Annotated in this window: 102 protein-coding genes, 2 tRNA genes and 1 pseudogene (1 of these 105 cut by a window edge); 50 read left to right on the top strand and 55 right to left on the bottom strand. The window is 66.5% G+C overall.

Annotation, left to right across the window (positions count from 1 at the left end; translation table 11 throughout):
• The 6 genes from rpoD to ybiB form a co-directional block, all read right to left on the bottom strand.
• Positions 1-1,343 carry the 5' portion of an RNA polymerase sigma factor RpoD gene (gene rpoD, locus U9J41_RS14540; protein WP_322402916.1) on the bottom strand. 868 nt of this gene lie to the left of the window's left edge, so the window shows 1,343 of its 2,211 coding nt (coding positions 1-1,343); it begins with the start codon at positions 1,341-1,343; the stop codon falls past the left edge of the window.
• Between the two features lie 268 nt (positions 1,344-1,611).
• On the bottom strand, positions 1,612-3,414 hold the full coding sequence (gene dnaG, locus U9J41_RS14535; RefSeq protein ID WP_322402906.1) for a DNA primase: 1,803 nt from the start codon (positions 3,412-3,414) through the stop codon (positions 1,612-1,614).
• Positions 3,415-3,563: 149 nt separating this feature from the next.
• Positions 3,564-4,013 carry a GatB/YqeY domain-containing protein gene (locus U9J41_RS14530; RefSeq protein ID WP_322402905.1) on the bottom strand — a complete coding sequence of 150 codons (450 nt, stop codon included), beginning with the start codon at positions 4,011-4,013 and terminating at the stop codon, positions 3,564-3,566.
• Positions 4,014-4,142: 129 nt separating this feature from the next.
• Positions 4,143-4,355 (bottom strand): 30S ribosomal protein S21, encoded by a 213-nt coding sequence (rpsU, locus tag U9J41_RS14525; protein ID WP_005665410.1) that lies wholly within the window; start codon positions 4,353-4,355, stop codon positions 4,143-4,145.
• Between the two features lie 105 nt (positions 4,356-4,460).
• On the bottom strand, positions 4,461-5,672 hold the full coding sequence (locus U9J41_RS14520; RefSeq protein ID WP_322402904.1) for a BaiN/RdsA family NAD(P)/FAD-dependent oxidoreductase: 1,212 nt from the start codon (positions 5,670-5,672) through the stop codon (positions 4,461-4,463).
• Positions 5,673-5,874: 202 nt separating this feature from the next.
• Positions 5,875-6,849 carry a DNA-binding protein YbiB gene (ybiB, locus tag U9J41_RS14515; protein WP_322402903.1) on the bottom strand — a complete coding sequence of 325 codons (975 nt, stop codon included), beginning with the start codon at positions 6,847-6,849 and terminating at the stop codon, positions 5,875-5,877.
• A 123-nt stretch (positions 6,850-6,972) separates the two neighbouring features.
• Between ybiB and U9J41_RS14510 the strand changes: the two genes are divergently transcribed.
• Positions 6,973-8,031, top strand: a complete 1,059-nt coding sequence (locus tag U9J41_RS14510) for a 3-deoxy-7-phosphoheptulonate synthase (RefSeq protein ID WP_341850616.1) — start codon at positions 6,973-6,975, stop codon at positions 8,029-8,031.
• A gap of 98 nt (positions 8,032-8,129) precedes the next feature.
• Here U9J41_RS14510 and U9J41_RS14505 read toward each other — a convergent pair whose 3' ends face one another.
• Positions 8,130-9,491, bottom strand: a complete 1,362-nt coding sequence (locus tag U9J41_RS14505; RefSeq protein WP_322402901.1) for a tetratricopeptide repeat protein — start codon at positions 9,489-9,491, stop codon at positions 8,130-8,132.
• 114 nt (positions 9,492-9,605) lie between these two features.
• Between U9J41_RS14505 and tsaD the strand changes: the two genes are divergently transcribed.
• Both tsaD and U9J41_RS14495 read left to right on the top strand, forming a co-directional pair.
• On the top strand, positions 9,606-10,655 hold the full coding sequence (gene tsaD, locus U9J41_RS14500) for a tRNA (adenosine(37)-N6)-threonylcarbamoyltransferase complex transferase subunit TsaD (RefSeq protein ID WP_322402900.1): 1,050 nt from the start codon (positions 9,606-9,608) through the stop codon (positions 10,653-10,655).
• Positions 10,656-10,824: 169 nt separating this feature from the next.
• On the top strand, positions 10,825-11,670 hold the full coding sequence (locus U9J41_RS14495) for an endonuclease/exonuclease/phosphatase family protein (RefSeq protein ID WP_322402899.1): 846 nt from the start codon (positions 10,825-10,827) through the stop codon (positions 11,668-11,670).
• 33 nt (positions 11,671-11,703) lie between these two features.
• Here U9J41_RS14495 and U9J41_RS14490 read toward each other — a convergent pair whose 3' ends face one another.
• The 3 genes from U9J41_RS14490 to ybaK form a co-directional block, all read right to left on the bottom strand.
• Positions 11,704-12,372 carry a DsbA family oxidoreductase gene (locus U9J41_RS14490; protein WP_322402898.1) on the bottom strand — a complete coding sequence of 223 codons (669 nt, stop codon included), beginning with the start codon at positions 12,370-12,372 and terminating at the stop codon, positions 11,704-11,706.
• A gap of 162 nt (positions 12,373-12,534) precedes the next feature.
• The gene (plsY, locus tag U9J41_RS14485; protein WP_322402897.1) at positions 12,535-13,176 is read right to left on the bottom strand and encodes a glycerol-3-phosphate 1-O-acyltransferase PlsY; all 642 of its coding nucleotides are present in this window, start codon (positions 13,174-13,176) and stop codon (positions 12,535-12,537) included.
• A 109-nt stretch (positions 13,177-13,285) separates the two neighbouring features.
• Positions 13,286-13,777 (bottom strand): Cys-tRNA(Pro) deacylase, encoded by a 492-nt coding sequence (gene ybaK, locus U9J41_RS14480; RefSeq protein ID WP_322402896.1) that lies wholly within the window; start codon positions 13,775-13,777, stop codon positions 13,286-13,288.
• Positions 13,778-13,815: 38 nt separating this feature from the next.
• Between ybaK and U9J41_RS14475 the strand changes: the two genes are divergently transcribed.
• From U9J41_RS14475 to U9J41_RS14465, 3 genes are all read left to right on the top strand, one after another.
• Entirely contained in the window at positions 13,816-14,787 is a 972-nt protein-coding gene (locus U9J41_RS14475; protein WP_322402895.1) for an endonuclease/exonuclease/phosphatase family protein, read from the top strand.
• Positions 14,788-15,127: 340 nt separating this feature from the next.
• A complete protein-coding gene (locus U9J41_RS14470) occupies positions 15,128-16,357 on the top strand; it encodes an efflux RND transporter periplasmic adaptor subunit (protein WP_322402894.1) in 1,230 nt (409 codons plus the stop codon).
• 4 nt (positions 16,358-16,361) lie between these two features.
• The gene (locus U9J41_RS14465) at positions 16,362-19,460 is read left to right on the top strand and encodes an efflux RND transporter permease subunit (RefSeq protein ID WP_322402893.1); all 3,099 of its coding nucleotides are present in this window, start codon (positions 16,362-16,364) and stop codon (positions 19,458-19,460) included.
• Positions 19,461-19,660: 200 nt separating this feature from the next.
• On the opposite strand, the gene U9J41_RS14460 is transcribed toward U9J41_RS14465, so the two are convergent.
• The 4 genes from U9J41_RS14460 to U9J41_RS14445 all read right to left on the bottom strand — a co-directional run bounded on the left by U9J41_RS14460 (position 19,661) and on the right by U9J41_RS14445 (position 22,725).
• A complete protein-coding gene (locus U9J41_RS14460) occupies positions 19,661-19,843 on the bottom strand; it encodes a hypothetical protein (protein WP_056441236.1) in 183 nt (60 codons plus the stop codon).
• A 72-nt stretch (positions 19,844-19,915) separates the two neighbouring features.
• Positions 19,916-20,821 (bottom strand): site-specific tyrosine recombinase XerD, encoded by a 906-nt coding sequence (gene xerD / locus U9J41_RS14455; RefSeq protein WP_322402892.1) that lies wholly within the window; start codon positions 20,819-20,821, stop codon positions 19,916-19,918.
• The gene (locus U9J41_RS14450) at positions 20,794-21,324 is read right to left on the bottom strand and encodes a methylated-DNA--[protein]-cysteine S-methyltransferase (RefSeq protein WP_322402891.1); all 531 of its coding nucleotides are present in this window, start codon (positions 21,322-21,324) and stop codon (positions 20,794-20,796) included. The genes xerD and U9J41_RS14450 overlap by 28 nt, the downstream gene beginning before the upstream one ends.
• Positions 21,325-21,711: 387 nt before the next feature.
• A complete protein-coding gene (locus tag U9J41_RS14445) occupies positions 21,712-22,725 on the bottom strand; it encodes a TRAP transporter substrate-binding protein (RefSeq protein WP_425260471.1) in 1,014 nt (337 codons plus the stop codon).
• A gap of 137 nt (positions 22,726-22,862) precedes the next feature.
• Between U9J41_RS14445 and U9J41_RS14440 the strand changes: the two genes are divergently transcribed.
• The 3 genes from U9J41_RS14440 to U9J41_RS14430 all read left to right on the top strand — a co-directional run bounded on the left by U9J41_RS14440 (position 22,863) and on the right by U9J41_RS14430 (position 26,118).
• Positions 22,863-24,875, top strand: coding sequence for a two-component system sensor histidine kinase NtrB (locus U9J41_RS14440; protein WP_322402889.1), 2,013 nt, complete (start codon positions 22,863-22,865; stop codon positions 24,873-24,875).
• 39 nt (positions 24,876-24,914) lie between these two features.
• Positions 24,915-25,508 (top strand): response regulator transcription factor, encoded by a 594-nt coding sequence (locus U9J41_RS14435; protein ID WP_322402888.1) that lies wholly within the window; start codon positions 24,915-24,917, stop codon positions 25,506-25,508.
• Between the two features lie 256 nt (positions 25,509-25,764).
• Positions 25,765-26,118: a DUF3052 family protein gene (locus U9J41_RS14430; RefSeq protein ID WP_322402887.1), complete on the top strand. Its 354-nt coding sequence runs from the start codon at positions 25,765-25,767 to the stop codon at positions 26,116-26,118.
• A 3-nt stretch (positions 26,119-26,121) separates the two neighbouring features.
• On the opposite strand, the gene queG is transcribed toward U9J41_RS14430, so the two are convergent.
• The gene (queG, locus tag U9J41_RS14425) at positions 26,122-27,225 is read right to left on the bottom strand and encodes a tRNA epoxyqueuosine(34) reductase QueG (RefSeq protein WP_322402886.1); all 1,104 of its coding nucleotides are present in this window, start codon (positions 27,223-27,225) and stop codon (positions 26,122-26,124) included.
• Positions 27,226-27,296: 71 nt separating this feature from the next.
• On the opposite strand from queG, the gene tsaE reads away from it, so the two are divergent.
• The 4 genes from tsaE (at position 27,297) to U9J41_RS14405 (ending at position 30,347) form a co-directional block, all read left to right on the top strand.
• Positions 27,297-27,782 carry a tRNA (adenosine(37)-N6)-threonylcarbamoyltransferase complex ATPase subunit type 1 TsaE gene (tsaE, locus tag U9J41_RS14420; protein WP_322402885.1) on the top strand — a complete coding sequence of 162 codons (486 nt, stop codon included), beginning with the start codon at positions 27,297-27,299 and terminating at the stop codon, positions 27,780-27,782.
• The gene (locus U9J41_RS14415) at positions 27,746-29,149 is read left to right on the top strand and encodes an N-acetylmuramoyl-L-alanine amidase (protein ID WP_322402884.1); all 1,404 of its coding nucleotides are present in this window, start codon (positions 27,746-27,748) and stop codon (positions 29,147-29,149) included. The genes tsaE and U9J41_RS14415 overlap by 37 nt, the downstream gene beginning before the upstream one ends.
• Positions 29,150-29,183: 34 nt before the next feature.
• Positions 29,184-30,002, top strand: a complete 819-nt coding sequence (locus U9J41_RS14410; RefSeq protein WP_322402883.1) for a D-hexose-6-phosphate mutarotase — start codon at positions 29,184-29,186, stop codon at positions 30,000-30,002.
• Positions 30,003-30,107: 105 nt separating this feature from the next.
• Positions 30,108-30,347, top strand: coding sequence for a hypothetical protein (locus tag U9J41_RS14405; RefSeq protein ID WP_425260459.1), 240 nt, complete (start codon positions 30,108-30,110; stop codon positions 30,345-30,347).
• Positions 30,348-30,350: 3 nt separating this feature from the next.
• Here the strand turns inward: U9J41_RS14405 and U9J41_RS14400 are convergent, their stop codons facing one another.
• Positions 30,351-31,412, bottom strand: coding sequence for a carbonic anhydrase (locus U9J41_RS14400; RefSeq protein WP_322402882.1), 1,062 nt, complete (start codon positions 31,410-31,412; stop codon positions 30,351-30,353).
• Positions 31,413-31,562: 150 nt separating this feature from the next.
• Positions 31,563-32,207 (bottom strand): VTT domain-containing protein, encoded by a 645-nt coding sequence (locus U9J41_RS14395; protein ID WP_322402881.1) that lies wholly within the window; start codon positions 32,205-32,207, stop codon positions 31,563-31,565.
• Positions 32,208-32,388: 181 nt separating this feature from the next.
• Here U9J41_RS14395 and U9J41_RS14390 point away from each other — a divergent pair, with 181 nt between their 5' ends.
• From U9J41_RS14390 to accD, 6 genes are all read left to right on the top strand, one after another.
• Positions 32,389-33,306, top strand: coding sequence for a peptidylprolyl isomerase (locus U9J41_RS14390; protein WP_322402880.1), 918 nt, complete (start codon positions 32,389-32,391; stop codon positions 33,304-33,306).
• Positions 33,307-33,447: 141 nt separating this feature from the next.
• Positions 33,448-35,424 (top strand): DNA mismatch repair endonuclease MutL, encoded by a 1,977-nt coding sequence (gene mutL, locus U9J41_RS14385; RefSeq protein ID WP_322402879.1) that lies wholly within the window; start codon positions 33,448-33,450, stop codon positions 35,422-35,424.
• Between the two features lie 8 nt (positions 35,425-35,432).
• Complete coding sequence (miaA, locus tag U9J41_RS14380) at positions 35,433-36,386, top strand: tRNA (adenosine(37)-N6)-dimethylallyltransferase MiaA (protein WP_322402878.1); 954 nt, start codon at positions 35,433-35,435, stop codon at positions 36,384-36,386.
• Between the two features lie 86 nt (positions 36,387-36,472).
• A tRNA-Met gene (locus U9J41_RS14375) sits at positions 36,473-36,549 on the top strand.
• Positions 36,550-36,615: 66 nt separating this feature from the next.
• Positions 36,616-36,692 (top strand) — tRNA-Met (locus U9J41_RS14370).
• 214 nt (positions 36,693-36,906) lie between these two features.
• On the top strand, positions 36,907-37,785 hold the full coding sequence (accD, locus tag U9J41_RS14365) for an acetyl-CoA carboxylase, carboxyltransferase subunit beta (protein ID WP_322402877.1): 879 nt from the start codon (positions 36,907-36,909) through the stop codon (positions 37,783-37,785).
• A 53-nt stretch (positions 37,786-37,838) separates the two neighbouring features.
• On the opposite strand, the gene U9J41_RS14360 is transcribed toward accD, so the two are convergent.
• From U9J41_RS14360 to U9J41_RS14340, 5 genes are read right to left on the bottom strand one after another with little or no spacing between them, the layout of a single operon-like run.
• On the bottom strand, positions 37,839-38,168 hold the full coding sequence (locus tag U9J41_RS14360) for a putative signal transducing protein (RefSeq protein ID WP_322402876.1): 330 nt from the start codon (positions 38,166-38,168) through the stop codon (positions 37,839-37,841).
• 39 nt (positions 38,169-38,207) lie between these two features.
• Positions 38,208-39,509 carry a DUF445 domain-containing protein gene (locus U9J41_RS14355; RefSeq protein WP_425260469.1) on the bottom strand — a complete coding sequence of 434 codons (1,302 nt, stop codon included), beginning with the start codon at positions 39,507-39,509 and terminating at the stop codon, positions 38,208-38,210.
• A gap of 28 nt (positions 39,510-39,537) precedes the next feature.
• Positions 39,538-40,695: a CaiB/BaiF CoA transferase family protein gene (locus tag U9J41_RS14350; protein WP_322402874.1), complete on the bottom strand. Its 1,158-nt coding sequence runs from the start codon at positions 40,693-40,695 to the stop codon at positions 39,538-39,540.
• Positions 40,695-41,831 (bottom strand): acyl-CoA dehydrogenase family protein, encoded by a 1,137-nt coding sequence (locus tag U9J41_RS14345; RefSeq protein ID WP_322402873.1) that lies wholly within the window; start codon positions 41,829-41,831, stop codon positions 40,695-40,697. Before U9J41_RS14345 ends, U9J41_RS14350 begins: the two co-directional genes overlap by 1 nt.
• Positions 41,832-41,841: 10 nt before the next feature.
• Positions 41,842-43,023 (bottom strand): lipid-transfer protein, encoded by a 1,182-nt coding sequence (locus U9J41_RS14340; protein WP_322402872.1) that lies wholly within the window; start codon positions 43,021-43,023, stop codon positions 41,842-41,844.
• A gap of 116 nt (positions 43,024-43,139) precedes the next feature.
• On the opposite strand from U9J41_RS14340, the gene U9J41_RS14335 reads away from it, so the two are divergent.
• Positions 43,140-43,775, top strand: coding sequence for a TetR/AcrR family transcriptional regulator (locus tag U9J41_RS14335; RefSeq protein WP_322402871.1), 636 nt, complete (start codon positions 43,140-43,142; stop codon positions 43,773-43,775).
• An 85-nt stretch (positions 43,776-43,860) separates the two neighbouring features.
• Positions 43,861-45,555 (top strand): cation:proton antiporter domain-containing protein, encoded by a 1,695-nt coding sequence (locus U9J41_RS14330; RefSeq protein ID WP_322402870.1) that lies wholly within the window; start codon positions 43,861-43,863, stop codon positions 45,553-45,555.
• Here the strand turns inward: U9J41_RS14330 and U9J41_RS14325 are convergent.
• Positions 45,532-46,131: a copper chaperone gene (locus U9J41_RS14325; RefSeq protein ID WP_322402869.1), complete on the bottom strand. Its 600-nt coding sequence runs from the start codon at positions 46,129-46,131 to the stop codon at positions 45,532-45,534. The genes U9J41_RS14330 and U9J41_RS14325 overlap by 24 nt on opposite strands.
• Positions 46,128-46,922 (bottom strand): DUF899 domain-containing protein, encoded by a 795-nt coding sequence (locus U9J41_RS14320; RefSeq protein WP_322402868.1) that lies wholly within the window; start codon positions 46,920-46,922, stop codon positions 46,128-46,130. The genes U9J41_RS14325 and U9J41_RS14320 overlap by 4 nt, the downstream gene beginning before the upstream one ends.
• 86 nt (positions 46,923-47,008) lie before the next feature.
• On the opposite strand from U9J41_RS14320, the gene U9J41_RS14315 reads away from it, so the two are divergent.
• Positions 47,009-48,229 (top strand): helix-turn-helix domain-containing protein, encoded by a 1,221-nt coding sequence (locus U9J41_RS14315; RefSeq protein WP_322402867.1) that lies wholly within the window; start codon positions 47,009-47,011, stop codon positions 48,227-48,229.
• Positions 48,230-48,238: 9 nt separating this feature from the next.
• A complete protein-coding gene (locus U9J41_RS14310; RefSeq protein WP_322402866.1) occupies positions 48,239-48,868 on the top strand; it encodes a Vgb family protein in 630 nt (209 codons plus the stop codon).
• A gap of 90 nt (positions 48,869-48,958) precedes the next feature.
• Here the strand turns inward: U9J41_RS14310 and U9J41_RS14305 are convergent, their stop codons facing one another.
• Positions 48,959-50,920 carry an AAA family ATPase gene (locus U9J41_RS14305; RefSeq protein WP_322402865.1) on the bottom strand — a complete coding sequence of 654 codons (1,962 nt, stop codon included), beginning with the start codon at positions 50,918-50,920 and terminating at the stop codon, positions 48,959-48,961.
• 512 nt (positions 50,921-51,432) lie between these two features.
• On the opposite strand from U9J41_RS14305, the gene U9J41_RS14300 reads away from it, so the two are divergent.
• The gene (locus U9J41_RS14300) at positions 51,433-51,699 is read left to right on the top strand and encodes a hypothetical protein (protein WP_322402864.1); all 267 of its coding nucleotides are present in this window, start codon (positions 51,433-51,435) and stop codon (positions 51,697-51,699) included.
• A gap of 238 nt (positions 51,700-51,937) precedes the next feature.
• On the opposite strand, the gene U9J41_RS14295 is transcribed toward U9J41_RS14300, so the two are convergent.
• On the bottom strand, positions 51,938-52,489 hold the full coding sequence (locus tag U9J41_RS14295) for a DUF1697 domain-containing protein (RefSeq protein ID WP_322402863.1): 552 nt from the start codon (positions 52,487-52,489) through the stop codon (positions 51,938-51,940).
• A gap of 139 nt (positions 52,490-52,628) precedes the next feature.
• Between U9J41_RS14295 and U9J41_RS14290 the strand changes: the two genes are divergently transcribed.
• The gene (locus U9J41_RS14290; protein WP_322402862.1) at positions 52,629-52,961 is read left to right on the top strand and encodes a hypothetical protein; all 333 of its coding nucleotides are present in this window, start codon (positions 52,629-52,631) and stop codon (positions 52,959-52,961) included.
• The gene (locus tag U9J41_RS14285) at positions 52,958-53,800 is read left to right on the top strand and encodes an HDOD domain-containing protein (protein WP_322402861.1); all 843 of its coding nucleotides are present in this window, start codon (positions 52,958-52,960) and stop codon (positions 53,798-53,800) included. The genes U9J41_RS14290 and U9J41_RS14285 overlap by 4 nt, the downstream gene beginning before the upstream one ends.
• Before the next feature lie 218 nt (positions 53,801-54,018).
• Here U9J41_RS14285 and U9J41_RS14280 read toward each other — a convergent pair.
• Positions 54,019-54,330: pseudogene (locus U9J41_RS14280) on the bottom strand (hypothetical protein); the annotation flags it as partial.
• Between the two features lie 688 nt (positions 54,331-55,018).
• Here U9J41_RS14280 and miaB point away from each other — a divergent pair.
• From miaB to ybeY, 3 genes are read left to right on the top strand one after another with little or no spacing between them, the layout of a single operon-like run.
• The gene (gene miaB, locus U9J41_RS14275) at positions 55,019-56,398 is read left to right on the top strand and encodes a tRNA (N6-isopentenyl adenosine(37)-C2)-methylthiotransferase MiaB (protein WP_322402860.1); all 1,380 of its coding nucleotides are present in this window, start codon (positions 55,019-55,021) and stop codon (positions 56,396-56,398) included.
• Complete coding sequence (locus tag U9J41_RS14270) at positions 56,395-57,504, top strand: PhoH family protein (RefSeq protein WP_322402859.1); 1,110 nt, start codon at positions 56,395-56,397, stop codon at positions 57,502-57,504. The genes miaB and U9J41_RS14270 overlap by 4 nt, the downstream gene beginning before the upstream one ends.
• A complete protein-coding gene (gene ybeY, locus U9J41_RS14265; RefSeq protein WP_322402858.1) occupies positions 57,485-57,958 on the top strand; it encodes an rRNA maturation RNase YbeY in 474 nt (157 codons plus the stop codon). Before U9J41_RS14270 ends, ybeY begins: the two co-directional genes overlap by 20 nt.
• A gap of 143 nt (positions 57,959-58,101) precedes the next feature.
• Here ybeY and U9J41_RS14260 read toward each other — a convergent pair whose 3' ends face one another.
• Positions 58,102-60,363: a xanthine dehydrogenase family protein molybdopterin-binding subunit gene (locus tag U9J41_RS14260; protein WP_322402857.1), complete on the bottom strand. Its 2,262-nt coding sequence runs from the start codon at positions 60,361-60,363 to the stop codon at positions 58,102-58,104.
• Positions 60,364-60,377: 14 nt separating this feature from the next.
• A complete protein-coding gene (locus tag U9J41_RS14255; RefSeq protein ID WP_322402856.1) occupies positions 60,378-60,833 on the bottom strand; it encodes a (2Fe-2S)-binding protein in 456 nt (151 codons plus the stop codon).
• A 199-nt stretch (positions 60,834-61,032) separates the two neighbouring features.
• Here U9J41_RS14255 and U9J41_RS14250 point away from each other — a divergent pair, with 199 nt between their 5' ends.
• The 7 genes from U9J41_RS14250 to U9J41_RS14220 all read left to right on the top strand — a co-directional run bounded on the left by U9J41_RS14250 (position 61,033) and on the right by U9J41_RS14220 (position 68,977).
• A complete protein-coding gene (locus tag U9J41_RS14250; protein WP_322402914.1) occupies positions 61,033-61,911 on the top strand; it encodes an HlyC/CorC family transporter in 879 nt (292 codons plus the stop codon).
• 13 nt (positions 61,912-61,924) lie between these two features.
• Positions 61,925-63,502 carry an apolipoprotein N-acyltransferase gene (gene lnt / locus U9J41_RS14245; RefSeq protein WP_322402855.1) on the top strand — a complete coding sequence of 526 codons (1,578 nt, stop codon included), beginning with the start codon at positions 61,925-61,927 and terminating at the stop codon, positions 63,500-63,502.
• A gap of 122 nt (positions 63,503-63,624) precedes the next feature.
• Positions 63,625-64,530: a glycine--tRNA ligase subunit alpha gene (gene glyQ, locus U9J41_RS14240; RefSeq protein WP_322402854.1), complete on the top strand. Its 906-nt coding sequence runs from the start codon at positions 63,625-63,627 to the stop codon at positions 64,528-64,530.
• A gap of 20 nt (positions 64,531-64,550) precedes the next feature.
• On the top strand, positions 64,551-66,647 hold the full coding sequence (gene glyS, locus U9J41_RS14235) for a glycine--tRNA ligase subunit beta (RefSeq protein ID WP_322402853.1): 2,097 nt from the start codon (positions 64,551-64,553) through the stop codon (positions 66,645-66,647).
• A 13-nt stretch (positions 66,648-66,660) separates the two neighbouring features.
• Positions 66,661-67,224, top strand: coding sequence for a D-glycero-beta-D-manno-heptose 1,7-bisphosphate 7-phosphatase (gmhB, locus tag U9J41_RS14230; RefSeq protein WP_322402852.1), 564 nt, complete (start codon positions 66,661-66,663; stop codon positions 67,222-67,224).
• On the top strand, positions 67,221-68,003 hold the full coding sequence (locus U9J41_RS14225; RefSeq protein ID WP_425260451.1) for a lysophospholipid acyltransferase family protein: 783 nt from the start codon (positions 67,221-67,223) through the stop codon (positions 68,001-68,003). The genes gmhB and U9J41_RS14225 overlap by 4 nt, the downstream gene beginning before the upstream one ends.
• A 44-nt stretch (positions 68,004-68,047) precedes the next feature.
• Entirely contained in the window at positions 68,048-68,977 is a 930-nt protein-coding gene (locus U9J41_RS14220; protein WP_322402851.1) for a M48 family metallopeptidase, read from the top strand.
• Positions 68,978-69,021: 44 nt separating this feature from the next.
• Here the strand turns inward: U9J41_RS14220 and U9J41_RS14215 are convergent, their stop codons facing one another.
• The 6 genes from U9J41_RS14215 to U9J41_RS14190 all read right to left on the bottom strand — a co-directional run bounded on the left by U9J41_RS14215 (position 69,022) and on the right by U9J41_RS14190 (position 75,050).
• Positions 69,022-69,576 carry a YcxB family protein gene (locus U9J41_RS14215; protein WP_322402850.1) on the bottom strand — a complete coding sequence of 185 codons (555 nt, stop codon included), beginning with the start codon at positions 69,574-69,576 and terminating at the stop codon, positions 69,022-69,024.
• A gap of 45 nt (positions 69,577-69,621) precedes the next feature.
• A complete protein-coding gene (gene waaA, locus U9J41_RS14210; RefSeq protein WP_322402849.1) occupies positions 69,622-70,884 on the bottom strand; it encodes a lipid IV(A) 3-deoxy-D-manno-octulosonic acid transferase in 1,263 nt (420 codons plus the stop codon).
• Complete coding sequence (waaC, locus tag U9J41_RS14205; RefSeq protein WP_322402848.1) at positions 70,884-71,864, bottom strand: lipopolysaccharide heptosyltransferase I; 981 nt, start codon at positions 71,862-71,864, stop codon at positions 70,884-70,886. The genes waaA and waaC overlap by 1 nt, the downstream gene beginning before the upstream one ends.
• Before the next feature lie 10 nt (positions 71,865-71,874).
• A complete protein-coding gene (locus tag U9J41_RS14200) occupies positions 71,875-73,257 on the bottom strand; it encodes a phosphomannomutase/phosphoglucomutase (protein WP_322402847.1) in 1,383 nt (460 codons plus the stop codon).
• Positions 73,258-73,544: 287 nt separating this feature from the next.
• The gene (locus U9J41_RS14195) at positions 73,545-73,871 is read right to left on the bottom strand and encodes an H-NS histone family protein (RefSeq protein WP_322402846.1); all 327 of its coding nucleotides are present in this window, start codon (positions 73,869-73,871) and stop codon (positions 73,545-73,547) included.
• An 84-nt stretch (positions 73,872-73,955) separates the two neighbouring features.
• The gene (locus U9J41_RS14190) at positions 73,956-75,050 is read right to left on the bottom strand and encodes an MraY family glycosyltransferase (protein ID WP_322402845.1); all 1,095 of its coding nucleotides are present in this window, start codon (positions 75,048-75,050) and stop codon (positions 73,956-73,958) included.
• Positions 75,051-75,352: 302 nt separating this feature from the next.
• Between U9J41_RS14190 and U9J41_RS14185 the strand changes: the two genes are divergently transcribed.
• The gene (locus U9J41_RS14185) at positions 75,353-76,213 is read left to right on the top strand and encodes a symmetrical bis(5'-nucleosyl)-tetraphosphatase (protein ID WP_322402844.1); all 861 of its coding nucleotides are present in this window, start codon (positions 75,353-75,355) and stop codon (positions 76,211-76,213) included.
• Positions 76,214-76,312: 99 nt separating this feature from the next.
• Here the strand turns inward: U9J41_RS14185 and U9J41_RS14180 are convergent, their stop codons facing one another.
• From U9J41_RS14180 to U9J41_RS14155, 6 genes are all read right to left on the bottom strand, one after another.
• Positions 76,313-77,095 carry a lysophospholipid acyltransferase family protein gene (locus U9J41_RS14180; protein ID WP_322402843.1) on the bottom strand — a complete coding sequence of 261 codons (783 nt, stop codon included), beginning with the start codon at positions 77,093-77,095 and terminating at the stop codon, positions 76,313-76,315.
• A 70-nt stretch (positions 77,096-77,165) separates the two neighbouring features.
• A complete protein-coding gene (locus U9J41_RS14175; RefSeq protein ID WP_322402842.1) occupies positions 77,166-78,452 on the bottom strand; it encodes a dihydroorotase in 1,287 nt (428 codons plus the stop codon).
• A 10-nt stretch (positions 78,453-78,462) separates the two neighbouring features.
• Positions 78,463-79,428 (bottom strand): aspartate carbamoyltransferase catalytic subunit, encoded by a 966-nt coding sequence (locus U9J41_RS14170; protein WP_056441382.1) that lies wholly within the window; start codon positions 79,426-79,428, stop codon positions 78,463-78,465.
• Complete coding sequence (gene pyrR / locus U9J41_RS14165) at positions 79,421-79,960, bottom strand: bifunctional pyr operon transcriptional regulator/uracil phosphoribosyltransferase PyrR (RefSeq protein ID WP_322402841.1); 540 nt, start codon at positions 79,958-79,960, stop codon at positions 79,421-79,423. The genes U9J41_RS14170 and pyrR overlap by 8 nt, the downstream gene beginning before the upstream one ends.
• Positions 79,944-80,339 (bottom strand): Holliday junction resolvase RuvX, encoded by a 396-nt coding sequence (gene ruvX, locus U9J41_RS14160; protein ID WP_322402912.1) that lies wholly within the window; start codon positions 80,337-80,339, stop codon positions 79,944-79,946. The genes pyrR and ruvX overlap by 17 nt, the downstream gene beginning before the upstream one ends.
• A gap of 128 nt (positions 80,340-80,467) precedes the next feature.
• A complete protein-coding gene (locus U9J41_RS14155) occupies positions 80,468-81,124 on the bottom strand; it encodes a YqgE/AlgH family protein (protein WP_322402840.1) in 657 nt (218 codons plus the stop codon).
• A gap of 180 nt (positions 81,125-81,304) precedes the next feature.
• Between U9J41_RS14155 and U9J41_RS14150 the strand changes: the two genes are divergently transcribed.
• The gene (locus tag U9J41_RS14150) at positions 81,305-82,753 is read left to right on the top strand and encodes a cryptochrome/photolyase family protein (protein ID WP_322402839.1); all 1,449 of its coding nucleotides are present in this window, start codon (positions 81,305-81,307) and stop codon (positions 82,751-82,753) included.
• Between the two features lie 123 nt (positions 82,754-82,876).
• On the opposite strand, the gene U9J41_RS14145 is transcribed toward U9J41_RS14150, so the two are convergent.
• The 6 genes from U9J41_RS14145 to U9J41_RS14120 all read right to left on the bottom strand — a co-directional run bounded on the left by U9J41_RS14145 (position 82,877) and on the right by U9J41_RS14120 (position 92,532).
• The gene (locus U9J41_RS14145) at positions 82,877-88,462 is read right to left on the bottom strand and encodes a hybrid sensor histidine kinase/response regulator (protein ID WP_322402838.1); all 5,586 of its coding nucleotides are present in this window, start codon (positions 88,460-88,462) and stop codon (positions 82,877-82,879) included.
• Between the two features lie 20 nt (positions 88,463-88,482).
• Entirely contained in the window at positions 88,483-90,855 is a 2,373-nt protein-coding gene (locus U9J41_RS14140; protein WP_322402837.1) for a methyl-accepting chemotaxis protein, read from the bottom strand.
• Between the two features lie 31 nt (positions 90,856-90,886).
• Positions 90,887-91,414 carry a chemotaxis protein CheW gene (locus U9J41_RS14135; protein ID WP_322402836.1) on the bottom strand — a complete coding sequence of 176 codons (528 nt, stop codon included), beginning with the start codon at positions 91,412-91,414 and terminating at the stop codon, positions 90,887-90,889.
• Between the two features lies 1 nt (position 91,415).
• Positions 91,416-91,784 (bottom strand): response regulator, encoded by a 369-nt coding sequence (locus tag U9J41_RS14130; protein ID WP_322402835.1) that lies wholly within the window; start codon positions 91,782-91,784, stop codon positions 91,416-91,418.
• 22 nt (positions 91,785-91,806) lie between these two features.
• Positions 91,807-92,205 carry a response regulator gene (locus tag U9J41_RS14125; RefSeq protein ID WP_322402834.1) on the bottom strand — a complete coding sequence of 133 codons (399 nt, stop codon included), beginning with the start codon at positions 92,203-92,205 and terminating at the stop codon, positions 91,807-91,809.
• 174 nt (positions 92,206-92,379) lie between these two features.
• Positions 92,380-92,532, bottom strand: coding sequence for a rubredoxin (locus U9J41_RS14120; protein WP_029755924.1), 153 nt, complete (start codon positions 92,530-92,532; stop codon positions 92,380-92,382).
• 118 nt (positions 92,533-92,650) lie between these two features.
• Between U9J41_RS14120 and thiD the strand changes: the two genes are divergently transcribed.
• The 4 genes from thiD (at position 92,651) to U9J41_RS14100 (ending at position 97,030) form a co-directional block, all read left to right on the top strand.
• Positions 92,651-93,472 (top strand): bifunctional hydroxymethylpyrimidine kinase/phosphomethylpyrimidine kinase, encoded by an 822-nt coding sequence (thiD, locus tag U9J41_RS14115; RefSeq protein ID WP_322402833.1) that lies wholly within the window; start codon positions 92,651-92,653, stop codon positions 93,470-93,472.
• 13 nt (positions 93,473-93,485) lie between these two features.
• Positions 93,486-94,787 (top strand): glutamate-1-semialdehyde 2,1-aminomutase, encoded by a 1,302-nt coding sequence (hemL, locus tag U9J41_RS14110; RefSeq protein WP_322402832.1) that lies wholly within the window; start codon positions 93,486-93,488, stop codon positions 94,785-94,787.
• Between the two features lie 204 nt (positions 94,788-94,991).
• A complete protein-coding gene (locus U9J41_RS14105) occupies positions 94,992-96,269 on the top strand; it encodes an NRAMP family divalent metal transporter (RefSeq protein WP_322402831.1) in 1,278 nt (425 codons plus the stop codon).
• 152 nt (positions 96,270-96,421) lie between these two features.
• The gene (locus tag U9J41_RS14100; protein WP_322402830.1) at positions 96,422-97,030 is read left to right on the top strand and encodes a heme-degrading domain-containing protein; all 609 of its coding nucleotides are present in this window, start codon (positions 96,422-96,424) and stop codon (positions 97,028-97,030) included.
• On the opposite strand, the gene corA is transcribed toward U9J41_RS14100, so the two are convergent.
• The 8 genes from corA to mpl form a co-directional block, all read right to left on the bottom strand.
• Positions 97,031-97,996 (bottom strand): magnesium/cobalt transporter CorA, encoded by a 966-nt coding sequence (gene corA / locus U9J41_RS14095; protein ID WP_322402829.1) that lies wholly within the window; start codon positions 97,994-97,996, stop codon positions 97,031-97,033.
• A 195-nt stretch (positions 97,997-98,191) separates the two neighbouring features.
• A complete protein-coding gene (mtgA, locus tag U9J41_RS14090; RefSeq protein ID WP_322402828.1) occupies positions 98,192-98,932 on the bottom strand; it encodes a monofunctional biosynthetic peptidoglycan transglycosylase in 741 nt (246 codons plus the stop codon).
• Positions 98,929-99,753 carry a shikimate dehydrogenase gene (gene aroE / locus U9J41_RS14085; RefSeq protein ID WP_322402827.1) on the bottom strand — a complete coding sequence of 275 codons (825 nt, stop codon included), beginning with the start codon at positions 99,751-99,753 and terminating at the stop codon, positions 98,929-98,931. The genes mtgA and aroE overlap by 4 nt, the downstream gene beginning before the upstream one ends.
• Before the next feature lie 25 nt (positions 99,754-99,778).
• Complete coding sequence (locus U9J41_RS14080; RefSeq protein ID WP_322402911.1) at positions 99,779-100,630, bottom strand: TonB family protein; 852 nt, start codon at positions 100,628-100,630, stop codon at positions 99,779-99,781.
• A 255-nt stretch (positions 100,631-100,885) separates the two neighbouring features.
• A complete protein-coding gene (locus U9J41_RS14075; RefSeq protein WP_322402826.1) occupies positions 100,886-102,955 on the bottom strand; it encodes a ribonuclease catalytic domain-containing protein in 2,070 nt (689 codons plus the stop codon).
• 2 nt (positions 102,956-102,957) lie between these two features.
• On the bottom strand, positions 102,958-103,569 hold the full coding sequence (locus U9J41_RS14070; RefSeq protein WP_322402825.1) for a chorismate--pyruvate lyase family protein: 612 nt from the start codon (positions 103,567-103,569) through the stop codon (positions 102,958-102,960).
• Positions 103,566-104,198 (bottom strand): YqiA/YcfP family alpha/beta fold hydrolase, encoded by a 633-nt coding sequence (locus U9J41_RS14065; protein ID WP_322402824.1) that lies wholly within the window; start codon positions 104,196-104,198, stop codon positions 103,566-103,568. The genes U9J41_RS14070 and U9J41_RS14065 overlap by 4 nt, the downstream gene beginning before the upstream one ends.
• Positions 104,195-105,577, bottom strand: coding sequence for a UDP-N-acetylmuramate:L-alanyl-gamma-D-glutamyl-meso-diaminopimelate ligase (mpl, locus tag U9J41_RS14060; protein ID WP_322402823.1), 1,383 nt, complete (start codon positions 105,575-105,577; stop codon positions 104,195-104,197). The genes U9J41_RS14065 and mpl overlap by 4 nt, the downstream gene beginning before the upstream one ends.
• 88 nt (positions 105,578-105,665) lie before the next feature.
• Between mpl and U9J41_RS14055 the strand changes: the two genes are divergently transcribed.
• From U9J41_RS14055 to U9J41_RS14020, 8 genes are all read left to right on the top strand, one after another.
• Positions 105,666-106,283, top strand: coding sequence for a hypothetical protein (locus U9J41_RS14055; RefSeq protein WP_322402910.1), 618 nt, complete (start codon positions 105,666-105,668; stop codon positions 106,281-106,283).
• A 34-nt stretch (positions 106,284-106,317) separates the two neighbouring features.
• Positions 106,318-106,872 (top strand): TlpA family protein disulfide reductase, encoded by a 555-nt coding sequence (locus U9J41_RS14050; RefSeq protein ID WP_322402822.1) that lies wholly within the window; start codon positions 106,318-106,320, stop codon positions 106,870-106,872.
• Positions 106,873-106,990: 118 nt separating this feature from the next.
• Complete coding sequence (aroQ, locus tag U9J41_RS14045) at positions 106,991-107,428, top strand: type II 3-dehydroquinate dehydratase (protein WP_322402821.1); 438 nt, start codon at positions 106,991-106,993, stop codon at positions 107,426-107,428.
• Positions 107,429-107,516: 88 nt separating this feature from the next.
• The gene (accB, locus tag U9J41_RS14040) at positions 107,517-107,981 is read left to right on the top strand and encodes an acetyl-CoA carboxylase biotin carboxyl carrier protein (RefSeq protein WP_322402820.1); all 465 of its coding nucleotides are present in this window, start codon (positions 107,517-107,519) and stop codon (positions 107,979-107,981) included.
• Between the two features lie 73 nt (positions 107,982-108,054).
• Positions 108,055-109,464 carry an acetyl-CoA carboxylase biotin carboxylase subunit gene (gene accC / locus U9J41_RS14035; RefSeq protein ID WP_322402819.1) on the top strand — a complete coding sequence of 470 codons (1,410 nt, stop codon included), beginning with the start codon at positions 108,055-108,057 and terminating at the stop codon, positions 109,462-109,464.
• Positions 109,461-110,414, top strand: coding sequence for a 50S ribosomal protein L11 methyltransferase (prmA, locus tag U9J41_RS14030; protein WP_322402818.1), 954 nt, complete (start codon positions 109,461-109,463; stop codon positions 110,412-110,414). The genes accC and prmA overlap by 4 nt, the downstream gene beginning before the upstream one ends.
• A gap of 3 nt (positions 110,415-110,417) precedes the next feature.
• Complete coding sequence (locus U9J41_RS14025; protein WP_322402817.1) at positions 110,418-112,214, top strand: DUF3426 domain-containing protein; 1,797 nt, start codon at positions 110,418-110,420, stop codon at positions 112,212-112,214.
• A gap of 8 nt (positions 112,215-112,222) precedes the next feature.
• A complete protein-coding gene (locus tag U9J41_RS14020) occupies positions 112,223-113,161 on the top strand; it encodes a carbohydrate kinase family protein (protein ID WP_322402816.1) in 939 nt (312 codons plus the stop codon).
• Positions 113,162-113,199: the final 38 nt, after the last annotated feature.

The raw sequence follows: 113,199 nt of genomic DNA, 5'->3' as shown, positions 1-113,199 counted from the left end.
GCGCTGTAGGCGTGGCCGGCGTTCACTTCGCCGTCGACCCAGTCGAGGTTCGTCTCGTTGCCTGGGAAGACCTTGATGAAGTGGGCGCGCGGCATGCCGCAGCGGTTCACGGCCACGTCCAGGATCTGCTTCTCGATATGACGCACTTCGTCGACCTGGCCGCGCAAGGTGTCGCACAGCTTCTCGACGACCTTGGCGGTGAAGCGGATGCCGAGCAGTTCGTTCGAGATGGATTCCTGGGCCTTGATATAGCCGTCGGAGTTGTAGCCCTGCTTTTCGTAAGACTTGCGCATCTTGTCGAACTGCTGTTCGATGATGCTGAATTTTTCGAGGGCCGAGTTCTTCAACTGTTCGAGCTGTTCGGCGGAATAGCCGGCTGCGCCGGAATTGGCGTTCGCCTCTTCTTCCTCTTCCTCTTCTTCCTCGTCCCCGTCGTCTTCCTCGTCGTCGTCGGCGTCGGTCCCGGCCGGGGCGACGGCGCTCGGCGACGTCCCATCGTCGTTGTCCGAGTCGACCATGCCGTCGACGATTTCGTCGATCTTGATCTCGTCCTGCTCGATGCGACGCGCGGCGTCGATGATTTCGGCAATCGTCACCGGGCAGGCGGAGATCGCCTGGATCATGTCGCGCAGGCCGTCCTCGATGCGTTTGGCGATCTCGATCTCGCCTTCGCGGGTCAGCAGCTCGACCGAGCCCATCTCACGCATGTACATGCGGACGGGGTCGGTGGTGCGGCCGAAATCGGAGTCGACGGTCGACAGCGCCGCCTCGGCGGCAGCCTCGGCTTCGTCGTCGCTCGTGACGGTGGCGACGTTATCGGACAGCAGCAGCGTTTCGGCATCGGGCGCGTGCTCGTAGACGGCAATGCCCATGTCGTTGAACGTGCCGATGATGCCTTCGATTGCTTCCGGATCGACGATGTTGTCCGGCAGATGGTCGTTGATCTCGGAATACGTGAGGAAGCCGCGCTCCTTGCCCGATTTGATCAGGGCCTTGAGCTTCTGGCGGCGGATTTCCAGTTCCTCTTCGCTCGCTTCCGTGTCCGAGGAGAACGCATCTTTCAGCAGCGCCTTTTCCTTGGCCTTGCGGTCCTTGGCCTTGGCCTTGTCGACGGCTTTCAGCTCGGCGCGCTCGACCGCGTTCAGGGCGGCAACTTCGTCATTCTCCGGGGTGAATTCCTTGGGCTTGCGGCCACGCCGGCCTGGTACCTTGACGGCCGGCAGCACGTAGCCCGACGTGTCGATCGCGGCGAGGGCTTCCGCGTCGGTCGTCTGGTTGACTGGGGCGACACCCGCAACGCGAGCTTCCGCCTTGTCTTGAGAATTGTCCACTTTAGCGGACATCCTGGTGGATTTGGTAGCCACTTTGGGTTCGGGTTTCTTGGTTGGCACAGGCGCTTTCGAAGTCACAACGACCACTTTACTATGGTTAAAGATAAAGTTTTGTTACCTTACATCACGCTGCAGGCACACTCTGTGGCCCAGCTAACTGAAACACCCCGCACGGATTGATACGAAAAATCGTTTCAATGCTTGCAATAGTTAGCGTTTTATTATAGCACGCGCCCCTATACTTTCCAGTCGAGAACGCCGCCATGGCGGCCACCCTCCGTCAGGCGAATTTCGCAGGGGTGTCGTTTGCTGCTTCCCGGGCCAAGAGGTCCTGCTGAGCTGTGATTTCGCGATAGCGGGCACTCACCTGATCTGGGGTCAATCCGGAAGAAAACAACTGGTTCAACTCCTGTTTCAATACGTCCATCTTGACTTGCCTCACAGCACTTGTCAGCCAAACGCGGTCGCTGTCGCTATCCGATTCGGGTTCCACCGCGATCGACGCGATCAGGTTGTCGTACTCGTTGCTCGTTTCCTTCAGTTGCTCGGACAACGCGGCGAACGTACCGTTCGCACCCAGTTCCTGCGCCATCGCCACGAGCTGGCGCAAACGCTCGGACTGCTCGACGCCGAAATGATCAAACGCGCGCAACGCTGATTCATCCAGGCCCAGTGCCAGCGCCGGATGCGCGACGAGGATGCGCGACATCTGCAATTCCAGGCCGACCGGTTCCGGCCGTCCCTGGCGCGGCGGCGCCTTACGCGCAACCGCAACCGGTTTGGACAACTCGAACAACGCTTCAATCTCCGCCGGCGTTGACTCGGTCAGGTTCGCCAGGCCGCGCACGATCTGCAGGCGCAGGGCCGTCGGCGTCATTGACTGCAGCAGCGGTTTCGCATCGAACTGGACGCGCGCCCGACCTTCCGGCGTATCGAGATCGTGTTCCGTCGTCACTTCGCGCAGCAGGAATTGCGACAGCGGCATCGCTTCGTTGATTTCCTGGGCGAACGCGTCCGCGCCGAATTCGCGCACATAGCTGTCCGGATCGTGTTCTTGCGGCAAGAACAAGAACCTGATCGTCTTGTTGTCCGTTACCTGGGGCAAACAGGCTTCCAGCGCACGGCGGGCGGCGCGGCGGCCGGCCTTGTCGCCGTCGAAACTGAAGATGACATTGTCCGTCTGGCGCAGCAGCTTTTGCACGTGGGTACTGGTACAAGCCGTGCCGAGCGTTGCCACGGCTTGCGGGAAGCCGAGCTGGGCCAGGGCGACGACGTCCATATAACCTTCCGTCACCAGCACATAGCCGGCGTCGCGGATCGCCTGGCGCGCCTCGAACAGGCCGTATAACTCGTGACCTTTCTGGAACAGCGGCGTTTCAGGAGAATTCAGATACTTCGGTTCGCCGCCGTCGAGCACACGGCCGCCGAAGCCGATCACCTGCCCTTTCGTGTTCCGGATCGGGAACATGATCCGTTCGCGGAAACGGTCGTAACGCTTTTTATTGCTGCCATCCTCGTCGACCTTATCGATGACGAGGCCGGATTCGACGAGCGCCAGCGCGTCGTAATCGCGGAAGACCGAGCGCAGGTTGTCCCAGCCGCCGGGCGCATAGCCGAGGCCGAAGCGGGCGGCCACTTCGCCCGTCAGGCCGCGGCCTTTTAGATAGGCAATGGCATTCGGCGCGGCGCGCAACTGGGCGCGGTAGAAGTCGCAGGCCTGGTTCAACGCGTCCGACAGGGCCAGCGTCTGCGCCTGCTGGGCGGCGCGCTGGGCCGGCGGGATCTTGTCGTCGGCCTGGGGGACCACCATGCCGACGCTTTGCGCCAGGTCCTTGACGGCGTCGATGAAACCCATGCCCGAGTATTCGATCATGAAGCCGATGGCGGTGCCGTGGGCGCCGCAGCCGAAGCAGTGATAAAACTGCTTGGTCGGGCTGACCGTAAAACTGGGGGATTTTTCGTTGTGAAACGGACAGAGCCCCATGTAATTGGCGCCGCCCTTTTTCAACTGCACGTAACGCCCCACCACGTCGACGATGTCAACGCGATTGAGCAAGTCGGTAATGAATGATTGCGGAATCACTTGATCTAACAGTATTTGTCTCAGGTCAGACTATACCGCAGGGCTCGTTACAAGTTGATTTGCAACAATGCAACATGGCGTTGCCGCTCCGGTGCATCAAAAACAGACACGGCCGTGGTGTCGATGCCGCAGCCGTGTCCTGCAGGGGATCAAGCGCCGGTCAGGGCTTTCTTGACCTGGGCCGAGACGGCCGTCATGTCGGCACGGCCGGCCAGTTTCGGCTTCAGGATGCCCATCACCTTACCCATGTCCTGCGGACCTGCGGCGCCCGATGCGGCGACCGCGGCAGCCACTTCGGCGGCGACTTCTTCATTCGACAGGCCGGCAGGCATATACGCCGCCAGCACGGTCAATTCGGCCTTTTCCTTATCGGCCAGATCCTGGCGGCCACCATTTTCGAACTGGGTAATCGAATCCTTGCGCTGCTTGATCATCTTCTCGACGATGGCCACCACCTGCGCGTCATCCAGCTCGATGCGCTCGTCCACTTCCTTGCGCTTGATCTCGGCGATCAAGAGGCGGATGGTCGAAAGGCGCTCGCTGTCCTTGGCGCGCATCGCGGCTTTCATGTCGTCGGTGATTTGGTCTTTCAAGCTCATGGAAACTCCATTCGATAGGGGCAAAAGGCAAAACCCGCTGCGGCACAACCGGAGCGGGCTTCGTCGAATTCAGGCCTTGCAAAGCCGGGACTGGCAATCGGCCGTCACCGGGTCAGGCGTGAATGTAAATCAGTACAGCTTCTTCGGCAGTTGCTGGCTGCGGATGCGCTTGTAGTGACGCTTCACGGCAGCTGCCAGCTTGCGCTTGCGCTCTGCAGTCGGCTTCTCGTAGAACTCGCGAGCGCGCAGTTCCGTCAGCAGACCGGTTTTTTCGATAGTGCGCTTGAAGCGACGCATAGCGACTTCGAACGGCTCGTTTTCTTTAAGGCGGATAGTGGTCATGTAAAAATGAAACCGTTGGATTTAGGGAAGAACGAAATTCTAACAGCTTTTCAAGATCTGTGCGAAGTTTTTCATCAGTGTGTTTGTTGCCACATCGCAGCAATTTCACTCGATCGCGCTGCCCGCCGCGACGCCGGAAGCCCATGCCCATTGGAAATTGTATCCACCGAGCCAGCCCGTGACGTCGACCGTCTCACCGATGAAATACAGGCCCGGAACATTGTTCGCCATCATGGTCTGCTGCGACAGTTCGCGCGTGTCGACGCCGCCCAGCGTCACCTCGGCCTTCTTATAACCTTCCGATCCGGTCGGCACGATGGCCCAGCGGTTGATCGCATCGCCCAGCTTGCGCAATTTCGCATCAGCCATGTCGGGCAGGCGCGCATCCAGCGCGAAACCGTTGCCGAGCACCAGTCCCTCCGCCAGGCGGGTGGGCAGCCATTGCGACAAGACATTGCCCAGCTGCTTTTTCACTGTCGTCTTCATGCCGATCAACTCTTCCGCCACATCCATTTCCGGCAGCAGGTTCAGCACGATGGGCGTGCCCGGCTGCCAGTAGCTGGAGATTTGCAGGACGGCCGGGCCGGACAGGCCGCGGTGCGTGAACAATAAATCTTCGCGAAAATAGCCGTACTTCGAATTTTTCCCTTTTTTCGAACCGGTGACCACGTCGACTTCGAGCGCGATGCCGGCCAGCGGCACGAACGGTTGCCAGCTTGGGCCGTCGAACGTCAGCGGCACGAGGCCGGGGCGCGTCTCGACGATCTTCAGGTCGAAGTGCTTCGCGATGCGGTAGCCCAGGTCGGTGGCGCCGATCTTCGGGATCGACAGGCCGCCCGTTGCGACCACGACATTGCTGGCGAGGATGGGTTCGCCGTCCGTGTCGATGCGGAAGCCGTCAGCGCTCCGCGTGACGCCGGCCACCTTGCACGGCATGCGCCAGTGCACGCCGCCCGCGTCGCATTCGGCCGTGAGCATGGCGATGATCTGTTCGGACGAGTCGTCGCAGAACAGTTGGCCGCGGTGCTTTTCGTGGTACGCGATGCGGTGCTTCTTGACGAGCGCGAGGAAATCGTGGGGCGTGTAGCGCGACAGCGCGCTGCGGCAGAAATGCGGATTCTCGGACAGGAAGTTCTGCGGGCCGGCGTTGATGTTGGTGAAGTTGCAGCGGCCGCCGCCCGAGATGCGGATTTTTTCGGCGAGCTTGCCGGCGTGGTCGACCAGCAGGACGCGCTTGCCGCGCTGGGCCGCGGTGGCGGCGCACATCATGCCGGCGGCGCCGGCGCCGATGATCGCCACGTCGTAGTGTTTTGCCATGCCTGTTCCGTCAATGCTGCGCGCAAAAGGCGTGATTGTACGTCACCGGCATGGAAAACCGTGCATAGGTTCATCGCCTATCCGGGGCAGTCGTGGGCACGTTCGCGTCACCGATGCGCCTGGTGGGCACAGGGTGCCCACCCTACGGCGTTTTCGACGAATTAGACGGTGCGTTCGACGCGTGGACGGCAGCGCCGTTTACCTACCCGCGCAACCCGCTGGCGACTTTCACGCACTGCGCCACCTGCGCCGCGATCGGCGGCGGCACGGGCTGTTCGCCGCGCAGCGCGCGCATGATCCAGTCGGCGGTGGCGGCCGCGTCGCGGCCTTCCGGGGCCGGCGCCAGCTCGTCGGTCGGGGCGTCGCGCTCGACCAGCAAGGTCTTTTGTCCGGCGTGGAACCAGTTGATTTCCTGGGCGCGGTTGGCGTTCGCCACCGTCTCGCCTTCGGTGCCGCGCATGAGGAAGGCGTCGCCGCGTGGATGCGGGGCGGCGGTCTGAAAATAGTCGGTCAGCATCGCCAGGTATTCCGGATGCGTGTACGACACGAGCCGCAGCGCCGGGCCCTCGAACGGTTGCAGGATCTTGACGAGGGTGTGCGTGGAATTGCGCACGCCGAGGACGCGGCGCAGCGACAGCTGGTGCGCCAGTTCCGGCGCCAGCCGTTCGATCGGCATGAAGCACGGTCTTTTATCCGCGAAAGCGTCGAGCATGTCGGCCGTGGAACCGACGGGGCCGATGCCCATTTCGGCGAAGATCTCGGCCGTCGTCACCCGTCCCGTATCTTCCTGCACGCCATGCACGAGCACCGGCACGCCCTCGCGCGCGAGCAGCAGGGCCAGCAGCGGCGTCAGGTTGGCCAGCTTGCGCGCGCCGTTGTAGCTGGGGATCAGCACGGGAGCGAAGTCGCCGGGCGGCGCGGGCAAAGGCGCGAACGAGGCTTCGGCCGCGTCCATGAAGCCGGCGATTTCTTCGACCGATTCGCCCTTGATGCGCATCGCGAGCAGGATGCCGCCCAGTTCCAGGTCGGACACCCGCCCGTCGAGTATCGCGCCGTAGAGCAGCTTCGCATCCTCGCGCGTCATGCTGCGCGCGCCCTTCACGCCGCGGCCGATCTCCTTGATGAAGCGGGCGGCGGCAAACGATTCCGGGTTCCCGGCTGTGGTGGTCGTGTCCATGGATGACAGCATACCATCCCGCGCCGGCCCTCACCGATGCGAGTTTTTTGGGCAAGAGGGTGCAGGATGGCCGATTTCAGGCTAGACTCATTGATCCCTCAGGAACAAACAAGACTTGCCATGCTGATCACGCCCGATATCGAAAATACCAACGTCACCTCGTTCGCGACCATGCCGACGCCCAGCGCGCTGCACAAGAAACTGCCGCTGACCGACAAGGCCTTCACCACCGTGATGAAGGGCCGCGAGACCCTGCGCAACATCCTCGACCGCAAGGACAAGCGCCTGTTCGTCGTCGTCGGTCCCTGCTCGATCCACGACCCGGTTGCGGGCCTCGACTATGCGCGCCGCCTCAAGGCGCTGCAGGCCGAGGTGCAGGATACGATGGTGCTCGTGATGCGCGTGTATTTCGAAAAGCCGCGCACGACGACCGGCTGGAAGGGTTATATCAACGATCCGTTCATGGACGACTCGTTCCGCGTCGACGTCGGCATGGAGCGCGCGCGCCAGTTCCTTCTCGACGTGTGCGAGCTGGGCCTGCCGACCGCCACCGAGGCGCTCGACCCGATTTCTCCGCAATACCTGGGCGACCTGATCGCCTGGACCGCGATCGGCGCGCGCACGACGGAATCGCAGACGCACCGCGAGATGTCGTCCGGCCTGTCGACGCCCGTCGGCTTCAAGAACGGCACCGACGGCGACGTCAGCATCGCCGTCAACGCCGTGCTGTCCTCGTCCAGCCCGCACTCCTTCCTGGGCATCAACGACCAGGGCAGCGTGTCGATCGTGCGCACCCGCGGCAACGCCTATGGCCACGTCGTGCTGCGCGGCGGCGGCGGGCGTCCGAACTACGACTCGGTGTCCGTCGCGATTGCCGAGCAGGCGCTCAAGAAGGCCGGCCTGCCCGCGAACCTCGTCGTCGACTGCTCGCACGCCAACAGCTATAAAAAGCCGGAGCTGCAGCCGCTCGTCATGTCGGACGTGATCCAGCAGATCAAGCACGGCAACCAGTCACTCGTCGGCGTGATGATCGAGTCGAACATCGTCGGCGGCAGCCAGCCGATCCCGGGCGACCTGGCGCAGCTGAAGTACGGCTGCTCGGTCACGGACGGCTGCATCGCCTGGGACGACACGGAGGCCATGCTGCGCGGCGCGCACCAGGAATTGCTGCAGCGGGCGTGATGCCCTCGGGCCTTGCGCCTAAGTTCGGCATGCGCCGCGATCGCGCGCGCAACTTGGGTCCCCGCCTGCGCGGGGACGACGTTTAACGGTGCCGCCATCTACGTCGGTCGCATCGAAGCCAGGTCCGCGAGCGCGCGGGCCACGTCCTGGATCACCTCATCCCAGACGCCGTCGCGGCGCTGGCGGAACAGGCGCATCACGTGCGGATACCAGGGCGTGTCCGCGCGGTCCGCGAGCCAGCGCCAGTCCGCCTGCCAGGCCGGCAGCAGCACCCAGCACGGTTTGCCGAGCGCTCCCGCCAAGTGGGCGCACGCGGTATCGACCGTGATCACGAGATCCAGTCCCGCGATCAGCGCGGCCGTATCGGCAAAGTCGTCGATTGCCGGCGCCAGGTCGACCACGCCGTCCCTTGCCTCGTCCTCGCCCGGCCCTTTCTGCAGGCTGAACCAGCGTACGCCGCGCACCTGCAGCAGCGGCGCCAAGGTCGCGCGACCGGGCAGCGAACGCGCGGCATCGTTCTCGAAGCGCGGATTGCCCTTCCACACGAGGCCTATCTTCATCTCGTCCGGCGCGGCCGCCAGCAGCGGCGCCAGGCGCGCGCTGCGTGCGCGGTCCGGCGCCAGATACGGCAGCGCGGCCGGCACGTCGTCGACCGTCGTGCGGAAATGCAGCGGAAGGCTGAGCGGCGCGGCCCACACGTCCCAATCGGCGCGCTCGAACGGCCGGTCGAGCGGCATGATCTCGTCCGCGCCGCGCAGGCTGCCGAACAGCGCGACCAGCCCCGGATGGCACAGCACACCCACGCGCGCGGCGCCGGCGGCCTTCAATCGTTCGCAGTAGCGGCAGAACTGGATCATGTCGCCATGGCCGGCTTCGACACCGACGAGGATGCGCCGCCCGGCCAGCGGCCCGCCGTCCCAGCGCGGCAGGCGCAGGTAATCCTGCATCGGCGCCAGCCAGTCGCGCGACTCGAGGCGCATCCAGCCTTCGTCCCAGCGGCCCTGGCGCAGCAGGACGTAGGCCAGGTTGAACGCGGCCTTGCGGTAATCCGGATCGAGCGCCAGCGCGCGACGGTAGCAGGCTTCCGCTTTATCCTCGCGGCCGGCGGCGACGAGCGCCATGCCGCGGTTCGACAGCAGCGCGGGCGCCGCCTGCGCGAACGCCGGCGCGGCATCGTAGACGGCCAGCGCGGCGCCGGCGCGGTGCCGCGCCGTGAGCATGGCGCCGAGGTTCAGGTACGTCTGCAATTCGTGCGGCGCGAGCGCGATGGCGCGGCGGTAGTGGGTCTCGGCGGCGTCGACGTCGCCGCCGGCGGCCAGCGCGAAGGCAAGGTTGGCGTGGACGGCCGCCGCATCCGGATCGAGCGCCAGCGCGGCGCGCAGGGCATCCCGGGCGGCGGCATGGTCGCCCGCGTCGAGGTGCGCGCGGGCCGCGTGGAACAGGGATTCGGCGGGCGTCATGCGGAGGGCTGTGCTTGGCGGTGCTCGATTTTAGCCGATGCAAGGTACAATGGCGGATTGCGCGCCGCGAAGGCAGCGGCCATCTTGTCTTCCTCATACTGTTCCTGCTTGCCCATGATTGTCCTCGGCGTCGAATCCTCCTGCGATGAAACCGGCCTGGCTCTGTACGACACGGAGCGCGGCCTGCTGGCCCACGCACTGCACTCGCAGGTCGCGATGCACGAGGAGTACGGCGGCGTCGTGCCGGAACTGGCGTCGCGCGACCACATCCGGCGCGCGCTGCCGCTGCTGGAACAGGTGCTCGCGCAGGCCGACCTGCCGCTGGAGCGCGTCGACGCCATCGCGTACACGCAGGGCCCGGGCCTGGCCGGCGCGCTGCTGGTCGGGTCGTCCGTCGCGTGCAGCCTCGCGCTCGCGCTGGACAAGCCCGTGCTGGGCGTGCACCACCTCGAAGGCCATCTGCTGTCGCCGCTCCTGGCCAGCGAGCGGCCGGAATTCCCGTTCGTCGCCCTGCTCGTCTCGGGCGGCCACACGCAGCTGATGCGCGTGGATGGTGTCGGCCGCTACACGCTGCTGGGCGAGACGCTGGACGACGCGGCCGGCGAAGCGTTCGACAAGTCGGCCAAGCTGCTGGGGCTCGGCTATCCGGGCGGTCCGGCGATCTCGCGGCTGGCGGAATTCGGCGATCCGGAAGCGTATAAATTGCCGCGCCCGATGCTGCATTCGAAGGACTTCAATTTCAGCTTCTCGGGCCTGAAAACGGCCGTGCTCACGGTCGTGAAGAACAGTGCTACCGAGGAAGGAAAACTGAGCGCCAACGTGTGCGAGCAGGACAAGGCGAACATCGCGCGCGGCTTCGTCGATGCCATCGTCGACGTGCTGACGGCGAAGTGCGTGTCCGCGCTCAAGCACACGGGCCTGAAGCGCCTCGTGATCGCCGGCGGCGTGGGCGCCAACCGCCAGTTGCGCGCGTCGCTGGACGCAGCGGCGGCCAAGAAGCGGTTCAAAGTGTATTACCCGGAGCTGGAATTCTGCACCGACAACGGCGCGATGATCGCGTTCGCGGCGGCGCTGCGGCTGGAGCGCAATCCGGAGGCGGCGCAGCGCGATTACGCGTTCAATGTGCGGCCGCGCTGGCCGCTGGACGAGATCGAACCCGCCTGATACGGAACGAAGCGGCCGGACACCGGCGCGGCGCCGCGCGCCGTTCCGCCACGCGGCCGTTCCGGACACTGTTCCGGTGAACTTGTTAGCTTGACATCGATCCTACCGTGTGACCGTCATTCTCCAAAGAATGGCAAACTCTGGCAGTTGAGTGTTACGGAGGTATCGAATGCGTGTGGTTAGCTGGAATATTCACTGGGGCTGTGGGAGGGACGGACGCATCCGCATCCACGCAATCATCGATGTGCTGCGCAAGCTGAATCCCGATGTGATCTGCCTGCAGGAAGTGGCTTCCAACCATCCGGAACTGGAAGGCAGTGCCAGCGCCAGCCAGTTCAAGCAACTCGCCGGCGCGTTCGGCGGGTATCACATGATCGAGCAGGCGCCGAGCGAAATCTATCGCAACAATCTGCCTCGCCAATTCGGCAATATCCTGTTGTCCAAATTCCGCATCACCCAGGCGCAGCGCCACATGCTGCCGTGGCCCGTCGATCCGGAACGCCCGTCCGGCATGCCGCGCGGCATGATCGAAACCGTGCTGGAAGCGCCCGGCGGCAAGCTGCGCCTGCTGACGACCCACCTCGAGTACTTTTCGCCCATGCAGCGCCGGGCGCAGGTGCGGCGCATCCGCGAACTGCACGAGGAAACGTGCGCCCGGGCCGCCGTCTACCAGCCCGAGCCCGATCTCGAGCCGCCGTTCCAGCTCGGTTTCCGGCCCGGCACGGCCATCTACTGCGGCGATTTCAATTTCGGCCCCGATTCGGAAGACTATCGCGCCCTGCTGGCGCCCGCGCCGGCCGGCGCGCTCGGCCTGGTCGACGCGTGGCGGGTGCGCCACGGCGACATGGCACGCGCCCCGACGGCCGGCCTGCACGGCTTCAAATGGCCCGAAAAGCCCGGCTGCTACGACTATTTCTTCGTCACCGAAGACCTGGCGGGACGCGTCGCCGACATGAGCGTGCAGTCCGAGACGTCGGCCTCGGACCACCAGCCCATCGTGCTGGATCTGAGCTGAACTGAGCTGAACTGAGCTGAGCCGGGCGGGCGCTTACGCGGCCGGTTCCTCGTCCTGCTCGAGCTCCTCGTCCTGCTGCGCGATCTGGCGCAGCGCTTGCTCGAACACCTCGGGCGGCTGGCCGCCGGAAATCAGGTGGCGCTGGTTGATCACGATGGCGGGCACCGAGCGGATGCCGGCGCGCTGCCAGTAGTATTCGAGCTGGCGCACCTCGTCGGCATACGCGTTCGATTCCAGCACCTGGCGCGCGGCCTCGACGTCGAGGCCGACCTCGCCCGCCGCGCGCAGCAGCACGTCGTGCGCGCCCGGGTTCTCGCCTTGCGTGAAATACGCCTCGAACAGCTTTTCCTTGAGCGCCTGCTGGCGGCCCTCGCCTTCCGCCCAATGCAGCAGGCGGTGCGCGTCGAAAGTGTTATAGATGCGGCCGCGGCGGCTCATGTCGAAGGTGAAGCCGACGGCCTCGCCGCGCTGGCGGATCATCTCGCGCGACTGTTCCTGCTGGGCGGGCGTGGAACCGTATTTTTCGGCGATGTGTTCGAAGATGTCCTGGCCGTCGGGTCCCAGGCCGGGATTGAGCTCGAAGGGCTGGAAGTGCATGTCGGCCGTAATCGCATCGGCCACGCGCTCCAATGCCTGCTCGAGCGATTTCAGCCCGATCACGCACCACGGGCACGACACATCCGACACGAAATCGATTCTCATCTGCTTGCTCACGTTTCACCGCCTTCCTGTTTTGGACACGTTTTCACTGACGCCACATCATGTTTGCAGCGGATGGCATATGGTGACACATCGAACGAAAGGGAGCAGCGCGTCAAACAAATTCGGCAAATCGAGAATTCGGGGTCAGAGCCCGGTTTTGGGCTATTTCTTTCGGTGAGTTGCCTTGGCTGCGGCGGCGGCCTTGGACTTGCTGCCGATGCGCGACTCCTTGCCGGCCAGGAGATTGCCGATGTTGCCGCCGTGACGGTACAGCAGCAGCAAGCTCATCGCGACGACGGCGAACAGTTTTTCGTCGGCGCCGAACAGCAAACCGTAGTAGAACGGCGCGAAGATCGCCGCCACCAGCGCGGCCAGCGACGAGTAACGGAACGCGTAGGCGACGACGAGCCACGTCACCAGCGTTGCCAGGCCGAGCCAGACGTTCAGGCCCAGCAGCACGCCCAGCGCCGTCGCCACGCCCTTGCCGCCGACGAAGCGGAAGAACACGGGCCACAGGTGGCCGAGGAAGACCGCGATAGCCACCAGCGCGACGCCGCCGTCCTCGACGCCGAACCGGTCGCCGAAGTGGATCGCCAGCCAGACGGCCAGCCAGCCCTTGGCACAATCACCGGCGAGGGTCGCGATGGCCGCCTTCTTGCTGCCCGAACGCAGGACGTTGGTGGCGCCCGGGTTCTTCGAGCCGTAGGTACGCGGGTCGGCCAGGCCGAACAGGCGGCTCGCCACGACGGCGAAGGAAATCGAGCCGATCAGGTAGGCCGCGACGGTGAACAGAATTGTGTACATGGAGTCTCTTTCTTATCCCAGGCCAGGCACCTGGCGCGCGTGAATATACACCATCGGCCGAGCCCGGCGATAGTCGGGCAACGCCCCCGGCGCTCCCGTCGGCGCTCCCTCAATCGGCCAGTGCGCAATGCACGGGCCGGGCTTTCAGGACGTCGACGAGCACGGCCGGATCGATTCCGACGAGGAAGCCGCGCCGTCCGCCATTGATATAGATCTTGTCCAGCTGCAGGATGCTGTCCTCGACATACACCGGCATCGCCTTGCGCACGCCGAACGGCGACGTGCCGCCGACCAGATAGCCGGAATGACGCTGGGCGACGTCCGGCTTGCACGGTTCGACGGACTTGCACGGGATGGCGCGCGCCAGGTTCTTCGTCGAGACTTTACAGTCGCCATGCATGAGCACGATGAGGGGCCGGGCCGCCTCGTCCTGCATCACGAGGGTCTTGACGACGGCGTGTTCGACGACGCCCAGCTCGCGCGCCGACACGGTCGTGCCGCCATGCTCCTCATACTCGTAGGGGTGCTCCGAGAACGCGACGCCGTGCTTGCGCAGGAACTGGGTCGCCGGGGTTTCGGAGATATGCTCTTTCTTGGCCATGCGTGTTACGCTAAATGCAAACGGAGGAGTTGCTTATTATGCAGCAAGAGATTCGCTTTGCCACCTTCAACGTGTGTAACCTCGCCCCGCCGGGCGCCAGGCTGTACGACAACCTGGAACCGAGCACGTCCGAGGAGTACGAAGCGAAGATCGCCTGGACCGCGCACCAGATCGACATGCTCGGCGCCGACGTGATCGGTTTCCAGGAAGTGTTCTCCCAGGCCGCGCTGGCCGAGGCGCTGTCGCGCACGCGGCGCTTCCGCGATGCCGTGCACGTCGGGTTCGATCCCGATCCAGACGCCGACAAGCTGACGCCCAGCGTCGCCCTCGCCTCGCGCCTGCCGCTCGCGGACGCGCCCCGGCAGATGCCTTATTTCCCGCCCGGAATTGCGATGCCGCCCGGCAATCGCGATCCTGAACGCTTCACGCGGGCGCCGCTGCACACGGCGATCCAGCTGGCGCCGGACCTCGTCGCCGACGTGGTGGTCGTGCATCTCAAGTCGCGCCGTCCCGACTACCGCGCGGGCGACACGGGCGACGACCCGCAGCTGTACGCGCTGGCGTCGCTGCGCTCGCTGATCCGGCGCGGCACGGAGGCCGCGGCGCTGCGCGTGCTGCTGACCCGGATCGCGCACGAGCACCACCGGCCGCGCATCGTGCTGGGCGACTTCAACGACGTGGCCGACGCGGTCACGACCGGCATCGTGCTGGGCATCGGCGCGCCCAGCGGCGACCGTCTGTATGACGCGTGCCAGTTGCAGGGCCGCCAGGACCTGCTGCGCCACGTCGGCTTTTCCAATGTGCATGATGGCTACCACACGACCATCGACCATATTCTCGTGTCGGCGGAATTCAATCGTGACTTGCCGGGTGCGCTGGGCGAGGTCATCGATGTCGTCTATCTGAACGACCATCTCGACCTCGGCTTGCCGGAGGCGTCGGATCACGGGCAGGTGCTGGCGCGGTTGCGCTTGTTCGAGCGGGCCGGTAGGCCGGACGGGGATGGTTGACGTATTCAGCCGGTTGTAGCAAGTCGTCTCGGCGCAGGCGCGACAGCGTCTCCGGCGCCATCCCGGGCTCGCCAGCGTATCGGTCACACGAGCAGATTGGGTCCCCGCCTGCGCGGGGACGACGTAGTTTAATGTTCGGGTTCATCTCAACCGCGTTCACGCCCGTCCCGGATTTTGCGCAGTTCAGCGTTCCTTTTGCACCGCTCGTCGCATTCCGATAGCGATTCGTCATCGCCAAACCTACCATGCTTTCATGCGCCGGGAGCTCCATCCTGCCCCGCAGGACGGAGCACTTGCGCTCCCCATGCCGCTCGCGCTCACCACCACACGAAGAATAACCATGAAGATCGAGTCCCTGCCCCTGTCTGCCGAACAGCCCACCCCGGATGTCGCGCCGCGCCGTCGCACCAAGGTCATCGCGCTCACGCTGCTCGCCGTCGCGCTGGCCGGCGCCGGCGCCTACGCGCTGAAACACCGCGCCGCGCCGCCCGCGCAGGCGGCCGCGCCGGCGTCGGCGGTCGCCTCGGCGCCGGTGCAAGAGCTGTCGGCGCGCGACATCGCCCGCGTCGAGACGCGCGCGCTGGCCGTCACGCTGCCGGTCACGGGCTCGTTGACGCCGCTGTCGCAGGCCACCGTCAAGTCGAAGGTATCGGGCATCGTGCTGTCGACCGCGGTGCAGGAAGGCATGGACGTCAAGGCCGGCCAGGTGATCGCGCAACTCGATCCCGCCGAAGCGCGCGCCCGCGTGGCCCAGCAGCGGGCCGTGCTGGCCGAGGCGCAGGCGCGCCTGGCGCTGGCCAGGAAAAACATGAGCAACAGCGCCTCGCTGCTCAAGCAGAATTTCATCGCGCAGAACGCGTACGACACGTCCGCGAACGCCGTCGACCTGGCCCAGGCCGCCGTCGATTCCGCGCGCGCCCAGCTGGACCTCGCGCGCATCGCGCTGGCCGACACGACGATCCACGCGCCGCTCTCCGGCGTCGTCAGCAAGCGCCTCGCGCAGGCCGGCGAAAAGCTCGCGCCGGACAGCCCCGTGTTCGCGATCGTCGACCTGAAACACCTGACGCTCGACGCCCAGGTGCCGGCCTCCGACATCCCCCGCATTCACGTAGGCCAGGACGTGCAGTTCAGCGTCGACGGCTTCGACGGCCGCAACTTCGCGGGGAAAGTCGCGCGCATCAACCCGGCCACGGAAACCGGCTCGCGCGCCATGATCGTGTACGTGGACGTGGCGAATCCGGACGGCCTGCTGCGCGCCGGCATGTTCGCCAAGGGCACCATCGTCACCGAGAAGTCGGCCCCGCATCCGTTGCTGCCGATCGGCGCCATCCGCCAGGACAACGGCCGCGACGTCGTCTACCGCATCGACAACGGCAGGGTCGTCGTGCAGCCCGTGAAACTCGGCCTGCGTAACCAGGACGCGGGCCTCGTCGAAGCGCTCGACGGCGCCGCGGCGGGAATGACGGTGCTGGCCGTGCCGCTCGATGGCGTCAAGCCGGGCAACAAGGTCAAGCTGCCCGACGCCGCGACCGCAACCACCGACTCGACCGCCCCGGCACGGAAAGGCTGAAGCCATGTGGATCACCCGTACCAGTATCAAGTATCCGGTCTTCGCCACGATGGTGATGGTCGGCCTGATGGTGCTCGGCCTGTTCGCGTACCGCGGCCTGGGCGTCGAGAGCATGCCGAACATCGAGATCCCGGCCGTCTTCATCGAGACGCAGTATCCGGGCGCCTCGCCGGAGCAGGTCGAGAATGACGTCACCCGCCCGATCGAAGAAGCGGCCAACACCGTCGGCGGCATCAAGACCATCCGCAGCACGTCGTGGGAAGGCCGGTCCGGCGTCGGCATCGAATTCCAGCTGACCGTCGACATGAACCGCGCCGTGCAGGACCTGCGCGACCGCATCGGCACCGTGCGCGGCGGCTTCCCGCGCGAAGTGAAGGAACCGGTCGTGTTCCGCGAGGAAGGCGAGAACACGCAGCCGGTGATCCTGCTGTCGCTGACGTCGAAGGAGCGCAGCCTGCGCGACCTGTCGATGCTGGCCGACCAGGTGATCGTCAAGCGCATCCAGGCCGTCGCCGGCGTGGGCCAGGTCCGCGTCAACGGCAAGCAGGACCGCCAGGTGCTGGTCGACATCCGCCCGGACCAGCTGCGCAGCCTGAACGTCGGCATCGACGAGGTGATGACCGCCATCACGGCGACCAACGCCAACCTGCCGGCCGGCCGCATCAGCCGCGGCGCGCGCGAGAACCTCGTGCGCATCGAAGGCAAGATGAAGGAAGCGGCCGACTTCAAGCGCATCGTCGTCGCCAACCGCACCGGAGGCCCGATCTACCTGGGCCAGGTGGCCGACATTTCGGACGGCGCCGCCGAGGAACAATCGATCTCGCGCGTGAACGGCGAGCGTGCCGTCACGCTGGAGATCGCGAAGATCCAGGACGCCAACACGGTCCAGGTGGGCACCGGCGTCAAGGCCGCCATCGCCGCGATGAAGGAGAGCCTGCCGAAAGACATCCAGTTCCGCATCCTGGACGACAAGGCGAAGAACGTGCAGGGCCAGCTCGACAACGTCAAGGAAACCATCGCCGAAGGCGCGGTGCTGACGATGGTGATCGTGTTCCTGTTCCTGCACTCGTGGCGCAGCACCATCATCACCGGCCTGACGCTGCCGATCTCGGTGCTGGCCAGCTTCATCGCCATGAAGTACTTCGGCTTCACGCTGAACTTCCTCACGCTGATGGCGCTGTCGCTGTGCATCGGCCTCCTGATCGACGATGCCATCGTCGTGCGCGAAAACATCGTGCGCCACCTCGGCATGGGCAAGAACCACGTGCGCGCCGCGGAAGACGGCACCAGCGAGATCGGCCTCGCCGTGATGGCGACGACGTTTGCCATCGTCGCCGTGTTCGTGCCGATCGCGTTCATGCAGGGCATCATCGGCCGCTTCTTCCTGCAGTTCGGGATCACCGTCGCCGTGGCCGTGCTGGTGTCGCTGTTCGTCAGCTTCACGCTCGACCCGATGCTGTCGTCCGTGTGGCCCGACCCGGTCAAGGACCGTTTCAAGTACGTGCCGTGGCTGGGCCGCCTGATGGCGCGCATCGAGCTGGGCATCGAGTGGCTGCACGGCGTGTACGCGACGGTGCTGGCGCTCGCGCTCTCGTGGCGCAAGTCGACGCTGCTGCTGGCCGTCGCGCTGTTCGCGGGCAGCCTGATGCTGGTGCCGAGGATCGGCGGCGAATTCGTGCCGCAGGTCGACGACGGCTTCATCCAGCTGCGCCTGAAGACGCCGATCGGCTCCAGCCTGGAATACTCGGACGCCAAGCTGCGCCAGGCCGAAGCCGCGCTGGCCGGGTTCAAGGAAATCGACAGCGTCTCGACGATCATCGGTTCGTGGGAAGGCCGTAACTACTCGCAGGTGAACGTCAAGCTGACGGACGTGCACAAGACGCACCGCCGCTCGCAGCAGGAGATGGAAAAAGTCATCCGCGAGCGCCTGGAAAAAATCGCCGGCGTGTCGCTGACGGTCGGCCAGCGCCCCATCTTCATCGCCATCCTCGGCACCGACGAGGCCAAGCTGGACGCGGTCGCGCACACGCTGATGGACAAGATGCGCAAGATCCGCGGCGTGGCCGACATCGAATACAGCCAGGAAGGCGCGAACCCGGCCACCATCGTGAAGATCAACCACGAGCTGGCGTCCGACCTGGGCCTGAGCGTGCAGCAGATCGGCACCGCGCTGCGGCCGTTCGTCGCCGGCGACCAGACCAACCGCTGGCTCGCGCCGGACGGCCAGAACTACGAAGTCAACGTGCAGCTGCCGAAGTCGGGCCGCGAAAAGGTGGCCGACCTGGCCGACCTGTCGGTGGCGTCGAGCAAGCTGGATGCGATGGGCAATCCGATCATGGTGCCGCTGCGCCAGGTCGTGCAATTCATCCCGTCGACCAGCCCGCAGATGCTCAAGCGCCAGGCCCTGCAGCGCCGCGTGGCCGTCTACGCCGGCCTCAACGGCCGTCCGCTCGGCGACGTGATGGGCGAGGTGAACAAGGCGATGAAGGCCATGCAGCTGCCGGACGGCGTGCGCTTCGACGTCGGCGGCGACGCCCAGCAGATGGACGAGACGATGGCAGGCTTCGGCGTGGCGCTGGGCATCGCCGTGATCTTCATCTACCTCGTGCTGGCATCGCAGTTCGGCAGCTTCCTGCAGCCGATCGCAATCATGGTGTCGCTGCCGCTGTCGCTGATCGGCGTGCTCGTCGCGCTGCTCGTCACGAAGACGACGCTGAACATCTTTTCCGTCATCGGCGTCGTGATGCTGATGGGCCTCGTGACGAAGAACGCGATCCTGCTGGTGGACTTCGCCAACCACGGCCAGCGCGCAGGCCGCAACCAGTTCGACGCGCTGATGGAGGCGGGCCAGGTGCGCCTGCGCCCGATCCTGATGACGACGCTCGCGATGATCTTCGGCATGCTGCCGATGGCGATCGGCATGGGAGAAGGCGGCGAAACGCAGGCGCCGATGGGCCGCGCCGTGATCGGCGGCGTGATCACCTCGACCCTGCTCACGCTCGTCGTGGTGCCGGTGGCGTACACCTATCTCGACAGCCTGGGCAAACGGGTGGCCGCGTGGTTCAAGAAAGGGCACGAGGAAGAAGCGGTCGCGACGCCGTAGTGTGGGCACACCGTGCCCACGCGTGGCGTGTGCGGTTTGTTGGCGTTACGCGTGGGCGGAGGGCCGCCCACGCTACGTCGTCGTTCCCGCGCAGGCGGGAACCCAAGTTATATGTGCCCGCGCGCGACCGCATCGGTCATGCGTCGGAAATTGGATCCCCTCCGCGGGGACGACGCTCAGGCGCTCAAGCCCTCAAGCCCTCAAGCGGGATCGTGCTCCTGCTGCGCCGACGGCCCGGAGTCCTCGTCCAGCGCCGGCGACTCCTCCCCGCCGTCGCCCTTGTGCTGCTTGGATTCCTGCTTCTTGCGCGCTTTTTCATCCGCCTTGCGCTTCTTTTCCAACTCCCGTTGCCGCTTTTCGTACTGGAAATTCGTCTTGGCCATGCTCACCTCGTGCTATCGATATAAGGAACGTACGGTCCATTATGGACCAGTCATCCCACATCGTCTTGAGAATTAACCACGCGGGTGGTGCTGTGCGTGCAGGCCCTTCAGGCGCTCGCGCGCGACGTGGGTGTAGATTTGAGTCGTGGAAATGTCCGAATGGCCAAGAAGCAACTGCACCACGCGGAGGTCGGCACCGTGGTTCAGCAGGTGCGTGGCGAAGGCATGGCGCAAGGTGTGGGGCGACAGCGGCACCATGATGCCCGCCTTCGCCGCGTGCTTCTTGATGACGACCCAGAACATCTGGCGCGTCATCGGGCCGCCGCGGTGCGTCACGAACAGGGCATCGTCGACCTGGCCGTTCAGGATGATGCCGCGCGCCTCCTTCAGGTAGCGTTCCAGCCAGTAGCGCGCCTGTTCGCCGAACGGCACGAGGCGCGTCTTGCTGCCCTTTCCCGTGATGCGCAGCACGCCATCGTTCAGGCTCAGTTCGACCATCTTCAAGGCGACGAGTTCCGACACGCGCAGGCCGCTGGCATACATCAGTTCGAGCATCGTGCGCTCGCGCAGGCCGAGCGGGGCCGCCACGTCGGGCGCGCCCAGGAGCGCGTCGACCTGGGCCTCCGTCAGCGTGTGCACGAAGCGCTGCGGCTGCTTCGCCGACGGCATGTTCAGGCACGGATCGGCGTCGATGCGGCGCTCCCGCAACGCGAGCTGATAAAAGCGTTTCAGCACGGAGAGCCGGCGGTTGGCCGAACTCGGCTTCGTGTCTGCATGGCGCTCGGCGAAATACGCGGCGATATCCCGCCCTTCGACGGCGTACAGGTCGCGCCGCTCGGGACGCTTGACGTCGAGCCAGCGCGCGAACAGGCGCAGGTCGCGCCGGTAGGCATCGAGGGAATTCTTCGCCAGGCCGTGCTCGAGCCAGAGCGTGTCGCAGAACGCGTCGATCAGGGAAAGATTGACTGCTGCTGCCATGGCATCTCGAGCGCCAGCGCGCCTTCGTGGCGCAGCAGCCAGCGCTTGATCCCGAGCTGGAATCCGTGTTCGTCGTCGCTGCTGGAAAAACCGCCCAGGCCGCCGGATGCCGTCACCCGGTGGCACGGAATCACGAGGGGAAACCAGTTGGCGCCGCACGCCTGGCCGACGGCGCGGGGCGCCGATTCGAGCAGCTTGGCGATCTGGCCGTACGTGCGCACGTTGCCGCGCGGGATCGCGCAAATCGTGTCCCAGACGCGGCGCTGGAAGGCGCTGCCGGCCTCCTTGAGGGGCAGGTCGAAATGGAAATCGGGATCGTCGAAATAGCGCGCCACCTGGATGGCGGCCTGCTCGGCGACGGCATCCTGCGCCGATTTTTCCTCGTAATGCGGCGGCAGGTAGACCAGTTCGCGCAGCCGGCCGTCTTCGGTACGGATGCCCATCGCGCCAAACGGCGCCGCGATGATGGCGCTGAAGATCTCGCTGCCTTGTTGTGTGTTCATCGATGCAGTGTAAGACCCGGCCGGCGCGATCGCAAGTCCTGCGCCGGGCAAAAAAAAACGCACCCGTGGGTGCGTTTCTAATTTGGTCACGTTTTCGGCTGCCTGGTCAATGCCGGCTGCATCATATAAAACGTGTGTCTCCTCCTAACTGTTTTCCGGTAATTTGTGTTACCGCTTTCTTTTCCCTCTCCCAAATCGTATTCGGTTCGCTTTTTCGCACCACGTTGGTGCCAAAAGGTGCCCCATCATAACGCTACCGCATAAGAAAAGTGTAGTTTTTTATATACATTCACGAAATTTATTTCGGTCATAAGCCCACAAGACATGTCATAAAACAGGCTATGGCGATGTCTCATTGATTCCAGACAACTAACGTTGGCATGGGGCTCACCACGCGTTGGCCGTCATCGGCGTGGCGGTCCGGGACGTCGTCTGGTTGATCGCATCGATGAGATCCTTACCGATCCGCCCTTCCACCTGTTTCTGCACGGGCAACAGGGCCCGGCGCCACTCGGCCTGTTCCTGCGGGGTCAGCGTATAGACTTTCGTCTTGCCCGTCTTGCGGATCGCCTCCAGCGCCGCGTCGTTGTCGCGCTGGGCGATGGTCTTTTCGAAGGCGGTGGCTTCGCGCATGGCCTGCTCCAGCTCGTCGCGGATGTCGCGCGGCAGGCCGTCCCAGAACTTCTTGTTGACGATGACGGCGTAACCGAGATAGCCGTGATTCGACACCGTCACGTACTTCTGCACCTCGTTCATCCTTTGCGTGAGCATGTTCGACGGCGGGTTCTCGGTGCCGTCCACGACGTGGGCCCGCAAGGCCGGATAGACCTCGGAAAATGCCAGCACCTGGGGAATCGCGCCGAGCGCGCGCATCTGCACGTCGAGCACCTTGGAACCCTGGATGCGCATCCTGAGGCCGTGGAAATCCGCCGGGGTGTGCAGGGGCCGGTTGGCCGACATCACCTTGAAACCGTTGTCCCAGTAGGCGAGGCCCGTGATGCCCTTGGACTCCAGTTTCTGCAGCAGGTTCTTGCCGATCGGCCCTTCCGTCACGGCATACAGCGCCGCCTTGGTCGGGAAGATATAAGGCAGGTCGAAGGCTTCGAATTCCTTCACGCCGAGCGGCCCGAACTTGGCCAGCGACGGCGCCAGCATCTGCACGGCGCCCAGTTGCAGGGCTTCCAGTTCTTCCTTGTCCTTGTACAGCTGGCTGTTGGGATAGACCTCGACCCGGACCCGGCCGTGCGTCAGCTGTTCCGCCAGCACGCGGAAGCGTTCGGCCGCCTGGCCCTTGGGCGCGTCCGGCGCCACGACGTGACTGAATTTGATGACGATGGGGGCCTGGGCCCGGACGCCGCCGGCGGCGCCGGGCCCCATCAGCACGGCGAGCGCGGCCAGCATGGCTTTGATGCGCATAAATTTCCTCTTCCCGCGGTGTATATTCGATACCGACTGCCAGTGTGCCGCGTACGGCGCGGCGCCGCTATCGTGGAAAACCACGACTGTACGACGGCTGGCAAAAGATGAAACGTTATCACATGAAAACTTCTTTTACCTTGCCCCGACCGGTTCCGGAAGGCCCGTGGCGCTGGCTGGTGCCGGTGCTGCTCGTGCTGCTGTTCCTGCTCGTCCTGCTGTGGCTGCCCTGGCAGGCGCGCCAGATGGAGAGCAACGAGCGCCAGGAACAGCTGATCGCCGACACGCTGTGGGTCGAGCAGACCCTGCGCTTCGAACTGGCCCGCAGCGAGGAAGCGCTGGCCGCGCTGGGCGCCGACCTGGCCATCGAGACGCCGCCGCCGGCCGCCCTGCAGGCGCGCCTGGCGCAGATGTTCAAGAACGGCCACGAACTCCAGCGCCTCGTCTGGTACGACGCGCACGGCGACGTCAAGGCCAGCCGCGGGCTGGAGCTGCCGCCCGAAGGACTCACGCAATCGTCGCGCGACGCCGCCACGATGGCGCGCAGCACCCGCATCGGCCGCTACAGCGACCCGTACGGCGCGAAGGGCCTCGTGCACGGCATGATCGACTTCCACCTGCCGCTGTACCACGCTGGCAAATACATGGGCAGCCTCGTCGCCACGTACAACCTGCAGACGCTGCTGGACGAGAACGTGCCGTGGTGGTTCGCCCAGGACAACGCCCTGTCGCTGCTCGACCGCGACGACCACGTCGTGGCGCAGCGCGCCGCCGGCGGCCCGGGGCGCGGCGTCTACACGCACAAGCGCGCGCTGGACCTGCCCGGCGCCCAGATCGTGCTCGCCACCGACAGCGTCAAGGGCGCGCCAAAGCTGCTGCCGAACCTGCTGGTGGGTTCCGTCATCGTGCTGGCGCTGGGCCTCGTGATCTCGCTCGTCGCGCTGTGGCGCCACATCGCGCGCACGATCGCGGCGGAAAACGCGCTGCGCCAGCAGATGGCCTTCCGCACGGCGATGGAAGATTCGCTGCTCACGGGCCTGCGCGCGCGCGACCTCGAAGGCCGCGTCACCTACGTCAACCCCGCGTTCTGCCGCATCGTCGGCCTGCCGCCGGAAGACCTGCTGGGCAAGATGCCGCCGATGCCCTACTGGGCGCCGGAAGCGATGTCCGAGTACGAAACCCGCTTCCGCAAGGTGCTGTCCGGCCAGGTCACGCCGCAGTTCGAGACCGTGTTCCAGCGCTCGGACGGCATGCGCGTGCCCGTGCTCGTGTTCGAGGCGCCCCTCGTCGACGCCAACGGCCGGCACACGGGCTGGATGAGTTCCATCCTCGACATCACGGACCGCAAGCGCGCCGAGGAACTCAACCGCCAGCAGCAGGAAAAGCTGGAGACGAGCGCGCGCCTGGCCACGATGGGCGAGATCTCGTCGATGCTGGCGCATGAACTGAACCAGCCGCTGGCCGCCATTTCCAGCTACACGGCGGGCGCGCTGAACGTGCTCACGCGCGCCGGCGACACCGACGGCAACGGCGCGCCGCTCGACGTCGGCACGCTCAAGCGCGCGCTGGAACAGGCGAACACACAGGCGCGCCGGGCCGGCCAGATCATCCGCAGCGTGCACGAATTCGTCAAGAAGCGCGAGCCGCGCCGCGAGACCGTCGCCATCCAGCACGTCGTCGACGGCATCCGCGCCCTCGTCGAACTGCAGGCGCGCCAGAGCTACGTCAGCCTGCAGGTCGACGTCCCGCCCGAGCTGCCGCCGGTGCTGGCCGACCGCGTGCTGATCGAGCAGGTCCTGCTGAACCTGACGCGCAATGCGATCGAGGCGATGCAGGCCATCGACCCGGAGCGGCGCGTGCTGCGCATCACGGCGTACCGTGCGGCGCAATCCGGTTCGCAGGGACAGGTGGCGGTGTCCGTGATCGACAACGGCCACGGCATCGCGCCGGAAGTGGCCGAGCGCCTGTTCTCGCCCTTCTTTTCGACGAAGGCGGAAGGCATGGGCATGGGCCTGTCGATCTGCCGCACGGCCATCGAATTCCACGGCGGCACGCTCGCCCACGCCGCCAACCCGGGCGGCGGCACCGTCTTTACCTTCATGCTGCAGCAGGCGCAGGAAGCGGCCGTCACCTGAGCGGTGATTTACAATACGCCGAAAAAAGAGGAGACCACCATGCTGCACATCGTCGACGACGAAGACGTCATCCGCGACGCCCTCGAATGGCTGGCGCAATCGCGCGGCCTGCCCGCGCGCGGCTATGCGGGCGGCCAGGCGTTCCTCGACGCGCTGGGCGACCGGTTCGGCGCCGACGCCGCCCACGGCGACTGCGTGCTGCTGGACGTGCGCATGCCCGGCATGAACGGCGTCGCCGTGTTCGACCAGCTGGTGGCGCGCGGCCTGCTGGCGCGCCTGCCCGTGATCTTCCTGACCGGCCACGGCGACGTGCCGATGGCCGTCGACTCCCTCAAGCGCGGCGCCTTCGATTTCTTCGAAAAGCCGTTCAACGACAACCAGCTGATGGACCGCGTGGACGAAGCGCTGGCCGCGTCGCGCAAGGCCGCGTCGAGCGACGCCATCCGCGCGCGCCTGGCCACGCTGTCGGCGCGCGAGCGCGAGGTGCTCGACCTCATCCTGGCGGGCAACATGAACAAGGTCGTCGCCGACAAGCTCGGCATCAGCATGCGCACGGTCGAGGTCCACCGCGCGCACATCTTCGACAAGATGCAGGTCAAGACGGCGGTGGAGCTGGCCGGACTGTTGAAGTAACCATGCCGTCGTTCCCGCGCAGGCGGGAACCTAATTTGCGCGATCCGCCGGCAAACTTGGATCCCCGCCAAGGGGGCGCCTAGCCCGGGGACGACGTGCAAAAATTGCCGTCCATAAGCCCGCGCACGGCAGGCACACGCCGCCGCGCTGCACGGGGTTCGCTTGTAAAATCAACCTGAACATGGAGTGGTCGAACTCCCCACGTCGAAAAATTCTTTAGGGAACGCAGATGAGCGAGAAGACGATAGCCGACAAAATGTTCTTGAGGGCAGCGAAATCGATGCTGATCCTGAACGGGAACGTCCACCCCGGCATGGTGTCGCAGATGCCGCCCGACCTGGTCAGGAACGACCAGGACAAGGTGGACGTCGTGTTGCTGTTCGCAATGAACCGCAAGGAACTCGAGCAATTCTTCCCCATCGCCAAGGAGCGCCTCGGCGACAAGGGCTCGCTGTGGGTCGCCTACCTCAAGCAGACCGCCTCCAAGGCCACCGACATCAACCGCGATTCGATCAATGCCTATGCCAAGGAAAACGGCATCACGGGCGTCGCCATGATCTCGATCGACGGCGACTGGTCGGGCCTGCGCATGAAGCGCATCGAACCGTAAGACTCAGGCCGCCGCGCCGTGGCGCGCCAGCGCCCACGCGACATGCTCGCGCACGAGCGCCGACGGGTGGTCCGCGCGGGCGCGCAGCGCGGCGACGATCCCGGTATCGCCCGCCGGCGCATTGCCGAGGCCCACGGCCAGGTTGCGCAGCCAGCGCTCGTGCCCGATGCGGCGGATCGGGCTGCCCTCCAGGCGGCGGTTGAATTCGTCTTCGCTCCACCCGAACAGCTCGACCAGGCCCGCCGCGCCCAGGCCGTTGCGTTCATCGAAATCCGGCACGGTCGCGCGCTGGGCGAACTTGTTCCACGGGCAGGCCAGCTGGCAATCGTCGCAGCCGTAGATGCGGTTGCCGATCATGGGACGGAATTCTTCCGGAATCGGGCCCTTCAGTTCGATCGTCAGATAGGAAATGCAGCGCCGCGCATCCAGCCGGCCAGGGCCGAGGATGGCGCCCGTCGGGCACACGTCGATGCAGGCGCTGCACTGGCCGCAATGGGCGCCGCCGGGCGCATCGACCGGCAGCGGCAGGTCGACGAGGATCTCGCCGATGAAGAATGTCGAACCCGCCTCGCGGCTCAGCAGCAGCGTGTGCTTGCCGCGCCAGCCGAGGCCGGCCTTCTGCGCCAGCGGCAGTTCCATCACGGGCGCGGAATCCGTGAACACGCGGTAGCCGTAGTCGCCGACGGCGCCCCGGATGCGCTCCGCGAGCTGCTGCAGCCGGTTGCGCAACACCTTGTGATAATCGCGGCCGCGCGCATAGATCGACACGACGGCCGCCTGCGGATCGTCCTGGCGCAGGCGTTCGCGCGCGCGCCAGTCGGCCTTTGTCTCCATCGGCAGGTAGTCCATGCGCGCGCTGATCACGCGCACCGTGCCGGGCACCAGCTCGGCCGGCCGGGCGCGCTTCATGCCGTGGCTTGCCATATAATCCATGTCGCCGTGATGGCCCGCGTCCAGCCAGGCCTGCAGCCCCGCTTCCTGGTCGGCGAGATCGACGTCGGCGATGCGCACGTCGGCAAAGCCGAGTTCCGCGCCCCACGCCTTGATGGCCTGGGCGAGTGCGGGAAGATCGGGCTGGACGGGGGGCTGGGCGGACATGGCGGACATACAAACTCATATTCTATTCGATGCGGCAGCAAGTGAAGCAACAACCGATGCAACGAGCGATGCAACAACCGATGCAACAACTGAGCGCTTATCTTCCCGACGAAGCGGCCACGCAGGCACTGGGCGCCGCCCTCGCGCGCGCGCTGCGCCCGGGCCTCGTCATCTACCTCCACGGCGACCTCGGCGCCGGCAAGACGGCGCTCACACGCGCGCTGCTGCACGCGGCCGGGCACAAGGGCGCCGTCAAGAGCCCGACCTACACGCTGTCGGAACCGTACCGCATCGCGCTGGATGGTCAAACGACCAACCTGATCCACTACGACCTGTACCGCATGTCCAGCCCGGAGGAATTCCTCGACGCGGGCTTCCGCGAAGATTTCGACGGCAACAACATTTGCATCGTCGAATGGCCGGAAAAAGGCGAGCCGGTGTTGCCGCCACCCGACGTTAAAGTGTTGCTTAAGGTCAGCGGTCTTGGCCGTGAGGTAGAATTGCAAGCGTTGTCCGACTTGGGCCTGCTATGCCTCGAACGCCTGCACTACCCCCCGACTCCCTGATCCCAGGTTCCCTGACGCGACGTACGATCCTGAAGGCCGGCGGCACGCTGCTGCTGTCCGTCATCGCGCCGCTGTCCGCATCCGCCGCCCAGATCATGGCCGTACGCGTCTGGCCGGCCGACGACTACACCCGCGTCACGCTGGAAAACGACGGCGAGCTCAAGACGACGCACTTCATGGTGCAGGATCCGCCGCGGCTCGTCGTCGACATCGACGGCCTCGCGCTGAACGACACGCTGAAAAGCCTCGTCGCCAAGATCGAGTCGAACGACCCGTATATCAAGCAGGTGCGCGTGGGCCAGAACCGGCCGAACGTCGTGCGCCTCGTGTTCGACCTCAAGGAAGAGGTCAAGCCGCAGGTGTTCAACCTGGAGCCCGTCGCCGGCTACCATCACCGCCTGATCTTCGACCTGTATCCCGTGAAGCCCGTCGATCCCCTCGCGAGCATGATCGCCAAGGAAAACTGGACCACGGAAGCGCCCCCCGCCACGCCGACGCCGGCCGTGCAGCCGGGCGAGCCGACGGTCGGCCAGGCCGGCCCGGATGCCATCGCCAAGCTGGAAGCCGATGCGGCCCGGGCGGGATCGACGCCCGCGCAGCCGCAGCCGACGACGCCGCAGCCGGCGCCCGCGAAGGCGGTACCCGGCCAGAAGGTCGTGCGCATGGTGACCATCGCCCTCGACCCCGGCCACGGCGGCGAGGACCCGGGCGCGACCGGCACCACCGGCGTGCACGAGAAGGACATCGTGCTGTCGGTGGCGAAACGCCTGAAGGCCAAGCTGGAAGAATTGCCGAACACGCGCGTGATGCTGACGCGCGACGCCGACTTCTTCGTGCCGCTCGGCCAGCGCGTGGAAAAAGCACGCAAGGTGCAGGCCGACCTGTTCGTGTCGATCCACGCGGACGCCTTCGTGGAGCGGACCGCGCGCGGCTCGTCCGTGTTCGTGCTGTCGGAAAAAGGCGCCAGTTCGAGCGCGGCGCGCTGGCTGGCGGCCGACCAGAACAAGGCCGACATGATCGGCGGCGTCAATCTCGGCAGCCACGACCGGGAACTGGCGAGCGTGCTGATCGACCTGTCGCAGACGGCCCAGATCAACGACAGCATGAAGCTCGGCAAGGCCGTGCTGACGGAGATCGGCGGTATCAACCGCCTGCACCGCGGCGTCGTCGAACAGGCCGGCTTCGCCGTGCTGAAGGCGCCGGACATTCCCTCTATCCTCGTCGAGACCGCGTTCATCTCCAACCCGGAGGAAGAGGCGCGACTGAAGGACGACGCGTACCAGAACCAGCTGGCCGACGCGATCACGAAAGGCATCAAACGCTACTTCGCGTACAATCCGCCGCTGGCGAAGAGCCGCATGACTTAACGGGCGCCCACGGGCGTCCCATAAGGAGATTCTCGTGAGCGCAACGAACATTCAATTCGGGCAATTGCCCGCTCTGCAACTTCGCGCGCCGGACGGTGCCGAGGCCACCATCACGTTGTACGGCGCCCACCTCGTGTCGTGGAAGGCCGTCACCACGGCCGGCGCGCCGTGCCAGGAACGCCTGTTCCTCAGCAGCCTGTCCGCGCTGGACGGCCAGAAGGCGATCCGCGGCGGCGTCCCCGTCATCTTTCCCCAGTTCGCCGAACGCGGCACCGGCATGCGCCACGGCTTCGCGCGCGTCGCGACCTGGCGCGTGGTCGACCAGGGCGAGCAGGACGGCGCCGCGTTCGCGGTCCTGGCGCTGGACCAGGCGGACCTGCCGCAGCCAATGGCCGCGGCCTGGCCGTACGCCTTCGAACTGCTGCTGCGCGTGGCCGTGCACGGCGCCCGGCTCGACATGTCGCTCGACGTGCGCAACACCGGCACGCAAGCCTTCCCGTTCGCCGCCGCGCTGCACACCTATCACCTGATCGACGACGTGGACGCCGTCCGGATCGACGGGGTACAGACCGACACGCTCGCGCTCACCGACAAGCTCGACCAGGTATTCGAAGGCATCCCCGGCGCGATCACGTTCGACTCGGGCGCCGACAAGGTGACGCTGGAGCAGACGGGTTTTACGGATGCGGTCGTGTGGAACCCGGGCGCGGCCGACGCGGCGGCGCTGTCCGACATGGACGACGAGGAATACCGCCGCTTCGTCTGCATCGAACCGGCCCTGCTGGGGCCGCAGCAACTGGAGCCGGGCGGGGTCTGGCGCGGGACGTACCGGGCGACGGTACAGGCGGGATAAAGATCGACGCCGGCGCTTGCCGGCGTTTCATTTTGTAGCAAAAAAGAACGGCAAACCTCGCCGGGCGACCTAGACTACAGACAGGAAAGCTCACGAGGTGACGCGATGAATACCCACAAATCCGGCTGGATGAAACGCCTGGCGGTGGTACTGGCGGCAGGCGGCGCCTTGTCGGGCTGCGCCGTCTATGCGCCGCCTTACGCGGGCTACGACGCGCCCTACTCCCCTTATTACGGCTATGGGCCGGCCTATGTCGGACCACCCGTCTCGCTCGACTTCAGCTACCACGACTATGGTTATCGCGGCGGGCATGGACGCGGACGGGGCCACCGCGGCTGGCGTTGACCCTCAGTTCGATTCCTTGATCATGCGGCCCGCGGTCGACTGCACTGGCCGCGCATTCAGCGGATACAGGCGCGAGAACAGCGCCATCTGCGCCGGCGACGCCTGCATCGGCTGCTTGAACACCATCCACAGCACGCCTTCCGTGCACGGCGGTTCCGTCAGCGACCCCATGTAGGTGAAGTAGTCGCGGCGTTCCGGCAGCGCGTCGGTCGGATCGATCACGATCGACGGCGACACGACTTCCTGCTTTTCCAGCGGCAAGTTATCCCAGATGGTTTGCATCAGGCGGTGCGGCTGGCCGCGCTCCAGCAGCACGGCGATGATCGCGATCTTGCCTTCGGCGCTACGGTGCACGAGGTGGATCACCATTTCCGTGCCCTTGCCGTTGATCTTTTCCTCGGACGGACGGTGGAAGTGGAATTCCTGCAGCTCGTAGACCGTGTTGCCGATCGTAATGAAATTGCCGCCACTCACCATCACCTTGATTGTGTGGCCGTCGTTGACTTCGCTGAACGACGACGGGTGATAGTCGAAGCTGATCTGCTCCAGGTTGACCTTGATGCCGTCGCGCAGGTCGATGGGCGACTGGCGCTTGCCGGTACCGCATTTGGCCCAGTCGACATTGATCTTCGACCAATTGGCCGGGCCCGACTCGCCTTCATACGACCACACGGTGCCGTGCTTGGGTGCGGCGGCCACGGCGGCAGCGGCAAGCGCGGCCTGCTCTTCCCGCCTGCGTTTCGCATCGGCCAGTTTTTTCGCGTGTGCGGCGGCCGTGGCGCGGGCCTGCTGGCGCTCGCGCAGGGCGGCCAGGCGCTGGGCGATCTTGGCCGACAATTCGACCTCGGCATCTTCCTCGCTGGGCGCCGGGGTGCTGGCGACCGGCTCGGCTTTCTTGACCACCAGCTCGGCCTTCCTGGCCACCGCAGGCGGCGGCACCATCGCCGATGCCGGTTTGGAAACGGAAGCCGCCAGCTTGGCTGCCGCGGCGGCTGCGGGATCGTTCGCGGCGCTTGCGCTCAGGACGACGCAGCTGCAAGCGAACAAGGCGATCAGGTTACGCATGGGAATCCAGTAGTGTTGCTCTCTCCTGCCTTATCGGCGCCACCAACAGTAAACTTGAGCCTCGGGAACAATTCCGTGCGTCAATATGCCCGTAAACGCACGGCGCGCCGTCCTGCGGCGCGCCGTGCGTGCTGCTGACGATGCATACGTTTACCGGCTCATCATGCGCCGGCCCACCTTGTACAGGCCGCCGAGCGCCAGCGGCACGATTGCCGCGCCGACGCCGACCAGCACGATGACCGTCAGATGATCGCGGATCACGGGGATATTGCCGAAGAAGTAACCGCCGGTCACCAGGCTGGCGACCCACAGCACGGCGCCCGTGACGTTGTACATCTGGAAGCGGGCATGGGTCATGTCGGAGACACCCGCCACGAACGGCGCGAACGTCCGCACGACGGGCACGAAGCGGGCGAGGATGATGGTCTTGCCGCCGTGGTGTTCGAAGAAATCGTGGGTGCGCCGCAGGGCATCCTTGTTCAGCCAGCGGTAGTCGTGCGTGAAGACGCGATGGCCGAGCGCGCCGCCAATGTAATAGTTGAGGGTATTGCCCGTCACCGCCGCCAGCACCAGCAGGGTCATCAGCAACGGATAGCTCATCTGGCCGCTGGCGCAGGCGGCGCCGGCGATGAACAGCAAGGTATCGCCCGGGAAGAAGAACAGAACCACGAGGCCGGTTTCGCAAAACACGATGGCGAACAGCACGGCGTACACATAAACCCCGTATTGGACCAGCAGCGTGTCCAGGGTTCTGTCGACATGGAGGATCATGTCGACGAATTGCATCAGATCCATAATTTTCCTAAATGGTAGCGCCGAATCATACCATCAGTCCGGCACCGGAAATGGCTCCCGGCGCATCCTGCCCGCGAATTTTCTTCGTCGGCAAATGGTTTCATTTCCGTCATTTTCCATATTACAATCGTCATCACACCCCCAACGACCAGGCCCGCCACAAGCGGGCCAAGGAGACGACTTGAAGGCTTATCCGATCCTCCGGCGCGCGATCCTCGCCGCCGCCTGCGCCCTGTTCGCGGCAAGTGCCGCCGCCGCGAAAGAACTCCCGCCCAAGCCCAGCGTCGCCGATATCGTCAAGGCATCGAAGCCGTCCGACTGGCGCGCGCTCGATCCGGACAACACGCTGTACATGGAACTGCCGTTCGGACGCGTCGTCATCGAACTGGCGCCGACGTTCGCGCCGAACCACGTCAAGAACATCAAGGCCCTCGTGCGCGCGCATTATTTCGACGGCCTGGCCATCGTGCGGGTGCAGGACAACTGGGTCGTGCAATGGGGCGACCCGAACGAGGACAACGACAAGGCCCGCGCCGTCAAGGGCGCGCAGAAGACGTTGAAGGCGGAGTTCACCGTGCCCATCAAGAACGACACGCATTTCACGCGCCTGCCCGACGTCGACGGCTACGCGCCCCAGGTCGGCCACTCGAACGGCTTTCCCGTCGGCCGCGATCCGAAGACGGGCGAGACCTGGCTGGCGCACTGCTACGGCATGGTCGGCGTCGGCCGCGACAACGATGCCGACAGCGGCGGCGGCACGTCGCTGTACGCCGTGATCGGCCCGGCGCGCCACCTCGACCGCAACATCACGGTGGTCGGCCGCGTGATCTCCGGCATGCCGCAACTCGCCGCCCTGCCGCGCGGCCCGGCACCGATGGGCTTTTACGACAAGCAGGAGATGAACGTGCCGATCAGCGCCGTCAAGCTGGCCGCCGACGTCCCGCCGGACCAGCGCAGCCGCTTCGAAGTGATGCGCACCGACAGCGCTGCGTACCAGGCCGTCCTCGACGCCCAGCGCAACCGCGGCGGCCCATGGACCAAGGTCGCGGCCGGCCACCTCGACCTGTGCGCCGCGCCGATCCCGGTGCGGGAACAATAACACCGGGGTCAGAGCCCTTATTTTGGCAAGAATCTTCAAGCCACTTTTGTCAAGAAATTGCCTCAAACCGGGCTCTGACCCCGGTTTGGCAAAAATCAAACAACGGCGTTCCCGGGGCCGGTCGCGAGCTATAATCACCGGATGAACGCCCCGGCCCTTATCCACCGCCCCATCCAGCAGCTTCCCGACCAGCTCATCTCGCAGATCGCCGCCGGCGAAGTCGTCGAGCGGCCGTCGGCCGTGGTGAAGGAATTGCTGGAAAACGCGCTCGACGCCGGCGCCACGCAGATCACGATCCGGCTCGAGGAAGGCGGCGTCAAGCGCATCGCCATCACCGACAACGGCCGCGGCATCCCGCCCGAGGAATTGCCGCTCGCGCTGGCGCGCCATGCGACGTCGAAGATCGAGTCGCTGACCGACCTCGAGAACGTGAACACACTCGGCTTCCGCGGCGAGGCGCTGGCGTCGATCGCGTCCGTCGCGGCCGTGTGCATCACGTCGCGCACCCCGGGCGCGCCGCACGCGTGGGAGATCGTCGGCTCGCACCAGGGCACGGTGGCGCCGTCGTCCGGGCAGTTCGGCACGACGATCGACGTGCAGGACCTGTATTTCAATACGCCCGCGCGCCGCAAGTTCCTGAAATCCGAGCAGACGGAATACGGCCACTGCGCCGAGGTCGTGCGCCGCATCGCGCTGGCGCGGCCGGACGTGTCGTTCAGCCTGACGCACAACGGCCGCACGATCGATCACTGGAACACGAGCGAGCACGCCAAGCGCAGCGCGCAGATCCTCGGCGGCGACTTCGCCGAAGCGCGCCTGCACCTGGATGAAAGCGCCGGCCCGCTGCGCCTGCACGGCTACGTCGGCCTGCCGACGGCATCGAAGGCGCGCGCCGACAGCCAGTATTTCTATGTCAACGGCCGCTTCGTGCGCGACAAGCTGCTCGTCCACGCGGTGAAGGCCGCGTACGAGGACGTGCTGCACGGCGACCGCTTCCCGTCGTACGTGCTGGCGCTCGAACTCGATCCGGCGATGGTCGACGTGAACGTGCACCCGTCGAAGGTCGAGGTGCGCTTCCGCGACAGCCGTGCCGTGCACCAGTTCGTATTCCACGCCGTGCAGCGCGCGCTGGCCCAGACGTCGGCGACGGCGCACAGCAACGCGCCGGCACCGGTGAGCGCGGCCGAGATCACGCCGTCGTCCACGTCGCTGGGCGATGGCGCGGCCTGGCACCGCCCGCACGAGCAGACGTCGTTCGGATCGCAACTGGCGTCGCCCGCCTGGACGTCCGGCGGGTCGTCGTCGTCCGGCACCGGCGGTGGCGGCGGCGGCACGCGCGCATCGTCGACGTTCTCGCCGTCCCCGTTCGCGCCCGGCAGCCGCTGGGACGCGCCGGCGGGCGCCGGCATCCCGCAGCGCACCGACAGCTATGGCGCGCTGTTCACCGGCGCCGCGAAGACCACGCCGCCGGGCGTGGAGGAAGCGCCGCTGCCGGAACCGAGCAAACCCGCCTCCGACGACGACTTCCCGCTCGGCTTCGCGCTGGCCCAGCTGCACGGCATCTACGTGCTGGCGCAAAACCGCAAGGGGCTCGTCCTCGTCGACATGCACGCCGCGCACGAACGCATCCTGTACGAGCAGCTGAAGAACGCGCTCGACGCCCAGGCCGGCGGCGAGCAGATGCAGGTGCAGCAGATGCTGATCCCCGTGACCTTCTTCGCCGATGCCATCGAAGTGGGCACCGCGCAGGAAGAACAGGAGACGCTCAAGGCCCTCGGCTTCGACATCGCGGCCGTGTCGCCGACGACGCTCGCCGTGCGCGCCGTGCCCACGCTGCTGAAGAACGCCGACGCCCAGACGCTCGCGCGCGACGTGCTGCGCGACGTGCGCGAATTCGGCGGCTCTCGCGTGCTGATCGAGCGCCGCAACGAACTGCTCGGCACCCTCGCCTGCCACACGGCCGTGCGCGCGAACCGCATCCTTACGCCGCCCGAAATGAACGCCCTGCTGCGCCAGATGGAAGCGACGGAACGCGCCGACCAGTGCAACCACGGCCGCCCGACCTGGGTGCAACTGGAAATCGCCGCCCTCGACAAGCTGTTCCTGCGCGGCCAGTAAAGAAACGAATGACTTCGCATCGAAAACCGCTGGCCGTGGCCATCATGGGCCCGACCGCGTCCGGCAAGACGGCGGCCGCACTCGCGATCGCGCGTGAACGTCCCGTCGAGATCATCTCGGTCGATTCCGCCCTCGTCTACCGCGGCATGGACATCGGCACGGCCAAGCCTTCGCCTGCGGAACTGGCGAGCGCGCCGCACCACCTCATCGACATCATCGACCCGCTCGACGCCTATTCGGTCGCCCAGTTCCGCGACGATGCGATCCGCCTGGTGGCCGAGATCCAGGCGCGCGGCCGGCTGCCGCTGCTGGTCGGCGGCACGATGATGTACTTCAAGGGCCTGAACGACGGCCTGGACGACCTGCCCACGGCCGACGCCGCCGTGCGCGCCCGCATCGACGCCGAAGCGGCGCGCATCGGCTGGCCCGGCATGCATGCGAAGCTGCGCGACGTCGACCCCGTCACGGCCGACCGGCTGGCGCCGAACGACGCCCAGCGCATCAACCGCGCGCTGGAGATTCATGCGCTGTCGGGCAAGCCGATGTCCGCGCTGCTCGCGCGGCGCGAAAAAACCGAGCTGCCGTTCGACCTCGTGCCGTTCGCGCTGGAGCCGTCCGACCGCGCCGTGCTGCACGCGCGCATCGCACTGCGCTTCGACCAGATGCTGGGCACGCGCGACGACACCGGCATCGTGGCCGAGGTCGCGGGCCTGCGCGCGCGCGGCGACCTGCATCCGAACCTGCCGTCGATGCGCTGCGTCGGCTACCGCCAGGCGTGGGAATACCTCGACGGCAGCATCGACCGCGCGCAGCTGCGCGAGACGGGCATCGTCGCCACGCGCCAGCTGGCCAAGCGCCAGCTGACCTGGCTGCGTTCGATGCCGGAGCGGATCGTGATCGATTGCCTGGGCACGGATCCGGCGCGCACGATGCTCGATCATCTGTCCTCGTTGCGGGCTTGAGACGATTCGAACGGGTCTGGACAGGGTGATCCGGAGCGGGTAGCCTTGACACTTCCGGGGCCGATCGGCATAATGCACCCCGTTCCGGTGATATAGCTCAGTTGGTTAGAGCATAGCATTCATAATGCTAGGGTCGGTGGTTCAAGTCCACCTATCACCACCACAGGATTCAAGCAAAATGGCTTGGCATTCAAGGCTGAGCCATTTTGTTTTCACAGCGTTACAAGCTGGTGATATAGCTCAGTTGGTTAGAGCATAGCATTCATAATGCTAGGGTCGGTGGTTCAAGTCCACCTATCACCACCACAGAATGGTCCGCGCAACGGCCCGGCTCGCATCGAGCCGGGCCGTTTGCGTTTCACACCCGGCCACGGCCTCCGTGCCTGTCAGTACGGGCGTTGGTGGTGGTTTTTGATGTTAGAATACCCGCGAGAACAAGTCGCGAGGCGCTCGAAACAGTTGATCATAATGCAATACTCGCGTTATGAGTTGGCATTACAACGTTCAATGAGGATTCTGAATGAGTTGGTTGGAAAGACTTCTTCCTCCGCGCATCCAACGCTCGGATAAGGACGCCCGCCGGTCGATACCGGAAGGCTTATGGATCAAATGCCCGTCTTGCGAAGCGGTGCTGTATCGAAACGATCTGGAAGCCAACCTTCACGTCTGCCCGAAATGCAGCTACCACATGCGCATCCGGGCACGCGAGCGACTTGATGCGCTGCTCGACGCCGAAGGCCGCTATGAAATCGGCCAGGAAGTGTTGCCGGTGGACAGCCTCAAGTTCAAGGACAGCAAGAAATATCCGGACCGCCTGAAAGATGCGATGGAAGCCACCGGCGAGACCGATGCGCTGGTCGTGCTGGGCGGCGCCATCATGAGCATGCCCGTCGTCGTATCGTGTTTCGAGTTCGAGTTCATGGGCGGCTCGATGGGTTCGGTCGTCGGCGAACGCTTCGTGCGCGGCGCGCAAGCCGCGCTGGAGCAGAAAGTGCCGTTCATCTGCATCACCGCCACCGGTGGCGCACGCATGCAGGAAGGCCTGCTGTCGCTGCTGCAGATGACCAAGACCACCGCCATGTTGACCAAACTGGCGGAAAAGAAACTGCCATTCATCTCGGTACTGACGAACCCGACGACCGGCGGCGTATCGGCATCCTTCTGCTTCATGGGCGATGTCGTGATTGCCGAGCCGAAAGCGCTGATCGCGTTCGCCGGCGCCCGGGTCATCAAGAATACCGTTGGCGAAACGCTGCCGGAAGGCTACCAGCGTGCCGAGTTCCTGAAGGAGCGCGGCGTGGTGGACATGATTGTCGACCGTCGCAACATGCGGCAAGAAATTGCCCAAGTGCTGGCGCTGCTGATGGATCTGCCGATCGACGCGCTGTCGCCGGCCTGATCGTCCGCACGTCGAACGGCCACCGCCTCGCAAGAGCCGGTGGCTTTTTCTTTTCAGGGCGCCGCGCCGACGTCCGCATCTTCCCCCAACGCGAACTCGCCGCGCGCGAACGCCTCGAGCACGGCCTGGGCCTCCTGCAGATGGTCTTGCGGGACGAGGATGCGCACGCCGCCGAGGGCCGGCGCCAGCAGCAGGTCGGTCTGCACGAGGTGGGCGTCGGCCAGCACGGCCGGGACGCCGGAGGCGACGAGGCAGCCCTGCACGAGGTTCGCTTCCAGCGGGATCAGGTAGCGCGCGACCTCGACCAGGTCGCGGCCCGGCAGGCGCGCCAGTTCGGGGACGCCTGCCAGCGTGGCGTTCATGGTATCGCTCGGTGCCTGCATGACGATCCTCCGATGTGAAAGTGCGGCCGTGCCGCCATCTTACCCCAGCCGATCCGCGTGGGCGAGCCAGAGCGGCAGCGCGGACAGCAGGTACAGCACGACGCCGATCAAGCCGCCCACGATGGTGCCGTTGATGCGGATGTATTGCAGGTCCTTGCCGATGTTGATCTCGACCTGGTGCGACATCTCGCCGCTGTCCCAGTGTTTCACCGTGTCGGCGATGTGGCGCGTCAGGAAGCCCGCGAATTCGGGCGCCGCGCCGCGCGCGGCCAGTTCCAGGTTCTCGTTCAGCGCGGTGCGCAGGACCTCGTCCTCGGCCAGCGTGCGTCCGATCCAGGCGCCGGTGGCGACGATGCGGCTGCGCAGCACCGAGTCGGCCTGGTGCAGGTCGGCCTTGATCCAGCCTTTCAGGTCGCCCCACAGCGAACCGATGTAGCCGTTCACGGTGGCGTCGCCGATCAGGTGGCGCTTGATGTCCTCGCCCTTCTCGATGAAGGCCGGATCGGTTTTCAGGCGCTCGATGAAGTCGTGCGTGAACACGTCGAAGCGCCGGCGCAGCGGATGGTCCGGGTCTTCGCTCACGCGCCTGAGGATGCCGGCCGCGAGCCGCACGGCGACGTCCGCCCCCTTGCGCCCGATGAGTTCCGACGGCAGCATCTTTTCCATGAACGCGTACTCGTCGCGCAGCCAGTCGACGATGCCCCGCGCGACGAAGGCCTGCGTCTCCTCGTTCGCCAGCAGGTGCGCGAGCTGGTCGATCCCCTCGTCGAGGATCGCCTGGTGGCGGCCGTCGCGCGTCAGGCTTTCCAGGATCGTGCCCGCCGTCTGCGACAGGTCGACGCCGCCTATCATGCCGTGCACCGCGCGGCGCATGAAGTTCTGCACGGCCGCGTCCTCGATGACGTCGAGCGCGAAGCCGGCGATGCGCACGAGGGTGTCGCCCAGGCGTGCCGTGTTCTCCGGCTTCGTGAGCCAGTCCGCGACCTTCTGCGCCGGGTCGTGGTGCTGGATCAGGCGCACGATGGAATCCGTGTCGAGGAATTTTTCGCGCACGAACGCGGCGAGGTTGTCTGCGATGCGTTCCTTGTTGGCGGGGATGATCTCCGTGTGGCGCGACACGAACGGGATCGGAATGCGCCTGAACAGCGCGACGACGGCGAACCAGTCGGCCAGCGCGCCGACCATCGCGGCTTCGGCAAACGCCTTCAGCAGGCCGATCCACACGTTGCCCGGCCAGCGGGCGGTCAAGCCCAGCGACACGGCGAACAGCGCGGCGGCCCCGGCGAAAAAGCCCAGCGCCAGGCGCTTGGACTGGCGCAGCTCGCGCTCCTTGTGCAGCATGGTCTCCATGCCGCCATCGTAGCCCAGCCTAGACGATATTGTCGCGCCGCAGCGCGGCGATGGCGTCCGGCGCCCAGCCCCAGTCGGCCAGGGCGGCCGCCCCGTCCGGTGCGGCGACCGGCCCAGCCTGCCCCGGCGTGCGCGAGAAACGCGGCGCCGGCGCCGGCTGGGTCACGCCGTCGACGTCGACGAAGGTTGCGCGCGCCGCGTTGTGCGGGTGGCGCGGCGCCTCGTCCATGTCGAGCACGGGCGCGAAGCAGGCGTCCGTGCCCTCCAGCAGCGCGCACCAGGCGTCGCGCGTGCGCGTGGCGAACAGCGCCGCGAATTTGTCCTTCAGCGCCGGCCAGTCGTCCTGCCGCCACTGGCGCGCGAACGCGGGGTCGTCGGCGCCCGCCAGCACCAGCAGCCGCGCATAGAACTGCGGCTCGATGGCGCCCACGGCGATGAACCTGCCATCCGCGCAGGCATACGTGGCGTAGAACGGCGCGCCGCCGTCCAGCAGGTTCGCGCCCCGCTGCGCCGACCACGAACCGTGCGCGCGCAGGCCGTACATCATGGCGCCCAGCAGCGCGGCGCCGTCCGTCATCGCCGCATCGACGACCTGGCCGCGGCCGGACGTGCGCGCTTCCAGCATCGCGCAGACGACGCCGAACGCCAGCATCATGCCGCCGCCGCCGAAGTCGCCGACGAGATTCAGCGGCGGCGGCGGCGGACGGTCGGCATCGCCCATCGCATGCAGCATGCCGGACAGCGCCACGTAGTTCAGGTCGTGCCCGGCCGCCTGCGCGAGCGGCCCGTGCTGGCCCCAGCCGGTGACGCGGCCGTACACGAGCTTCGGGTTGCGGTCGTGGCACACGTCCGGCCCCAGTCCCAGCCGCTCCATCACGCCGGGGCGGAAGCCTTCGACGAGCGCATCGGCCTGCGCCACGAGGTCGAGCAGCAGCTGGCGCGCGCGCGGCTGCTTCAGGTCCAGCGCCAGCGCACGGCGGCCGCGCGCCATCACGTCGTGTTTCGTGCCCAGCATCGGGTACGGATCCGGCGCGGCCGAGGCACGGTTCACATCGGGCTTGCGGTCGATGCGGATCACGTCCGCGCCCATGTCGGCCAGCATCATCGCGGCGAACGGGCACGGGCCGATGCCGACCATCTCGATCACGCGCAGGCCCTGCAAAGGTCCGGTCGTCATCACAGCGAGCGGGCGATGATTTCTTTCATGATCTCGTTCGCCCCGCCGTAGATGCGCTGCACGCGCGCGTCCAGGTACATCTGCGTGATGGGGTATTCGAGCATGTAGCCGTAGCCGCCGAACAGCTGCAGGCAGCGGTCGACGATCTTGCATTGCAGGTCCGTGATCCAGTACTTCGCCATCGACGCTTGTACGGTGTCCATGCGGCCGGCGACGAGGTCCTCGATGCAGCGGTCGATGAATACGCGCGCCACCGTCGCCTCGGTCTTGCACTCGGCCAGCACGAAGCGCGTGTTCTGCATGTCGATGAGGGCCTGGCCGAATGCGCGGCGCTCGCGCGCGTGCGTGACCGTGAGCGCCAGCGCGCGCTCGATGCAGGCGACGCCCGCCACGCCGACGATCGTGCGTTCGTATGGCAGCTCCGTCATCAGCTGGGCGAAGCCGCGGCCGTCCTCGCCGCCCAGCACGCCCGAGAGCGGGACGAAGGCATCGTCGAAGAACAGCTCGCAGGTGTCCTGCCCCTTCTGCCCCATCTTGTCGAGGATGCGGCCGACGCGAAAGCCCGGATTGTCGGCCGTCTCGAGCAGCATCAGCGAGACGCCTTTCGCACCCGCGGCCGGATCGGTCTTGGCGACGACGACGATCAGGTCGGCCAGGTAGCCGTTCGAAATAAAGGTCTTGGAACCGTTCAGGCGGTAGCCCAGGTCGGTGCGGACGGCCGTCGTGCGGATGCCCTTGAGGTCCGATCCGGCGTCCGGCTCGGACATCGCGATGGCCGCGACGATCTCGCCGCTCGCGAGGCGCGGCAGGTATTTGTACTTCTGCTCTTCGGTGCCGTGGTTCAGCAGGTAGTGCGCGACGATCGCGTGCACGTGCAGGCCGAACGCGGTGTCGCCGGCCAGCGCCAGCTCCTCGAACACGACGGCCTGGTGGGCGAACGTGCCGCCCGAGCCGCCGAAATCGTCGGGGACGTCGGCCAGCAGCAGGCCGAGTTCGCCGGCCTTGCGCCACAGCGCGCGGTCGACGTGCTGCTGTTCGCGCCAGCGCTGCTGGTGCTGCACGACCTCGGCGGCGACGAAGCGGCGCACGGCATCGCGGAAGGTTTCCAGTTCGGGCGTCATCCAGGGTGATGTCATGGCCGCCTCCTCACACTTGATACAGCGTGACGACGCAGGCGCCGCCCAGTCCCAGGTTGTGCTGCAAGGCCGTGCGCGCGCCCTCGACCTGGCGCGCGCCGGCGCTGCCGCGCAGCTGGTGCGTCAGTTCGAAGCATTGGGCCAGCCCCGTCGCGCCGAGCGGGTGGCCCTTCGACAGCAGGCCGCCGGACGGATTCGTGACGACCTTGCCGCCGTACGTGTTGTCGCCGTCGCGGATGAATTTGTCGGCCCCGCCTTCCGGGCACAGGCCGAGCGCCTCGTAGGTGATCAATTCATTGTGCGCGAAGCAGTCGTGCAACTCGACGACGTCCAGGTCGTCCGGCCCGATGCCGGCCTGCTCGTAGACGTTATGGGCCGCGTCCCGGCTCATGTCGTAGCCGACGAGGCGCATCATGTCGTTCGAATCGAACGTGCCGGGACGGTCCGTCGTCATCGCCTGCGCGGCGATGTGGACGTCGGCGCGCAAGCCGTGTTTTTTCGCGAAGCCCTCGGACACAAGCACGGCCGCGGCGGCGCCGCACGTGGGCGGGCACGCCATCAGGCGGGTCATCACGCCGGGCCAGATCGCGGGGGCGTCGAGCACGTCCTGCACGCTGACTTCCTTGCGGAACAGCGCCAGCGGATTGTTGACGGCATGGCGGCTGGCCTTGGCGCGGATGCGTGCGAAAGCGGCCAAAGGCGTGCCGTATTTTTCCATGTGCGCGAGGCCGGCGCCGCCGAAGTAGCGCAGCGCCAGCGGGATCTCCGGCTTGCCGACGAGGCGGTCGGTGACGGCGTCGAAGTCGTCGAACGGCGCGGGACGATCCGTGAAAACGGACGCCAGCGCGCCGGGGCTCATCTGCTCGAAGCCCAGCACGAGCACGCAGTCGGCCGCCCCGCCCTGCACGGCCTGGCGTGCAAGATAGAGCGCCGTGGAGCCGGTGGAGCAGTTGTTGTTGACGTTGACGATGGGGATGCCGGTCATGCCGACGCCGTACAACGCCTTCTGGCCGCAGGTGGAATCGCCGTAGACGTAGCCGCAATAGGCCTGCTCGACGTCGTCCCACGCGATGCCCGCGTCTTCCAGCGCGGCGCGCGCGGCCATGGCGCCCATCTCGTGGTACGGGGCGCTCGCGCCCGGCTTGGCGAACGGGATCATCCCGACGCCCGTGACATGGACTTTGCGGCTCATCGTCGTCTCCTCGAGCTGTGCTCTGTGATGGTATGCAGACCAGGTCAGATAACCTGCCGGAAGATTATAGGTCAGTCGTACTGGTTTTGAAAGCATGCCGTGCGATAATCCCGGCCATGAACCCGACGCTCGACCAGACCCTGCGCAACAAATCCTCCGTCACGACCGAGAAAGGCTGGGAACGCGTGCACGCGATCCTGCAGGCCGCGCGCCGGCTGCTGGCCGCGGACGGCTATGCCGGGCTGTCGATGCGGCGGGTGGCGGGCGAGGCGGGCATGACCCTGTCGAACGTCCAGCATTATTACGGCAGCAAGGAAGTGCTGCTGGAGGCCGTCCTGCTGTCCACGATGGACGAGTTCCAGGCGAAGATGGACCGCATCTCGGCCGAGATGAGCGACCGCCCGCGCCTCGACCGGTTCCTGTCAACGACGGACATGTTCCTGGAAGAGATCACGGATCCAGTCACGCACGCGCTGTTCTTCGAGATCTGGGCGCTGGCGTCGCGCAACGCATTCGCCTCCAACCTGATGGACCGCATGCTCGGGCGCGAACGCAAGACCGTCTACAACCTGATCCGCGGCCTGAATCCGGCCATCCCGGACGAGGAATACATGCAGCGGGCGATCCTGATGGTGGCGCAGATCGAAGGGCTGATGCTGTTCCGCCTGGACCGCGAATCGCGCCGCGAGCAGTTCATGGCCGTGCGGGCGGCGGTGCGCAAGGCACTGTTGAATCTGGCGACCGTGCCGTAATCGTCTCGTCGCTTATACTGGACCGGCTTACGTAGGGCGGGCGGCCCTCCGCCCACCTACGCCGGTTGACGACAAAGGACTCCAGATGCAGCACGACATCAGCCTGATCACCACCATCGCCGCCGCCCTCGGTCTCGGCCTGCTGTTCGGCATGCTCGCCGTGCGCCTGCGCCTGCCGGCCCTGGTCGGCTATCTCGCCGCCGGCGTCGTCATCGGTCCCGCCACGCCCGGCTTCGTCGCCGATGTGCACCTGGCGTCGCAGCTGGCGGAGATCGGGGTGATGCTGCTGATGTTCGGCGTCGGGCTGCATTTCTCGCTGGACGACCTGCTCGAAGTGAAAGGCATCGCCCTGCCCGGCGCCGTGCTGCAGATCGCGGTGGCGACCCTGCTCGGCATCGGCCTCACGCATCTGTGGGGCTGGGACCTCGGGGCCGGCCTCGTGTTCGGCCTCGCGCTGTCCGTCGCGAGCACGGTGGTGCTGCTGCGCGCGCTGGAAGATCGCGGCGAGCTCGATTCCTTCAATGGCCGCATCGCCGTCGGCTGGCTCGTCGTGGAAGACCTCGTGACAGTGCTCGTGCTCGTGCTGCTGCCCGCGCTGGCCGGACCGCTGGGCGGCAAGGGCGACAGCGGCGGTTCGCTGTGGCTGTCGCTCGGGAAGACGCTGCTGCAGGTCGGCGCCTTCATCGCCTTCATGCTGCTGGTGGGCCGCAAGCTGTTCCCGTGGTTCCTGTGGCGCGTGGCCAGGACCGGCTCGCGCGAGCTGTTCACGCTGGCCGTGATCGCGGCCGCCGTCGGCATCGCCTACGGTTCGTCGCACCTGTTCGGCGTGTCGTTCGCGCTCGGCGCCTTCTTCGCCGGCATGGTGCTGCGCGAGTCGGAGCTGAGCCACCGCGCGGCGCAAGAGACGCTGCCGTTGCGCGACGCGTTCTCGGTCCTGTTCTTCGTCTCCGTCGGCATGCTGTTCGACCCGCGCGTGCTGGTCGAGAGCCCGCTGGAAGTGCTGGGCGTCGTCGCCATCATCATCGTCGGCAAATCGCTGGCCGCCTTCATCCTGGTGCTGGCGCTGCGCTACCCGCTCAATACGGCGATCACGGTGTCCGCGAGCCTCGCGCAGATCGGCGAATTCTCGTTCATCCTGGCCGCCCTCGGCATCTCGCTCGGCCTGCTGCCGGCGATGGGCCAGAACCTGATCCTCGCCGGCGCCATCATCTCGATCGCCGTGAACCCGCTGATGTTCAAGCTGGTCGGCCCCTTGCAGAACTGGCTGCGCCCGGACGCCGAACGCGCGCGCAGGATGGCGCGCTCGCCCGATCCGCTGGCCGAGCTGCCGACGACGGTCGCGCACGAGCGCCTGACGGGCCAGGTCGTCCTGGTCGGCTACGGCCGCGTGGGCAAGCGCATCGCGCAGGAACTGGACCGCCGGGGCGTGTACTACGTCGTGGCCGAACAGAACCGCGACATCGTCGAAGACCTGCGCCGGCGCGACCAGCCGGCCGTCGCGGGCAACGCGGCCGATGCGGCGGTGCTGATCCAGGCCCACATCGCGCGCGCCGCCATGCTCGTGATCGCGACGCCGGACACCTTCCACGTGCGCGCCATGGTCGACACGGCCAAGGCCCTGAACCCCGCCATCCGCTGCGTCGTGCGTACGCACAACGAGGAAGAGGCGCGCCTGCTGCGCGCAGAGACGGGCGGCACGGTGCTCGTCGGCGAACACGAACTGGCGCGCAGCATGGCGCACCACGTGCTGGACGGGTTAGCGCTCGCGCAGGCACACTGATTCCGCGGCCACGACGGCGATCGCGCAGACCATCGTGCTTCGCTCCATGATGCCGGCGGCCAGCAGCGCGACGCTCAGGCCCGCGCAGCGCCGTACACAATGCCCGCCCAGGCGCGCGCCCTGCCGCAGCGCGGCGGCGAAGACGGGCGGCGCGGACGCCGCGGCGGGCGGTTGCAAAGGACGGCGACGCCATGACGCCACATGCCAGCCCACGCCCGCCACACCGGCCGCCGCCGCCAGCATGGGCACCATCCGCGCCACCGCGGGCATGCCCGGCAGCGCCCGCGCCACGGCCGCGCCGATCACATACAGCGGCAGGCCCGAGGCCGTCCAGGCCGCGGCCCACGCCAATCCGGCCGTCAGCGTGAGCAGCAACGGCCGCCACCCGCCCGCCCCGTCCAGCGCGGTCCGATAGCGCCGCAGGGCCGGCACGGCGAGCGGCAGCATCATCGGCACCATCATCGATGCCCACATCCGGGTAAAGCCGGCCGCGGCGCCAAGCCACGACTGTCCGCACATCGGCAGCCAGATCGTCGACATGGTCCACCCGCCGGGCATCGGTATTTCCCCCGTCATCGCACGGGATACTCGTCGTGCCGCCGCCACCAGACGCCGTCCTCGTTGCGGCCCCTGGGTGCGCGGTCCAGCCATTGGAACATGCCCCACAGTCCGTCGAGGCCGCGCGAATATGTCGAATACGTGTGATACACGACGCCGTCCTCCAGCACGAATGCGCTCAGGCCGGGCCGGTCGCGCGTGTAGGTGGCGAGGTCGGTGCCGGTCGCCGCGGCCTGCAGCTGGGCTGGACCGGCGCTGTCCCGCATCGTCCAGTCGGTGCTGGTGGACGTGCGCATCGGCGGCTCGCGGCGGTAGTTGTACTCGATGCCGCCTTCGCGCTGCTGCGTCTCGTTGAACCAGACGTTGAAGTCGGCGTTGAAGTCCGCGCCGCCGTCCTGGTGCGCCGTCGCCCACGGGAACGTCCATCCCATGCGCGCCTTATATGCGCGCAATCTGGCCTGCGGTGCGCGCGACACCGCCGTCAGCATCACGTCGTGGTTGGCCAGGTGCGTGGCGATGCCTTCGAAGCCATCGGCGATCGCCGAGCAGGATGGACAGCCCGCCGTGTAGTCGACACCGAACATGAAGTGGTAGACAAGCAGTTGCGAGCGGCCCTGGAACAGGTCGGCCAGTGCCGCGCTGCCGGTCTCGGTATCGAACCGGTAGTCCTTGTCGATGCGGACCCAGGGCAAGGCCTGCCGCTGGCGCGCCAGTTCGTCGCTGCGGTGCGTGAGCTCGCGCTCCGCTTCCCACAGCCGCAGCCGCGCGGCCAGCCATTCGTCCCGGGTTCCCGTCTGGTGCATGGTCATCGTCTTTCTCCTGTTGGTTGAAGTTGCGGTGCTATATTAGGGACGGCACGGCACACGACGGGAGTGACAAGTTTGGCGCGATTCCGATGGACTCGATGATCACGGCGGCCGCCCTCGCGCTGGCGCGCGGCGACGCGCTCGGCGCGCTGGATCGCGTCGCCTTGCGTGACGACGCGCCCGCGCTGGCATTGCGCGGCATCGCGATGGCGCAGCTGGGCGACCTCGCGCGCGCCCGCCTGCTGGTGCGCCGCGCCGCCCGCGCCTTCGGTGCGAAGGAAGCCGTCGCGCGCGCGCGCTGCCGGCTCGCCGAGGCCGAGATCGCCCTCGCCGTGCGCGATCTCGGCGCCTGTGCCACGCTGCTCGGCGACGCGGGCCGCACGCTGGAAGCGCACGGCGACCACGCCAACGCGGCGCACGCCCGCTACCTGGAGATCCGCCGCCTGCTGCTGCTGGGCCGCCTCGACGAAGCCGAACGGCGCCTGGACGCGCTGGACCCGGCCCACATGCCGCCCGCCCTGCGTGCCGCGCACGAGCTGACCGCGGCCGGCATCGCGATGCGCCGCATGCGCGCGCACGCGGCGCGCGCGGCGCTCGTCCGCGCCCACGCCCACACGCGCGCCGCCGGTATCGCCGCACTGGGCGCCGAGATCGGCCTGGCCACGCGCCTGCTCGACGCGCCGGCGGCCAGGCGCGTCACGCCGGATGGGCACCGGGACGTGCTGCTCGACGAGGTGGAGCGGTTGATGTCGTCCACCGCGCTGGTGGTCAATGGCTGCCTGCATGCCGTGCACCACCTCGGCACGGAGATTCCGCTGGCCCGGCGCCCGGTCCTGTTCGCGCTGGTGCGCACGCTGGCCGAGGCCTGGCCGCAGGATGCGCCGCGCGAGACGCTGATCCTGGCCGCCTTCCGCATCCGCCATCCCGACGAGACCGACCGCGCCCGCCTGCGCGTCGAGGTGGGCCGCCTGCGCACCGTGTTGCGCGGCGCCGCGGGCGTGCGCGCGACGCCGCGCGGCTTCCAGCTGGTTGCGCGCGATGGCCACGAGGTCGCCGTGCTCGTGCGCCCCGTTGACGACGACCACGCGCCGGTGCTGGCATTGCTGGCGGACGGCGAGGCGTGGTCCAGCTCCGCGCTCGCGCTGGCATTGGGAACCAGCCAGCGCACCGTTCAGCGTTCGCTGGAAACGCTGGCGGCCGCCGGCAGGATCCAGGGATTCGGCCAGGGCCGCGCGCGCCGCTGGGCGATGCTGCCCCTGCCCGGTTTCGCGACAAACTTGTTACTCCCGACCGCGCTGGGCGCTCCATAAAATGAACGTATGAAAACGACACCCGCCCACATCGTCCGCGAATACGGACCCTTCGACGACAAGCCCGGCGTGCACGGCGTCTCCTTCGACGGCAGGCAGCTCTGGTTCGCATCCGGCGACCACCTGAACGCGGTCGACCCCGACAGCGGCCGGCTGCAGCGCGCCCTCGATGTCCAGGCCCACGCGGGCACGGCCTTCGACGGCCGCTACCTGTATCAGATCGCGGACAACCGCATCCAGAAGATCGATCCGGACACGGGCGCGGTGCTGTCGACCATCCCGACGCCGGAAGACGGCGGCGCCGGCCTCACCTGGGCCGAGGGCTCGCTGTGGATCGGCCAGCACCGCGCGCGCAAGATCCACCGCATCGATCCGGAGACCGGGGCGATCCTGAATACGATCGAATCGAAGCGCTTCGTCACCGGCGTGACGTGGTTGAATGGCGAACTGTGGCACGCCACCTGGGAAAACGACCGGAGCGATCTGCGCCAGGTCGATCCGCGCACGGGCGCCCTGCTGCAAAGCGTCGAGATGCCGGCCGGCGCGATGGTGTCCGGCCTCGAATCCGACGGCGTGGACCGCTTCTTCTGCGGCGGGGGCGGCAGCGGCAAGATCCGCGCCGTGCAGCGCCCCAAATAAAAAAACGGCGGACATCGCTGTCCGCCGCATTAACTTGAGTTCAACTCAAGACCATCAAACAACCACCAATCGTTACGTTGCCCGCAGCCTTCAGGCCACCGCCTCCTCGGCGCACAGCTTGAGGCTGGCGTGGCGCGGCGCGTTCAGGCCCGCCATCAATGCGTCCTGGTGCTGTGCCAGCAGCTCGAACACGGCGTCCTTGGACAGCACGTACTGGTCCAGCAGCGTGTCCTTGATCGACACGATCACGTCCTCGTAGTCGCGGATCGCGTCCAGCGTGTAGTTGTACAGCTCGTCCGATTTCTCTTCCACCTGGCGCAGCAGGTGCTCGCCGGAGGCGTCGTTGGAAAGCTGGCTGTAGTCGATCTTGGCGCGCGAATACATCGACAGGCGGCCGACCATCAGGTTCAGCATCTTCGTGATCTTTTCGATGTCGTTCTGGCTGCCCACCGAGATGCCGCGTGCGCCATAAAACAGTTCTTCCGCCGCCACGCCGCCGTACAGGCCGATCACGTCGCGCTCAAGCTCCTCCAGCGTGCGCAGCGACATGTCGTCACCGGATTGCAGCACATAGCCCAGCGCACCGATCTTGGACACCGCTTCCGTGCTGATCTTCAGCAGATGCGACTTTTCCTTGACCTCGGCCAGGCTCATGCCGGCGCGCAGGAACGGATCGATCTGCATGAAGAAGTGACCCAGTTCGTGCACGGCGATGCGCTCGCGCTGCTTGTGCTTCTCGGCCGTCGTGGCGCGGTCCGTCAGGCCGATCGTGGCACGCTCGTAGGCGCGGAACAGCAGGTCGGTGTTGATGATCGCCTTTTCCTGGATCGAGATCATCGACGCGCGCTCGACCACGGTTTCCAGCAGCGCCGGGCTCAGGTTCTGGGTCATTTCCGCGACCTGGTCCAGGTCGACGTCGTTCCAATCCACCAGGCCTTCCTTCTTGCGCGACAGGAAGCTCTTCAGCAATTCGCGGCGTTCGGCCTTGTTCGGCAGGCGGAAATTGATCTTCACGGAGAAACGGCGCAGCATCGCCTCGTCCATCTCCGACGACGCATCGTCGAAATTCGACGCCACGACCCAGATCACGCCCGCGCCCTTGTCGCTCTTGACGCCGTCCAGCAGGCCCAGCAGGGTGTTGGCCGTGTCGTCTTCCCATTTCTTTTCGCTGCGGCCGCGCGGCATGAACAGGCTTTGCGCTTCATCCAGGAAGATGATGCAGCGGCCCTTGCCCGATGCCTTGCGGTACAGGGCGTTCAACGCCTTCGAACCGCCGCCGACATAGCCCGACTCCAGCGCCGAACCGGATGCCTGGATCAGCGGGATGTCGAGGCGCTTGGCCAGGTAGCCCACCAGCTTCGTCTTGCCCGTGCCGGCCGGCCCCGTCAGCATGACGTTGAACGGCTTGTCGATGTTGTGCTCTTTATAGAGCTCGCGGTTGCGGATCATGTCTTCCAGGTGCAGCACTTCCTGCTTGATGTCTTCCATCCCGATCAGGTCGTCCAGGCTGCCCTTGAGCTTGTCCGGCGTGATCAGCTGGCTGCTCATGCCCGTGCCCGGGATGCCGAATTTCATCGCGTACAAAATCACGGCCAGCACGGTGATGTCGAGCGCATGGCGCTTCAGGAAATCGAACACGTCGGCGCCGAAGCCTTCGCCCTCGTCCTGCAGGACGGCCTTGTGCGACGCCAGGTATTCGTCCTTGGCGATGGAATACGGGATCGCGTTCTTGAGCAGCACTTCGCGCTCCAGCGACAGGTGCGACGTGCTCGGCACCTTCACCACGTGCAGTTGCGGTGCGCCCTTGAACTTGAAGATATAGCGCGGCGAATCGGACAGCGGCTTCGCGACCAGCAGGTAGTCGAGACGGTCCTTCTCGGCGACCAGTTGGGTGATTTCGGAAATATTCTGCGAGTAGACGACCGGAGACGGATCCTGCGGGATATCGGCCTTGTAGATTGCCCAGCCCGTCAGCACGCCGAGCATTACGGCAGTCAAGATCCGGACATAAACATTCTTAAAGGCAATTTGAATTCGGGCAAAATTGGGCATATCGATACTCTACAAAGTCGAAGGTGCGTGATACTGCGGATATTGCATGCCTTCCGAAGTGCCGAGTGGACGCGAAAGGCGGCGGTGCGGGGACCGCGGGGTATTCAAACGTGTGCGTTTGATATTGTTTTGATGCCCGAAGGCAATGGGGATATGGAGACTATACTCGCAAAGAAAAGCGACGTGTATACCGTGCGCGGAAAAAATTTTGAATCGCAACACGGGTGATCAATTTGATATCGCATTTCATTGTCCATCCCACATATCTCATAAATAAATCGCAATAAACCATTTCATACTTGGCTTTTTCTCAATAGCCAGCCGATTAATTAATTGCATTTGTTTTATTTAAAAATAATTAACTTTGCCATCTGATTATCATGCTTTAACCGCACGTAACGGACGCAATGCACGGCGCATTTTTGCTATGCTGGGATCATCCGCATGACGCCGCCAACGGTCGCGCGGATGACGTCAGCCATTGTCAGACAATGCATTGATAAGGAATGACCGTGAAACGATACGCACTCGCCGCAACGCTCAGTCTCTTGATGGGCGGCGCCGCCCAGGCCGCCGCCATTGACCTCGACAACAGTCACGCCGTCACCCGCATCCGGGGCGTGGCCGACCTGTCGACGGTAAGTCGCAACGAAGTGGTGGTACCACCGTCCCCTTCGATGTCCGAACTTCCGGAACCGGAAGTGTTTGCCATGATGCTGGTCGGCCTGATCCTGATCGGTTATCGGGCCAGCCGCGACAGCAGTGAGAAATTTAAATAGGGGAATAACAGCGGGGAACGCGTTCAAGCCTGGACTATTCCGCAAGACGCGGAAAGTGCGCCACAGTTGGGTGGCGCGACATCTTGACGATTCACCCATCACGGCGCCGCGAGGCGCCGTTTTCTTTTCCAGCAATGCCTTTGGGAAAGGCCAGACGCGTCGGCATCAAGAAAAACATATGGAAACGGATTGCCCGATTTCAAGGCCTTTTATTTGGCGCCGTCTAATCCGATACCAATCAGACCGGCAATTCCTGGCACAGCGCATGCAATTTGCTCAACGTGGCCCAATTGCGCGCCGTCGTTGCATCGCCCAACTGCTTGCCCAGCGCCGCGGCGGCCGTGCTGTCGAGGATGCCGCCGGGGCACCATACATAAGCGGCCCGCTCGCCCAGCGCCACCGCGCCCGGATGCCAATCCTGGCCGCACAAGGCTTCGATGGCGTCGCGCGGATGGGGGGCCGCGAGGATGAAGGTCAGCAGACGCGAATGGTCGGTCGCCAGCTCCAGCAAGGGATTGGACGACATGATCCCGTCCAGTTCGTCGCAACCGAGTACGAGGGTGCGGGAGGCCACGCCGAGCTTGAGCACGAGCGCGTCCTCGATCCCGGCCGCCACCGCCTCATGCGCCCGGGCCGGACCGGTGAACACGACGTTCCCGCTGTTCAGCAGGCTACGCACGTCGTCGTAGCCGAGATCCGCGATCAGTTTGCGCAGGTCGGCCATGGCAATACGTTTCGCCCGCCCGACATTCACGCCTCTCAAAAGAGCAATGTAGCGTTTTCTGGTCATCCGGCCATCGTACCCCGCCCGGATTAAGACAGCATTAAGGCGGCGCGCGACCGCCTTACAACACCCGGCCCACCGGCCGCTCACACGCGCCTTACCCGATGGTAATATCAATACATTGCAAAAAACGAAAGAGGGAAGCATGAGCGGTCCTTTCCAGCTCACGCCGCTGGCCGAGACCCGTCCGGGCATGGTGTTGTCCGACGTCGTACGCGACGGCAAGGGAAATGTATTGCTGGCGCAGGGCGTCGTCCTGACGGAATCCATGCTTGGCTCGCTGGGACGCCACGGCATCGACATGCTGCCGATCGTGCAGGCCGTCGCGGCACCGCCGCCGATCGATCCGGAAGCGGTCCAGGCGCGGCTCGATCACGTGTTCCGCCGACACGACCGCGACGACCTCGGCGACTGGGCCACCGGCATCCTGCGCCGCTACGTCGAAGATTACCGGCTGCAGCGCGAGGTGACAGCATGAACCGCCTGACGCCCGAACAACTGGCGGCCGGCGTGCAAGACCTGCCGTCGCTGCCCGCCGTCGTGATGGAGTTGCTCAGCAGCATAGAGCAGGAAGACATCGACATTTCGGTGCTGGCGAAAAAAGTGTCGTATGACCAGGCATTGACGGCCAAGACCTTGCGCTTGGCCAATTCGTCGTCCTACGGCCTGCAGGTCAAGGTCACGACGATCCAGCAAGCCATTACCTTTCTCGGCTTCCAGACCACGCGCAACCTGATCACGGCGGCCGCCATCACGGGTTGCTTTCCGAGCGGGCGGTGTGCCGGATTTCATGACAAGGCGTTCTGGCGCCATTCGATCGCCACGGCCGCGTGTGCACGCGCGCTGGCGCGCCGGATGCGCTTCAATCAGGACATTGCCTTTACTGCTGGCTTACTGCACGACATCGGCCGGCTCGTGCTGGTGACGGGCCATCCGGACGCCTACGACCAGGTCGTGGCCTGGCATGGGCAGCATGGCGGCGACTGGCAGGAGGCGGAACGGGCCGTACTCGGCATCGACCACGTCGACGCGGGGGTGGCGCTGGCCGACCACTGGAATTTCTCGAGCACCATACGCCAGGTCATCGCCTGTCACCACACGCCCGACACCCACGGTGCGGGGTTCCTGGCGGCAATCGTGCACGTGGCCAACGCCATCGTGCACGCACTCGATCTCGCCGGTGAAGACGACGAACTGGTGCCGCGCGTGTCCAACGTGGCCTGGGATGCGATGGGATTGAATGAGGAAGCCTATTTGCACCTTTTCCGGGAGACGGAATTGCAGTTCGGCGAGATGTCGACCATCCTGATGGCTTGAGACACGCTGTTCAAGCCCAGGATGGCCGGCAGTGGTGACGGCAGCGAAGGCAAGCTTCGCGGCCGGGTCTGGCCGCAGGCATGACAGGACCGGCTGTCACGCCCGCAGCCTCAGTGCGCATAGTTACCCGACGGCTTGGACGATGGCGAAGCGTCGTTCGATTGCGATTGAGCCGATTGCGCTTGCGGCTGACCTTGTTGCTGTTGTGCGGCCTGCTGAGCAGCTTGCTGTGCAGCTTTTTCCTCAGGCTTCGGGCGGCCTTGAGCGTCCGACAGACGGTATTTGGTGCGACGGTCGCCCATCAGGTCACGCAGATCGCGGATGCTCATGCCGGTCACTTCGTGCATGCGGATCAGCAGCGATGCGCCGACCGGCAGGCGGTGGTGACGGATCTTGCTGATCACCGGAGGAGCGACTTCCAGCATGCGCGACAGCGCTGCATCGTTCTTCAACTGCATTTTGCCGAGCAGAATGTCCAGCAAGTGGTTGGGGTTGTAGCTTTCCTGGGATGACAAAGCATGATGTGCCATGATGACCTCGTGAATGGTTAAAATAGTTCTTTTACGAACCGTGTGTAATGACTAAGTTTCGTCAACATAAGTTCCCGGATCGCGCTATCGACTGACCAGGCGCCTGCCTGATATGCCGGCAACGTTACCGGACCGCGTGCGCTCCCTTGGCGGGAAGCGCGAAAACCAATGCAGCGTCGGAACCCTGTCCGGGCGCCGCGACCGGAACTGCGGCCGCCGCTGCGGTTTTTTGCACTCCCCGCTTCCCACATGCACTTGTTTTTCGGACAAATTATCAAACTCATATGCCGGGTTCACACTCGACCTGAGCACAAAATTCATTGGCCGAAATCAAGCTAACCGGTGGAAAGCTTGTCACATAGTCATTTCAGCACATGGTGACGAATTGTGGCGCACGCAAGTGTTTTTTTGGACTAATTTTGCAATTGCCGAGCTACACGAACTACTTGATTTACAACGAGAAACTTATTCGAGTCGCGTTTGCAACTTTAAAGATAACAGCTGGCAAGGAAAATACAAGATTTAACAATGTAACCGACTGTACAGAACTTTATATGCGGAAAGTTCCAATTCCGCGGAGTACATAACGCCGGCGCGCAGGGACCGCACGCACCCGGTTTTCCGGCCCGTATTCCGATTTACGGTAAACTGGACGTCCACTTGTCAAAGCATCACTCAGAAGCATTCCATGCAGAAAAAAGTATTCATCAAGACCTTCGGTTGCCAAATGAACGAGTACGACTCGGACAAGATGGCGGACGTGCTGGGCGCGTCCGACGGGCTCGTACGCACCGACACGCCGGACGACGCCGACGTGATCCTGTTCAACACCTGCTCCGTGCGCGAAAAGGCGCAGGAAAAAGTGTTTTCCGACCTCGGCCGCCTCAAGGAACTCAAACGGTCCAAGCCCGACCTGATCATCGGCGTGGGCGGCTGCGTCGCGTCGCAGGAAGGTGAGGCCATCGTCAAGCGCGCGCCGCACGTGGACATGGTGTTCGGCCCGCAGACGCTGCACCGCCTGCCGCAGATGATCCAGATGCGCCGCCACACGGGCGCGGCGCAGGTCGACATCAGCTTCCCGGAAATCGAGAAGTTCGACCACCTGCCGCCGGCCAAGGTCGAGGGGCCCATCGCCTACGTCTCGATCATGGAAGGCTGCAGCAAATATTGCAGCTACTGCGTCGTGCCCTACACCCGCGGCGAGGAAGTCTCGCGCCGCTTCGAGGACGTGCTGACGGAAGTCGCCGGCCTGGCCGCGCAGGGCGTCAAGGAAATCATGCTGCTGGGGCAGAACGTGAATGCCTACCGCGGCGCGATGGAGCCGGGCGGTACGGCCGGCGCCGAGATCGCCGACTTCGCCCTGCTGCTGGAATATGTGGCCGAGATCCCCGGCATCGAGCGCCTGCGCTTCGTCACCAGCCACCCCAAGGAATTCACCCAGCGCCTGATCGACGCGTACGCGAAGATCCCGCAGCTGGTCAACCACCTGTACCTGCCCGTGCAGCACGGTTCCGACCGTATCCTGCAGGCGATGAAGCGCGGCTACACGGGCCTGGAATACAAATCGATCATCCGCCGCATCAAGGCGGTGCGTCCGGATATCTCGGTCTCGTCCGACTTCATCGTCGGCTTCCCGGGCGAGACGGACGCCGATTTCGAGGCGATGATGAAGCTCGTGGAAGACGTCGGCTTCGACAACAGCTTCAGCTTCATCTTCAGCAAGCGCCCCGGCACGCCGGCCGCCAACCTCGAAGACGATACCCCGCACGAGGTCAAGCTGGCGCGCCTGCAGCGCCTGCAGGCGCAGATCGACGCCAATACGCGCAAGACCAGCGCGGGCATGGTCGGCAGCGTGCAGCGCATCCTGGTCGAAGGTCCGTCCAAGAAGGGCGGCGGCGAGCTCCAGGGACGCACCGAGAACAACCGCGTCGTCAACTTCTTCCCGGGCGCCGCCGGCAGCGACGCGCTCGTCGGCCAGCTGGTCGACGTGCGCATCACCGAGAGCCTCGATTACACCCTGCGCGGCGACCTGGTCGCCAGCATTGATACGATTGCCAAAGCCAGTTGAAAACGCCCACCCAGCCTTCGTACTTCACCCCCGAGCCGCTCGATAACACGCGGCTCGCCCACCTCTGCGGACCGCTCGACGAGAACCTGCGCCAGATCTCGGCCGCCCTCGACGTGACCATCTTCCGGCGCGGCGAACGCTTCATCGTCAGCGGCACCAATGCACAGCGTGCCGTCGAACTGCTCGAGCGCTTCTATGCCGTCGCCGACAAGGTCGTGCCGATCGAGGAGGTGCAACTGGCACTCGTCGAACAGCGCGCCGGCCTGAAGCCCAAGTCCGCGGACCTCGACGCGCCGCCGCCGCCGAAGGAACCCGGCGCCGCGGTCACCGAGGAAGCCGACAAGGGCGCTGGCGCGGCCGACGACGGGGACCTGGTCAGCCCGATGCTCAAGACGCGCCGCCACGACCTGCGCGGCCGCACGCCGCACCAGATCCAGTATCTGAAAGCCGTGCTCGAACACGACATCAGCTTCGGCATCGGCCCGGCCGGCACCGGCAAGACCTATCTCGCCGTCGCCTGCGCCGTCGACGCCCTCGAACGCGACGCCGTCAAGCGCATCATCCTGACGCGTCCGGCCGTGGAAGCGGGCGAGCGCCTGGGCTTCCTTCCCGGCGACTTCGCGCAAAAGGTCGACCCGTATCTGCGCCCGCTGTACGACGCGCTGTACGACCTGCTCGGCTTCGACCGCACGCAGAAGCTGTTCGAAAAGCAGGTGATCGAGATCGCCCCGCTCGCGTTCATGCGCGGGCGCACGTTGAACCACGCGTTCGTGATCCTGGACGAAGCGCAGAACACGACGGCCGAACAGATGAAGATGTTCCTGACCCGGATCGGCTTCGGCAGCAAGGCCGTCGTCACGGGCGACGTCACCCAGGTCGACCTGCACAAAACGCAGCGCAGCGGCCTCGTCGACGCCATGCACGTGCTGAAGGACGTGCGCGGCATCGCCTTCACCCAGTTCTCCAGCGCCGACGTCGTACGCCATCCGATGGTGGCCCGCATCGTCGACGCCTACGAGAAGGCCGCGTCGGTGCAGGAACTCGGCGCACTCCCGGGCACTTTGAATAAACCAGCCGCTACCCGCCATGTCCGCAAAAAAGCATAACCTCGAACTGGACGTCCAGTACCCCGACACGCGCCTGGAAGCGGCCATCACGCCCGCGATGGTCGAGCGCTGGGTGCAGGTGTCCCTCCTCGGCCCGGCCGAACTGGCGATCCGCTTCGTCGACGCGCAAGAAGGCCAGACCCTGAACCGCGACTACCGCGGCAAGGACTACGCCACCAACGTGCTCACCTTCGCCTACAACGAGGGCGCGGAACTCGCCGACGACGAACCGACGCAGGCCGACATCGTCCTATGCACGGACGTGCTGCAGCGCGAAGCGGACGAGCAGAAGAAGACGGTCGAGGAACACGCGGCGCACCTCGTCGTGCACGGCGTGCTGCACGCGCAGGGCTTCGACCACGAGACGGACGAGGAAGCGGAAGAGATGGAACAGCTCGAGCGCGACATCATGGAAGTGCTCGGGTATCCCGATCCGTACGCGGAGAACGAATAATCGTCGTCCCTGCGGAGGCGGGGACTCAAGTATCCACATCCGTACGCCGAGAACGAATAATCGTCGTCCCCGCGCAGGCGGGGATCCAAGTTTGCGGGCAGGTCGAGTAAATTGGGTTCCCGCCTGCGCGGGAACGACGGTTTTCAGGCCTTCTTGAGCTGCTCCCCGATCGGCAACTTGCGCACCCGCTTGCCGGTCGCCGCGAACACCGCATTCGCCAGCGCCGGCGCAATCCCCGCCGTCCCCGGCTCGCCGATGCCGCCCGGATCGTCGTGGCTGTTTACGATATAGACTTCCACGATCGGCGACTCCGGCATGCGCATCACGCGGTAGTCGGAGAAGTTCGTCTGCTGCACGCGCCCCTTCTCGACCGTCACCTCGTCCCACAGCGCCGCGCTGGCGCCGAACACGATGCCGCCTTCCATCTGCGCGACGATGGTGTCCGGGTTGACGTTCTGGCCGCAGTCCACGGCGCACACGACGCGGTGCACGCGCACGTCGCCGTCCGGCCCCACCGACACTTCCGCCACCTGCGCCAGATAGCTGCCGAACGCGAACTGCGTGGACACGCCCCGCCCCAGCTTGCGCCCCGCGACCGGTTTCAGCGGCTTGCCCCATCCCGCCTTCGCGGCAGCCAGGTTCAGGACCGCCAGGGTGCGCGGCGATTTCTGCAGCAGCGCGCGGCGGAACGCGACGGGGTCGGTCTTGCTCGCATACGCCAGCTCGTCGATGAAGCTCTCGACGACGAACACGTTGTGCGTGGGGCCGACGCCGCGCCAGAACGCCGTCGCGAGACCGGGCGGTTCGTGGCGCACGTATTCCACGCGGATGGCCGGAATCGAATACTGCAGGTCGGCCGCCGCTTCCACCGCGTCCGGGTCGACGCCGTTCTTGACCATGGCCGGGGCGAAGCGCGCCATGATCGACGATCCCGTCACGCGGTGGAACCAGGCCACGGGCATGCCCTTGTCGTCGATGCGCGCGGACATGCGGTCGACGTAGTACGGGCGGTACATATCGTGCTGGATGTCTTCCTCGCGGGTCCAGATGATCTTGATGGGGCCCTTGGCCAGCTTGGCGAATTCCACGGCCTGGATCACGTTGTCGACTTCGAGCCGGCGCCCGAAGCCGCCCCCGATATAGTGGTTGTGCACGCGGACCTTGTCGACCGGCAGCCCGGTGAGCTTCGCCGCCGCGCCCTGCGCCAGCGCGGGCACCTGCGTGCCGACCCAGATGTCGCAGCCGTCCGGCTTCAGGTCGACCGTGCAGTTCATCGGCTCCATCGTCGCATGCGCCAGGAACGGGACTTCGTAGACGACGTCGATGCGGCGGCCCGGACCGGCGTCCAGCGCCTTCAGCGCGTCGCCCTTGTCCGTGGCGACGGCGCCCGCGTTCTGCGACACCTTCATCATGTCGGCGACGATGCCGGCCAGGCTGACGTTGGCGTTGGCGCCGTCGTCGAAGCGCGGCGCGGCGGCCGCCAGGCCCTGTTTCGCGGCCCAGAAGTGGTCGGCCACGACGGCCACGGCGCCTTCGATGCGCAGCACCTGGCGCACGCCTTTCACCGCCATCGCCTTCTGCTCGTCGACCGCCGTCACCTTGCCCCCCAGGACGGGCGACGCCGCCACCGCGGCGATCCCCATGTTCGGCAGGCGCGCGTCGATGCCGAATTGCGCGGATCCGTTGACCTTCGCCGGCGAGTCGAGACGCTTCACGGGCTTGCCGACCAGTGCGAACGTGGACGCATCCTTGAGCTTGACCTCGGCCGGAAACTTCAGTTGCGACGCCGCGTCCACGACCTCGCCGAAATGGACGGACCGGTTCGACGCCTCGTGCCGGATCGTCCCGGCCACGACTTTCAGGTCGCCCGGCGCCACGTTCCAGTTCTTCGCCGCCGCCTGCACGAGCACCGTGCGGACCTTGGCTCCGGCCTCGCGCAGCGGTTTATATGTGGACCGGATCGACGTCGAGCCGCCCGTCACCTGGCCGCCCAGCAGCGCGTCGGCGTACAGCGAATTGTTGGCGGGCGCCTGCTCCAGTTTCACTTTCGAGAGATCGGCGCCGAGTTCCTCGGCCAGCAGCATCGGCAGCGACGTGAACGTGCCCTGGCCCATCTCGACCTTGTGGATGATGAGGGTGACGATACCGTCGCGGTCGATGCGGATGAAGGCGTCGTGCGCGAGGCCCGGCGGCTCGTTGGTCATCGCGGTCGAGGCCTGGCCGACGGCCTTTTCGGATGGCGGTTCCTTGCGGTCGCCGGACGGCGCCTCGCCCGGCACCAGCTTGTGGCAACCGAACAGCGAAAAGCCGAACAGCAGGCTGCCGCCGCCGACCGCACCGGCTTTCAGCAACTGGCGGCGCTTGTTCGAGACGGCGGGTGCTTTATCCTCGGTGATCTGGTCCATGTGGTCGCCCTCTCTCATGCCTGGCCGGAAGCGATCTTGATCGCCTTGCGGATGCGGTTATAGGTCCCACAGCGGCAGATATTGCCGGCCATGGCGTTGTCGATGTCGGCGTCGCCCGGTTTCGGGGTCGCGTGCAGCAGCGCGGTGGCGGACATGATCTGGCCCGACTGGCAATAACCGCACTGGACGACGTCGATCTTGCGCCACGCGTCCTGCACCCTGGCCCCGACCGGATCGTTGGCGATCGCCTCGATGGTCGTGATCTTCTTGCCGGCCGCGGCCGACACGGGCGTCACGCACGAGCGGATCGCCTGGCCGTCCAGGTGCACGGTGCAGGCGCCGCACAGGGCGACGCCGCAGCCGAACTTGGTGCCGGTGAGGCCCAGCACGTCGCGGATTGCCCACAACAGGGGCATGTCGTCGGGGACATCGAGGTCGGTGGTGGTGCCGTTGACGTTCAAGGCGGGCATGGCGGTTCCTTTCCGTAGCAGACTGCCAACTATAGGACGAACTCTGCAGGCAATGGCGCACGGGTCACGGCCATACCGCCAACGCGCACGATCGTGCGGATAGCGAGTGTCCGCCTGGCCCCCGGTGCTGCATAAAAATCAGGCACGACGGCTTTTGGTGTATCCTATGGCCCATCGCAACAACGGCTTCACGCCAACTATGCCCGAGCACCCTGCTGACGTCCGCACGGACGCCAAAACCCACCGATCGCTGTTCGAACGGTTGACCGCACTGATTTCCCCGGAACCCGAAAACCGCGCCGAGCTGCTCGAAGTGCTGCACGATGCGCACGAACGCAATCTCATCGACGCCGATGCCCTCTCGATGATCGAAGGCGTGTTCCAGGTGTCCGACCTGTCGGTGCGCGACATCATGATCCCGCGTTCCCAGATGGACGTGATCGACATCACCAAGCCGATCGAGGAATGGCTGCCGATCGTGCTGGAAACGGCGCACTCGCGCTTCCCCGCCATCGAGGGCGAGCGCGACAAAGTGGTCGGCATCCTGCTCGCCAAGGACCTGCTGCGCTACTACGCGGAAGAATCGTTCGACGTGCGCGACATGCTGCGCCCGGCGATCTTCATCCCGGAATCGAAGCGCCTGAACGTATTGCTGCGCGACTTCCGCGCGAACCACAACCACATGGCCATCGTCGTCGACGAGTACAGCGGCGTGGCCGGCCTGATCACCATCGAAGACGTGCTGGAACAGATCGTCGGCGACATCGAGGACGAGTACGACTTCGACGAGGAAGAGGACAACATCCTCTCCATCAAGGAAGGCCAGCACGGCCCGCGCTGGCGCGTGAAGGCGCTGACGGAGATCGAGCAGTTCAACGAAGAAATCGGCGTCGACCTGCCCGCGGACGACGTCGACACCATCGGCGGCCTCGTCGCCAGCCACCTGGGCCGCATGCCGCACAAGGGCGAAGTGTTCGACCTCGAGAACCTGCGTTTCGAAGTGCTGCGCGCCGACGCGCGCCAGATCCACGTGCTGCTGGTCGAAAAGCTCCCGGCCGTCGACGACGATCACGATTGACGCGGGACCTGCAGTGTTGGCATCCAGTCTGAACCCGCGGCGCCGCCGCAAGCCCGCCGTGGCGCCCGATCCCGCGCTGCGCGGCACGCGGCCGAGCGTCACGGGCCTCGTCGTCGCGGCCCTCGCCGGCGCCTCGAGCCTGTTCTCGTTCGAACCCTTCGGCTGGTGGCCGCTCCAGTTCATCGCGCTCGCCTATTTGTTCTACCAGGTCGGCATGGGCAGTTCGACCCGCCGCGCCGCGTTCCTCGGCTGGGCGTTCGGCTTCGGCTGGTCGGTGGCCGGCATGCACTGGCTGTATATCGCGCTGAACCGCTTCGGCGGCCTGCCGGCCGTGCTGTCCGCCATCGCCATCGCTTTGCTGGGCCTGTATATGGGACTGTTCGGCGCGTTCGCGGCCGGCGCCGCGTCATGGCTGCGCAAACGGTGGGCGCTGCAGGTAGCAGCGTTCCTGCTGCTCGTCTTCCCGGTCTGCTGGGGCGTCTCGGAATGGATGCGCGGCTGGGTGTTCACCGGCTTTCCCTGGGCGGCATCGGGCTATGCGCACGTGGCGGCGCCCCTCGGCGGCTTCGCGCCGGTCCTCGGCGTGTACGGCATCGGCGTGCTGGTGGCCATGTGCGCGGGCTGCATCGCGATGCTGACCCAGCGCCGCAAGCTGCCGGCGCTGGCCCTGTTCGCCGCGCTGCTGCTGACCGGCTGGGGCCTGAAGCACGTCGCCTGGACGCATCCTGCCGGCCAACCGCTCACCGTGCGCCTGCTGCAGGGGAACATCCGCCAGGACGAGAAATTCAGCGCCGAGCACCTGGGCGAAATCCTCGTGCGCTACCGCGACATGCTGACGGCCGCGCCGGCCGACCTGATCGCGGCACCGGAAACGGCGATCCCGGTATTCCCGAACCAGCTGCCGCCCGACTACCTGCAGACGTTCCGCGACTACGCGGCGCGCACCGGCAGCGCCTACCTGTTCGGGATTCCTCTCGCCACAAGCATGACGGTGTACGCGAACAGCGTGGCCGGCATCGGTCCGCAGGGACAGTCCTACCGCTACGACAAGCACCACCTGGTGCCGTTCGGCGAATTCATCCCGACGGGCTTCCGCTGGTTCACGGACCTGATGCGGATCCCGCTGGGCGATTTCACGCGCGGCCCGGCCGTGCAGGCGCCGTTCGCCGTGAAGGACCAGCGGGTGCTGCCGAACGTCTGCTACGAAGACGTGTTCGGCGAAGAGATCGCGCACAACCTGCGCGCGGAAGCGCAACCGGCCACCGTGCTGCTGAACGTGTCGAACCTCGCGTGGTACGGCGAATCGGTGGCGATCCCGCAGCACCTGCAGATCTCGCGCATGCGTAGCCTGGAGACGGGCCGCCCGATGCTGCGCGCCACGAACAACGGCGCCACCGCCGTCATCGACGGCCGCGGGAACGTGCAGGCGCTGCTCCCGTTCTATCGCCAGGGCACGCTGGCGGCCACGGTGCAGGGCATGGCCGGCAGCACGCCGTATATCCGCTTCGGCAACCTGCTGTTCCTGGCCCTGGGCGCGTTGCTGCTGGGTGGCGCCTGGTTCGCGGGACGGCGCCGGCAGACGACCGGATAAAATAAGCGATTCACTTCAAGCCAATCAGTAAAACCCGCTAGAATTGGTGTTTTAGCAAACCCGCCGCGTACGCGCGCCGTGCGCGCGACGCCTCAGGCAGTCGCAGGCTCCAAGTCAATAATATGCTTACATTCCAACAAATCATCCTGACGTTGCAAACCTACTGGGACAAGCAGGGTTGCGCCCTGCTCCAGCCGTACGACATGGAAGTCGGCGCGGGCACCTTCCACACCGGCACCTTCCTGCGCGCGATCGGACCGGAACCCTGGCGCGCCGCGTACGTGCAACCGTCGCGCCGCCCCAAGGATGGCCGCTACGGCGAGAACCCGAACCGCCTGCAGCACTATTACCAGTACCAGGTCGTCCTGAAACCGGCGCCGGAAAACATCCTCGACCTGTACCTCGGATCGCTGGAAGCGCTGGGCCTGGACCTGAAAAAGAACGACGTGCGCTTCGTCGAGGACGACTGGGAAAGCCCAACCCTCGGCGCCTGGGGCCTTGGCTGGGAAGTCTGGCTGAACGGCATGGAAGTCACGCAGTTCACCTACTTCCAGCAGGTCGGCGGCCTCGATTGCAAGCCGGTGCTGGGCGAGATCACGTACGGCATCGAGCGCCTCGCCATGTACCTGCAGGGCGTCGAGAACGTCTACGACCTGGTGTGGACCGAGTGGGAAGAGAACGGGGAAACGAAGTCGCTGAGCTACGGCGACGTGTTCCACCAGAACGAAGTCGAACAGTCGACCTACAACTTCGAGCATTCGAACACGGACCTGCTGTTCCAGGCCTTCAATAACCACGAGAGCGAAGCCAAGCGCCTGATCGAACTGGCGCTCACGCTGCCGGCGTACGAACAGATCATGAAGGCCTCGCACAGCTTCAACATGCTGGATGCGCGCGGCGCCATCTCCGTCACCGAGCGCGCCGCCTACATCGGCCGCGTGCGCACCCTGTCGCGCCTCGTCGCCCAGGCTTATTACGATTCGCGCGAGAAGCTGGGCTTCCCGATGCTGCCGAAAGCGGCCGCCTGAGAACAGAACAAGACAACACCATGAATCAGACACTACTCGTCGAACTGCAGACCGAAGAACTGCCGCCGAAGGCACTCGTGAAACTGGGCGCCGCTTTCGCCAGCGGCATCGCGAACGGCCTGAAGGCCCGCGATTTCACGGACGCCGACAGCGTCGTCACCACCTACGCGACCCCGCGCCGGCTGGCCGTCTCCATCACGAACGTGCGCGCCACGTCGCCGGACAAGACCATCCGCGAAAAAATCCTGCCGGTGGCCGTCGCCCTCGACAAGGACGGCAACCCGACCGCGCCGCTGGCCAAGAAGCTGGCCGCCCTCGGCTTCCCCGACCTGAAGGTCAGCGACCTGGAACGCGCCCAGGACGGCAAGGCCGACAGCTTCTTCTACACCTACACGGCGCCGGGCAGCGTGCTCGCCGCGGGCCTGCAGCCGGTGCTGGAAGAGACGGTCGCCAAGCTGCCGATCCCCAAGGTGATGAGCTACCAGCGTCCGGACGGCGCGACCGTGCAGTTCGTGCGCCCGGTGCACTCGCTGCTGGCGCTGCACGGCGAGAACGTCGTGCCGCTGTCCCTGCTCGGCCTCGACGCCGGCCGCGCGACGCTCGGCCACCGCTTCCTGTCGAACGGCCAGCCGTTCGATATCGTCCATGCCGACGCCTACAATGAACTGATCAAGGTCTTCGGCAAGGTCGTCGCGAATGCAGGGGAACGCAAGGAATCGATCCGCGCCCAGCTGCTGGCCAAGGCCGGCGCCGACCAGGTCTTGATGCCGGAATCGCTGCTGGAGGAAGTGGCCGCGCTCGTCGAATGGCCCGTCGTCTACGAATGCCATTTCGAGGAAGCGTTCCTGGCCGTGCCGCAGGAATGCCTGATCCTGACGATGCAGACGAACCAGAAGTATTTCGCGCTGACGGACTCGAACGGAAAGCTGCGCTCGCGCTTCCTGATCGTATCGAACCTCGCGACCGACGATCCGTCCGCCATCATCGGCGGCAACGAGCGCGTCGTGCGCCCGCGCCTGTCGGATGCCAAGTTCTTCTTCGAACAGGACAAGAAGAAGTCGCTCGAATCGCGCCTGCCGCTGCTGGCGAACGTCGTCTACCACAACAAGCTGGGCACCCAGGCCGAGCGCACGCAGCGCGTCACGCGCCTCGCGGGCGCCATTGCCCGCCGCCTCGGCTACGACGTGCTGCTGGCCGAACGCGGCGCGCAGCTCGCGAAGGCCGACCTCCTGACCGACATGGTCGGCGAGTTCCCCGAGCTGCAAGGCATCATGGGCACGTATTACGCCCGCAACGACAACGAGCACGAAGAAGTCGCACGGGCCGCGTCCGAGCACTACCAGCCGCGCTTCTCGGGCGACGCCCTGCCGTCGACGAATACGGGCCTGACGGTGGCGCTGGCCGACAAACTGGAAACCCTCGTCGGCATCTGGTCGATCGGCCTGCAGCCGACCGGCGAAAAAGACCCGTTCGCGCTGCGCCGCCACGCGCTCGGCGTGATGCGCATGCTGGTCGAGAAGCGCCTGCCGCTCGCGCTGTCCGACCTGTTGCACGACGCCGCCGGCGTCTTCGACTACCTGCCGACCTTCAAGGATCCGACGCTCGACGTGACGGCCTTCATGCTGGACCGCCTGCGCGGCCTGCTGCGCGACCGCGGCTTCGCGCCGAACGAAGTGGAAGCCGTGCTGGCGCAGAACCCGGACCGCGTGGACGACGCCGTGCAGCGCCTGGAGGCCGTGCAGGCGTTCGCCGCGCTGCCGGAAAGCGCCTCGCTGGCCGCCGCCAACAAGCGCATCACCAACATCCTCAAGAAGAACGAGGAAGCGCTCGCGCAGGCGGGCGCCGTCAATGCGGCGCTGCTGCAGGACGAGGCGGAGAAAAAGCTGTACGCGAGCGTGCAGCGGGTGCAGCCGGAAGTCGACGCGGCCTTCGGGCGCGGCGACTTCACGGGCACGCTCAAGACGCTGGCCCAGCTGCGCGACGACGTCGACGCGTTCTTCAACGACGTGATGGTGATGGCCGACGACGTCGCCTTGCGCAACAACCGCCTGGCCCTGCTGTCCATCCTGCACCGCATGATGAACCGCGTGGCCGACATCTCGAAGCTGGCGGCATAAGCGAAACGAAGCCATGAAGCTGATCATCCTCGACCGGGACGGCGTCATCAACCATGACTCTCCCGCATTCATCAAGTCGCCCGCCGAGTGGGTTCCGATTCCCGGTTCGCTGGAGGCGATCGCGCGCCTGAACCAGGCGGGCTACCGCGTCGTCATCGCGTCGAACCAGTCGGGCATCGCGCGCGAGCTGTTCGACATCGCGACGCTGAACGCGATCCACCAGAAGCTGCATGCGAGCGCCCAGCTGGTCGGCGCGGACATCGACGCGATCTTCTTTTGCCCGCACGCGGCGATCGACAACTGCGACTGCCGCAAGCCCAAGGCCGGGATGTTCGAGGAGATCAGCAAGCGCTTCAAGCTCAGCCTCAAGGGCGTGCCCACGGTGGGCGATTCGCTGCGCGACCTGCAGGCCGGCTTCATCTGCGGTTGCGTGCCCTACCTGGTCCTGACCGGCAAGGGCGAGAAGACCTACGAGACGGGCGGCCTGCCGCCCGGCACCCAGGTCTTCCCCGACCTCGCCGCCATGGTCGACGCCTTCCTCAAGACCGCGTCCACGCCGGCGCCTGCCGCCGCATGATCGTCACTACCGCCACCCCAGCCCTGGAGACCTCGCCTTTGCGTACCGCCGCCCTGTTCCTGCGTTCCCTGTTGTTCACGGTCGTCATGGCCGTCGCCACCGTCGTCTGGGCCTGCGTCTGCTTCCTGGCGGCGCCGTTCCCGTACAACACGCGCTTCTGGGTCACGTCGCGCTGGAACGTCTTCATCATCTGGTGCGCCCGCGTCATCTGCGGCATCCGCTACGAGGTGAAGGGGTACGAGAACCTGCCGGACCGTCCCGTGATCCTGCTGTCGAAGCACCAGTCGGCATGGGAGACCATCTTCATGCTGCCGAATATGAAGCGGCCGCTCGTCTACGTCTTCAAGAAGGAGATCCTGTACATCCCCTTCTTCGGCTGGGGCATGGCGCTGCTGCGCATGATCCCGATCGACCGCAGCAAGGGCAAGCGCGCCTTCGCCCACGTCGTCAAGATCGGCAAGGCGCGGCTCGCGGACGGCCAGTCGATCATCATGTTCCCGGAAGGGACGCGCATCCCGGTAGGCCAGAAGGGGCAATACAAAAGCGGCGGTACGCGATTGGCGATCGCGGCGGATGCCACCGTCGTGCCGATCGCGCATAATTCAGGTGAGTGCTGGCCCAAGAATTCGTTCATCAAGCGGCCCGGCCTCATCACCGTCTCGATCGGCAAGCCGATTGCGCCGGAAAATCACACTCCCGACAGTCTGATGCAAGAGGTCGAAAATTGGATAGAATCGGAAATGCGCGTCATTTCGCCCCACGCCTATTCAGGTATTTGAATGAACTGGGCGCGCAGACCAAAGCACCATCGAAGCCGCCCACCATGACCTCCCCCAAGACCGACGCGAACCAGCTGGAGCTGTTTGCCCAGGAACCCGGCGCGGCGCTCAAGCCAGCGCCGACGCCCACACCCACGCCCACGCCGGCGGCGAAAGCCGTGCCGCCGGTCCCGCTGTTCAAGGCACCGCCGGTGCCGACCCGCACCTTGCCCATTCCGCCCGTCGGTCCGAACGACCCGCCGCTGCGGCGCATCCAGCTCGGATCGCACACCGTGCACTACGCGCTGCGCCGCTCGGCGCGCCGCTCGCACGGCTTCATGGTCTGCGACGACGGCCTGTTCGTGACGTCGCCGAATCGCGCGCCGCTGGACGACATCGAACGCGCCATCCGCGCCAAGCAGCGCTGGATCCTCACCAAGCTGTTCGAACGCGGCGAGCGCCGTGCCGAGCGCGCCGAACGCGCGCCGGTGGCATGGGTCGACGGCGCGCAACTGCCCTACCTGGGCGACGACATCACCCTGCGCCTGGACCCGGCCGCGCGCAGCCACTGCCTCTACGATGCGCAGACGCGCACGCTGCACCTGGGCGTGACCCCTGGCCTGGAGACCTGGCAGATCCGCGAGCGCGTGAAGCTGTGGTTCCAGGACGAGGCGAAACGCATGTTCCGCGAGCGCCTGGACCTGTATGCGCCGCGCGTGGGCGTCACGTATCGCTCGTGCGCGATCTCGTCGGCCGGCACGCGCTGGGGCTCGTGCACGGTGGCCGGGAACATCCGCCTGAACTGGAAGCTGGTGCACTATCCGCTCGCGCTGCTGGACTACGTGGTGGTGCACGAACTGGCGCACCTGCGCGAGATGAACCACAGCCCGGCATTCTGGGCCGTCGTCGGCGAGGTCTTTCCGGATTACGATGGCGCCAAGGTGGCGCTCAAGAAGCGGTCGGTGGAGATGCCGGTGCTGTTCCCGGACGAGTGATCAAGGATCACATCGTGGGCACCCCGTGCCCACGGAACACACGTTCACGATGCGCGGAACTGGAGTTCGCCCGCCGCGCGCGCCTCGACGATGCCCTCCATCGCGCTGACTTCGTCCTTGTTCAGGCACCGGAACGGAATCGGCAAGGTGCCGCGCTTGAGGATCATCATGAAGCCGCTCGAATAGGTGCGGATGCGCTGCACGTCATCCCAGCCGATCAGGCTCACGCCCGTGTCGCTGGTGCGCACGATGCCGTGCTGGTCGATCTGGAATTCGTACATGCGCTTCCCGCGCTGCAGCAGCACGAAATGCACGGCCGCCGACAGCGTGCTTTTCAGGCGCAGATACACCCCCATCGGCCAGCGGATATGCCGGCGGCGGATCAGGTAGCCGCCATGCTCCCACATGAAGCCGATGTATTCGACGAACGAGTAGCGCACCCAGAAATGCAGGCTGTATCGTGCGGCGGGCGGATGCACGACGGGGATCGTGGCCGCCGGCATCGCGTCGGCGCCGAGAATCTCGGTGTCGGGCTGGTCCAGAAGCGCGGCCCCGCCGTCCACGTTGCCGGCCGCTCGCGAGCGATTTGACCACAACATGTGCATCCCCTTTCATTTTCTAATTAAAGAGAATGGTAGCAAAAGCTAGGCAATAATTTGTTGCAAGAGTTCAACAGTGCGCACTGTTGCGCCGCGGTGGCGTGATGCGAAGGCCAGCGCTTGCGCGCCCATCGCGGCGCGCCGGGCGTCATCGTCGAGCAGGCCGGCGGCCGCGCGCAGCAGGGCCGGCGCATCGGGCACGCGCAGCGCGGCGCCCGCGGCGACGGCTTCCTCGGTCGCCTGCAGGAAGTTGAAGGTGTGCTCGCCCACCAGCACCGGCCTGGCCAGCGCGCACGCCTCGATCAGGTTCTGGCCGCCCAGCGGCAGCAGGCTGCCGCCGATGAAGGCGCAATCGCAGGCCGCATAGTAGGCGAACATCTCGCCCATCGAATCGCCCAGCAGCACGTCGGTGTCCACGTACTCCGGCAGCGCCGACCTGCGCGCCAGCGTGAGGCCGCGCGCGAGGACCATCTGCGCGACTTCGTCGAAGCGCTGCGGATGGCGGGGCACCAGCACGAGCAGCATGCCGGCCGGGCGCGCGTCCAGGGCCTCGTACGCGTCGAGGATCAGCGCCTCCTCGCCTTCACGCGTGGAAGCGCACAGCAGCACGGGACGGTCCCCGCAGCGCGCGCGCAGCATGGCGCCCGTGTCCAGCGCGGCCGCCGGTGGCACGACGTCGAACTTGATGCTGCCCGTGACGGCGACGTTGGGCGCGCCCAGCGACGCGATGCGCGCGGCATCCGCCTCCGTCTGCGCGGCCACCAGCGTGATCGCGCGCGCCGCATCCATCATCAGCCCGCCGAACTGTCGGCCGCGGCGCAGCGAACGCTCGGACAGGCGCGCATTCACGAGCGCCACCGGCACCCCGTGCGCGGCGCAGCCGTGGATCAGGTTCGGCCACACCTCGGTCTCCATCAGGATGCAGATCGACGGTGCGAAATGGCGCAGGAAGCGGCCGACCATGAAGCCGGTGTCGTAAGGCAGAAACGATTGCACCACGCGCTCGCCATGCTTGGCGAAGAGTGCGCGCCCGGTCGCGCGGCCGGTCGGCGTCATGTGCGTGAGCAGGATACGCGCGTCCGGCCGCGCGGCCAGCAGCGCCTCGATCAGCGGCTCGGCGGCGCGGGTCTCGCCGACGGACACGGCGTGCACCATGATGGTCGGCCGTGTTTCGAGCCCGCGGCCATAGAAGCCGAGGCGCTCGCCCAGGTGCGTGCGATAACCGGGCTCGCGCCGCCCGCGCCACCACAAGCGGCCCAGCACGAGCGGCAGCGCCAGCCACCACATCAGCGAATACAGCACGCGCATCAACGGCTCTCCAGCAGGCGCCGCGCGGCCGCCACGACGTCGGCGACCGGCGGCGCCGCGCCCGTGTCGCCCAGGTTGACGATGCGCGGCGACCAGTTGCCCTCGGTCTTCCAGCGCGGCGAATCGGCATAGATTTCGACCGTCGGCCGCACGAAGGCGGCGGCGATGTGCGTGAGGCCCGTGTCGACGCCGACCGCGAGCGCCGCGTGGCGCGCGAGTTCCACCGCGTCCATCATCGACAGTTTCGGCAGCACGCGCGCGTTCGGCAGCGCTGCAGCGATGCGCTCAGCCTCTTCCTTCTCGCGCGGCGAGCCCCACGGCAGCAGGATCGTCATGGGCGCCAGCGCCTGGCCGAGCGCGATCCAGTGCGCCGTCGGCCATTTTTTCGCGTCGCGCGCCGTCCCGTGGAAGAACACGGCGTAATCGTCGGCCGGCATCCAGTCCGGCCGCGCGCTTCCCGTGGGTGCGGGCAGGCCGAAATCGGGCGGCGTGTCGACCGCGTAGCCGAGCGCCGCGGCCACGACCTGGCGCCCGCGCGCCACCGCGTGCGTGCGCGGTTCGACGGCGACGCTGCGGCTGTGGAAGATGCGCGAGACGCCTTCGTAGCCCGAGTCCTCGGTGCCGTTGGCCATGCCGACCTTCTGGCCGCCCGGGCGCGTGCGCGCGCAGGCCATGACGATGCCCGTCTTGATCAGGCCCTGCGTGTCGAACACGAAGTCGTACTGCTCGGCGCGCAGGTCGCGGAAGAAGCCGCGCAATTCCGCGCGCACGGCGGCATTGCCGAGCCCCTTGCGCCAGCGCCGCAGCGCGAACGGAATCACCTTGCGCACGTGCGGGTTGAGCTTCACGAGGCTGACGTAGCCCTCTTCGACCACCCAGTCGACCCGGGCGTCCGGATAATGGCGGTGGATGTCCGCCACGATCGGCAGGTTGTGCAGGACGTCGCCCAGCGACGACACCCGCACCAGCAGGATGTTCAAGGCGTCACTCTCAGAACGGCAGCTCGGCGTCGGGCCTGGCGGCCAGGATCACGCGCGCAAATTCCTTCTGGATGCGGTCGAGCGCCTGCGGATTCTCGCCTTCGAAGCGCAGCACGACGACGGGCGTCGTGTTGGAACCGCGCGCCAGGCCGAAGCCGTCCGGGTATTCCACGCGCAGGCCGTCGATGCCATTGACGCGGTCGGCACCGGGGAATTCCGCCTCGGCGCGCAGCTTCTCGATCAGCGCGAAGTTCTCGCCTTCCTTCAGGTGCAGGTGCAGCTCGGGCGTGCTGGACGCGATCGGCAAACCGTTCAGCAGCGCCGACGGATCGGCTTCACGCGTGAGGATCTCGAGGAGGCGCGCACCCGTGTACAGGCCGTCGTCGAAGCCGAACCAGCGGTCCTTCCAGAAGATATGGCCGCTCATCTCGCCGCCCAGCGGCGCGCCGGTTTCCTTCAGCTTGGCCTTGACCAGCGAGTGGCCCGTCTTCCACATCAGCGGACGGCCGCCATGCTGTTCGATCCACGGGCCCAGGTGGCGCGTGCATTTGACGTCGTACAGGATTTCGGCGCCCGGGTTGCGGGACAGGACGTCTTTCGAGAACAGCATCATCTGGCGGTCGGGGAAGATGATCTGGCCATCCTTCGTGACGACGCCCAGGCGGTCGCCGTCGCCGTCGAATGCCAGGCCGATCTCGGCGTCCGACGTTTGCAGGCATGCGATCAGGTCCTGCAGGTTTTCCGGGTGCGCCGGGTCCGGGTGGTGGTTCGGGAAGTGGCCGTCCACGTCGCAGAACAATTCGATCACGTCGCAGCCCATCGCGCGGAACAGGTCGCCCGCGACCATGCCGGCCACGCCGTTGCCGCAGTCGACCGCGATCTTGATGGGACGCGCGATCCTGACGTCGCCGACGATGCGTTCGACGTACGCTGCCTTGATGTCGTGGGTCGAATAACCGCCCGGTGCCTGCGCCGGCTGGAAGTCGTCGCGTTCGATAGCCTGGTACAGGCCCTGGATGGCGTCGCCGTAGATCGCTTCGCCCGCCAGCACCATCTTGAAGCCGTTGTAGTCCGGCGGATTGTGGCTGCCGGTGACCATGATGCCCGAACGCGCACCCAGCACGTTGGTGGCGAAATAGACCATCGGCGTCGCGACCATGCCCAGGTCGACGACGTCCACGCCGGCGGCCTGCAGGCCTTCGGCCAGCGCCGCGGCCAGCTCCGGGCCGGACAGGCGGCCGTCGCGGCCGATGATCACGGTACGCTCTCCCTTGGCCAGCGCGGCGGCGCCGAAGGCCTGGCCGATGCGCCGCGCGATGCCTGCGTCGAGCGTGCTGCCGATCACGCCGCGGATGTCATAAGCCTTGAAGATCGTTTTCGAGAGAGGGACCATGAATTATCTACCTTGTGGGACTGGCATCGGAATGCGCACACACGGGCATTGCGATCGCCGATTGGATCGGATGACGGAAAAAGGGATATTGTAACGGCAAGCAGGACGAGTGGGGCCCGATTGGGTCCGATTACCTGCGCTTGCGTGATGCCTGGCGCGGGCGCAAAGAATGCGCGCCCGGAATGTGATGGCTCGCCGGATGACGTTCCGGCGCAACGCGATCATTTACGGGGAGATCCGCGGACGCGAACGCTCCCCGTAAAAGAAGATGCGACAAATACGCGGAATCAGACGCGCAGTTTGTCCAGCGATTTACCGCCCTCGACCCATTCCTTGACCCATTTCGGCTGGCGGCCGCGGCCGGTCCACTGCTGCGATGCATTGTCCGGATTGCGATAACGCACTGCGACGGTACCGACATTCGCGCCTGCCGCTTTGCCGCCACGGCCGGTGGCACTGATCAGGTCTTTCAAAGGCATGCCGACACTCTGCGCGATGGCCATGATCTGTTCGCGTGCCTTTTGCACTTCCTGAACCTCACGTTTCTTCATTTCCTGCTTGATCTGCTCTTGCAGGTTGCGCAAATCGCCCAAGGACAAATTAGACAGATCCATCTTGATTCCTTATAAGTAGAGTAGGTGGAAGGGATTTTATCGAATATTCACCAATTCTCGCAATATACTACAACTGGAATTTCTTTAGTGTTTTTTGTGCCAAATCAGCCAACGTGGGGACTTGAATCTGACGATACGCGCGTACAGCCAGACGTAGCTGATAATGAACAACAAGCAGAAGAATATCAAAATTCCCGTATTCCGCCAGAACACGGTTGCCGGGATAACGGCGGTGAGGGAAAACAGCCACAGGTAAGGCGAGGTCCGCGCATTCCTTTTCATCAGTGCCCGGGCTTCTTTGCGGCCGACGGTCCATTGCACGATGCGCCGGAAAATCAGGCTGTGCAGGTGGATTCCGTCCGGCATTGTAGGAGATTTCCCACGCACAAACATTCGGCGATAAACCGAAAAAACGGTTTCGAATGTTGGATAAATCAGCAGCAATGCCGCGTACCACGTCGATACCTGGGGATTGCGCATCACGAGCAGCAAAGCCAGTTCTCCCAGCATGAAGCCGATGAAATAGGCGCCGCCGTCGCCGAGGAAGATGAGGCCGACGGGGTAATTCCAGACCAGGAAGCCGGCCGTCGCACCGGCCACCGTCAGAGCGGAAACCAGCACGAACATGTCCTCCACCTGCCAGCCCACGTACGCGAGCGATAACAGCATGAAGATCGTCACGACACTGGCCAGGCCATTGAAGCCGTCGATGATATTCACCGCATTCGCAATACCGGCAACGGCCAGCACGGTCAGCGGCAATGCGAGCCACAGCGAATCCAGGTTCCAGCTGATGAAGGGCATATCCAGGCGCGCGATTTTCGCATCCAGCACCAGATAGCCGAGCAGCGCGGCGGCCATCGTCAATATCAGGCGGCGCGACGGACGCACCGTACCCGTATAGTCTTCGACGATACCGCCGATGAATGCGATCGCCGAACAGCCCAGCAGCGCCACCAGCCCGGAACCGAGGGTGGGTACGCGCCATACGGAAATGCCGGCGCTCAGGGCAACGGCCAGGAAGATCGGCAATCCGCCAATGCGCGCCACCGCATGCTGATGGACCTTCTGTACGCCATTGAAATTATCGTCGAGCGCCGCGCCATGCAATTTCGAATGCTTGACGATCAGGAGGGTCAGCAGCGTGGACACGACAAAACTTACGAAGAAAGAAAACATTTTATTATTTTTCGGATGCAACCCGGCGGATGGCGAACATCGGCGCGGAGAAATGGCATGGTCATGCGCGATTCGATTGGGGCGCCCGTCCAGTGAAGACGGGCCATTGTACCGGATTGGCCCTCGGCAATCCGTGCCTGAAGTGTACGCGTGCGCGCCCCGTTCCGATTGAGCAAATACGAAATACCGAAACTTTGACTAAGCGACAAGACAATTTACAATCGGTAATGCATGAGGCGTAGTCTCCTGCGCGAAAGCCGGATAAATCCATTAGTATCGATACAGAAAAAACGGAATCCGAAATGAAAACCTATGTCATCGGCGACCTGCAAGGGTGCGCCAACGAAGCCCGCCTGCTGCTGGAACAAATCGAGCCCGGTGCGCGCATCCTGTTCGTCGGCGATCTGATCAACCGCGGCCCCGATTCCCTGGGCGCGCTGCGCCGCATGAAGGCATTATCGGATGCGAGCGATGGCCGCGTCGACGCGCTGCTCGGCAATCACGACCTGCACCTGCTGGCCGTGGCCGCCGGCGTCCAGAAGATGAGCCGTTCGGATACGCTCGACGACATCCTGGCCGCACCCGACCGCGACGCGTTGATCGACTGGCTGCGCCGGCGTCCGCTCGCGATGTTCGTCGACGCGCACCCGGAACCTGCCTGCCAGGGCAGGTTCCTGCTGGTTCACGCCGGCGTGCCGCCGCAATGGACGGCGGCGCAGACGATGGCGCTCGCGGCCGAAGTCGAGGCGGTGCTGCGCGGCGACCGCTGGATCGCGTTCCTCGGCCAGATGTACGGCAATGAGCCGGACCGCTGGGACGACGGCCTGACGGGCATCGCCCGCCTGCGCTGCATCGTCAACGCGCTCACGCGCATGCGCCTGTGCTGGCCGGACGGGCGCATGGATTTCGCCCACAAGGAAAGCGACAAGGGGCCGGAGGGCTCCGACCTGCAGCCGTGGTTCGATTTGCCCGGCCGCCGCACGCTTGATGTCACCGTCGTGTTCGGGCACTGGTCGGCGCTGGGCCTCGTGCTGCGGCCGAACCTCGTGGGCCTTGACAGCGGCTGCGTATGGGGCGGCAAGCTGACGGCCGTGTGCCTGGACGACCGCTCGCTGCTGCAGGTCGATTGTCCCGAGTACCGGGAGCACGGCGGCAAGAAGTGAGGCCGCCGCGGCAAGAAGCGAGGCCGCCGCGGCAAGAAGCGAGGCCGCCGCGGCAAGAACCGTCGCCCCCGCGCAGGCGGGGGCCCAAGGTTGCCGGCGTTATCGATGCGCCGAAAGCATCGGGTCCCCGCCTGCGCTAGGACGACGGCCCGTCGGCTCCAGCGCCCCCGCGATCGCATCGTGCGCCGCCTGCGCCAGTTCGCGCCGGTGCGCGCCCGTCGCGGGGATCGGGTGCAGGCAGGCCAGCCGCGCGACGACCGGTTCGCCTTTCATGATGCGCATGACGCTGTCGACGAACGTCGTCTCGCCCGTGTAGTCGACGTCCGGGTGCCAGCCGCCGCCGGCGTCGACATAGGCCAGCGCGACGGGTTGTACCGGCACGGCGGCGTCGATGGCGGCTTCGAACAGGTTGGCGTGGAACGGCAGCAGCGTGCCCTGGCTGGCCGTCGTCCCTTCCGGGAAGAAGGCCACGCGGCGGCGCTGGCCCAGCGCTTCGACGATGCCTTTGAAAATGTGGCGCAGGTCGCGCCGGTTGCCGCGCGCGATGAACACGGTGCCCGCCTGCGCGACCAGCCAGCCGACCACGGGCCAGGCGCGGATCTCGGCCTTGGCCACGAAACGGCATGGGTGCACGGCATTGATGACGAAGATGTCGAGCCACGAAATGTGGTTCGCCACGATGAGTGCGTGCGCGAGCGATTCCGCGCCGGCCACGCGCTCGAGACGCACGCGGCAGATGCCCAGCAGGCGCGCCGACCAGCGCCGGATCAGGCGCTCGCGCAAGGCATCGCCCGCCCACGGAAACACGAGGGCGCAGGTGGCCAGGCCCTGGACGAGATGGAGGACGAGGCGCGCGAGGCGCCACGCAAGCTTGATCTTCAATGGAAACTCGACACGAAACGCCGCGCGGGCCGCGGCCGCAGCGATTGTACCGCCACGGCCGGACCGTGGATCAGCGTTCGAACGCGACGTGGCCGGCGACGATCGTCGCCTTCACCTGGCCCGCCAGTTCGTAGCCGAGGAACGGCGTGTGCTTGCCCTGGCTGGCCAGGGCGGCGGCGTTGACGGTCCAGCGCGTGTCCGGATCGAACAGCACCACGTCCGCGCTCGCCCCCTGCGCCAGCGTGCCGGCGGCGAGGCCCGCCGTGCGCGCGGGGTCGCTCGTGATCCTGGCCAGCGCCGTCGACAGCGCCTTGGCGTCGCTAGCCTGCTCCTCCGCCCATTTCAGCATCAGCGACAGCAGCAGTTCCAGGCCGGTGGCGCCGGGCGACGCCTCGGCGAACGGCAGCAGCTTTTCGTCGTCGTCGACCGGGGTGTGGTCGGAGCAGACGGCATCCACGGTGCCATCGAGGACGGCCGTGCGGATCGCGTCGCGGTCGCGCTGGCTGCGCAGCGGCGGCGTCAGGCGCGCGTTGGAATCGAAGAAGCCGATGTCGGCGTCCGTCATGTGCAGGTGGTGCACGCCGACGTCGCACGTGACCGGCAAGCCTTCCTTCTTGGCGGCGCGGATCAGGTCCAGCGCGGCGGCCGACGAGATGCGGCACAGGTGCACGCGCGCGCCCGATGTGCGCATCAGTTCGAAGATCGTGTGCAGCGCGATGGTTTCCGACATCACGGGCACGCCGGACAGGCCCAGGCGCGATGCCAGCGGGCCGCTGTGGGCGATGCCGCCGCGGCCGATGTGCGGGTCCTGCGGGCGCAGCCAGACGGTGTAGCCGAACGTCTTCGCGTACTGCATGGCGCGCAGCAGCACGGTCGTGTCCTCGATCGGCTCCTCGGCCTGGGCAAAGCCGATGCAGCCTGCTTCCGTGAGCTCGGCCATCTCGGTCAGTGCACGGCCCTTGAGGCCGACGGTCAGTGCGCCGAGCGGATGCACGTTGGCCTGGTTCAGCAGGCGCGCGCGGTGTTTGAGCATCTCGACCAGGCCCGGTTCGTCCAGCACCGGGTCGGTGTCGGGCGGGCACACGAGCGTCGTCACGCCGCCCTGCACGGCCGCCTGCATTTCCGATTCCAGCGTGGCCTTGTATTCGTAGCCCGGCTCGCGCAGGCGGGCGGACAGGTCGACGAGGCCGGGCGCGACGACGAGGCCGGTGGCGTCGATGACGCGCCCGGCCGTGAAGCCTTGCGGCGCGCAGCCGATGCCGGCGACCTTGCCGCCGGCGATGAAGAGGTCCTGGACGGCGTCGATGCCGCCCGCCGGGTCGACCACGCGCCCGTTCTTGATGTGCAAGTTATTCATACGTGAGAATTTAAGTGTGACTACCGGCCAAAATACTCATAACCGCCATGCGGACCGCGATACCGAAGGTGACCTGCGGCAGGATCACGGCCTGGGCGCCGTCCGCCACGGCCGAATCGATCTCCACGCCGCGGTTCATCGGGCCCGGATGCATCACGATGGCGTCCGGCTTCGCGAGCGCCAGGCGCTCCGGCGTCAGGCCGTAGCTCTTGAAATACTCGCCGGCCGACGGCAGCAGCGCGCCCGACATGCGCTCGTTCTGCAGGCGCAGCATGATGATCACGTCGACGTCCTTCAAGCCCTCGTCCATGTTGGTGAAGACGCGCACGCCCATCTGTTCCAGGCCGCCTGGCAGCAGCGTGTGCGGGCCGATGGCGCGCACTTCCGGCACGCCGAGGGTCGTCAGCGCGTGGATGTCCGAGCGCGCCACGCGGCTATGCAGGATGTCGCCGACGATGGCCACGCGCAGGTTCGTGAAATCCTTCTTGTAGTGGCGGATCGTGTACATGTCGAGCAGGCCCTGCGTCGGGTGCGCGTGGCGGCCGTCGCCCGCGTTCACCACGTGCACGTGGTTCTGCTTGGTGTCGTTCAGGTGCTTGGCGATCAGGTACGGCGCGCCCGACTGCGCGTGGCGCACGACGAACATGTCGGCGTGCATCGCGGACAGGTTGTCGATCGTGTCCAGCAGCGATTCGCCCTTGCTCGTCGACGACGCGGCGATGTTCAGGTTGATGACGTCGGCCGACAGGCGCTTCGACGCGATCTCGAAGGTCGTGCGCGTGCGCGTCGAGTTTTCGAAGAACAGGTTGAAGACGCTTTTCCCGCGCATCAGCGGCACCTTCTTGACCTCGCGGTCGGAGATGCTCACGAAGCTCGAGGCGGTGTCGAGGATGTGGTTGATGATGGCCTTCGGCAGTCCCTCGATGGTGAGGAGGTGCTGCAGCTCGCCGTTCTTGTTCAGTTGCGGGTTATGCATTGTCGTCTTCGATCTTGAGCGAAAGTTGCCCGTCCGCCGTGCGCGACAGCGCGAGCGAGCGGCCGGTTTGCAGCTGTGCGTGCGCGCCGACGAAATCGGCCGCGACCGGCAGTTCGCGGCCGCCGCGGTCCGCCAGCGCGGCCAGCATGATACGCTGCGGGCGGCCAAAGTCGAACAGCACGTTGATCGCCGCGCGCACCGTGCGGCCGGTGTACAGCACGTCGTCGACGAGCACGATGGTCGCGCCGTCGACGTTGAATTCGATCCGGGTCGGCTTCACGTCCGGATGCAGGCCCTTGCGGGCATAGTCGTCGCGGTAGAACGAGACGTCGATGAAGCCGAGGCGAGCCTGCAGACCGAGGTCGCTCGCGAGGCGCTCGGCCAGCCAGGCGCCGCCGGAATGGATGCCGACGATGGCGGCATCCGGCACACCCGACAAACCGGCGCGCACCTGTGCGAGCAGGTCGCGGTACAGGGCTTCGGCATCGCTGGTGTTGCCTGCCCTGTTCGCGTCGTTAATAAGAGTTGGCATGATCGTCAAAGTATTGTTGCAAAATGATGGCGGCGGCCTTGGCGTCGATGATCTCGCCGCGCCTGGCGGGAATGACGGCCGACGAATAGCGTTCGTCGACGAGTTCCACGGGCAGGTCGAAGCGGCCGTGGAGCTGGTTGGCGAAGCGGCGCGCGCGCAGGGTCATGTCGTGCTCCGCGCCGTCCGGATGGCGCGGCTCGCCGACGACGAGACGCGCGGGGCGCCATTGTTCGATCAGGTCGCCGATGACCTGGAAGCGGGTCGCGTTGTCGACCGCCTTGATGACGGACAGCGGTTGCGCCTGTCCCGTCAGCGTGTTCCCCATGGCGATGCCGATGCGCTTGATGCCGAAGTCGAAGCCTAAAACAATATCAACCATCACACTAATTATCGTTTTGGCTGATAGCACTATAGGGTGGGCACGCCGTGCCCACGCGTGACGTCTGCGTCATTCCGTCGTCCGCGTGGGCACAGGGTGACCACCCTACCGGTGTCGTGATGCGACCGTCACGCATGGCCGGCCTCGGTGGCAAGCATGAGCGGATCGATGCCCAGCAGCTTGATGGCGGCGTTGTAGCGTTCCTCGATCGGCAGGTCGAACAGCACGTGCGCGTCGGCGCCCACCGTGAGCCAGCCGTTGCGGGCGATCTCTTCTTCCAGCTGGCCCGGGCTCCAGCCGGCATAGCCGATGGAGACGAGCATGCGGCGCGGGCCGGAACCGTTGGCGACGGCTTCCAGCACGTCGATCGACGTGGTGAACGCGACGTCGTCGGTGACGCTCAGCGACGAGGAATAGCGGCCGCCGGGCGAATGCAGCACGAAGCCGCGGTCGTCCTGGACCGGGCCGCCGAACATGATCGGCGCGTCCTCGACGCTGGGGCGCAGGCCTTCGGCCACTTTCAGGTCGATGCGGTCGAACAGCACGTCCATGGTCATGTCGGTCGGCTTGTTGATGACGACGCCGAGCACGCCTTTGTCGTTGTGTTCGCAGATATACACGACGGCGCCGCCGAAGATCGGATCATTCATCGACGGCATGGCAATCAAGAAATGATTCGCCAGGTTCAGCTGCGAGGCAGATGCGCCCGCCGCACCCAGGCTAAGCGATTCCTCCTGGTGCATCCCGGGCATGGTTAGAGGCTTGCCGACCTTACTTTTTTTCATGCTCATACTCTCTGTTGGCTCACTCTCTGGGGTTACCGCGGCATTTCTAAGCTGAAAAGCTGGACTTTTCGCTAGTTTACACCGAATTGCCCGACCAGCCACGGAAGCCGCTGGGCCGGGGCAAACCTGAGAGATGGTAGACAGTAAAATTCTGATCTGCATTGACTCCGCACACAGAAAATGACTTTGAGAAACTCTTTGGTCTGGTTCCGGCGCGATTTGCGCGTGGACGACCATGCCGCACTGCATCACGCCCTGCTCTCGTCACACCGTGTGTTCGGCGTGTTCGTGTTCGATACCGACATCCTGGCCGGCCTGCCGGCCGACGACCGGCGCATTCAATTTCTGCTGGACAGCGTGCGCGAGCTGGATGCGCGCCTGCGTGACATGGGAGGTTACCTCATCGTGCGGCACGGGCGCGCCGCGCAGGTGATCCCCGAACTGGCTGCCGGGCTCGATGCCGAATCGGTGTTCGCCAACCGCGATTACGAGCCGCAGGCGCACGCGCGCGACCACGCGGTGCAGGACGCCCTGCGCGCGGCCGGCCGCAGCCTGCAGACGTTCAAGGACCAGGTGATGTTCGAACAGGACGAGGTGCTGACCCTGGCCGGCGGTCCGTATTCCGTCTTTACGCCCTACAAGAACGCGTGGCTGAAACGCCTGGCGCGCGAGCCGGAGGCCCTGCGGCCGTTCGAGACCGCACCCCACGCGGCCGCGCTCGCGCCGCCGCCCGCGGATCATGTCCTGCCCACGCTCGCCGATCTCGGCTTCGTGCCGGGCGCCACGCCCATCGCCCATCCCGGCGCGGCGGGCGCGGCGCGGCTGCTGGCGCAATTCGAACGGCGCCTCGCGCGCTACGACCACGACCGCGACTACCCGGCGCTGGAGGCCACGTCGCACCTGTCGGTCCACCTGCGCTTCGGCACGCTGAGCGTGCGCCGCCTCGTCGCCATGCTGCAAGCGCGCATCGCGGACGGCAGCGGCGGCGCCGGCGCGCCCGTGTGGTTGTCGGAACTCATCTGGCGCGAGTTCTACATGATGATCCTGGCGCGCCATCCGCGCGTCGTCACGCACGCGTTCAAGCAGGCGTTCGACGCCGTCGCGTGGGACGACGGCCCCGCGGCGGACGCCCTGTTCGCCGCCTGGTGCGCGGGACGCACGGGCTATCCGCTCGTCGACGCCGCGATGCTCCAGCTCGAACGGACAGGCTTCATGCACAACCGCCTGCGCATGGTGACGGCCAGTTTTCTCACGAAGGACCTCGGGATCGACTGGCGGCGCGGCGAGCGCTGGTTCGCGCTCAAGCTGAACGATTACGAACTGGCGTCGAACAACGGCGGGTGGCAGTGGGCGGCGTCGACCGGGTGCGACGCGCAGCCCTGGTTCCGCATCTTCAATCCCGTCACGCAGTCGCGCCGCTTCGATCCGGACGGGGAGTTCATTCGGCGGTACCTGCCGCAACTGGCCGGATTGACGGGGGCGGCGATCCACGCACCGTGGCTGGCCAGGCCGGAGGCGCTGGAAAAGGCCGGGGTCGTGCTGGAGCAGGATTATCCGTTGCCGGTGGTCGACCACGAGCAGGCGCGGGCCAGGACGCTGGCCCGCTTCAAGGCAATACGCGACGCGTGAGATTGGAACGCGAAAGTAAAACGTCGTTCCCGCGCAGGCGGGAACCCAAGTACGCTGCAGGCACCGCAAACAACTTGGCCCCCCGCCTGCGCGGGGGCGACGTCGGTTTGCCCGCGCTTCCAATCAGTTTGGCCGCGCTTCCAATAACCCGGTGATCGCCGCCAGCAGCGCATCCTCCTGGAACGGCTTGCCGAAATACGCATCGACGCCGAGCCCCAGCGCGACGTTGCGGTGCTTGTCCGCCGTGCGCGACGTGATCATGATGATCGGCAGCGACGCCGTGACCTCGTTGCCGCGCACGTGGCGTGTGAGATCGAAGCCGTCCATGCGCGGCATCTCGATGTCGACCAGCATCAGGTCGGGCCGCGTCTCCTGCATCTGTTCGAGCGCGTCGACGCCGTCCTTGGCCAGCAGCACGCGATAGCCTTCGCGCTCCAGCAGGCGCTGGGTGACCTTGCGCACGGTGAGCGAATCGTCCACGACCATGATCGTCGCGATGCGCGCCGGCGCCGGCGCGGATTCCGCCGCGGCGGGCATGCGGCCGGGACGAGCGCCCTGGGCGGCCAGTTGCACGGGGTCGAGGATCAGCACGATCTCGCCCGAACCGAGCACGGTGGCGCCGGCGATGCCCGGCATGCGCGCCAGTTGCGGCCCGATGTTCTTGATGACGACCTCGCGATTGCCCAGCACCTCGTCCACCCGCAGCGCGATGCGCGTGTTGCCCCGCCTGAGGACCAGCACGGGCGACGAGCGCTGGCCGCCGCGCTGCTCCCATGCTTCGCCCGGCTCGTGCAGCAGCGCCGGCAGGTAGTGCAGCGGGACGCTCTCGCCATGCACGCCGATCGCGCCGGCGCCTTCGGCCGCTCGCAGGTCGGCCTCGCGCACCTGCAGCACCTGCTCGACCAGCACGGCCGGCAGCGCGTGCGTGCGCGTGCCGCTGGCCACGAGCACGACCTGCGTGACGGCCAGCGTGAGCGGCAGGTGGATGGCGAAGGCGGCACCCCGCCCTTGCGTCGTCTCGACGTCGACGCGGCCGCCCAGCGCACGCGCTTCCGAGCGCACGACGTCCATGCCGACGCCGCGGCCGGCCAGTTCCGTCAGCGTGTCCGCCGTCGAAAAGCCCGGCTCGAACACCAGCTCGGCGGCATCCTGATCGGCCACCTCTTCGCCCTCGGCCAGCAGGCCGGAGGCCGCCGCCTTGGCGCGGATGCGGGCCAGGTCGAGGCCGGCGCCGTCGTCGGCGAAGCGGATCTCGACCTCGTTGCCCTGCTGGCTCACCTGCACGAGCAGCTCGCCCGTCTCCGGCTTGCCGGCGGCAACTCGCGCGTCGCGCGGCTCGATACCGTGCACGATGGCGTTGCGCAGCAGGTGTTCGAATGGCGCGGCCATGCGTTCCAGCACGCTACGGTCGATCTCGACGCCGCCGCCGCGGATGTCCAGGTTGACGCGCTTGTCGGTTTCCTTGGCCGTCTGGCGCGCCACGCGGAACAGGCGTTCGGACAGGCTGGCAAACGGCACCATGCGCGCCCGCATCAGGTCGCGCTGCAGTTCGCGCGTGAGGCGCGACTGCGCGGTCAGGTCGTCGGCCGCCGCTTCCACCGTGCGCGCGAGGCCGTCGTGGAACGACCCGACGTCGTTCACGCTCTCGGCCATCATGCGCGTCAATTCCTGCAGGCGCGTGAAGCGGTCGAATTCGAGCGGATCGAATTCGCGCTCGCCGGCAATCGACAGCCGCGACGCGATCTGCGACTCGGCCTGCACCTCCACCTCGCGCAACTGGCGGCGCAGGTTGACGAGGTTGTCGGCGAAGTCGGACAGCATGTCCTTGAGCGCGCCGACCTGGGTTTCCAGTTTCGAGCGCGTGATCGACACCTCGCCGGCCTGGTTGACGAGGCGGTCGAGGATGTCGGCGCGCACGCGCACGAGCGGCGCGCGGGCGGCCTGCTCGTGCGCGGACGGCGCGGACACGGGCACGGGTGCGGGTGCGGCCGCCGCAGCGAGCGGCGCCGCCGCCGGCTGCTGCAGCTGTTCGAACAGCAGCTGCGCCTGGTCGTAGTTGGCGAGCAGTTCGTCGAAGGCGGCCGGATTCGTCGTCCCGGCGTGCAGCATGTTCTCGATCTGCGTTTCCAGCGCGTGCGTGTGCTGGCCGAGGCGCATCGCGCCGGCCATGCGCGCGCTGCCCTTGACCGTGTGCAGGGCGCGCAGCAGGCCTTGCGCGACGGCCACGTCGGCCGGGTTCTGCTGCCACTGGCGCAGGCCGTTGCCGATCTGCGGCAGCAGGTCCGCCGCTTCTTCCATGAAGACGGGCAGCAGGTCCGGGTCGAGCTCGTCGACGAAGACCGGTTCGGCAGCGAGGGCGTTGTCGGATCCGGTCGCGGACAGGGGCTCGGGCTGGGGCAGCGGCTCGGGCTGGGGCAGCGGCTCGGGCTGCGCTTGCGGCTGCGGCTCGGGCTCGGGCTCGGGTTCGGATTGCGGCTCGGGCTCGGGCTCAGGCTCGGGCTGCGCTTCGGCTTGCGGCGCCGGCTCGGGCTGCGGCCCGGTTCCCGGCACGTCGAACAGCGCATCCATGTCGATGACGTCGTCGGCCTCCGGCTGCGCCGGCGCGGGGACGGATTCGAGCGCGGGCGCGGCGAACGGATCGTCGAAATACGAATCGAACAGGTCGTCGACGGCGTTCACGGCCGGGTCGTCCTGGCGCGGTGCCGGCGCGCGCGGCGCCAGCTCCGTGCTGGCCGGCAGCGCAGGCGTGCCGCCCGCCAGCGGCGGATCGGCCAGGATGCTGGCATAGGTGGCGGCGAACAGCGCGTCCAGGCGCTGCGCCAGCTCCGGGTCGGCGTCGTCGAACACCGCATCGGCGCGGGCTTTCCCCAGCGCGTCGCGCAGCGCCTCCAGGCGCGCCAGCAGTTCCGGCTGCGCGGGCGCCAGCTCGCCCAGCGCGAACACCTGCAGCATCACGCGCATGCGCTCGACCGTCTCGTCGAGCAGGTCGAGCTGCGCGCCGGCCAAGGGCGGCACGGCCACCTGCAGCGCGTCTTCCAGCGCCACGGCCAGTTCGCGCAGCGCGTCGAAGCCGACGGTGGCGGACGTGCCGCCCAGCGTGTGCGCCGCCGTCATGGCCTGCGGCGTCACGGCGCGCAGCGGTTCCGCGCGCCAGTTGGCGAAATCGTCGGCCAGCGTGCGCACCAGCGCCTCGGTCTCGCCGAGGTAGATGTTATACAGCGGCAGCGGGATCTCCAGATCGCCCACGTGCCGCACGTTCGCTTCGGACACGGGAAATGCCAGCACGTTGCCCGGCAACTCGGCCGACGACAGGGCCGGCAGCGGCGCGGCCGCCTCGTCCGGCGCGACGTCGAAGCCGGCGGCGGGCTCGATCGGTTCCGGCGCCGCGCTCAAAAGCGCCGCATCGTCTTCGACCAGCCCGGCCGCGGCAACGGCGTCGAGCGCGCCCACCGTCTCCGGCACCAGTTCCGCCGGCGCATCGGCCGCCGGAACGTAGGGCGCCGATACGAGCGGTGCCGACGCGTCGGTTGGCGCGAGCGGCCCGCCCTCCTGCACGCGCGCGGCGGCGCGCACGAGCGCCTCGCCGTCGCGCGGCGATCCGCCCGCCGCCAGCTCGTCGACCCACGCCGCCAGCTCGGCGTGCGCGTGCGCGAGCAGCGCCAGCAGATCGGGCGTCGCGGCGCGCGCCTCGGCCAGCCACAGGTTCATGACCTTTTCGATGGCGGCGGCGGCGGCGGCGAATCGCTCGAGGCCGACCATGCGGCTGCTGCCCTTGAGCGTGTGGAAGCCGCGGCGCATGCGCGCCAACGTATCCTGGTCGGCCGGCGTGGCCTGCGCGGCCGGCAGCGCGGCGCCGACCACGTCCAGCACGTCGCGCGCCTCGCCGATGAAGATCTCCAGCAGTTCCGCGTCGACGGCATCGTGCTGCGGCTGCGGCGCGGGTGCCGGGGGCAGCGGCGCCGCAGCGGGCTCGGGGACCGCGGCCGGTCCCTGATATTGCAGTTCGCCGAACAGGCCCGCGCCGGCATCGAAGCGGAAGCGCTTGCGCGCCCCGTCCACGTTCTGCGCCAGCGCGTCCGTGAAGAAACCGAGCGCGCCGATATTGCGGGCCAGGTTGTCCAGCACGGCGCCGCGCGTGGCGGCATCCGGCTGTTCGTCGACGAGCATGCGCACCCGCGCGCGCACGTGGTCGACCGCGTGCGTGGCCTGGTCCTGGTCGAGGATGGCCAGCGCGCCCTGCAACTGGTGCAGCAGCGGGTCGACCTGGTCGAGGGAGGCGACGCGCGCCGGGTCTTCGTAGTATTCGTCGATATGCTTCTCGACCTGGCGCAGGCCCGTGCGGATCTCGCCCGCCAGCACGGCCACGGTCTGGCCCTGCTGCAGTTCGCGCGCCATCTCGCCGTGCCAGGCCGGGGCGTCCGGCGGGGTCTCGCCGTGCGCCAGCGCGAGCAGGCGCTGGCCGACGGCCTCCGCATGCTGGCCGAAGTCGTCGGGCAGCTGGCGCACCTGGTCCAGGCCGTGCTCCACGAACAGCATGGCCTCCGCCATTTCGAGGCTGAACTGGTCGCTGCGGCCGCCCGTCATCGATTCGCTGGCGGCCTGGCCCAGTTCGCGCAGCAGGTTCGCCAATGCCGGCGCGCCCAGCTTCTCGCTGGCGCCGGCCAGTTTCGACAGGGCGTCGTTGAAGCTGCCGCCCTCGACCTCGCCGCCTTCCGTGGCGACGCGGTCCCAGCCCTGCTTGGTCTCGATCAGCGCTTCCTTGGCATCCTTCAGGACCTCCGGATCGACGCGGCCGTAGCGGCGCTCGAGATAGTCCGGCGGCACCTGGCCGCCGACGTGGTACGCGTCGCGCAGCCGGCGCGCGTCGGGCGTGGGTTCGGGCGCGGCGGCGATGAAGAACAACGCATCGAGCAGCAGCGCGTCAGGCAGCTCGGCATGGCCCTGCGCCTGGCGCCGCAATTGCAGGTTGACCTGGCCGAACAGCTGCTTCACGTACAGGTCGGGCGCCACCTGGCCCGTCGCGACGAGGTCCGCGACGGCCTGCAGCGCCAGCCAGAACGCATGCGCCTGCGCCTGCGGCTGGCCGTCGACGACGCCCGCCAGCGCATCGCGCATGGCCGCCGCCTGGGCGCGCCGGGCATCGTCGTCGGCGCTGCGCAGGAACAGCAGCAGCGCCTTTTCGAATTGGGCGCGGGTCGCGGCGTAGTCCGGCATCGGGCCGGCCCCGCCGCCCGGCAGCAAGGCCGGCGCGAGGTCCGGCACGAGCATCTGGCCCGGATGCACGCGCTCCACGCCCAGCATTTCCTGCAGCGCGCGATAGTACGGGAACAGCCGCACGGGCTGCGGCGCGGCGCCGTCCAGCAATTCTTCGAGGTATTCGACGAGCGCCCGGTAGGCTTCTCCGACGACGCCGGTCCGCGCGGCGTCGAGCGCCAGCGCGCCGTCCTTGAAGCGGTCGATGACCTGCTCGGCCGCTTCGCTCAGGCGCAGGGCGCCGGCGACGTCGACCATCTGCAGGGCGCCGTGGGCCTGGTGCAGGTGCGACTTGGCGTGCAGCAGAAGGGTCGGCTGCGCTTCCGGACTGCGGCCGGACGCGTCCTGCAGCGCCTTGACGGAGCGCCCGAGCGCATCGCGGATTTCCCCGATGACCCAGGAGAGAGGGCCGGTGTCGAAAGGCGGTGCGGCGGACGCGTGCGAAAGCTGGGTCATGTAAGCAAAAGGTTCGGGGCTCAGGCGGCGACGCGGAAGCGCGACACCGAATTCTTCAGTTCCTGCGCGAGTTCCGCCAGCTGCCGGATCGACTGCGCCGTCTGCTGCGTGCCGCCCTGTGCCTGTTCGGTGATCGCGAGGATGTGCTGCATATTATGCGCCACACCGTTCGCGGACGTCGCCTGCAGGCCCGCCGCGACCGCCATTCCCTGGATCAGCTCCGCCAGCCGGTTCGACACGCGTGAGATGTCGGCCAGCGCCGCGCCGGCCGCGTCGGTCACGCGCGCGCCCTCGACGACGCCCTGGGTCGACTTTTCCATCGCCGCCACGGCGTCGTGCGTGTCGGTCTGGATGGTGCGCACCAGCGCGCCGATCTGCTTGGCCGCTTCGGCCGACCGTTCCGCCAGCCGCTGCACTTCTTCCGCCACGACCGAGAAGCCGCGCCCCGCCTCGCCGGCCGACGCGGCCTGGATCGCGGCGTTCAGCGCCAGCACGTTGGTCTGTTCCGTGATGTCGGAAATGAGCTCGGTGATCTCGCCGATCTCCTGCGACGATTCGCCGAGGCGCTTGATGCGCTTGGAGGTTTCCTGGATCTGCTCGCGGATCTCGCCCATGCCGCGGATGGCGTTCTGCACCGCGGTCGCGCCCTGCTCCGCCGCCGCCACCGACTGGCGCGCCACGTCGGCCGATTCCTTCGCGGAGCTGGACACGTCGGTGATCTCGCCCGCCATGCGCAGCATCGTGGACGACGTGTCCTGGATTTCGCGCGCCTGCTGGCCCGCCGCGACGAGCAGCCGGCTCGACACCAGTTGCGCGTCGTTCGAGGCCTGCGTCACCTTTTCCGCCGTGGCGATCACGCGCACGACGAGACCGCGCAATTCCTCGACCGTGTAGTTGACCGAGTCGGCGATGGCGCCCGTGATGTCTTCCGACACGGTGGCGTACACGGTCAGGTCGCCGTCCGCCACTTCCTGCAGTTCGTTCATCAGGCGCAGGATCGCGGCCTGGTTCTGGTCGTTGGTCGCCTTGGCTTCCTCTTCCTTGGCCTGGGCCAGCAGGCGCATCGCGTCCGCTTCGTGGCGGCGCGCGTCGGCGCCGCGGGTGCGGTTGCGCGAATCCTGCAGCATCACGCGCGAGATGCTGCCCGCCGTGACGAGGGTGAAGATCGACGCCGCCACGAGCAGCCAGAACCAGCCGCCCGTGCTGCCTTCGCCCATGCGGTACGACGCCTGCAGGTCGGTCAGCTGGCGGCGCAGCGCCTCGTTGTCGCTGTAGATGGCCTGCTCGGCGGCCTTGGCGGCGGTCATGTCGGACAGTTTGTCCAGGAAGGTCGAGATCAGCCTCTGGCAGATGTCGAATTTCGATTGCACCTCCTGCAGCTTGGCGCGCAGGTCCGGATCGCGCAGCGGCGCCAGGCCCAGCGCGGCGCTGCCGTTCAGCAGGCCGTCGACGGTGGCGCGGAAGGTCGTGGTGTCGTGGCCCATCTGGAACGCGGTCTCGGGACGGATGCCGCCCGACGTCAGGAATTCGCTGGCGCTGCGCGACAGGCGCTGCGTCAGCATCATCATGCGGCCCAGCGCCGCCAGTTCGCGCGCGCTGCCGCCGCGCGCCGTGCGCTCGGTGAGGATCGATTCCGTCAGCGCCAGCATGTCCGGCGCCAGGATGTCGAGCTGCTTGAGGTTCTTGTCGAAGGCGACGAGTTCCGGCTTCATCTTGAGGATGCTGGCCGCCGCCGCGTCGGACACGTGCCACTTCTTGCGCACCGTGGCCAGCTGCGATGCGAGGTCGCCCGTCGATGCGGGGATCGCGTTGCCGTTGAAATCGCCGCCGCCGGCCAGCAGGTCGAGGTCGTGCGACAGGGCGATGCGGCTGTCCTGCAGCTGCATGAAGGCATCCGGCACGCCCTGCATCGCGTTCGGCGCGGCCTTGCCCACGCGCTGCGAGTGCATCAGCGCTTCGCTGGCGATCTGGGTCTGGCCGCTGGCGATCGCGCCGCTGCCGGCGTTGCGCCACAGCGCCAGCAGGGTAAGGAGGATGCCGATGGCGAAGGCGACGAGCAGGATGCGCAACTGGCGCGGCAGCGACAGGTGGCCGATCAGCGGCAGGCTGAGGTCATCGTCGTCCGCCGCCGCGGCGGCCGCATCGGCCGCGCCGCGCTGCTTGCGCCGGGCCGGCAGGCCGAGGCGCAGCGCGGCGTCGTCCGCGGAACCCGTCGCCGCGGTGCCGCTGACGGGGCCCGCCGGGATCGGAGGCGGGACCGCCGGCAGCGTGCCGACGCCGAACTGCGTGTCCGGCGACGCCAGCACGGTGCCGGTTTCCTCCGTGCGCGCCTGCGCGTCGCCGCCCCCGTTCTTGGGGAAGAAATTCATCGTCAGTTTGGATGCGAATCCCATTCCAGCTCCAGTGCAAAACCCGATTGATTGTTCAGCGTGCGACCTGCAGGAAGCGTTCCTCGCGCGCGAGGGCGGCCAGCGACAGCGGCGTCCATTCCTGTCCTTCGGCGTCGCGCAGGCCGCCGTCGGCAGGTTCCATATCGGCCGCGTGACGCAGGCCCACCACGCGCCCGACCAGCAGGGCGCACGGAAATGCGAGGCTCGGCGCGAACGTCACGAGGCGCGCGCCGGCGCCCGGCAGCGCGTTCGGCGCGGTCTCCGGATCGAGGTAGCGCGCCAGGTCGACGACACCGAGCAGGCTGCCGCGGACGTTCGCGAGGCCGAGATACCACGGCTGCGTGAGCGGCACGGCCGCCAGCGGCGGCAGCGGCACGATCTCGCCGGCTTCGACGAGGTCCAGCAGGTAGCGCACGCCGCCGATCTCCACGCCCAGCTGGTGTGCGCGCGCGCCGCTGCTCGTGCGCGCGGCCTGCATGCGCTCGAGCAGCTGTTCCTGGTACTGGCGCAGGCGGGCGCGGCGCGCCGCGCCTTTCTGTACGCCGGCGTCGCTGGCGTCCATGTCAGGCGCCGAGCGTGGCGATCGCGGCCAGCAGCCTGACCGGGTCGACCGGCTTGACGAAATAATCCTTCGCGCCCTGGCGCATGCCCCAGATGCGGTCCGTTTCCTGGTTCTTGCTGCTGCAGATGATGACGGGGACGGACGCCAGTTCCGGATCGCGCGCGATCGAGCGCGTCACCTGGAAGCCGTTCGCGCCGGGCATCACGACGTCCATCAGGATCAGCTCCGGACGGTCGGCGCGGATCTTGGCCAGCGCATCCTCGCCGTTGTCGGCGGTCGTCACCGTGAAGCCGTTGCGCACGAGGATGTCGGTCAGGTAATAGCGTTCGGTCGGCGAATCGTCGACGATCAGGATTTTTTGTATGGCCACGGTGGGCTCCGCATCGTTGGGTTCAGGCGCTGCCTGTGCCGCCTTGCGCATGGTCGCGCACGGCCGCCAGCAGGCTGTCTTTGGAAAAAGGTTTGGTCAGGTAGGCGCTCGAGCCCACCATCGCGCCGCGCGCGCGGTCGAACAGGCCGTCCTTGGACGACAGCATGACGACCGGCGTGGCGTGGAATTTCGCGCTCTTCTTGATCAGCGCGCAGGTCTGGTAGCCGTCGAGGCGCGGCATCAGGATGTCGCAGAACACCAGCGCGGGCTGGTGGTCGTTGATCTTGGCCAGCGCGTCGAAGCCGTCCTCGGCCAGCACCACCCGGTAGCCGGCCTGCGTCAGGAAAATCTCGGCGGACCGACGGATCGTGTTGCTGTCGTCGATCACCATGATCGTCAAGCCTGTCGGTTGCGTCGTCATATTCGTTTCACTTCAGCATGAACCCGCAAGATAGCATAGGGTCTGGGCCTTGTGCATGAAGTGTTGCAATGCGTCAACTCACCGACGCGCGCTTCATTGAATGGATGACATGGAAGATTGGCGAAACGTCACCACTTGTTAATCAAAGAGCAAACGAATCGGGCCGGATCGCGCTCAGATCGCGGTCATCTCGAAATCGTCCTTGCGCGCGCCGCATTCCGGGCACGTCCAGTTCATGGGCACGTCGGCCCAGCGGGTGCCCGGTGCAATGCCGTCGTCGGGGGCGCCGGCGGCTTCGTCGTAGACCCAGCCGCAAATCAGGCACATCCAGGTCTGATACACCTGTGTTTCAGTACTCACGTTCGATTCCTCTTTTCAGTTCAGTGTTAGCCTATCGGTCCCCATCAGATAAAATGGGGGGAGAGGTATCTTAATCTAACACGCTGTGCAAAACCAACAGTCTCCACTCATCCTCACGTTCGGCCCCTCCGATCCGGTCGGGGCGCTGGGCATCCAGTCCGACGTGACCGTCTTCGCCATGCATGGCTGCCACGCCCTGTCGGTCGTGACCGGCCTGCTCGCGGCCGATTCCGCACGCGTCGACGACATCCAGCCCACCGACCATGCATTCGTCGTCGAACAGGCGCGCATGGTCCTCGAGGACATGCCGGTGTCCGCCATCAAGATCGGGACGATGGCCAGCCTGGAACAGATCGCCGCGATCGCGGAGATCGTGTCCGACTATGCCGACGTGCCGCTCGTGCTCGATCCGTTCACGTCCTCGCTGCCCGATTGCGGCACGCGCGACGACGACATGATGACGCTCATTCATCAACTGCTCGTGCCGCAGGCCAGCGTACTCATGCTGTCGCAGCCCGAACTGGCCCGCTTCGCCGACTGCTGGCGCGACCCGGCCAGCCTGGCCACCGTCGCCGAGGACGCGGCGGACCTGACGGGCATCGGCTGCGGCCACGTGCTCGTGACGGGCACCGGCGGCGGCGACGGCACCCGCTGCAACGAGCTGTACGACCCGGACGGCCTGGCCATCGCCCTGCCCTGGGCGCAACTGCTGCCCGGCCCGTTCGTCGGCGCCGGCAACACGCTGTCGGCCGCGCTGGCGGCACGCATGGCGCGCGGCGCCGGTGCCCAGGAAGCCCTGGCGGGCGCCCAGGATTACGTCACCGGCGCCCTCGCCAACGCCCGCCGCTTCGGCATGGGCCGGCTCATTCCGAACAAGATCTTCCGCGCCCCCGGCGCGGCCTGCTAAATTCAAGAACACCATGACCGCAACCCCGAACACCACATCCCGGAACGACATCCTGTTCGCCCGCGCCCAGCAGACCACGCCGGGCGGCGTGAATTCGCCCGTGCGCGCCTTCCGCTCCGTCGGCGGGACGCCGCGCTTCATCACCCGCGCCGAAGGGCCGTATTTCTGGGATGCGGACGGCAAGCGCTACATCGACTACATCGGCTCCTGGGGCCCGGCCATCGTCGGCCACACCCATCCGAAGGTCGTGAAAGCCGTGCAGGACGCGGCCGCGCGCGGCCTGTCGTTCGGCGCGCCGACCGAGGGCGAAATCGAGATCGCCGAGGAAATCTGCCGCCTCGTGCCGTCGATCGAGCAGGTGCGCCTCGTCTCGTCCGGCACGGAAGCGACGATGAGCGCGCTGCGCCTGGCGCGCGGCGCCACCGGCCGCGACAAGATCGTCAAGTTCGAAGGCTGCTACCACGGCCACGCCGATTCCCTGCTCGTCAAGGCCGGCTCGGGCCTGCTCACGTTCGGCAACCCGACGTCGGCCGGCGTGCCGGAAGACTTCGTCAAGCACACGCTCGTCCTCGACTACAACAACATCCCGCAGCTGGAAGACGCGTTCCAGTCGATGGGCGACACCATCGCCTGCGTGATCGTGGAAGCCGTGGCCGGCAACATGAACCTGATCCGCGCGACGCCGGAATTCCTGCACCGCATGCGCGAACTGTGCACCGAGTACGGCACGGTCCTGATCTTCGACGAGGTGATGTCGGGCTTCCGCGTCGGTCTCAGGGGCGCGCAGGGACTGTACGGCATCACGCCGGACCTGACGGCGCTGGGCAAGGTCATCGGCGGCGGCATGCCGGTGGCTGCCTTCGGCGGCCGCGCCGACCTGATGCAGAAGATGGCGCCGATCGGCCCCGTCTACCAGGCCGGGACGCTGTCCGGCAACCCGGTCGCCGTCGCCGCCGGCATGACGACCTTGCAACTGATCCAGGAACCGGGCTTCTACGAGCATCTCACCGCGCAGACGGCGAAGCTGGTCGACGGCCTCACCGCCGCGGCGCGGGAAGCGGGCATCGCATTCTGCGCGGACGCCGTCGGCGGCATGTTCGGCATGTATTTCGCGGACACGATCCCGTCCACCTACGGCCAGATGATGGCCGGCGACAAGGAGCGCTTCAACCGCTTCTTCCACGGCATGCTGGACGAGGGTGTGTACTTCGCCCCGGCCATGTTCGAGGCCGGCTTCGTGTCGGCGGCGCACGATGACGGCGTGATCGCCGCGACGGTCGACGCGGCCCGCCGCGTCTTTTCCCGCATCGCGTAGGGTGGGCACCCCGTGCCCACGCGTGACGTTGGCGTCAAGTTGGCATCAGGCAGGCGTTAAGTTAGCGTCAGGCTGGCGTTAAGTCGGCGTTACGTTCAATGTAGCGCACCGCGCGTTTGCCGCCACGACGCACACGCCCGCGTGGGCACAGTGTGCCCACCCTACAACTGTCGACCATCGACCTCCATTCGCGCCAGGCCACCCATGCCGTTCAAGCTTTTCCGCCGCCTCACCGACAACGCCACCCTGAAATCGCTCGGCCCCGGCCTGATCACCGGCGCCGCGGACGACGATCCGTCCGGCATCGCCACCTATTCGCAGGCCGGCGCGCAATTCGGCTTCAACACGCTGTGGACGCTCGTGCTGACCTACCCGTTCATGGTCGGCATCCAGCTCGTGTCGGCGCGCATCGGCCGCGTGACGGGGCGCGGGCTGGCGGCCAACATCCGCCGCGCGTACTCTCCCTGGCTGCTGTACGTGATCGTCGCCCTGCTGCTCATCGCCAACGTGATCAACATCGCGGCCGATATCGCCGCGATGGGCGAAGCCCTGCGCCTCGTGACCGGCGCGGCGTCCGGCCAGCCGTACGCGCTCGGCTTTGGCCTGGTGTGCCTGCTGCTGCAGGTGTTCCTCCCGTACGCCACGTACGTGCGCTACCTGAAATGGCTGACGCTGGGCCTGCTGGCCTATGTCGCGACGGCATTCGCGGTGCACATGCCGTGGACCGAAGTGTTCGCGCGCACGGTGTGGCCGCACTTCACGTTCACGAAGGATTCCGTCGCGCTCATCGTCGCCGTGTTCGGCACGACGATCAGTCCCTATCTGTTCTTCTGGCAGGCGTCGCAGGAAGTCGAGGAGATCCGCAACGACCACCACACGCGCGCCCTGCGCACGCGCCCGCGCGACGCCGCCGCCCAGCTCAGGCGCATCAAGTCCGACACGCTGATCGGCATGGGGTTTTCCAACATCGTCGCCTTCTTCATCATGCTGACGACGGCCGTCACGCTCGGCGCGCACGGCATCACGGACATCCAGTCCTCAAGCCAGGCGGCCGAGGCGCTGCGTCCGGTGGCGGGCGAATTCGCGTTCTTCGCGTTCGCGCTGGGCATCATCGGCACCGGGCTGCTGGCCGTGCCCGTGCTGGCCGGCTCGGCCGCCTACGCCGTCACCGAGAGCTTCCGCTGGCGCAACGGCATGGACCTGAAAGTCGTGGAGGCGCGCGAGTTCTACGGCCTCATCGCCCTCGCGACCCTGGGCGGCGTGCTGCTCGACTTTGCCCCGATCCACCCGATCGAGGCGCTGGTGCTGTCCGCGCAGATCAACGGCGTCATCGCCGTGCCGATCATGGCCGTCATGATGCTGCTCGCGCATAACCGCAAGATCATGGGCAGCTACACCCTGTCGATGCGCCACACCGTCATCGGCTGGGCCGGCGTGGCGATCATGCTGGTGGCGGTCGTCGCGATGTTCGCGACGCTGTGATTCCCCGCGGCTGCTGAACCTCGCACTGCCCGTGATGATGGGCGCGCCGGCCACCGTCGCGTTCGCGGCGAACCTGTTCCTGAACCTGAAGCAATAAGCGCGGCGCTCCGGTTATACTTGCCCGGATAACAAAACCGGAAGAGGCGCGACGCATGGCTGTTCATCCCGTTCGATTTTCCTGCGCCGCGCTGGCCGCCGCGGGCCTGTTCGCCGTCGCGTCGCTTTCGACCGGGGCGCCGGACCGCGCCGCAACGACCACCCCGCCAGGAACCAGCATGGAAAAGAAACCCGTTTCGCTCGCCACCATCACACGCCAGGAGCAGGCGCTGCAATTCACGTCCTTCGACAACGACGCCGCGCTCGCGATCGGCAACCGGATCGTCGAGCAGGCCAAGGCCGACAAGGTCGCCGTCACGGTCGACGTCAGCGTCAACCGCAATCCGCTGTTCTTCCACGCGATGGCGGGCACGAGCCCGAACAACGCCGACTGGATCCGCCGCAAGAGCAACCTCGTGAACCGCACGGGCCACGCGTCGTTCTGGGTGCACACGCAAGCCGTCGAGCGCGGCCAGGACTTCGACAACCTGCCGACGTTCGACAGCAAGGATTACGCGGCCCACGGCGGCTCATTCCCCATCGTCGTCAAGGGCACGGGGCAGATCGGCACCATCACCGTGTCCGGCCTCGCGGGCGTGGACGACCACGCGATGGTCGTCCGCGCGCTCAAGTGGTACCTGAAGGCGGACGACGTGCCGCTCTGATTATTTGAGCCAGCCGCGATGGCGGAAATACAGGAACGGGGCGATCGCGCTGACGACCATCAGCCCGAGCGACCAGCCATAGCCGAAGTTCCAGTGCAGCTCCGGCAGGAATTCGAAGTTCATGCCGTAGATGCTGGCGATCAGCGTCGGCGGCAGGAAGGCGACCGAGGCCACCGAGAAGATCTTGATGATCTTGTTCTGGTTGATGTTGATGAAGCCGACGGTGGCATCCATCAGGAAGTTGATCTTGTCGAAAAGGAATGAGGTGTGGCCGTCCAGCGATTCGATGTCGCGCAGGATCTGGCGCGCTTCCTCGAACTGGTCCGTATTCAGCAGGCGGCCGCGCATCAGGAAGCTGACGGCGCGGCGCGTGTCCATCATGTTGCGTCGGATGCGGCCGTTCAAGTCTTCCTCGTGGGCGATCGCATTCAGCGCGGAGGCCGCGTCCTGGTCGGTGAATTCCTTCTGCAGCACGCGCTGGCTGACCTCTTCCAGGCTTTCGTAGATGCCTTCCAGCGCGTCGGCCGAGTACTCGGCGTCGGTCGCGTACAGGTCGAGCAGCACGTCCATGTAGTCCTCGATCGAGCCGGGCCGCGAGCGCGCGCGCAGGCGCACGAGACGAAACACGGGCAGGTCGTCCGTGTGGACCGAGAACAGGATTTTCCTGGCCAGGATGAACGCGACCGTCACGATGCGCGACGGGCCGTCCTCTTCCTCGCGCAGGAAATCGGTGCGCAGGTGCAGGTCGCCGTTTTCCGCCTCGTAGTAGCGGGCCGAGGCCTCGATGTCCTGGACTTCGTCCTCGCCGGGCAGGATCACGCCATAGGTCGCCTTGACCAGCGCGCGTTCCTCGTCCGTGGGATCGGTCAGGTCGACCCAGACGGCCGGCGCGTTCTCCAGATCGGCCCGCGACGCGACGGGCACCTGGTTCAGTCGGCCATTTTGTAGGACAAATACGTTGATCATGCGCTGCTTTCTCGGCCGGATTCGGAAACAGCGCAAGTGTACCTGCAAGCTCTGAGGCCGGCCACCTAAACACCGGGGTCAGAGCCCGGTTTTTGGAAATAGCCGTTGGGAACATCGAATTGCGGCAAGCCAGCGTCGCTGCGCCTCAACAGCTTGCACTTGGTATCTTGCCAAAAATCGGGCTCTGACCCCGGTTTAGGGCAATTCCGCGGCGTTCATGCGGCGCTGGATGACCGCGGTGCGGCGCGCCAGGTAGTTGGTGTCGCGGTGGCGGTCGTAGAAGCGTGGGTTCGGCAGCATCACGGCCAGGCGCGCCCCCTGGGCCGGGTTCAGGTTCGCGGCCGCGGTGTGGAAGTAGTGGCGCGCGGCGGCTTCGGCGCCGAACACGCCGCGGCCGAATTCGACCACGTTCAGGTAGATTTCCAGGATGCGTTCCTTGTCCATCACCGCTTCCAGCATGTAGGCGATGACGAGTTCCTGGCCCTTGCGCAGGTAGTTGCGCGAGCCGGACAGGAACAGGTTCTTGGCCAGCTGCTGGGTGATCGTCGAGCCGCCGCCCACGACCTTGTGCTTCTTGTTGTTGCGCTCGTACGCCCTTTCCAGCGCGTCCCAGTCGACGCCGTCGTGGTCGATGAAATTGGCGTCCTCGGAGGCGATCACGGCACGTTTGAGGTTGTTCGAGATGCGCGCGTACGGCACCCACACCTGTTCCAGCTTCGCATTCGGGTTCTGCTCGCGCAGCGCCGCCAGCTGCTGGCGCATCATGCTCGTGGACGATGGGTTGAACTGCGTCCACCAGCAGACCATCGCAAAGAAATACAGCTGCAGCAGGACGACGAGCAGCAGCGGACCGAGGACGATCCATTTCAGCCAGCGCCGGCCGCCGGCCTTCGAGCGCACGAGCGCGCCCGCCTTGAGCGTGCCGATGCCGCTCATGACGGCGCGCGCATGCGGGCCAGCAGCGCCGCCGTTTGCGGCCGCACGCCGCGCCAGATGGCGAACGCCTCGGCGGCCTGTTCGACGAGCATGCCGAGACCGTCGCGCACGGTGGCGCCGTGCGTTTGCGCGAACCGCATGAACGGCGTCGGCTCCTTCCCGTACATCATGTCCAGCGCCAGCGTCCCCGCGCGGAACGCCGAGGCGGGCACCGGCGGCAGGTCGGACGACAGGCTCGCCGACGTGGCGTTGACGACGACGTCGAACGGGCCCGTGATCGCGTCGAAGCCGCAGGCGCCGATCTGTCCCGGATACGCCACGTGAGCGGCAAAATGGTCGACGAGCGCATCGGCCGTCGCGCGCGTGCGGTTGGCGATCACGATCGCTTCCGGCCGCTCGCGCAGGAACGGCAGGATCACGCCGCGCGCCGCGCCGCCCGCGCCCAGCAGCAGGATGCGCTTGCCGGCGAGCGGCACGCCGACGTTGTGCACGATGTCGGCCACGAGGCCCGGACCGTCCGTGTTGTCGCCGACGATCTCGCCGTTGTCGAAGCGCAGCGTGTTGACGGCGCCGGCCAGGCGCGCCCGCTCTTCCAGCCGGGTGGCCAGCGCGGCCGCTTCCAGCTTGAACGGGACCGTCACGTTGGCACCGCGGTACCCTTGCGCGACGAGGCCGCGGACGGTGTCGGCGAAGCCGTCGAGCGGCGCCAGGCAGCGCCCGTACGAGATGTCCTGGCCGGTCGCGGCCGCGAAGGCGGCGTGGATGTCCGGCGACTTGCTGTGGGCGATCGGGTTGCCGATCACGCAATATTTATCGCTCATTCAATCTCCTGCATTCAGTCTGCCGTCAGCCGTCCCCGCGCAATTCCGCCTGGAGTTTTTCCTCGCGCGTGAATTTGAAGCGGGTGACGACGATCCACAAATCGTCCTTGTCGGTCGAGCGCATATTGGCCGGGAATTTGCCGAACGGAGCCGCCCGGCGCACGATGGACAGCGCGGCCTTGTCCAGCGCCGGATTGCCGGAGCTGCGTTCGATGCGCGGTCCGCCTTCCTTTTCGTAGAGGGTGCCGTCCTGGAAGATCGGGATGTAGACGACCAGTTCGCCGTACAGCTTCTTCCCGTTCTGCTGCGGGAAGTTCAGCGTGCCGACCTCCTCCACGCGCTTCTGCATCGCCTTGTAATACATGGCGTAGCCGACTTCGCGCGTGCTGGGGCTGATGAACGTCTTCTTGGGGCGCTTGTTCTCGTCGGCGATGCGCTGGGTGATCTCGGCCGTCATGCGCGCGATGGCCCGGGTGGAATCGAGGTTGTCGGCGCCCGTGCGGCTGGGGTCGGGTTTATCCTGGTCGGCCAGGGGCGCGCGGTTGAACTGCGACTGGCGCATCTTCGTCAGGACGCTTTTCTGCTGCTGTTCCAGCTCGGCGATGCGGCGCTGCACGGCCTTGATGCTGTCGCCATTGTCGATCTTGCGCAGGTCCGGCAGGGGCGACTGGGCGCGCCCGGCATCGGCATTGCCGCCGCCGTCCAGGTTGGCCTGCGCCAGCGCGTCGGCCTTGACGGGCGCGCGCGCATGCTTGGCGTTGACCAGGATGACCTCCAGGCCCGGATCGGCCGGCTGCAGCCGGAATGCATCCGGCGCGGCGAAGCGGATCGCCAGCAGGGAGGCATGCGCCAGCACCGAACAGGCGATGGCGATCATCAGGGGACGGTTGTGTCGGAGGGTCTTCACGCGCTGCGGGGTGGGACGGTTGGGGTCACGGAACTGCCCATTCTACCGTGCAGCGCGGCATCTGGGGTAGCGTGGGCACCCCGTGCCCACGGAGATGTCGCCGCGACGCGACCATTTGGTGCGCACGGGGTGCCCACCCTACGGCGGCGATACACGCCGTCAATATGCCGCGGCGATGCCGCCTGTCGTTGGACGCGTGGACGGCAAATCCGTCCACGCTACGCATCACGCCTGCTCGCCCGCCACATCGGTCTGCGTCTCCGGATCGGTGACGGTCACGGCACCTTCGGCCTCGGCCGCTTCCGCCGCGGCCGCCTCGCCCGTGTCGGCCCCCGCAGCGCCGGCCGCCTCGTCCTCTTCATCCAGGCCCAGCTCCGCGGCCGCCTCCGGCGCCACGGCGGCCACCTCGAGCAGGCGTGCCTCCAGCGCCAGGTCGACCTCGTCCCAGCGCACGATGTCCAGGCGGACCTGCGCGCCGCGCGCGGCCTGCGGCATGCCCGGCAGGCGGATCACGAGCGGGATCTCGACGAGGCGCAGCACCTCGTCCTTCAAGACGACGGCATCGACCTGCCTCGCGTTTTCCTGCGCCAGCCAGCGCAGGCACCAGTAACGCTCCATGTTCTGCTGGAAGTCGTTGTAGGCCGAGTAGGCGGCGTCGAACGCGGAGACGATCGAGAACAGGGTCGCGTCGCGGTGCTTGAACGGGGCGACGAGCGGCGCCGTCACGCCGTTCGCGGCGCAGGCGAGGATCTGCCACTGGTTCACGAGGTCGGTGTAGCGGCGCAGCGGCGACGTCGACCACGCATATTGATCGACGCCGAGGCCCTGGTGCGGCGCCGCGTGCGTGACCATGCGCACCTGCATCTTGGCGGCCCAGCCGCCGGCCCCCGGTCCCTGCGAGCGGTAGATGCCCGGCACGCCGCAGTCGTGCAGCAGCTTGCCCCACGTGCTGTTCGCGAAGATCATCAGCTCGGCCACGATCTTGTCCAGCGGCGCGCCGCGCTTGCGGCGCACGATCGTCACGACGTCGTCCTCGACATAGAAATTGAAGTCGACGCGGTTGGCCTGCTCCGGCTTGAGGCCGAAATCCTCGCGCTTCTTCATGCGCCCCGCTTCCAGCTGCAGCGCCCATTGCCACAGCAGGCCCAGCTCGGTCTTGTGCGGGTAGTCGCCCTCGCCGCTGTTCAGCGTGTCCTCGTTGACGACGTCATCGAGGTCGTTGTGGCGCAGATTGTTCTTGATGGGCACGCGCTCGGCACGCGTCGTCGTCGAGATCACGGACCACGAGGCCGGGTCGAGCACGGCGTACAGCGACAGCGCCGGGCAGTCGGTGCCCTCGGCCAGCGTGTAGGCATCGACGACCTCGTCCGGCAACATCGTGATCTTGTCGCCCGGCATATACACGGTCGACATGCGCGCGCGGGCGATCTTGTCGATGGCGTCGTCCGGGCGGATGCCCAGGCCCGGCGCGGCGATGTGGATGCCCACGCGCACCGTGCCGTCGGCCAGCGTCTCGACGGAGAACGCGTCGTCGATCTCGGTCGTCGTCACGTCGTCGATGGAGAACGCGGCCACGTTCGCCAGCGGCAGGTCGCCGGGCGGCGGCGGCACGGTCACGGGCGGGAAGCCGGCGCCGCGCGGGAAATACTCGAACAGGAAGCGCCCCATGTGCAGCTCTTTCGCCGACGCGATGCCGCCCGTGGACAGCATCAGGCGCGGGGCCGTCGTCTGCAATTCGTCGGCGGCCGTCTCGAGGGCCTTGTATTCGATGCTGTTCTTGTCTGGCTTGAACAGCAGTTGCTGGACCAGCGGCTGCATCGCCTGCGGCAGCGTGCCGGCCTTGAGTTCCTCGACAAACGCGGCCTGGACGACGGCCTGCTGTTTCTTCTTTTCGATGCCGGCCAGCGCCGCGCGCAGCGATTGCTCCGGCGCCGCCTTGTAGCGGCCGCGGCCCTTCTTGTAGAAATAGATGGGCGAGCCGTGCAGGGCCAGCACGAGGCCGGCCGCTTCGAACGGCAGGGGCGCATGGCCGAAGTATTCCGCGCCCAGCTCCGCGAACCCGAATTCTTCCTGGCCCGCGACTTCCCACAGAAATTCCAGGTCGACGTCCGCCGCGACGGCCTTCGCCTGTTCCAGCAGGGTAGCAGGATCGGGCTTGTCGAACTGCAGCAGCACATCGCGCGCCTTGACCTTGGTACGCTTCCCGCTCGGCATTTCGACCTGGTAAGCCTCGCCCGCCTGCGACAGCACGGTGCCGACCTTGAAATCGCCGGACTCTTCAAAAAATAAGTTCATGTTTATTTCGTATTCATATTGGTTGCGGTCGCTACAAGATCCAGCACCGAGGGCAGGAACACCTCGGTGACCAGCAGCAGGCCCTGGCGGCGGCGGTACACGCAACGCCGCGCAAAAAAAGTCATGTCCGTCGGACCAACCGAAGTCTCGCGCGCCGGGCCATCGTGACCGAGCGCATCACGCACGCGGGCCAGCAGCGGATGGCCCGGACGCAGCCGCGCGAATTCGAGCGCGCCGCGCGTTACCCTCGGATCGTAGAACAGCGTGGTGCCGAGCGAACGCTCGCCCAGCGCCGAAAACAATGGCCAGTCGCTCGCGCTCGCGCTCATCGGCACGACGGTGTGGCCGTACACGACCGGCCGGCCATCGCAGCGCAGCAGCACTTCGCGCTCCCACACGCGCTGGGGCCGCGCCAGGCCGATGGCGCCGGCCTCGTCCGCCAGGCAGACATTGCCCGCCTGGCGCAGTTTCTGTACGCGAAAATGTCGGCTGTGCGCGATCAGGCGCGCCGTCAGCGAGCCCGGCGTCGTCAGCCAGTCGCGCATCGCGGCCGGCGCGTGCACGCCGTCCGGATGCGCCAGCCAGCGGGCCTGGCGCCGCGACCCCGGCCTCACCTTGCCGGGTCCGATCCGGCGCCGCCTTGCAGATTATCCGTCAGGCAGAATGCCAGCACCTCGTCGACATACTGCTCGAATTCCGACACCGCGTGGTCGCTGCCCTCAATGACGTGCTGGTGCGCGCCCCCGTAATGCGCAACCATGTCGCGGTAGTCCAACACCTCGTCGCCGGTCGCGGCCAGCAGGAAATAACGCTCCGGACGCGTGATGGTGCCGACCTTCAATGCGGCCAGCTCGTCGATGTACTCGCGCTTGAATTCGAACGGTTCGCCGGTGTGCCATTCGGTCGTGATGCCGACGTGCTTGTCGAGGTCCTTCAAGGGATCGACGGCAGGGTTGATCAACGCGGCGCGGCAGCCGAAGCGTTCCGCCAGCCAGGTGGCGTAAAAGCCGCCCAGCGAGGAGCCGATGATCGCCAGCGCATTGTCCCCTCTTGCCGCGTAACGCTCGACCAGCGTGAGCACGAGGTCCATCGCGGCCTTGGGCGATGGCGGCAGTTGCGGACAGATCAGGTCGCCAGCGCGGCCGGCCGCCTCCATCCGCTGCTGCACGACGCGCGCCTTGAACGAGCGCGGCGACGAACGGAAGCCGTGCAGGTAAAGAAGATGCGGTGTGATGCCGCTCATACCGCCAGCGCCTCCAGCAGCTTCTGGTGGACGCCGCCGAAGCCGCCATTGCTCATCACCAGGATGTGGTCGCCCGGCTGCGCGGCCTGGACGACCGCCTGCACCAGGTAATCGAGCTGGTCGAAGCTGTGCGCGTTGGCGCCCAGCGGTTTCAACGCGTCGGCCAGCGACCAGCCCAGCGCCTGCTGGCTGCCGAAGCCGAACACGAGGTCGGCATCCTTGAGGCTGCCCGGCAGCGCATCCTTCATGGCGCCCAGTTTCATCGTGTTCGAACGCGGTTCCAGCACGGCGAGGATGCGGGCGCCGCTTTTATCCCCTGCGCCGATCTTCTGGCGCAGGCCGCCAATCGTCGTCGCGATGGCCGTCGGATGGTGCGCGAAGTCGTCGTACACGGTCACGCCCTTGACCTTGCCGCGGACTTCCATGCGCCGCTTGACGCTCTGGAAGCGCGCCAGCGAATCGATCGCCTGCGCGGGCGGAACGCCGACATGGCGCGCGGCGGCGATGGCGGCCAGCGCGTTGCTGCGGTTGTGATGGCCGGTCAGGTCCCAGTGGACGGTGCCCTGCTGCTGGCCACCGAACAGGACATCGAAGCTGGAGCCGCCCGGATGCTCGACGAGGCTCCAGTCGACGCCCCCGGAACTGCCGAAGCTTTCCTTCTCGCTCCAGCAGCCGCGCTTCAGGACGCGCCCCAGCGACGCCTCGTCGCCATTGACGACGATGCGGCCGACGCCGGGCACCGTGCGCACGAGGTGGTGGAATTGCGTCTCGATGGCGCCGATATCCGGGAAGATGTCGGCGTGATCGTATTCAAGATTGTTCAGCACCGCGGTCTTCGCATGGTAGTGCACGAATTTCGAGCGCTTGTCGAAGAAGGCGGTGTCGTACTCGTCCGCCTCGATGACGAAGAAATCCGAATCCGTCTCGCCGGACAGGCGCGCCGACACGCCGAAATTCAGCGGCACGCCGCCGATCAGGAAGCCCGGAGAATAGCCGGCATCTTCCAGTATCCAGGCTAGCATCGACGACGTCGTCGTCTTGCCGTGCGTCCCCGCGACGGCCAGCACCCATTTATTATGAAGAATATGGTCGCCGATCCATTGCGGGCCAGAGACGTACGGCAAGCCGCGGTTCAGGATTTCCTCGACGAGCGGATTCCCGCGCGTCATCACGTTGCCGACGACGTACAGGTCCGGGTTCAGGTTCACCTGCTCGGGCCCGTAACCCTGGATCAGTTCGATGCCCTGGGCTTCGAGCTGGGTGCTCATCGGAGGATAGACGTTGGCGTCGCACCCGGTGACGCGATGGCCGGCCTCTTTGGCCAGCACCGCGAGGCCACCCATGAAGGTGCCGCAGATGCCGAGGATATGGATGTGCATGACGTGCCGAATGAGAGATCGGTTAATGGCGAATACGCGATTCTACCCGACGCGATGCCATTTTCCTTTCAAGAGTATGATCTCGAACATGATGCCCAATTCAAATGACGACCTCCAACAGGTGCGTGCACGCATCGCCGCGACGGCCGCCCGCTTGATTGCCCAGGACGGGGCCGACTACTCCACGGCAAAGACGAAGGCGGCGCGCCAGGTGCTCGGCGTGGATCGGCCTTCTCCGAATTATTTGCCGGACAATATACAGGTCGAGGACGAGGTACGCCGCTACCAGACCCTGTTCCATGGCCCCGCCCAGGCCGCGCGCGTCAGGCACATGCGCAGCGCGGCCCTCGAAGTGATGGAACAGCTGGCCGAATTCCGCCCCTATCTCACGGGTGCCGTGCTGAACGGGACGGCGGGCGAACATGACATCATCCACCTGCAATTATTCGCCGACAGCGCCAAGGAAGTCGAAATCTGGCTCCTGAACCGCAACGTCAATATCGAGCTCTCGGAAACGCCCCACTTCAAGGGCGGTCGCCACGATCCGGTGGAGACGGTCAGTTTTACGTGGCAAACGGAGATGGTGCTCGCCGAGTTATATGAGATGAACGACCTGCGGGGCGCGTTGAAGCCCCGCGCCGACGGCCGCCTACAGCGCGTCGATGCCGCCGGCCTGCGCAATCTGCTGGATGACCATGCCGAATAAGCGTTCGGCACTCGATACTTTGTGGAATAACAGAATGAACAAAAAACACCTGGCCGGCTATGTGATCCTGGCCACCGCCTTTACCGTGCTGGGCGCCATCGCCGGCGTCAAGCAGGACGCCAAGGGCCCGCTGACGACGACGTATGCGCCGACGGACGGCCGCCCGCACACGGCCGTAACGAATTTGTATGCATCGTCGCTGAACGACCTCGCCGGCAAGCCGCAGCCGCTCGGCCAGTGGAAAGGCAAGCCGCTGCTCGTCAACTTCTGGGCCTCGTGGTGCGCGCCGTGCGTGTCGGAGATGCCGGAACTGTCCGCACTGGCAGCCAAGGACGGCGGCAAGCACTTCAATGTCATCGGCATCGGCATCGATTCCCCCACGAACCTCGTCGAGTTTACCCGCAAAATCAAGATTGCCTACCCGTTGTACGTAGGCGGCATGGGTGGCACCGACCTCGCGCGCGATCTCGGCAACGCCAACGGCGGACTGCCGTTTACCGTGCTGATCGGCGCAGATGGCCAGGTCCGCAAGACTTACCTGGGCCGCCTCAAGTTCGATCAGGTGCGCGCCGACCTCGCCAAGCTGTAGGCCGCGGCCGGCGCACAGTGAACGATCGTTCACTTATTTTCCGACTTCTTTTTATCGCTTGCCAATACGTAACGTTGGCGGCAAAATGCCTGTCTTTCGGGCAAACAGACGGTTCAACATGGCGAAAAAGCTACTGCTGCTCAATGGCCCCAACCTGAATTTGCTGGGGACACGTGAGCCTGCGGTGTACGGCGCGACGACGCTGGCCGACATCGAGCAGGCCGCCACCGCCCAGGCCGATGCGGCCGGGGCGGAGATCGCCTGCTTCCAGAGCAACCATGAAGGAGCGCTGATCGACCGTATCCACGCTGCCCGCCAGGAAGGCGTCGATGCGATCGTCATCAACCCGGGCGGACTGACCCATACCAGCGTCGCACTGCGCGATGCGCTGGCCGGGGTGGATATTCCGTTCGTTGAAGTGCACATCTCTAATATTTACAAGCGCGAGGAATTCCGGCACCACTCATTCTTGTCCGCGATTGCGCTCGGCACGATCTGCGGACTGGGAACTGATGGATATCGCTTTGCCATCGACTTCGCGCTGAAACAGCGTTAATCTACGTCAACTTCACGCATTCCGCGCGTAAGTGCGTACCACCCGACGCGCCGTATGCTCTTAAACAAATAATTCCAAGGGGTTTCACATGGATCTAAGAAAACTCAAGACACTGATCGACCTCGTCGCCGAGTCGGATATCGCCGAACTCGAAGTGACCGAAGGCGAAAGCAAGGTCCGCATCGTCAAGTCCTCGGCAATCCCGCAGAATCAGATGGTCATGATGCCGTCGCAGGGCGTCCAGCAGTTCTCGACGCCGGCCATGCAGGCGCCGGCCGCCGCGCCCGCCGCGGCACCGGCCGCGCCGGCCGAACCGACCGGCCACGTCGTCAAGTCGCCGATGGTCGGCACCTTCTATCGCTCCTCGGCACCGGGCGCCCCGGCGTTCATCGAAGTCGGATCGACCGTGAAGGAAGGCGATACCCTGTGCATCATCGAAGCGATGAAGCTCCTGAATGAAATCGATGCCGACGCCTCCGGCACCGTCACCAAGATCCTGGTGGAAAACGGTCAACCCGTCGAATTCGGCCAGCCGCTGTTCGTGATCGGCTGATGTCTCCCGGCGCGGTCGTTCGACCGCGCCCTCCCGGCATGTCGCCGGCACTCAAAGAAACACCGAACTTACCATGTTTGAAAAAATTCTTATCGCCAACCGTGGTGAAATCGCGTTGCGTATCCAGCGCGCCTGCCGCGAAATGGGCATCAAGACGGTCGTCGTGCACTCCGAGGCCGACAAGGACGCCAAGTACGTGAAGCTGGCCGACGAGTCCGTTTGTATCGGCCCGGCGCCGTCGGCGCAGAGCTACCTGAGCATGCCGGCGATCATCAGCGCGGCCGAAGTCACGGACGCCGAGGCGATCCACCCGGGCTACGGCTTCCTGTCCGAGAACGCCGATTTCGCCGAACGCGTCGAAAAATCGGGCTTCGTGTTCATCGGCCCGCGTCCGGAATCGATCCGCCTGATGGGTGACAAGGTCTCGGCCAAGCAGGCCATGATCCGCGCCGGCGTGCCGTGCGTGCCCGGCTCGGACGGCGCCCTGCCCGACGATCCCAAGGAGATCATCCAGACCGCGCGCCGCGTCGGCTATCCGGTCATCATCAAGGCCGCCGGCGGCGGCGGTGGCCGCGGCATGCGCGTCGTGCATACGGAAGCCGCGCTGCTGAACGCCGTCGCGATGACCAAGACCGAGGCCGGCACCGCGTTCGGCAATCCGGAAGTCTATATGGAGAAATACCTGGAGAATCCGCGCCACGTGGAAATCCAGATCCTCGCCGACGAGCACAAGCAGGCCGTCTGGCTGGGCGAACGCGACTGCTCGATGCAGCGCCGCCACCAGAAGGTGATCGAGGAAGCGCCGGCACCGGGCATCCCGCGCAAGCTGATCGAGAAGATCGGCGACCGCTGCGCCGAAGCCTGCCGCAAGATCGGCTACCGCGGCGCCGGCACGTTCGAATTCCTGTACGAAAACGGCGAGTTCTACTTCATCGAGATGAACACCCGCGTGCAGGTCGAACACCCGGTCACCGAAATGATCACCGGCATCGACATCGTCCAGGAACAGATCCGCATCGCCTGCGGCGAAAAGCTGCGCTTCCGCCAGCGCGACATCATGCTGTCGGGCCACGCGATCGAGTGCCGCATCAACGCGGAAGACCCGTTCAAGTTCACGCCGTCGCCGGGCCGCATCACGGGCTGGCATCCGCCGGGCGGCCCCGGCATCCGCGTCGATTCGCATGCGTACGCCGGCTACTACGTCCCGCCGAACTACGACTCGATGGTCGGTAAGGTGATTGCCTACGGCGCCACGCGCGACCAGGCGATCCGCCGCATGCAGATCGCGTTGTCGGAAATGGTGGTCGAGGGTATCCTGACCAACATCCCGCTGCACCGCGAACTGATGGTCGACGCCCGTTTCATCGAAGGCGGCACCAACATCCATTACCTGGAGCAGAAGCTGGCCCACAAGCCGGACCTGCCGAAGGATGGCGCGATCGGCGCCAAATCCGAGGCTGCTGACTCGAAGGCCGAACAATGAGTTGGACCGAAGTCATCATCGAGATCGCACGCGAGCACGCCGAGGGGCTGTCCGATGCCCTGATGGAAGCGGGCGCGCTGTCGGTCTCTGTGGAAGATGCGGACGAAGGCACGGAAGACGAAAAGCCCCTGTTCGGCGAGCCGGGCATGGTGCCCGAGCAGGCCGCCTGGGACCACAGCCGCGTCGTCGCGCTGACGGACGAGGATGCCGACCAGGCCGCGATCGTGCTCGACGCCGCCACCGCCATCGGCCTGCAAAACGCGCCCGCGTTCACGACCCGCAAGGTCGCGGATGCCGACTGGGTGCGCCTGACGCAATCGCAGTTCGAGCCCATCCACATCGGCAAGAACATCTGGGTCGTGCCGAGCTGGCACGAAGCGCCGGACCCGGACGCGCTGATCCTGGAAGTCGACCCCGGCCTGGCCTTCGGCACGGGCAGCCATCCGACCACGCGCCTGTGCATGGAATGGCTGGAAGCGCATCCCGCACCCGGAAAATCCGTGCTGGACTACGGCTGCGGCTCGGGCATCCTGGCGATGGTCGCCAGGAAGCTCGGCGCACAGGACGTCACCGGCGTCGACATCGACGAGCAGGCCATCGAATCCGCCCGGCTGAACGCCGCGCGCAACCGCTGCGAGATCGACTTCTACGTGCCGGACGATTTCGGCGCGTCGACGCACGGCAACGCGCGTTTCGACATCGTCGTCGCGAACATCCTGTCGAGCCCATTGAAGCTGATGGCGCCGATGCTCTCGGGCCGCGTGGCCGACGGTGGTTCGCTGATCCTGTCGGGCGTGCTCGCGCGCCAGGCCGATGAAGTGGCCGCCGCGTACGCACCTTTCATCAAGCTGGGCGTCTGGGCCGAGTTGGACGGCTGGGTCGCCCTGCACGGGCAGCTCGGCGCGGCGCATGCACCGGAGCCCCGCGCTGCCATCGGCGACAGCAAATAAGGCATGGCGCTCGCCACCCAATGCCCGCATTGCCACACCACGTTCCGCGTCGCCGCGGACCAGCTCAAGCTCCGCGGCGGCATCGTCCGCTGCGGGGCCTGCCAGCGCATCTTTGACGGCAACGCCCACCTGATCGACCTGGACAAGCCGGCGCCCCCCGCGGCTGCCGACACCCCGTCCACACCGCCGGACGCCGATTACGACGCGCTGCCGGTCTACACCCTCGACTTCGGCCACACCTTCGATCCGCTCGGCATCCTGCCCAAGGGCGAGGCGCCGGACGAAACGCAGCCGCCGGCACCCGCCAGCGCCGCGCCACGCGCGCACGTGTGGCGCACGGGCGGCGCGTCCGCGCACGCGCCCGAGGCCGAGGAAACGCAACCGGAGACGCCGGCCCCGGAAGAAGCGGTGCCCGCGTACGAGACGCCCGCTGCGCAGCTCGACGTTGTGGCGGTCGATGCTACGCCAGCCGATGCTGCTGCGGCCGATGCTACGGCGGCCGATGCTACGGCGGTCGACGCTGCGCCAGCAGATGCTGTGGCGGTCGACGCTGCGGCGGTCGATGCTGGGGCAGCAGACGCTGCGCCGGCCGATGCTGCTGCGGCCGATGCTGCGGGGGTCGACGCTGCGCCAGCCGACGCCGCAACGCCGGAGGCCCCGGCAGCCGCACAGGCGCCCGCCGCGCCGCTGCCGCCACCGCCCGCCGCCGCGTACGCCCCCGCCGGCCGCATCGAACCGCGCCTGGAACCAGTCTTCCACGCGGCGCCCGATACGGCTGACGACGTCGTCCCGGCCGCGGCCGCCGAACCGCCCGCGGACACCGCCATGGCGCCGCACACGGATGCGGATGCGGATGCGGATGCGGCACCGGCACCGGCCAGCGCCTACGCCCCCGCCGGCCGCGCCGAACCGAGCTTCGGCCTGCCGGCCGACGAGGAAATCGTCGCCCAGCCGCTGCCCGACTACGAGCCGGAGCCGGAACCGATGCCGGCGCCGACGCCGGAACCAGCGCCGCAGCCCGAGCCGATGTCGGCGCCGGCCGAGGCGCCCGCGGCGACGTCCCCTGCCCCCTCACCCGACGACATCCCGCCCGCCTTTCTCCCCTTGCGCGCGTCGGTGGGGAGCGAACCGTCCGCGCCCGCGCCGTCCATGATCCCGCCCGTCCTGCCTGTGCGCAGCAAGGCCACCCGCGCGTCCGAGGCGCGTGCGCGCCGCTCCAAGCTGACGCCGACGAAGATCGAACCGCCGAAGCTGCGCCTGGCGCCCGACGCCGACGCCGACGAGCCGGAATTCGTCAAGCGCAGCCGCCGCCAGGAACGCATGGGCCGCACGCGGCGCATGCTGATGGCCCTGGGCGCCGTCGTGCTGCTGCTCGCGCTCGCGGCCCAGACGGTGCTGGGTTTCCGCAACGTGCTGGCGGCGCAGCATCCGGCCATGAAGCCGGCCCTGGCGGCCGCCTGCGCCGTGCTGGGCTGCCGCGTCGAATTGCCGGCCCTGGCCGAGAACCTCGTCATCGAGACGGGCGAGCTGACCACGATGGGACCAGGCACTTACGCGCTCAATACGCTGTTGCGCAACCAGGGTAACCTCGTGCTGGCGTGGCCCAGCATCGAGCTCGAACTGACCGACGCCAACGACAAGCCGGTACTGCGCCGGGTCCTGGCGCCCGCCGACTACCTGCCGCACGGTACGCCGGCGGCGAACGGGTTCGGCCCGCACACGGAGCAGCCGGTGACGCTGCATTTCACGCTGGCCGGCCTGCAGCCGTCCGGCTATCACACTTTCGTTTTCTATCCTTGAGGCTTCCAATGACCAAGACCGCGCTGATCTGCGGCTCGATCGCCTTCGACAAGATCATGCAATACCACGGCCGTTTCGGCGAAACCCTGCTGGCCGACCAGCTGCACCGCGTGAACGTCTCGTTCCTCGTGCCGACGCTGCGCACGGAATACGGCGGCTGCGCCGTCAACATCGCCTACAACCTCAAGCTGCTGGGCGGCGAACCGCTCATCATGGGTACCATCGGCCAGGACGGCGGCGAGTACATCGACCGCATGGAGCAACAGGGCCTGGCCACCAACGCGATCCGCACGATCGGGCATGCGTACACGGCCCAGTGCTTCGTCACGGCCGACCTGGACAACAACCAGATCAACGCCTTCCACCCGGGCGCGATGCAGTTCTCGCACGAAAACAGCCTGGCCGACTACCTGCCGCTGCGCGTCGCGATCATCGCGCCGGACGGCCGCGACGGCATGATCAAGCATGCGCGCGACTGCGCGGAACGCGGTGTGCCGTTCATCTTCGATCCGGGCCAGCAACTGCCGATGTTCAGCGGCGACGAACTGCTGACCTTCATCGACCAGGCCAGCTACCTGGCCTGCAACGACTACGAATTCGAGATGGTGATGGACCGCACCGGCCTGCCCCTGCAGGACATCGCGGCACGCCTGGACGCACTGGTCGTCACCCGCGGCGAGCACGGTTCCGACATCTACGCCGGCGGCGAGCACCACAAGATCCCGGCCGTGCCGGCGGCCAGCGTGGTCGATCCGACGGGTTGCGGCGACGCCTATCGCGCCGGCCTGTTGCACGGCATCGCCAGCGACTTCGACTGGCCGACGACGGGCCGCCTGGCCAGCCTGCTGGGTTCCATCAAGATTGCCCACCAGGGCGGCCAGAACCACAGCTTCACGCAGCAGGAGATCGCGGACCGCTTCGAAGCGGCATTCGGCTACCGCTTCTGACGCTCGGGCAAACGAAAAGCGCGCCGTCCCTCGCGGGA

Source organism: Massilia luteola (assembly GCF_034420155.1).
Classification (GTDB): Bacteria; Pseudomonadota; Gammaproteobacteria; order Burkholderiales; family Burkholderiaceae_D; genus Telluria; species Telluria luteola.
Note: the sequence above shows the minus strand (reverse complement) of the source record. Positions and strands in the feature narration are given on the sequence as shown.

Bases quoted from the DNA above. Each gene is read 5' to 3' on its own strand.
- U9J41_RS14260 (WP_322402857.1), bottom strand. From the start codon at position 60,363: ATGGACCAGATCACCGAGGATAAAGCACCCGCCGTCTCGAACAAGCGC.
- U9J41_RS14345 (WP_322402873.1), bottom strand. From the start codon at position 41,831: ATGACATCACCCTGGATGACGCCCGAACTGGAAACCTTCCGCGATGCC.
- U9J41_RS14415 (WP_322402884.1), top strand. From the start codon at position 27,746: ATGCCTCGAACGCCTGCACTACCCCCCGACTCCCTGATCCCAGGTTCC.
- U9J41_RS14195 (WP_322402846.1), bottom strand. From the start codon at position 73,871: ATGGATCTGTCTAATTTGTCCTTGGGCGATTTGCGCAACCTGCAAGAG.
- U9J41_RS14250 (WP_322402914.1), top strand. From the start codon at position 61,033: ATGCCCGAGCACCCTGCTGACGTCCGCACGGACGCCAAAACCCACCGA.
- ybeY (WP_322402858.1), top strand. From the start codon at position 57,485: ATGTCCGCAAAAAAGCATAACCTCGAACTGGACGTCCAGTACCCCGAC.
- prmA (WP_322402818.1), top strand. From the start codon at position 109,461: ATGAGTTGGACCGAAGTCATCATCGAGATCGCACGCGAGCACGCCGAG.
- U9J41_RS14065 (WP_322402824.1), bottom strand. From the start codon at position 104,198: ATGAGCGGCATCACACCGCATCTTCTTTACCTGCACGGCTTCCGTTCG.
- U9J41_RS14305 (WP_322402865.1), bottom strand. From the start codon at position 50,920: ATGCCCAATTTTGCCCGAATTCAAATTGCCTTTAAGAATGTTTATGTC.
- miaA (WP_322402878.1), top strand. From the start codon at position 35,433: ATGACTTCGCATCGAAAACCGCTGGCCGTGGCCATCATGGGCCCGACC.
- U9J41_RS14100 (WP_322402830.1), top strand. From the start codon at position 96,422: ATGGCTGTTCATCCCGTTCGATTTTCCTGCGCCGCGCTGGCCGCCGCG.
- U9J41_RS14435 (WP_322402888.1), top strand. From the start codon at position 24,915: ATGCTGCACATCGTCGACGACGAAGACGTCATCCGCGACGCCCTCGAA.
- rpsU (WP_005665410.1), bottom strand. From the start codon at position 4,355: ATGACCACTATCCGCCTTAAAGAAAACGAGCCGTTCGAAGTCGCTATG.
- U9J41_RS14055 (WP_322402910.1), top strand. From the start codon at position 105,666: ATGATGCCCAATTCAAATGACGACCTCCAACAGGTGCGTGCACGCATC.
- gmhB (WP_322402852.1), top strand. From the start codon at position 66,661: ATGAAGCTGATCATCCTCGACCGGGACGGCGTCATCAACCATGACTCT.
- mtgA (WP_322402828.1), bottom strand. From the start codon at position 98,932: ATGAGCGGCATCGGCACGCTCAAGGCGGGCGCGCTCGTGCGCTCGAAG.
- U9J41_RS14360 (WP_322402876.1), bottom strand. From the start codon at position 38,168: ATGCAGGCACCGAGCGATACCATGAACGCCACGCTGGCAGGCGTCCCC.
- accD (WP_322402877.1), top strand. From the start codon at position 36,907: ATGAGTTGGTTGGAAAGACTTCTTCCTCCGCGCATCCAACGCTCGGAT.
- U9J41_RS14470 (WP_322402894.1), top strand. From the start codon at position 15,128: ATGAAGATCGAGTCCCTGCCCCTGTCTGCCGAACAGCCCACCCCGGAT.
- tsaD (WP_322402900.1), top strand. From the start codon at position 9,606: ATGATTGTCCTCGGCGTCGAATCCTCCTGCGATGAAACCGGCCTGGCT.
- U9J41_RS14310 (WP_322402866.1), top strand. From the start codon at position 48,239: ATGAAAACGACACCCGCCCACATCGTCCGCGAATACGGACCCTTCGAC.
- U9J41_RS14505 (WP_322402901.1), bottom strand. From the start codon at position 9,491: ATGACGCCCGCCGAATCCCTGTTCCACGCGGCCCGCGCGCACCTCGAC.
- U9J41_RS14200 (WP_322402847.1), bottom strand. From the start codon at position 73,257: ATGGTCCCTCTCTCGAAAACGATCTTCAAGGCTTATGACATCCGCGGC.
- U9J41_RS14355 (WP_425260469.1), bottom strand. From the start codon at position 39,509: ATGCTGCACAAGGAGCGCGAGCTGCGCCAGTCCAAGCGCCTGGCGCTG.
- U9J41_RS14405 (WP_425260459.1), top strand. From the start codon at position 30,108: ATGAATACCCACAAATCCGGCTGGATGAAACGCCTGGCGGTGGTACTG.
- U9J41_RS14050 (WP_322402822.1), top strand. From the start codon at position 106,318: ATGAACAAAAAACACCTGGCCGGCTATGTGATCCTGGCCACCGCCTTT.
- U9J41_RS14020 (WP_322402816.1), top strand. From the start codon at position 112,223: ATGACCAAGACCGCGCTGATCTGCGGCTCGATCGCCTTCGACAAGATC.
- U9J41_RS14395 (WP_322402881.1), bottom strand. From the start codon at position 32,207: ATGGATCTGATGCAATTCGTCGACATGATCCTCCATGTCGACAGAACC.
- U9J41_RS14315 (WP_322402867.1), top strand. From the start codon at position 47,009: ATGGACTCGATGATCACGGCGGCCGCCCTCGCGCTGGCGCGCGGCGAC.
- ybaK (WP_322402896.1), bottom strand. From the start codon at position 13,777: ATGGCCAAGAAAGAGCATATCTCCGAAACCCCGGCGACCCAGTTCCTG.
- ybiB (WP_322402903.1), bottom strand. From the start codon at position 6,849: ATGGACACGACCACCACAGCCGGGAACCCGGAATCGTTTGCCGCCGCC.
- U9J41_RS14350 (WP_322402874.1), bottom strand. From the start codon at position 40,695: ATGACGACCGGACCTTTGCAGGGCCTGCGCGTGATCGAGATGGTCGGC.
- U9J41_RS14150 (WP_322402839.1), top strand. From the start codon at position 81,305: ATGACTTTGAGAAACTCTTTGGTCTGGTTCCGGCGCGATTTGCGCGTG.
- U9J41_RS14140 (WP_322402837.1), bottom strand. From the start codon at position 90,855: ATGGGATTCGCATCCAAACTGACGATGAATTTCTTCCCCAAGAACGGG.
- queG (WP_322402886.1), bottom strand. From the start codon at position 27,225: ATGTCCGCCATGTCCGCCCAGCCCCCCGTCCAGCCCGATCTTCCCGCA.
- xerD (WP_322402892.1), bottom strand. From the start codon at position 20,821: ATGGCAGCAGCAGTCAATCTTTCCCTGATCGACGCGTTCTGCGACACG.
- mpl (WP_322402823.1), bottom strand. From the start codon at position 105,577: ATGCACATCCATATCCTCGGCATCTGCGGCACCTTCATGGGTGGCCTC.
- U9J41_RS14465 (WP_322402893.1), top strand. From the start codon at position 16,362: ATGTGGATCACCCGTACCAGTATCAAGTATCCGGTCTTCGCCACGATG.
- ruvX (WP_322402912.1), bottom strand. From the start codon at position 80,339: ATGGTTGATATTGTTTTAGGCTTCGACTTCGGCATCAAGCGCATCGGC.
- glyQ (WP_322402854.1), top strand. From the start codon at position 63,625: ATGCTTACATTCCAACAAATCATCCTGACGTTGCAAACCTACTGGGAC.
- U9J41_RS14155 (WP_322402840.1), bottom strand. From the start codon at position 81,124: ATGAAAAAAAGTAAGGTCGGCAAGCCTCTAACCATGCCCGGGATGCAC.
- U9J41_RS14075 (WP_322402826.1), bottom strand. From the start codon at position 102,955: ATGAACTTATTTTTTGAAGAGTCCGGCGATTTCAAGGTCGGCACCGTG.
- U9J41_RS14220 (WP_322402851.1), top strand. From the start codon at position 68,048: ATGACCTCCCCCAAGACCGACGCGAACCAGCTGGAGCTGTTTGCCCAG.
- pyrR (WP_322402841.1), bottom strand. From the start codon at position 79,960: ATGCCAACTCTTATTAACGACGCGAACAGGGCAGGCAACACCAGCGAT.
- U9J41_RS14170 (WP_056441382.1), bottom strand. From the start codon at position 79,428: ATGCATAACCCGCAACTGAACAAGAACGGCGAGCTGCAGCACCTCCTC.
- U9J41_RS14135 (WP_322402836.1), bottom strand. From the start codon at position 91,414: ATGGACGCCAGCGACGCCGGCGTACAGAAAGGCGCGGCGCGCCGCGCC.
- miaB (WP_322402860.1), top strand. From the start codon at position 55,019: ATGCAGAAAAAAGTATTCATCAAGACCTTCGGTTGCCAAATGAACGAG.
- U9J41_RS14490 (WP_322402898.1), bottom strand. From the start codon at position 12,372: ATGAGAATCGATTTCGTGTCGGATGTGTCGTGCCCGTGGTGCGTGATC.
- U9J41_RS14530 (WP_322402905.1), bottom strand. From the start codon at position 4,013: ATGAGCTTGAAAGACCAAATCACCGACGACATGAAAGCCGCGATGCGC.
- U9J41_RS14185 (WP_322402844.1), top strand. From the start codon at position 75,353: ATGAAAACCTATGTCATCGGCGACCTGCAAGGGTGCGCCAACGAAGCC.
- U9J41_RS14495 (WP_322402899.1), top strand. From the start codon at position 10,825: ATGCGTGTGGTTAGCTGGAATATTCACTGGGGCTGTGGGAGGGACGGA.
- corA (WP_322402829.1), bottom strand. From the start codon at position 97,996: ATGATCAACGTATTTGTCCTACAAAATGGCCGACTGAACCAGGTGCCC.
- U9J41_RS14460 (WP_056441236.1), bottom strand. From the start codon at position 19,843: ATGGCCAAGACGAATTTCCAGTACGAAAAGCGGCAACGGGAGTTGGAA.
- U9J41_RS14340 (WP_322402872.1), bottom strand. From the start codon at position 43,023: ATGAGCCGCAAAGTCCATGTCACGGGCGTCGGGATGATCCCGTTCGCC.
- U9J41_RS14080 (WP_322402911.1), bottom strand. From the start codon at position 100,630: ATGATCGCCATCGCCTGTTCGGTGCTGGCGCATGCCTCCCTGCTGGCG.
- aroQ (WP_322402821.1), top strand. From the start codon at position 106,991: ATGGCGAAAAAGCTACTGCTGCTCAATGGCCCCAACCTGAATTTGCTG.
- U9J41_RS14295 (WP_322402863.1), bottom strand. From the start codon at position 52,489: ATGACCAGAAAACGCTACATTGCTCTTTTGAGAGGCGTGAATGTCGGG.
- glyS (WP_322402853.1), top strand. From the start codon at position 64,551: ATGAATCAGACACTACTCGTCGAACTGCAGACCGAAGAACTGCCGCCG.
- waaA (WP_322402849.1), bottom strand. From the start codon at position 70,884: ATGCGCGTGCTGTATTCGCTGATGTGGTGGCTGGCGCTGCCGCTCGTG.
- U9J41_RS14145 (WP_322402838.1), bottom strand. From the start codon at position 88,462: ATGACCCAGCTTTCGCACGCGTCCGCCGCACCGCCTTTCGACACCGGC.
- U9J41_RS14190 (WP_322402845.1), bottom strand. From the start codon at position 75,050: ATGTTTTCTTTCTTCGTAAGTTTTGTCGTGTCCACGCTGCTGACCCTC.
- accC (WP_322402819.1), top strand. From the start codon at position 108,055: ATGTTTGAAAAAATTCTTATCGCCAACCGTGGTGAAATCGCGTTGCGT.
- U9J41_RS14440 (WP_322402889.1), top strand. From the start codon at position 22,863: ATGAAAACTTCTTTTACCTTGCCCCGACCGGTTCCGGAAGGCCCGTGG.
- U9J41_RS14025 (WP_322402817.1), top strand. From the start codon at position 110,418: ATGGCGCTCGCCACCCAATGCCCGCATTGCCACACCACGTTCCGCGTC.
- U9J41_RS14175 (WP_322402842.1), bottom strand. From the start codon at position 78,452: ATGAATAACTTGCACATCAAGAACGGGCGCGTGGTCGACCCGGCGGGC.
- hemL (WP_322402832.1), top strand. From the start codon at position 93,486: ATGACCGCAACCCCGAACACCACATCCCGGAACGACATCCTGTTCGCC.
- tsaE (WP_322402885.1), top strand. From the start codon at position 27,297: ATGCAACAACTGAGCGCTTATCTTCCCGACGAAGCGGCCACGCAGGCA.
- U9J41_RS14105 (WP_322402831.1), top strand. From the start codon at position 94,992: ATGCCGTTCAAGCTTTTCCGCCGCCTCACCGACAACGCCACCCTGAAA.
- mutL (WP_322402879.1), top strand. From the start codon at position 33,448: ATGAACGCCCCGGCCCTTATCCACCGCCCCATCCAGCAGCTTCCCGAC.
- U9J41_RS14475 (WP_322402895.1), top strand. From the start codon at position 13,816: ATGCAGCAAGAGATTCGCTTTGCCACCTTCAACGTGTGTAACCTCGCC.
- U9J41_RS14125 (WP_322402834.1), bottom strand. From the start codon at position 92,205: ATGACGACGCAACCGACAGGCTTGACGATCATGGTGATCGACGACAGC.
- U9J41_RS14430 (WP_322402887.1), top strand. From the start codon at position 25,765: ATGTTCTTGAGGGCAGCGAAATCGATGCTGATCCTGAACGGGAACGTC.
- plsY (WP_322402897.1), bottom strand. From the start codon at position 13,176: ATGTACACAATTCTGTTCACCGTCGCGGCCTACCTGATCGGCTCGATT.
- U9J41_RS14225 (WP_425260451.1), top strand. From the start codon at position 67,221: ATGATCGTCACTACCGCCACCCCAGCCCTGGAGACCTCGCCTTTGCGT.
- U9J41_RS14325 (WP_322402869.1), bottom strand. From the start codon at position 46,131: ATGACGGGGGAAATACCGATGCCCGGCGGGTGGACCATGTCGACGATC.
- aroE (WP_322402827.1), bottom strand. From the start codon at position 99,753: ATGAGCGATAAATATTGCGTGATCGGCAACCCGATCGCCCACAGCAAG.
- U9J41_RS14335 (WP_322402871.1), top strand. From the start codon at position 43,140: ATGAACCCGACGCTCGACCAGACCCTGCGCAACAAATCCTCCGTCACG.
- U9J41_RS14330 (WP_322402870.1), top strand. From the start codon at position 43,861: ATGCAGCACGACATCAGCCTGATCACCACCATCGCCGCCGCCCTCGGT.
- U9J41_RS14290 (WP_322402862.1), top strand. From the start codon at position 52,629: ATGAGCGGTCCTTTCCAGCTCACGCCGCTGGCCGAGACCCGTCCGGGC.
- U9J41_RS14285 (WP_322402861.1), top strand. From the start codon at position 52,958: ATGAACCGCCTGACGCCCGAACAACTGGCGGCCGGCGTGCAAGACCTG.
- U9J41_RS14400 (WP_322402882.1), bottom strand. From the start codon at position 31,412: ATGCGTAACCTGATCGCCTTGTTCGCTTGCAGCTGCGTCGTCCTGAGC.
- U9J41_RS14215 (WP_322402850.1), bottom strand. From the start codon at position 69,576: ATGTTGTGGTCAAATCGCTCGCGAGCGGCCGGCAACGTGGACGGCGGG.
- U9J41_RS14520 (WP_322402904.1), bottom strand. From the start codon at position 5,672: ATGGCAAAACACTACGACGTGGCGATCATCGGCGCCGGCGCCGCCGGC.
- U9J41_RS14255 (WP_322402856.1), bottom strand. From the start codon at position 60,833: ATGCCCGCCTTGAACGTCAACGGCACCACCACCGACCTCGATGTCCCC.
- U9J41_RS14120 (WP_029755924.1), bottom strand. From the start codon at position 92,532: ATGTGCCTGATTTGCGGCTGGGTCTACGACGAAGCCGCCGGCGCCCCC.
- U9J41_RS14320 (WP_322402868.1), bottom strand. From the start codon at position 46,922: ATGACCATGCACCAGACGGGAACCCGGGACGAATGGCTGGCCGCGCGG.
- U9J41_RS14450 (WP_322402891.1), bottom strand. From the start codon at position 21,324: ATGAACACACAACAAGGCAGCGAGATCTTCAGCGCCATCATCGCGGCG.
- accB (WP_322402820.1), top strand. From the start codon at position 107,517: ATGGATCTAAGAAAACTCAAGACACTGATCGACCTCGTCGCCGAGTCG.
- U9J41_RS14445 (WP_425260471.1), bottom strand. From the start codon at position 22,725: ATGCTGGCCGCGCTCGCCGTGCTGATGGGGCCCGGCGCCGCCGGCGGC.